Genomic DNA, 89,456 nt, shown 5'->3' on the forward strand with positions numbered 1-89,456 from the left:
TTAAACGTTTTATTTGAAATAGCACAACAGGTTAATTTAGATAAAGGAGGTGTATGGCTGTGCTCTTCTTTGCCAGTTTTGATGAAATGAATAAGCAATGCCATTCTTATAGGAAAAATATGTCTCTCCAAGTACATGATCCCCTGCTGGCAAGGAGAGCGCATCCATGCACCTCCTCACTCCCGGCCTCCATGGCAGTGGAAGCTGCGCTTGTCCTTCCACTCGCCCTGTTTTTCTTTCTGGCACTTCTCCAACCAGTTATCTGGCTTGACAGGCAGAGAAAGGTTCAGACTGCCATGGAGCGGATTGGCGAGGAGATCAGTCAATATGGGATTTTGGCGGAGTCGGTGGAAACCGGAGACAGTGAGTTGCCGGCATTCTGTACGGACGCTGCGGCAGCTCTTTGGATCCGGGGAAAAGTCGGGCAGTACGCGGATCATGTGACGGTGAAAAAGGCAGATGTATACGGAGAGAACGGTGAGATCGAGTTTGCGGCGGAGTATCAGGAGGAGATTCCATTTTTTGAGACAGTTCTGGGAAAACAGACGGAGACTGTGGCTGTGAAACGGAGGTCCTGGATCGGAATTCCCGGGAAATTAAAGGGAGACGGGACTTCTCAAGATGGTGATGGGGATGAGCAGACGGAGATGGTCTATGTAGGGGCCGGAATAGGGAGATATCACCTGTTCCGGGACTGCCATTATATTTCGAATGAGTACATGACTGTCACAAGATCTGAGGCAGAAAACGGCAAGGTTCCCGGAGAAAAGCGAACGCCCTGTGCCGTCTGCGGGAAAAAGGGAGATGGATCGGAGACCGTCTATATCACGACGGCAGGCGAGCACTATCACTGCAATAAAAATTGCAGGTCTATGATATCCTATGTGCGGGAAGTACCGAAGGATGAGGCGGAACATCTTGGATTGTGCTCATACTGTGTGAGGAAAAAGGGGGAGACAGAATGAATCTGTTTTTTGTTTTTTTAGGAACCGCAGCCTGGCAGGATCTCAGAACGAGAAGCATCAGCCTGGAGGTACTGGCGGGCGGAGCGGCAGTAGGGATCATAACCTGCATATGGAAGGAACGGCTTCCGGGGGAGATCGTTCTGGCGATGATTCCTGGAATTATGCTTTTGCTGATTGGAATGTTGACAAGGGGGCTCCTGGGTGAGGGCGACGGGTGGTTTTTTATTGTATCCGGATTTTTCCTTGGGTGGCAGGAGTGTGTGATGTTATTGATCTCCGGGCAGATTTTCTGCGGAATATTTGGGCTTGCGATAATGGTCGGCGCACAGATCGGAACTGGAAGGGAAAATATCCGAAAACTGCGGCTGCCGTTTTTGCCGTTTCTTTTACCTGCGTCACTGTGGATGGTGCTTATGAGGATGATATGAGAGAGACGACTTGCATAAAGAAATATTACAGCGCCAGCATAACGGTAGAGGCATCCATAATTCTTTCGGTGGTCTTACTATCCCTGGCGGCATTTATCCGATATGCCTATACGGTCCATGATACGGTGACTGGCAGTATGATCCTGGAGGAAACACTGGAGCGGGCCAGAAATAACGTCAATGAGAAAAAAACGATAGATTCTTTTGAGCAGGAGGGAAGCCAGATGGGGAACCCAAGGCTTTATCTGGGAGCATATGAGCTCCATCTGAATCTGGGAGCGCTGACGGCAGAAGGTGACGCGGCGGCGGGGGACTGGAGTCTTCATATAGAGCGGGCGGATATCCACCCGGAGACTTTTCTGCGGCAGCAGGACGCCTTGAAGAAAATAAAAGACAGGATCGATGACTGATGAAAACAGAATTTAAACGAGAAATGAACCGAAATTACATGGTACTGCACCCGGAAAAAGAGATCGGGGGATCCTATGCGCTGCGGATGCTGTCGGAAAACAGGATCAACGGACTTCTGCCGTTTCAGGAAAAAAGGATCGATGGGGAGACATTCCTGTATTTTAATATCACGTCGAGACAGTCGCTAGCCAGAATGATGGAATACCGGTCATTTAAGGCAAAGGAGATCCGGCAGATCACCAGTGATCTGGTCGTCACCATGACGGCATTGGAAAGGTTCCTGATGGACGGAGACCAGCTTTGTCTGGAACCGGATATGATCTATGTGGATCCGGATGACCTGAAAGCGAATTTCTGCCTTCTTCCAGGGAGTGGCAGTCAGTTTGAGGAGAGTTTCCGGAAACTGGCACGGTATATTCTGGACCATGTGGATCACACAGACGGAGACGCGGTAGTTCTGGCATTCGCTCTGTTTCGGGCAGGAGAAAAGGAAAATCTGGGGATCCGGGATCTGGAAAAATGTCTGCGGGCGGGAGAAAGAGACGGGAAAGAAGATATTTTCGGGGAAAACACTGGAAAGGAAAAGTTATATGAAGCAGAGAGAAAAATGGTCAGGGAATATGGGACAGGGGCAGCAGGAGAGCTGCCGCGACATCAGGGAGAAAAGCAAAATGGATCAGAAGGAAAGTACAGATATTCTGAGATCAAGAAAACGGATCTTTCAGGCGAGACAGAAGAACTAGCAGAGGAAAAAGGGCTGAAGCACGGGAAAAACTTGTTTTCAGTGCTGTTTGCGGTTTTGATGGCAGCTGTTCCGGTGGCAGTTTACTTTATCGTCGGAATCGATCGGATTCTGGAATGGAAATGGGGAATCCTTGCGGCGGAAGGTGTGCTGATGGCCGGCGTGATATTCTTTCGTGTGAAAAAAGATGAAGAAGAGACCGGGGAAACAGAAGAGGACTGGGAAGTTGAGTTCCGGGAAGAAGAGGACAGGGAGCGCGGAGGAATGCCGGACAAAATTGAATACCGGAGAGATATGGCGGAAGTGTGGGGAGATGCAGAAAATAATGAGAATGGCATTTATACTGATCCTAATGACTTAAGAACTGATGTAAGACAAAGAGAATCTGATGAAATGCAGACAGTGCTTCTTACGGGAAGACAGATATACCCGGCGACAAGACGTCTCGTCCCGGAAAATGGGGGCGAGGACGTCCTGGTCCGATATTTCCCGTTTATTATTGGAAAGAACCGGGAAATATCGGATTTCTGCCTGAATCTGCCTCAGATCAGCCGGATCCACGCGAAAATTGAAGAAGATAAGGACGGATATATGATCACGGATCTCAATTCAACGAATGGAACCAGTGTAAATGGGCGGTTCCTGGAGACAAATGAGAGTATTCATATAGAACCAGGGGAAATGCTCTCTTTTGCGGATCAGAGATACCGTTTTTTGTAGGATCTCCTGGGTAAAAGTTCCGTTAAAGAGAAAGTAAAAATACAAAACAGGGGTGGTGTTTTTCGGACATTTGGTCTATGATATATCCATCAATGATGAAAGGAGGGGTATTATGGCTTTTCAGATGCCAGAATATCATCAGCCCGATTTTTCAAAGGAACAGTTTATCAAGGCCCCTGACGCGAAATGGGAAATCGTGGAGATCGATGGGGTTGCCCCAGAATACTTTCACAGTACATCTATGTTCCCGGAATATTTTAAGATCCAGGGCAAGTGGGTGTTAGCGGAAGAGAGCCGCATGGATTCCAGCGTTGTGATCTGCCCGGATGGACATTTGGAGGTAGTCGAAAACAGGAATCTCAAAAAAGGTGACAAGGTTATTCTTGGACGGAGCGAAGCCTGCGAGGAGGGAATTTATGTCCACAGTACAGGATTCCAGACAGAAGCGGACGCGCTTGCGGATAAATTTGTGTTCCGCCAGGGACGAAGCAGGGAGACCTCCTATGCGAGAGACTATGACCGCCTGATGGACCTTCTTCGCTATGAAAAAGAACATGGGAAGATTGTCTGGGTCATGGGACCGGCGTTTTCCTTCGACTATGACGCGAGAAACGCAATGCAGTCCCTGATCGATAACGGATATGCCCACGGTCTGATGGCAGGAAACGCGCTCGCGACCCACGACCTGGAGGGCGCGCTGTTGCATACGGCACTAGGACAGGATATCTACACGCAGGTATCCCAGCCGAATGGCCATTACAACCACCTGGATGTGTTAAATAAGGTCCGCAGAAGCGGTTCCATTCCGAAATTTATCGAGGATAATCACATTGACAATGGTATTATCTATGGATGCGTGAAGAATCATGTTCCGTTTGTTCTGACCGGTTCGATCCGCGATGACGGTCCAATGCCGGAAGTCATCGGAGACGCGTATAAAGGACAGAGCGCCATGCGCGATATGGTGCGGGATGCCACCTGTGTGATCTGCTTAGCTACAATGCTTCACACGATTGCCACGGGCAATATGACTCCGTCATTCCGCGTTATGAAGGACGGAACGATCCGCCCGGTATATCTCTATACTGTTGATGCGGACGAGTTTGTGGTAAACAAGCTGATGGACCGCGGAAGCCTCTCTGCAACGACTATCGTGACGAATGTCCAGGACTTTATCACGATCATCGCAAAAGGACTTGGGGTCATGAAATAACAGAGTAGAAAGGATGAGACCCATGGGAAGCCGATATGGAAAGAAGGCTTATGTAAATGGACTTCTGATTGCTCTGAATGTGCTGTTTTTCCTGTATCTGGAGATCACCGATTCCTCGGAGGACGCGTATTTCATGTATACAAAGGGCGCGATGTTTGCACCTGCAGTCCTGGAGGACGGTGAGTATTACCGGCTTTTGACAGCGATGTTTATGCATTTTGGAATCCGGCATATTATGAACAATATGCTGGTCCTGTTTGTGATTGGGGACAACCTGGAACGGGCACTGGGACATGTGAAGTACCTGATATTTTACCTGCTCTGCGGAATTGGCTCGAACTGGGTGTCTATGATGGCGCATACAGCTGATACAATGACAGTATCAGCCGGGGCATCCGGCGCAATTTTTGGAGTGGTCGGCGGCCTGCTTTATGTGGTCACGGCCAACAGAGGGCAGTTGGAAGATCTGAATACAAGACAACTTGTGATCATGATCTTTTTCTCCCTGTATTTAGGATATACAAGCACCGGTGTGGACAATATCGCACACCTGTCTGGCCTTGTAATAGGCTTTGTGCTTGCTATAATTTTATATCATAGGCCTGCCAGAGACCGGTGGGCGGACGGAGGTATCAAAAGATGAAAGACTGTAACTGTATTTTCTGTAAGATCGCGAATGGTGAGATTCCTTCCTCAACTGTATATGAGGATGAAGATTTCCGTGTAATTCTGGACCTTGGTCCGGCTGCGAAAGGTCACGCCCTGATCCTTCCGAAAGAACACTTTAAGGACGTTACCGAGCTGGATCCGAAGATTGCTGCAAAAGTACTTCCGTTAGGAGCGAAACTCGGAACCGCAATGAAGAAATCCCTGGGCTGCGCAGGCTTCAACCTGGTACAGAATAACGGTGAAGCAGCAGGACAGACGGTATTCCATTTCCATGTACATGTGATCCCGCGCTATGAGGGCGGTCCGGTGATCGCTGGATGGGAACCGGGAGTTTCCCATAGTTAAAGATACCACACCCAATATCACAAACTCACGCTTAAACAATATTCCTTAGTCAACCACATACAATAGCAAATACAAAAAAGCTGGAAGCAGACTTGATTTTGCTTCCAGCTTTTCTATATTATTTAGTTTTGATGCAGTCGTTCTATTATACTTGTTTTTGCGATCTTTCGATATATGATTGCCGGAATAATAACCGTTAGCGCAATCAAAAATGGATAGATAACAAACATAGGGAAAATAACAAATTTATAAGTGAAAAACCAAATGCTATTTGAAATTGCTCTTACAATGATAACCGATACCAGAGAACCAAATACGATTGACGCAACAACTGTTCCCGCAGCATAGTATAAGCCCTCAAATGATAGCATTTTCTTTAGCTGCTTTCCTGTCATACCAATACTTTGAAGCATAGCAAGTTCTTTTCTGCGTGTAATAATACTGGTAAGAACAGAGTTTACAAAATTTGTAACCCCTATTAAGCCAATGATAATGCTTAACGCTCCCCCTATGGTAATAATCAGAGAAGTTAAATCATTAAAGGAATTGATATATGTTTGTTTAGAGTCGTAATTCATACTCGGCTCAATATCCTCAACATAGCTGCTTAAAAATTCCTCCATATCAGCTTCCATACCGTCAACTGCATTGAATGGGAAACTCACCAAATGAGGTTGATCGCAAAGAGGTAAGAAAACCTCTGTCGGCATATAAAATTTTGCAAATCCGGTACTTCTTATCGTATCGGTGTTTTCATTGATTAGCACCTTTGCCATAACCTTGCAGTCAAAACTATTATCTATACTACTGGAAAGTCCGTCCATTTGCACATGATTAAAGTGAAGTGTATCTCCAACATGAATATTAGGGTCATCAATAATGTTTCCATTGTCATCTGCGGTCAGAGCATACAGTACATAATTCCCGGATTTTAATGCTTCCCAATCAATCGTTCCCTCTATAACATCCATTGAGTTCAGTAAAAAATCATCTGCTCCATATAATTGAACCAAAGGATTTCCCTCAGCGTCTTTGTTATAATTTGAGGTAACTCCATTCTCGACAGAAAATGCTTCTTCCAAAATCTTTGTAGTATATAACTCGCCACCCTCATCAAATGCCGGATTTTGCTTAACTGCTTCAATAAAAGAAGTGGAAAGGTCATTTTTGCTGTCGCTATTTCCAAACTTAAAATTGAAGTAATCCGCAGTAGAGATGATGAAATCCTTGTTTACAAATTTCTCTACATATTTTTCCACATCAAAGCCGCTTGCAAGTGTGAATACAGTGTTGAATAATACCAAACTCAAAGTCATAGAAATAATAACCAAAATTGTACGTTTCTTGTTCCGACCAAGATTTGATAATGCCATGCGATGAATTTTGGCTCCATGTATAGACTTTTTATTAGACGTCTTTTTGCCTTGAAATGCTGTTGCGTCATTTTCGGTATAGCGGATTGCTTCAATAGGCGATACTGAACCTGCTATTTTGGCAGGCTTATTTACGCTAATAATCACTGTAACAAGTGCAAATAAAGCAGCTCCGATAAAAATAATTGGATTAGCAGTTACTTTTACTCCTGCGTCCGAAGCATAAACTGTGCCGTTCATTAAAAATGGTACTAATGCTCGTCCAACAAAGAAACCAATTAGTAAGCCGAATGGAATACCGATAAAGGAAAGTAACATAGCCTGTTTGCTGATAAGTTTCTTTATTTGTCGTTTTGTTGTGCCTAAAGTTTTAAGCTGTCCGTAGGATTGAATATCTTGAATGACAGAGATTTGGAAAATATTATATATAATCAAATACCCTGTTATCATAATTAAAAGTATGCCAACAATCCCCGAAATCAATAAAGCTGGATTTTCTAAAAAGTTACTGCCTTGATATGCAGGACTAACACGAGCGATCACATAATTGTCATCCGATGGACTTCCGCCCATAGTATCACAAGTATAGCCCGTTTCAGCAAGAAGCTGATGTAATTTTGATTCGATAGCTCCGTTTCCATGAAACATAACATAAGCGGCGACTACGCCGGAATAGTCATTATCTTCGGGGTAGGTGTATGTTAAAAGTTCAGAATTATTGTCAACAAAGGCTTTAGAAACAATAAGTCGTCCAATATTACTTAGGCTGTCTGTTTCCCAAAATCCGCATAGTACAAAATTCTTTGAATATGAAATTCCTTTAATTTGATAGTCCAAAGTTACGGTTGCTCCGATTTCAGCAGGAATACCAAGTGCGTCCAGCGTTTTGGTATCAGCCATAATTTCATTCTCTGCTTCAGGACGGTGTCCCGTTGTTGGCTCATACCGTGCAAACTTCAAAGCAGTATCGTCCATAAACCACATATCAGCACGCCATTTTTCCAGTCCGGGATTATTGATATGATAAGACACTGCCTTTGTATAGGCAATCTGTTCAATCATCTCATTGCCTTTTATATTATCAAAAACCTCATCGCTTATATAATTCAAAACCGCTTGACCGTCGCCACCTTGTTTTCTGATATTTTGGTCGTGAACGGTATCTATCAAACCAGAGCCTAATGTAAAAATGGTTGTAAAGAGTATAGTAGTTAGAGCGATTGCAATAATTGCAATGATATTTCTACTCTTTCCTGCTTTGAAATAACGGTTGGATAATTTTTTGATAACAGGGCGATTGCTATTTCCAAATAAAATATCATTCATAGTTTTGCCCCCTTATTCTACAATTTTCCCGTCCTCAATGCGGACAATACGGTCTGCAAGCTGGGCGATCTCGCTATTGTGGGTAATCATCACAATCGTTTGATGAAATTTCTGGCTTGTTACTTTCAACAGTCCCAATACATCGTTGCTTGTTTTACTGTCAAGATTGCCCGTTGGTTCATCGGCTAATATAATGGCAGGCTTTGAGACAAGGGCGCGAGCAATCGCTACACGCTGTTGCTGACCGCCGGATAAGTTGTTCGGCATATTTTGCAGCTTATCGCCGAGTGCCAGCATTTGCACAACTTCGTCCATGAAATTTTTATCTACTGTATCGCCATCCAATTCTACGGGCAAAACAATGTTTTCATATACATTGAGAACGGGAACAAGGTTATAGTTCTGGAAAATAAAACCGATATTGCGTCTGCGGAAAATCGTAAGCTGTTCATCGTTCAGCCCTGACAAATCTTTTCCTTTGACCTTTACATTACCGGAAGTGGGAACATCCAAGCCCCCCATCATATTGAGCAATGTGGATTTTCCGCTGCCGGAAGTTCCCACAATGGCAACAAATTCTCCCTGTTCGACAGTGAGAGTTACACCATCCAGAGCTTTTGTGATATTCGGCTCGGTGCCATAGTATTTTTTCAAGTTTTTTGTTTCTAAAATGCTCATAGAGAACACCATCCTTTCTTGTGATGGCTTCATTATAAAGGGCAATCCTCACAGAAATGTCACAGCCGACATAATAAATTGCCCTGAAATGTCACAATCCTGTGACATTTCAAAAAAAACAGGTTATTCATGGGGAAGAAAAACGGAGAATGTTGAGCCTGTTCCTACTTGAGAAGTTACTTGTATATAACCGTTCTGCAAGCTAATAATTTCCCTTGCGAGATACAGCCCAATGCCGATTCCCTCTATATCGTGGACATTTTCTTCCCGATAAAAGCGCCTAAAAATTGCTCCCTGTTGGTTTTCGGGAATACCTTTGCCGGTATCAGTGATGCTGACTTTCAGGTGCATTTCCCAGCTTTCAACGCAAACACGGATAGAACCGTACTCCGGCGTGTACTTAACTGCATTATCCAATATGTTAAATAGGGCTTCTGCCGTCCATTTGCGGTCATGGGAAACAACCAATGTTTCCGGGCAGTTTACTTCAACTTGTATGTGCTTCCTTTCAGCGTTCAGAAAGATACCACCCAGAGCCATAGCAAGAGTATCATAAATGGGCTGCTGTTTCTTTTCAAGTGAGATAACACCCGTTTCAAGCCGGGATGTTTTTATCATAGCCTGCATTAAGAAATCCAGTTTATCAAGCTGTGTGCCACTGGCACGCAGAAATTCCCGCTGTTTATCCGATGGCACTTCTTGTTCTAATAAGGTGGCATTTACCATTTTTAAGTTTGCTATCGGTGTCTTTACCTGATGAGAAATATCGGAAATCAATTCCTGTAAGTCAGCTCGTTCACTGGCAACGCTGTTTTTGCTTTCCTGCATAACCTCATAAAGACGCACCAGCCGATGATTGATTTTATAAAATAGGTTTTCTTCTTCGGCAACCTGTGATATATCTATTTTTCCATTCATCATTTCGTCTAAGGTGCAGCAAAGTATTTCAGAAAACAAAGTCAGCTTTCGCCGTATCAGTATCACAAAAACAGTAACACAAAGCAGAAAAAGCAGACAGAACGCCATGCTACAAAATACCACAGACAGTTCTTTTGTCAGGATATATAGAACCGAAAACATGACCACGGATAAAAGTAAAATGGTAGTTGCCAGTATTATGCAGACTTTATTTAAGGAGAGTTTTTTTGAAATCATTTTTGCGCTCCTCCAATCCACATATAGCCCATACCGTAAACGGTTTTGATGTAGGAATGCTGGTTCGTTTCAATTTTACTGCGGATGCGGCTGATCGTTGTGGTAAGTGCGTGTTCATCCACATAATTTTCATCTGCATCCCACAGCTTTTCAAGCAATACCTGCCGGGTCAGGACAGTTTGAGAATTTCTTGTCAGCACTTTTAGTAAACGATATTCCAATGATGTAAGGGTAATCGGCTGTCCTGCAAGACACGCTGATAATTCGGAAAAATTGATATACAAATTCCCATCATCGTAGAAATCTCCGCCGGATTGTGCTGAAATGCGGTTCAGTAAAGCAGATACTTTCTTTTGGAACACGCTGATAGGAAAGGGCTTTGTTACATAATCATCTGCGCCCAATTCAAATCCTTTCAGCATATCGCTTTCCATATCATTTGCGGTTAGAAAAATCACGGCGGTATCGGGACGGCGTTCTTTTACCTCGCGGCATATATCAAACCCGTTCCCATCCGGCAGATTGACATCCAAAACGATTAAATCATAGTCCTGTTTTTCAAGAAATCTTATGGCAACAGCCTTTGACATAGCCCCATCCACGGAATATCCGACAGCCGACAGATTATAGCTTAATGTCTTATTCAAAAGCTGGTCATCTTCAACAACCAGTATTCGCATAGTATCACATCCTTTTTCTTTTTATAGTATCAACAAAATGTCACAGAAACCTCACAACGAGAAAAAAATTTAGTATTCAGTCAGTTCCACAATTACATTACTCTGCTGATACAGCCAGTCCGTAAATTCTTTCGGGCTGGCTGTTCCTGTTTTTACAGCCTTTTTTCTCTGCAATGCTTCTTTCTTAAAGTCGGAAAAGGCAGCCTGTATTTTTTCCAGACGGTCATCCGGAAAGCCTGCGGTATTTTTTACCCGGTTTATTTTGTTGCGCCAGTTCTGGCATTCATTTTTATAAAGCAGGTCATAGTTATTTTCTCTTGCCCTCTCGTCAAATTCCCGCTTGTTTTGAAGCGCCTGTGTTTTTCGGCACTTATCGCTGCACAACTCATACCGCTGGCTCTTTGCCAGAAAATATTTCCCACAGACCTTGCACTGCCGGAAGCAAAGCCCCCAGTCATTCAGCCTGTTCAGATAATAGGTAATCAACGGGTAGAGGGACGCATAGGCAGACACACATTCTTCTGTGCGCCGGTTGTCCGGGAACCAGAGGTCAAGCCGGGTATCTTCTGACGGTGCGCCTTTGAAATAAAGGCTGCCAGCTTGAAAATATTTCGGTTTTCCTGTCTCCCTGTCAAAGCTCATGGCTTCGTTTTGGAATACCCCGGTCAGTCTGCTCATTTTATCCATGAAGCGGTCACAGGCAGCGTTACGGTCACGGGGTTCTCTGGCAAGCAGATAGCTGTTCCAAATACGGAACGCCACATACATTTTCAGAGGGTCATTGCTAAGATATTTTCCCCAGAGAAATTCGCTTGCCGCCTGCTCCAGCTCCGGCTGTTTCCATCTGTTGGAGTGTAGGGCTTGCCGCAGCGGAGAAAGCCCGTATAAGTTCCAATCTCTGTCCGTGTCGCACTCAAAGTTTATCAAAAAAGTCCCCAGCGGGCGTGTCATATCACAAAGCACCTCTGCGTTTTGGCTCCCGTTCAGACGGAAGCGGATCTGCTGTTCTTCCCCAATCAAAATCCGTTCTTTCATTTTCTTCCTGTCCAGCGTCAGGACAAACAAAATCCTCTCAAAACATGGCTCATGCCGTATAAACTGATTCTCCATCCCTATCCCCTGCCTTTGATTATGGTAATTATATAATTTAGTTATATCCGTTACACTCATGGTATCGCAGAAGCATTGTTTTGTCAAGAATAGTCCGCTATGATGATTGCAGTTGGTAATTTCGTGCCACAAAGTACCTTGACAAGTGAATGACCGTCCAAAAGGGATATGACCAGCAGGAGAAGTGACGCATCCGGCGCACCAATGCAGGGAAACACCGCAGGAATGGGGCAGGAAAACGGCTTTTGGGGAGAACGGCAACAGGAAGCATTTTAACCTATTTGATTTATGGGAGGAACAGAATGAACGATAAAAAGAGATTGAACAGCTACGAGGATTTACCGCTGGTTCTGGATGTGGCGGACATCCAGCGGATTATGGGAATTTCAAGAGCGAGCGCCTATGAGCTGGTACACACCCCCGGCTTTCCAGCGTTCCGCAGGGGCAGGCTTATCAAGGTCAGCAAGATTGCTTTCTTTGAATGGATGGCAAAAGGCTCCGAAACCGTACCGGGAAGTGACAAATAAGCGTGAGGTATCATTCCCTGACTGCAATACTGCTGCACTTTCCAAAGGGGCATACAGAGGGAAAAAACCTTAAAAATGATACCGAGACGCTACACCAAAACAGCCTATCTGCGTACATCAGATAGAAACGGAGAAAGGAGCCGGTTATGGCAAGAATGAGTAACAAGCGGCGGTTGGAATGGTCTTTCTTCTTAAATGACCGCAGCCGTATCACTTACAATGAACTGTGCCGGAAATGCCAGCACGAATGTAAACAGAGCTTCCGGGCGGTTGTGGTTGACTGCCCGAAGTATCTTTCCAAGCGTTCCAAGAAAAAGGACAAGACTGCCGGAAACGGCAAAATCCCTTAGGAACTAAGGGCGCACTTCTATACATAGTCTAAAGACCATGTATCGTGCGTCCTGCGGAGCTTACCTCTGCCGCTGATAAAATCAGCAATCCGAGGTCTGCGTTCGCTTCGCTCCGACAAGGTGGCTACACCCCCTTGCGCCGCTAAAGCGGCTATCCCCTGTGTACTCGCCGCAAAGAGAAATCCGCTCTGCGGTTTTCCCTTTTCATCGGGTTTTATAGAAGCACTGACACACGGACTGTCTGCGGATGGTCTTTCTTTATCTTATCAGCAAAGGATGTGAGAACATGGAAAAATCTTTGGAACAGTTGAAGCAGGAATATGAAAAAACCACTGTCCTGCTGGAACAGGAAAAACGGAAAATGCAGCGTTTGAAAAACCGGCAGGCGTATCTGGAAAGCGGTTCCCGGAAACAGAGGACGCACCGGCTGATTACCCGTGGGGCAGCTATTGAGAGCATTGCACCACAGACAAAGGAGCTATCCGAAGCGGAATTTTATTCCCTCATGGAAAGCATTTTGAATCTGCCGCAGGCGGAGCATTTCATCCGGTCTGCCACAGAGAACCACGCCCGTATTTCCGGGCAGGAGAAAGGCGGTGACTAAGGATAGCACTTTATCATTTTTCAATCGCACAGATCAAGCGCAGCGCCGGTCAGAGCGCCATTGCCAGCGCAGCCTATCGAGCCGGGGAGCGTCTTTACAGCAGCTACTATGGAGAAGTCAGCGACTACACCAAAAAGGGCGGCGTGATCGCTTCGGAAATCATGCTGCCGCCCCATGCGCCGGAAATATATCTTGACCGGGCGACCCTCTGGAATGCTGTGGAGAACTGCGAGAAACATCCAAAAGCACAGCTTGCCTATTCCTTTGATATTGCCATGCAGAATGAATTGACGCTGGAAGAAAACATGGAGCTGGCGAGGAAGTTCGTACAGGAGCAGTTTGTGACAAAAGGCATGATTGCCGACCTTGCTTTTCACAGCCCGGAGAAAGAGGACGGCGGCATCCCTAACCCGCATTTTCATGTGATGACAACCATGCGCCCTTTGAACCCGGATGGCACATGGGGACAAAAACAGCGTCGGGAATATCTTCTTGATGAAGATGGAAACCGAATCCGGGATAAAAACGGCGATTATATGTTTAACGCTGTCCATACAACAGACTGGCATGAGCCGGAAACGCTGGAACACTGGCGGGAGCAGTGGGCGGCTGCCGTTAATACAAAATTTGAGGAAAAAGGGCTGGATGTGCGTATCGACCACCGTTCCTATGTGCGGCAGGGGCTTGACCTGATACCTACTGTCCACGAGGGAGCTAATGTCCGGCAGATGGAAGCAAAGGGCATCCGCACCGAGAAAGGGGAACTGAACCGCTGGATTAAAGCCACCAACCGGCTCATGCAGGATGTGAGGAAGAAGATCAAAGCCCTGTTTGTCTGGATGGCAGAGGTAAAAGAAGAACTTTCCAAACCGCAGACACCGAGCCTTGCCGACCTGTTGATCGCTTATTACAACCAGCGCAACGCAGGGGCATGGAGCAATAAAGCCAGAACCGGAAACTTAAAGCAGTTTGCCGAAGCCGTCAATTATCTGACGGAAAACAAGCTGCTCACATTAGAGGATTTGCAGGAGCGTCTTTCCTCTGTCAACGAAGAATTTGAAGCGTTAAGCGACTCCATGAAAAAGAAATCTGCCCGGATAAAGGAATTGCAGGAATTGATACGGGAGGGCGAGAATTACCAGCGGCTAAAACCTGTTCATACGGAATTGAACAATATCAAGTTTAAGAAACAGAGGGAGAAATTTGAAACATCCCACGATGCGGAGTTACGGCTGTTTTATGCCGCCCGCCGTATTTTGAAAGAAAAACTGGACGGAAAACCCATTGCCCTGAAAGCATGGAAACAGGAATACGCACAGTTAAAAACAGAGTATGCCGAACTGTCTCCGCAGCACAAGCCACTCCGGGAGGAAGTCATACGGCTACGGCAGGTGCAGAACGCCGTAGATACCGCACTGCGCCGGAGGGAGCAGCCACAGGCAGTACAGAGAAAGAAACATGAGATGGAGCTATGATATAATCGGCAGCTTTACCGCTACCAGTATTTTTATGGAGGGAGCATTTGAATGTATTTGAAGCGGTGAAACAGTCTGTTACCACTCGGCAGGCTGCTTCATTCTATGGAATCCGGGTGGGGAGAAACGGCATGGTCTGCTGTCCATTCCACAATGACCGCACGCCCAGCATGAAAGTGGACAGCCGCTTTTACTGCTTCGGCTGCGGGGCTTCCGGGGATGTGATCGACTTTGCCGCTTTGCTGCATGGATTGGGGAAACGGGAAGCTGCGGTCAGGCTTGCGGAGGACTTCGGCGTTTCCTATGAGAAATCCGGCAATGCGCCGCCAGATAGGAAGCGTCACAACAGGTCACAGCCCCGACAAAAATCAGCGGAGCAGAGATTTCAGGAAACGGAACGGTATTGTTTCCGGGTGCTATGCGATTATCTGCGCCTGCTGGAGCATTGGAAAACAGCACACGCCCCACAGCCGCAGGATGCCATCTGGCATCCTCTTTTTGTGGAAGCGTTGCAGAGGATAAGCTACACAGAATACCTTTTGGATATTTTGTTATACGGAGAAATAGAAGAAAAAGCGGCATTGATCGCCGCACAGGGAAAGGAGGTGTTGCGGCTTGAACAGCGAATTTCAGAGCTTGCCGCCGGAAACGCAGGAAGCGGTCAAAAGGACGATGGACACAATGGAACCGGCGCAGACACCGGCAGAAATCCGGGAAACATTAGAGGGGACGCAGAAAGGCGGCGTGAAGAACAGCATCCGAAACTGCCTGACGGTGTTCCAGCGTGACCCTCTGTTTCGCGGGGCGCTGCGCCTGAACCTTTTGACGGAGCAGATTGACATTGTGAAGCCGCTGGGCTGGGAGCGCACCAGTACCACGCTGACCGACATGGACATGAACTACCTGCTTTTGTATCTGGAAGAAAATTACGGGCTTACCAGCGAGAAAAAGGTGCAGAGCGCCATCAAGATTGTTGCCAATGAAAACCGCTACCATCCAGTCAGGGATTACCTGAACAGCCTGCAATGGGACGGCACAGAGCGCATCCGTTACGCCCTGCATCACTTTCTGGGAGCCGATACGGACGAATACACCTATGAAGCCTTGAAACTGTTCCTGATGGGAGCCATCCGGCGGGTATTCAGACCGGGGAGCAAGTTTGAGGTCATGCTCTGTCTGGTTGGTGGTCAGGGAGCCGGGAAATCTACCTTTTTCCGGCTGCTGGCAGGCAGGGACGAATGGTTTTCAGACGATTTGAAAAAGCTGGACGATGAAAATGTGTACCGCAAGCTGCAAGGGCATTGGATTATCGAGATGTCGGAGATGATTGCCACAGCCAACGCCAAGAGTATTGAGGAAATCAAGTCATTCTTAAGCCGCCAGAAAGAAACCTACAAAGTGCCGTATGAGACACATCCGGCAGACCGGCTGCGGCAATGTGTATTTGGAGGGACGACCAACCGGCAGGACTTTTTGCCCCGTGACCGCACCGGCAACCGGCGCTTTCTCCCCGTGACGGTGTACCCGGAACGGGCGGAGGTTCACATACTGGACGATGAAGCGGCGGCGAGGGCGTATATCGAACAGATGTGGGCGGAAGCCATGACGGTTTATCGCAGTGGGAAGTATAAGCTGTCATTCAGCATGGAAATGAACCGATACCTGAACGCCCACCAGCAGGACTTTATGCAGGAAGACACACAGGCCGGCATGATCTACGCCTATTTGGAGGACTACACCGGCGACAGGGTATGTTCCAAGCAGCTTTATGAGGAAGCGCTGGGGAACTTAAATTCCCCGGCAGACTGGGAGACACGGGCAATCTGCGAGATTATGAATACCGGCATTGCGGGCGGCATCATACAGGGCTGGGTAGCCTACAAAAGCCCGAAGCGGTATAAGAAATACGGTTCTCAAAAAGGCTGGGAGCGTGTCAACCAAGCTCCGCCGGAGGGGGACGGTTTTCAGGAAATCACGGAAGAAGAAGCCCGGCAAATGGAACTTCCATTCTGAAAAGCCACCGGTTGACAGTTTGGTTGACGCTTTGGTTGACAGCCGGTTGACGGGGAAAAGCCTGATATTTGGGGCATTTCTCTCCTTTGTCAACCATGTCAACCAAGAAATCAAAGAAAAAGTAAAAAGTAATAATAGAGCGCCTATGGATTGTTTTCAAAGTCTTTTCTGCCGGTTGACACGGTTTGGTTGACACGGAGACAGTCTGCGGCTGTACACCTGTCTGACATTCCCTTGTCGGGCATATTTCATTTATGGAGGTAACTGCCTATGGCAAAAAGCAAAAACGAGAGCAATAACAAAAACAGCGGCACCCTGCTTACCGAAAAAGACGGCACCCAGTATTTTGTCATGGGGAAAGTCCGTATCAAGGTATCGGAGCATTTCGCACAGGATGGGAAGCCGCTTGACAGCCTGCTGGAAGATGTGATCCAGCACGCTGCCGCCGCTTCCTGAAAAAATACGGAATAACGACTGTCAATCAGCCCACGCTTATGATATACTTGTACCAGCGAGTATTGTATAAGCGTGGGTTGTTTCTTTTAGAAGGAGGATTTTTAACCGTGAAACAACCATACAATACAACGATTTATAACACTGCACTATATTTGAGATTGAGCCGTGACGATGAATTACAGGGGGAAAGCGGCAGTATCCAGACCCAGCGCATGATGCTTAGACAGTATGCCGCAGAGCATGGGCTGACCGTTGTAGACGAGTACATTGACGACGGATGGAGTGGGACAAATTTCGAGCGTCCAAGTTTCCAAAGGATGATTGATGACATCGAAGACGGGAAAATCAACTGCGTTGTCACAAAGGACTTATCCCGTCTGGGAAGAAACTATATCCTGACCGGTCAGTACACGGAAATCTATTTCCCCAGCAAGGGAGTACGCTACATTGCCATCAATGACAATGTGGACACCATCAACGGAGAAAGCGAGCTTGCACCGTTCTTAAACATCCTGAATGAAATGCACGCCCGACAGACCAGCAAAAAGGTCAAGGCTGCCATGCACACAAGATTTGCCAATGGCGCACACTATGGAGCCTATGCACCGCTGGGCTATGTAAAAGACCCGGACAAAAAAGGTCATCTTCTGATCGACCCGGAAACACGCTGGATTGTAGAGAAGATTTTTGACCTTGCTGTACACGGGCGTGGAGCCGCCAGCATTACACGGATTCTGGTGGAGGAAAAAGTACCTACCCCCGGCTGGCTGAACTATGAAAGATACGGGACTTTCGCCAATATCTACGCCGGTGCGCCCGCAGAAAAAGCCTATGCGTGGACGATTGCACAGGTCAAGAGCATTTTGAAAGAGGAAACCTACATCGGTCACAGCGTTCACAACAAGCAGAGCAACATTTCATTCAAGAACAAGAAAAAGGTGCGGAAGCCGCAGGAAGAATGGTATCGTGTGGAAAATACCCACGAAGCCATCATTTCCGAAGAAGTGTTCCAAAAAGTTCAAGAGCTGATTGCAAGCAGACGCAGGAAACGCAGAAACGGTACGACACAGATTTTCGCAGGATTGATAAAATGTGCAGACTGCGGATGGTCTTTAGCCTATGGGGAAAACAAGCAGAACAAAAACCCATACGGGTACTACCATTGCAGCAAGAACGGACAGGGATTACGCCAGTGTTCCATGCACTATATCCGCTATGATGTACTGTATGCCTATGTGCTTGCAAGACTGCAATACTGGTCTATGCTGGCACAGAAAGATGAGGACAAGCTGCTGAAACGGCTGCTCAATGTCAGCGACAGGGAAAGGAACTCTGCGAAGAAAAAGCAGGCTGCGGAGCTGAAAAAGGCAGAGAAGCGTAAAGCCGAGGTTGACGGGCTGTTTGCTAAAATGTATGAGGACTGGTCTGCCGGACGCATAACCGAGTATAACTTCAATATGCTGTCCGAGAAGTACCAGAACGAGCAAAAGGAGCTTGAAACAAAAATAAGACAGCTTCACGAAATGATGGAAGCCGCCGTACAGACCGCAGCGGATGCTGAAAAGTGGATTGCCCTAATGAAACAGTATGTCAACCCTGTGGAGCTGACCGCCGAACTTCTGAACACTCTAATTGAAAAAATAACCGTCCACGAAGCTGTCAAGGGCGAGGATGGAAGCCGTGAGCAGGAAGTAGAAATCTACTACCGCTTCATCGGCAAAATCGACTGACCTTTCTTTTTTTACCCAACAATATCTTTAATTAAGGGAAACGGGAAAAGAAGATCCGGAGGTTCTTGCTGAGACAGCAGAAAAGATTAAAGATGCACTGTAATCAGAGAGATTTTTAAAGGAGAATTTATGCCGCAGGACAAAGATGAACTGCTGCAAGTACTGATTACGAAATATGCTCAAATGTATATGAAGCTGGCTTATGCGATCGGAGTGCCATATGATGATGTGGAAGACATTGTCATGGAAGCATTCTGGTCGTTCTACCGGGCGGATTATGGCGGGAAGCTAGAGAGTGAAAAAGCTATAAAAGTGATGCTGGCGCGTATTGTCGAGAATAAATGTATCGACTATTTTAGAAAAGAGAAGCGAAGCATCAAGCCGAATGAGGACGAAGATGTGAGTGAACTGGAGTATGTCGCAGATCTTTCCACATACGATCCGCTGCAATCCGTAATTAGCAGAGAAAGCTGCGGTCAGATCTTCGAGGTCCTGGATGGTTTAAGGGAATCGTGGAAGGATGTCACGGTGATGTATTTCATCCAGGGATTTACGACTGAAGAAATTTGTGAGCGTCTTGAAATCACGAACGACATGTGTCGTTCGCGAATTTCAAGAGCAAGAAAATACTTAAGAGAAAACCTGAAAAGTCGTATGGACCGCGGTCATTTGTGATCAGCACAATCGTTGATCAATTTCATGATCGTATCAATTGCATTATTTAAATGGCTCTTTTCCATACTATCAATGAATGTCCGGCGGTTCTCGTAGGTATCGTGAATCGCGTCAAAAAGAGTGGCGTCAGTCACTTTCTCCTCTTCCAGAACCGTGGAATACCCCTGTTTTGCAAAAGAATTGGCATTCAGGATCTGATCTCCACGGCTGGCCGCTGCGGAGAGCGGAATCAGGACATTCGGCTTCCTGAGTGCAAGAATTTCACAGATGGAATTTGCACCTGCCCTGGAGACAATCAGATCAGCTGCCGCAAATAAGTGCTTCAGCGGACTGTCAACATATTCATACTGAACGTAACCGGGAGTTCCAATCAGGGACTCATCCAGGTTCCCTTTTCCACAGATATGGATCACCTGGAATTGTTCTAAGAGCTTTGGAAGAATACTGCGGACCGCGCCGTTTACTTTTACGGAGCCCAGACTTCCACCGATTACAAGAATAATCGGTTTTGCCGCAGAGAGGTTTGTGTACTGCAGACCGGCAAGACGGTCACCTTGAAGGAGTTCTGCACGGATCGGGGATCCTGTGAGGACTGCCTTTCCTTCCGGAAGATACTTTAAGGTCTCCGGGAAGTTGCAGCATACCCATTTTGCAGACGGAATGCAGAGTTTATTTGCCAGACCTGGAGTCATATCGGACTCGTGGATGATCGTCGGAATGTGGTAATGCTTTGCAGCGAGGACAACAGGAACCGCAACAAAGCCGCCCTTAGAGAAGAGAACATCCGGTTTGTATTTTTTCATCAACTTTAAGGCCTCTGCGTAACCTTTTAATACGCGGAATGGGTCGGTAAAGTTCTTTAAATCGAAATATCGGCGCAGTTTTCCGGAAGAGATTCCGTCGTAAGGAATACCTGCGTTTTCAATCAGTTTGCGTTCCATACCATTGTAGGAACCAATGTATCGAATATCATATCCGGCTGCCTTGAGAGACGGAATCAGGGCAAGGTTCGGAGTAACGTGACCGGCTGTACCACCGCCGGTGAGAAGAATGGTTTTCATAAAAATTGCCTCCATGGAGCAAGAATTTCACAGCTGCTGACTATTTAATAGTAACGGCTGAAAGAGAAATGTCAACCCCTAATAGATACAAAGGAAGAAGCGAGGTGCTGAATCATGGCAGACACGGAGAATCGTGAGGATCAGAAAATAAGCGAATGTCTTCGGGAAGCGTTTGGCTATTCGGATGATCAGCTGTTAAAACAGTTGGATCAGGCAAACGAGACTTTCAAAGATGTAAACTTCACTGGCGCCGAAGATCGACTCATGAAACGTTTCCTGGCACGAAAAGCCGAACTTGAAAAGGAAACCGTCTCCCAGACACCGACTCTGGTTCCACAGAACGAATCAGCCAACATTCAAATTGCAGAAGAGCTTCCAAAGAAGACGGTAACAGTAATCTCTGAAGCGGAAGAGAAAAAGAAGAATGAGAAGAAAGTGATACGATTCGGAAAGAAGAAGGTCCTTGCTACTGCGGCGTTGGTGGCAGTGATTGCAGGGATGCTTGGGGGGACGGCGATTGGGAAGAAGAGTTATTTCTTTAGACAAACGGGTAAGCCTACAAAAATTTTCTTGGATAATGACAAGAATAATTTCAATGAATCGCAATTAGAAAAAGTATATGATGCGGTAAAAAAACAATTGGATATCCCTTTTTTGAAATTTGGTTATTGTCCAGAGGAAATGATGTATGATTCATTTGAAACATACAAGGATGGAATTGATATTCAGTTTTTATATCGAGATAATGTAATTTACCTTGTTCAACGAAAAAAGGAAACAAATTCATCGACGGGGGCAGGATCTGACAGGTTAGTGTCTCAAGAGGTTACAAATAAATGGATGAATAGGAAAATAGAATATTCGGTAAATAATTTAGAAAATGGGGAACAGGAATGTGAGGCGATGATTACTTTTAATAATAATTACTATTATATTCATGGCTGCATATCTGAAACTGAATTTAAAGAAATTCTAGAATATTTATATTTTTATTAAAAAGTGGTCACATTTCTCTTTAATTTACGTTTATATATATAAAACAAATAAAGGAGAGATGGATTTATGAAAGCTTTAAAAAGAACACTTTGCAGTATTTTAATTTGTATGCTTATGATGACAAATATGGCATACGCAATGCCTGCAATATCAGAAAACAGCGTAGATGATGATTTGAGAGAAAGTGTATTGTTAACGGATAACGAAAAAACGTCGAGTGATAGTACCAATAATAGTATGCGTGGCATTATGTTGTCAGCTGGTTTAATTGAAATAACTAATCAAGAAGACGGAACATTGCATATTTCAGTAGATACATATGCGCATAAAATTGTAGATAGCATATATCAGACTGTTTTTTTAGAAGTTTGGGATGAAAAAAAGGAAAATTGGGTGCAAGTTGACCACTGGGATTTTGAAAAAAGTAAAGATGAAGATCCTGAGTTAACCTCTTATCATGTGGGATTTACAGTGACAGGATGTGAACTTAATCGTTATTATCGTGCTCGTGCAATGCATCTTGTTGAGTGGGGCGACGAGGCGGAAGCTAAAGTTACCCAGACAAACGGTGTCCTTCTCACCGACCATGCAGTTTAACCTTTAATACTTTAGTATATTATTCCGGCCGGATAATATAGACACAAACTGATAAAGGGAGATGGTTGATGGGAAGACACCGTAGATAAAACCGGTCGAGGCCGGTGAGAATAATGATTCGACAATTTATGAACTGAATAAAAGAAATAGCCCCGCGCACAACAAACCTCTTGCGGGGCTATTTTTACGTCTGGAAATGACTCACTTTTGATGTTTAAGCCTGCTGCTCCTTATACTGCTTTAAAGCTCTTGCAAGCTGGTCTGGACATGAGGTTGGGCGGCCGTTGCAGCTTACGCCTTCGACTCTCTTGATGACATCGTCGATATCCATGCCTTCAACGAGAAGGCCGATACCTTTTAAGTTTCCATTGCAGCCGCCAACGAAGCTTACATTTTTGAGTTTGTTGTTCTCTACATCAAAATGGATTTCTCTGGAGCAGGTGCCCTGTGTCTTGTATACCATATAAAAACCTCCGTTTGTAAAAAATATGACCTTGCGGCCAGTTTGAAAGTATCCTTATTATACTCACAGCAGAGAATCATTGTCAAGAGAAGCGCGGAAAGAGCTGAGGATAGGCGATAAAGCAAGATTTCCAGACGGAAAAAATAAGTTTACAGGTTACAGACGAAGCAAATATCGGAATTATTAAAAACGGGCCAGCTTAGTTCGAGGTGAGTAGAAGAGCGAGCGAACTTAGTGACTTGGTCATTCTGGAGATCGACGGATGAGTTGAGGATTTTATCGGCGGATGAGCTAAGGATTTTATTTGACCTTCCGCTCTGTATCCCGTATAATGAGAACGATAAAGACGGTAAGAACGCGTCTAAAACTCAGACAGAATCTATGTTTAAGAGCAGCAGATGAACTGCTGCTTTCGGGATCAGACTAAAATCATATGATACAACACGGAGGAATTCAAATGCTTGGTATTATCGGAGCAATGGAAGTGGAAGTCGAGAAGCTTCGCGCGAAAATGACAGAGACAGAGATGAAGACAGTGGCAGGAATGAATTTCTGCAGGGGAAAACTGGAGGGAAAGGACGTTGTCATCGTTCGTTCCGGTATCGGTAAGGTAAACGCCGGTATCTGCAGCCAGATCCTTGTGGATCTTTATCAGGTGGATGGAATCGTAAATACAGGAATCGCAGGTTCCTTAAGAAATGAGATCAATATCGGTGACCTCGTTCTCTCTACTGTTGCAGTACAGCACGATGTGGACGCAGGCGGATTCGGATATCCGGCAGGTGAGATTCCCCAGCTTGGCGTGAAGGAATTCCCGGCGGATGAGCGACTTTTAGCTCTCGCGGAAGAGGCATGCAGAGAGGCAAACCCGGATATCAGCACTTTCAAGGGACGCGTTGCCAGCGGTGACCAGTTTATCGACAGCAAGGAGAAAAAGAACTGGATCCATGACACCTTCGACGCGTACTGCACAGAGATGGAAGGCGCAGCAGTCGCTCAGGCCGCATACTTAAACAAGGTTCCGTACCTGATCGTCCGTGCGATCTCCGACAAGGCAGATGACAGCGCCCATATGGATTACGGCGAGTTTGAGGCAAAGGCTGTTGAGCATTCCGTGAACCTGATGCTTGCACTTGTAAAGAGAATCTAAAAAGAGAAGACTCAAAAAGTTTTCTGGAGCAAGAAAGCTGCGAGAACTACTTTCTACGAGAATATTTTACCTCCACTATCACCTTAAAACGCGATTCCTGTCCCCATTTGACGAACGATTCTTCCGTTCTCAACCTTCTCAAAAACATTCTAGGCCGGTATAATTAGTGGCATCATCTGGAATTGATCTGGACGAAGAAAGGGGAACTGATTATGCTGGAATTTTTACAGACAGGGAGAATGCTCTATGTCCTGGCAGCGATCTGTGCGCTCGGGACACTCAGCACACTCGTAACAGGCAGCCTCTACAAAAGATTGATCAAAGAAACCGGAAACATGGCTCTCACGAAGGATAAAAATTTAAAGGCGCTGAAACAGCGCATGGAAAATGTGTTCCTTATTAACCACGGGATCCGAAATGTGAACGCGTACATAGAAAAACAGCTCTACGGATTCCGTTTCATGCACATGAGCCTTGACGGGTGGGACAATTTGTCGGTGCAGGCGATGATCCTCTGCTTTATGGCAGGCGGAGCGGCGGCGTTCGGTGCTTACTGGTATCGGTGTGACAACTATTATATTGTGCTCTACGGGGCAGCGGGCGTTTTTGGCGGATTGTTCCTCGCATTTGTGGACAACGGGATCGGTGCCGGGACAAAACGGAAACAGCTTGCGGATCATTTAGTTGATTATGTGGAAAACTCTCCGCATTTTTATAAAAGTGTGGATAACAGCGCCTACGCCGGGCAGGAGCGGAAAAAGGCGGTGGGCTCTTCCGATATCGTAGATTTTTCAGGCACCAGCGGCATTGGATATGGAAGAAACCAGGAGAATGCGAGAAAAGAAAAGCTCAACAGCCGCTTTTCTGTCCTTGGAAAAAAGAAGGACGCACAGGCTGCTAACGGGAACGGGGAAACGGACCAGGTGGAAAAAGGGAGTCTCGCCAGGACCAGGGACACCGGGAGAACGTCACGTCTGGACGGAAAAGGACCCGCGTTCCAGGAAAATGAGGACGACCAGGCCGTAAATGGGAACAGCGCAGGCAGTTCATCAAAAAAAACGGCGGGAAAGGCCGATTATAATAGAGGCACAGTTCAAAATGTCCGGGATATTGGACAGGAAAATTCAGGAACAGGCGGAAAAGTACCGACAAGTGAGACGGAGCTTGCCCAGAGTATCAATCATCTGAGCGAGAGCCTGAAGCAGATCGCCGCGAGCAGGGAGCAACCGGAGGAGATGCTGAAAGATTCGGACAGGCTGGATCTGATACGGAATTCAATCCCGCCGGCGGAGCTGGACATGCTGAAGACGCTGTTTAATACATTGCAGAGTGGCGGGGTATAAAATCAGCAAGGCAGTCCATATTTTAACAATACAAGGCAGACGGTGAAACAGAACGGCAAACAAATCGAAAAATCAGGAGCACGGCGCAGTGCTTAAAACCTGGGGGAGGAAAGCGGATGATGAGTGAAGATGTAGTGCCGATAAAATTGCTTCCGTCCATTGTCAAGGGTTTCACGAAGTGGTATAATAACGAACGGAGATTGTGAATCTCACACAAGAAAAGGAGACAGGGTTATGGGTAAAGAAATCGTATTTGATTATTCCAAGACAGCCGGATTTATCAGCGAAGAGGAAATGAAAAACATGAAGAGCACCGTTATGGGCGCGAAAGATGTCCTGACAGCAAAATCCGGTGCAGGCAATGACTATCTTGGATGGATCGACCTCCCGGTTGATTATGATAAAGAAGAGTTTGCAAGGATCAAGAAAGCGGCAGAAAAGATTCAGGGAGATTCCGATGTGCTTCTCGTGATCGGTATCGGCGGATCTTACCTCGGAGCCCGCGCTGCGATCGAGTTTTTATCCCACAGCTTCTATAATGTGCTGCCGAAGGGAAAGAGAAAAACTCCTGAGATCTATTTCGTAGGAAACAGCATCAGCAGCAAATATATCCATGATCTTCAGGATGTACTGGAAGGAAAAGATTTCTCCATTAATATTATATCTAAGTCCGGCACAACCACAGAGCCGGCGATCGCTTTCCGCGTATTCAAGGAAATGCTGATCGGCAAGTATGGCAAGGAAGAGGCCAACAAGAGAATTTATGCGACCACAGACAAGGCAAAGGGAGCTTTAAAGAATCTGGCAAACGAAGAGGGATACGAGAGCTTCGTTGTTCCGGATGACGTTGGAGGACGTTTTTCCGTGCTCACAGCCGTAGGTCTTTTACCGATCGCAGTCAGCGGAGCAGATATCGACGCCCTGATGACAGGTGCAGCGGACGCAAGAAAGGTCGCTCTTGAGACAGAGTATGAGAAGAACCCGGCACTTTTATATGCCGCGGTCCGCAACATCCTGTTAAGAAAAGGAAAACAGGTGGAGATCGTAGCAAACTACGAGCCGAGCCTTCATTATGTATCTGAGTGGTGGAAACAGCTCTTCGGTGAGAGCGAAGGAAAAGACCAGAGAGGTATTTTCCCGGCAGCCGTTGATCTCACAACAGACCTTCACTCCATGGGCCAGTTTATTCAGGACGGCGCACGTATCATGTTCGAGACCGTTCTGAACGTGGAAGAATCTCCGGCGGAGATCGTCCTTCAGAAAGAGGATGTCGACACAGATGGTATGAACTATCTGGCAGGAAAGACGGTTGATTTTGTAAACAAGAGCGCCATGAACGGAACGATCCTCGCGCACACAGACGGCAGCGTGCCGAATCTTATGGTGAAGATCCCGGCGCAGGATGCTTACAGCCTTGGCCAGCTGTTCTACTTCTTCGAGTTTGCCTGCGGCGTCAGCGGCTACATCCTTGGTGTCAACCCGTTTAACCAGCCGGGTGTTGAGAGCTACAAGAAGAACATGTTCGCCCTGCTTGGAAAACCGGGCTATGAGGAGGCAAGAGAGGCGCTTCTCAAGAGATTATAAGTTATAAGGACGAATATTTTATGCGGCTTGTGAGGCGAAGTATGCAGATGGCAGAAAGAGAAAAAACATTCGCAAAAAGTCAGCCGTAGATAGAGATGAAAATAAAAATCAGCCCGATATCCAGGTGTTCTCCAGACAGGAAATACACGATAGGATGTTGGGCTGATTTTTATCTCAGTCGAGAAGACTCCCACCATTTCAGGTGGTGAGTCATAACAAATTAGTCTCAGTGGGAGTCCAATCTCCAACTGAGATAAACGCTCCGCGAGGATGCGCAGTGATTCTGTAAAGAATATGTCAGCTTGCGCTGACCAGAATCACGCGCCAAGTCTCACGGACGTTCGACTTGAATTTGATTGTTCTCCGTCGGCAAGACACTGCCTGCGGAGATCCATCAGGTGATTACCATATTTCCCGGAAGGTTATCCTGCTTTCGTTCCGGTTTTTGCCTGCACGGTGCATGAACCGGAGCTTACTCCTCGATCACCTGAAATTCCAGATAATCAAAATCGATCGATTCAATAAAACTGTCCTTCGTAAACCGCGTCTTATCATGCAGCTGAAAGTCGCGGATATTCGAGTCGAGCCAGATTGGCTGGCTTAAGTCAAATTCATGGCAGATCTCATCCAGTGCCTGAAATACCATGGCGGTTCTTGACATGGAATAGTCGTTATTGCAGGAAACCATATCTCGCACAAGATGGTTATCTTTCCATATTTTTCCCCAGATCTGGAACATAAAAACGTCCTCCATTCGATTGCTTTCACGATCATGATTTGAAAAACAGTATAACGGATTTTTTCCAGAAAGTAAAGGCACAACATTTTGCCCAAAATGCCTTGTATCGTCAGAAAAATTGTAGTAATCTATATCTATATGGACATTTTGATGACATACTTGAACCAGAGCCAGGAGGACAAAAGATGGGACAGCCAATTACAGATTATGCTGCTTTTTTTGCCAGCGCAGGACAGGCAGTACAGGAACTGGAAGCTCTGAATACAGAAGTGGAGCAGCTCGAAGCGGACGAGAAAAAGTTAGAGAGTTCCCTTAAGGGAAAACAGCGTTCTGTTACAGAAACCATCAGTCAGACGGTGAAGCAGCGGAAAGAAGAGATCACAAAAAGCTATGACGCGGAACTCGGAAAGGCCCAGGAGCGGCTTAAAAAAGTAAAAGCGAAGCGTGAAAAAGCAAAAAACCAGGGCGTCAAGGAACGGATCGAGGAGGACACCCGGGGACTTGTGCGGGAAAATAAAGAACTGGCGGATCAGATGAAGACCTTATTTAAGGCCAATCATGTTCCGGGCTTCTGCCGGGGAAATTATTACTACGCACTTTACTTTACGAGGACATTTAAGGATTTTCTGGCACTTCTTGTGACGATCCTGATCTGTTTTCTTGCGATTCCCTGCGGCACGTATTTTCTGATCCCGGAGAGACGGACCATGTATCTCGTTGGAATTTATGTGGCGGCGATCCTTATTTTCGGCGGAATCTATGTGACGGTGGGAAATATGACCAAGGTGCGCTACATGGACGTGTTGAAAGAGGGACTTGGCATCCGTGCGAAGATCCGTGCAAATAAAAAAGAGATGAAAGTGATCGCGAAGACGATCCGCCGGGACAAGAACGAGACGATCTACAATCTCCAGAAATTCGATGACGAGATTGCCCAGCTCGATCAGGATGTGGCTGAGATCAACCGGAAAAAGAAAGAAGCGCTGACGACCTTCGATACCGTGACGCGGACGATCATCTCCGACGAGATCACGGCAAACAATAAAGAAGAGATCGGCCGGATGGAGGATGATCTTGCTTCTTTGTCGGAAAAACTCCGCAGTACGCGTACAGCGGCGAAGGAGAAATCGCTGTTTATTACGGATAACTACGAGGTATATATAGGAAAAGGCTATATGACTTCTGAGAAGCTGCAGGCGCTGGCGGATATCGTGAGAAGCGGAGCAGCGTCCAATATAAGTGACGCGATTGCTGTTTATAAGAGCCAGGAAGAGACGGCAAAGTAAAAAACGCTCAGCAAGTCCGACGAAAATACCGATTCGTATAAAAAACGAATGGAAAAGAAAAAGATAACTGTTCAGTAGGTCTGCGCACTTGCTGTGCTGACCGCAAGAGAACATAAGCTGGAAGGCAAAAATCCCATCGGCGCAGCTGATCCGGAATGGATTTTTGCTTGTAACTATAAAGGTACTGGATAGTTGGAGAAAAAGTATATTTTAAAGTGGTGCGAAAAAGACAGGAAGAACGGCATCACAGGGGAGGAAAACAAAAGATGAGAAAGCTTGGAATGAAGATTGCTGTTGCTGCCGCGGTATTCTGCATGGCAATGCCATTTGCCGCATTTGCGGGAACATGGAAATCCGACGCGAACGGAATGTGGTACCAGTTTGATGACGGTTCCTATCCGAAAGGAAGATGGACCTGGATCGATACGGACAATGATGGAATGGCAGAGAGCTTCTATTTTGATGAAAACGGCTATGCCCTGAGAAATACGACAACACCGGATGGCTATCAGGTAAACAGGATCGGTGCCTGGGTCGTTGGCGGCGAGGTAAAGCAGAAAGCCGGTGGGGAGACGAAGAACAGCAGCTCTGGAACCTCTGGAAACAGTAGCGGTGGTTCTAACAGTAACAGCAATTCGAATCATTCCAGTTATTGGAATTATGGCTATAATTATGATCCGGACTGGTATCTGAAAGCTGATTACTTGAGCGAAATAGATAAGGCAGCTTATCACTATTCTTCAAAATATTATAATTGGGATGCTTACAATCCGGATGAAATCGCAAAAGTGAGAGAACAGGTCGACCGAATCGCAGCCAACCCGTGTGATGCGACCGCATCCGCTGAGATGGTCAGTGTGGAGATTCCGGTATGGAGACTGAGAAATGGCCAGAAGGTTGCTGGAACAGCGCATGTGCAGGTGTTAAGTTCCATCGCGAATGATGTAAAGGAGATCTTTACAGAGATCTATAATGGACCGGAGAAGTTCCCGATCGAGAGCGTCGCCGGATACAACTGGAGAAGCAACGGACTTGGAAGCAACCATAGTTCAGGAACTGCCATTGATATCAATCCTGACGCAAACCCGCAGATCGATGTAGACGGTACAACAGTTCTCGTCGGAAATAAATGGGAGCCGGGCGTGAATCCGTATTCCATTGGACGTGACAGTGATGTTGTGAAGGCATTTGGAAAACATGGATGGAACTGGGGAGCCGGATTCAGCAGAGCGGATATGATGCACTTTGATTACTAAGCAAAATAGAGATTTGATGAGAGACTGGGTATTTGAGGGTACCTGGTCTCTTTTTTATGTAACAGGAAATTCCGAGGAATTCCCTGTTACATAAAAAGGCACTAACGTGCCAAAGATGCGCACTCGCGCGAAGATGCAGATTGTCGCAAGCGACCGCGCGAGGCGCGAGAATGTGCCAAGGCACATTCTTTTTTATAATGGGAGATTTTTGAGAAATTCCATATTACATAAAAATATCGTGAAAAGTAACGAGCAGAATGGAGCGGGAATAACATGTATAATCTCTGCGTATTCTGCCTATAATGTCTCATAGAAACCAGCCAGGAAACGGAGTGTTTACCATGAGATTCGGGAGGCGGAAGATCACTTATTACGATACGGAAGCGGGATTTGAGGCAGAGAAATTTGCGGCGAGACTTCTGCTTCTTTTGATGAACGAGATGCGGGCATCTGGCCGCCGCCAGGTGGTGTTTTTGTGTATCGGGACGGACCGGTCCACGGGGGACAGCCTGGGGCCGTTGATCGGTTCGCGTCTGGAGGCAGAGGAGATCGGTGGAGCGGTGGTGATCGGGACGCTGGAACATCCGGTCCATGCAGTGAACCTGGACCGGACGCTGGAACATATCGAGGAACATTATCCGGACGCGATCATCATCGCCGTGGATGCCGCCGTTGGCCGTTGGGATCATGTGGGGCTTGTGACACTGGAAAAAGGACCGCTCCGCCCGGGACTGGGCGTTCGGAAGGAGCTTGCCGCCGTGGGTGACATCTCCATTACCGGGATCGTCGGCGGGGCGGAGAGCGGGGATCCCCTGTTTTTGCAGAGCATCCGCCTGTCCATGGTCATGCGCCTGGCGGACTGCATCAGCCGCAGCATCTGTCTCGGGATGCGGATCATTGGGAGACGTGTCGAAAACTTTTCCAGTCAGGCTGCACCGTTTTGACATGTTTTGCGGGTGTATCATGCTATACTTCGGAAAGAATCCGACGAAGCACGGTTTCGTGGTTCGCGTAAATATAGAGGCGGCCGGTATCTGGACATGCCGGCCGCCTGAAGATAGAACGAGGTGACAGCATGGGAGAATTATACAATCCGTTTCCGAAACTTCCGAAAAATATCCGCCAGATCGGTGACACGGACCAGGTGGTCCGGCTGTATGTGGAGGATTATGTAAATACATATTTAAAGCGCCTGTATCCGGCGGGAAACCAGACGCTGCGGGTGGGACTTCTGCTGGGCAGCACGGAAAATTATGACGGCATGCCGTATATCTTTATCGATGGGGCCATCGAGATGGAGGACGTGGAGGTGTCCGGGGAGAAGATAGAATTCTCGGAGAATGCCTGGAAGAAGGCATACCGGGGAATTGAGGAGTCATTTCCGAAGCGGACGGTCCAGGGATGGTTTATCTGCGGGGCACCGTCGAGCCAGTTGAGTCCGCTGAATTACTGGAAGCAGCACAACCAGTATTTCAATGGGAAGAACAAGCTTATGTACCTGAATCATGGACTGGAAGGCGAGGAGGCGGTCTATGTCACGTCGGAGGACGGATTTTACCGGTTAAAGGGCCACTGTATCTACTATGAGCGGAATCAGATGATGCAGGATTACATGGTGACGCGGAAAGATGTTCGCCGGGTGGAGTCCGGGTCCCACGAGAAGGTCATTAAGGATTTCCGCCAGCGGATGACGGTTCGGAAAGAACAGGCGGATGCCGGACGGCATATGTCCGGAATCCTGGGGACGGCCTGCGGGGTCCTCACGGTGGCGGTGCTGGCAGGAGGTGTGGTCCTCGTCAACAATTATCACAAGATGCGGCAGATGGAGTCTGTGCTGACTTCTGTGGTGCCTGCGGGGACGGCGAACTGGAGTGATTACCTGGACAAGCTGAATCAGGAGCCGGATTTTGTCATCGAGGAGCGCCCGGGAAATGTGTTCCCGACAGAGGCTAGCGGTGAGACCGGGGAAAGTTATGCGGCGGAGACTATGGAGACGACGGAAGCCGCGACGGATACGGAGGCCGCCAGCGTGGACAATCAGACGCAGAATCATAGTACAGGCAGTACAGATGGGCAGCAGGCGCAGTCCACGCCAGGCAGTTCCGGTGGGCAGACGGGCACAGTGAGCCAGCCGTCAGACACCGCGGCGGCAGCCAGCAATGAGACCGCCGCCGCATCCGGTGCTGTAGAGGAGGCAGTTCCGTCCACCAGCGCCGAGTCTCCGACCCAGCCCCGCGTCGGAATGGGAAAAGAGAGTGAACAGAGCAGCACGGAAAGTTCCAAGAAGGAACCCGTCGATTACGCTGCCGCGTCCGCAAACGGCTACCGGATCTATGAGATCGGTGACGGGGAGACGTTATACGGAATCTGCTGGAAAGAGTATGGAAATTTGAAGCGGCTGTCCGAAATCTGCGAACTGAACCACCTGGACAATGTGGACCATATTGTGGCAGGGCAGAAGCTGGTTCTGCCGTAAATTTCAGACTTTTCTCCTGTTAAAAATGTATCAGAACCTGTAAAAATTTTGAAAAATTATCTTGCAGGTCAAGATTGGTTCCGCCCCGCAAAATGAACTGCAATAAAAACAAAGAATTTAATGCGCATCTCCTGAAAATGGTGTATACTAGCCTATATATGTCCATTTTCAGGAGATTTTTATGAGTGATATGCAATCTATGGACAGAGAGAACAAAAAAAGGCAGCTCAGACAGAATATCGTACAGATGCCGGACAACGGATCGGAAGAACCGATGGATGGTGGCCGGCTTGCCAAATATAGAAGAAAAAAGCGGATCATCGCGGTTGCAGCCGTCTGCTTTATCGCGGCGTTAGGTTTTACCGGCTACCGGTACATGAATGAATATGAGTATACCGGCTACAGCGTCCAGTGGGAGCGGTCCATGCGCTACACAGAAAACTCTGGCGCGGATAAGAAAACACAGGTAGCAGAGACAAGTGCTGCGGCTGACAGCGCAGGGACAGACGGAGCCGGTGAGACTGCTTCGGCAGAAAGCTCTGGCGCTTCCGGGGCGGGAAGCAGAACCCCAGATGAGACGGCGTCCGCGGAAACTTCTGCACCGGCAGAAGCGTCAAAAACGGTCGGCGATAGCAGCTTTGTGAAGTTCGCCATGTTCGGCGACAACGTGATCAAGTATACAAAGGACGGCGCTTCCTATATCGATGCCTCCGGCAAAACGATCTGGACCCAGAGCTATGAGATGAAAACACCGATCATCAACATCAACGGGGACTACGCTGTGATCGCGGACCAGCAGGGAAACGAGATGTACATCTGCAGCAAAGAGGGATGTACCGGAACGGCGAAGACACAGCTTCCGATCACGAAAGCAGCGGTATCTGCCCGCGGTGTCACGGCGGCAGTCGTTGAGGACAGCACGGCGAGCTACATATTCTACTTCAAGAAGGACGGCGAGTCGCTGGGGATCAACATCAAGATGCTCTTATCCGGAGATGGATATCCGGTGGACATCGCGCTTTCTCCAGACGGAAAACAGATCGTCATGTCCGTTATGTATATGAAAAATGGCGCTCTGAAGAACAAGGTGGCGTTCTACGATTTCTCTGAGATCGGAAAAAATGTCAACAACCGTTTTATCGCCGCTTTTGAAGAAGAATTTGATGACAAGATGGTGGGACGCATCCGCTACTTAAATGATCAGACGGTCTGCGCCTTTTCCGATAAAGGGCTGACCTTTATCTCTGTAAAAAATGTGATCCCGGACACAAATGTCACGTTTGTTCCGGTGGATGAAGAGATCCAGAGTATCTGCTACTCAGATAAATATGCGGCTGTCGTTGTCGACAGTACCTCCGGAAGTCCGTACCGGCTTGATGTATACAACACGGATGGAAAGAAGGTTACAAGCATTGATTTTGACTACGCCTACACAGGCGTCCTCATTGACGGGGACAGGCTTATCCTGTATAATGAGGAATCGTGCAGGGAATACAACCTGGACGGACACGAGAGGTTTAACGGACAGTTTGACTTTTCTGTATCGCTCGTAAGAGCAGGCAAAAATCGTACCAATTCTCTGATTACCGCAGGCAGCGAGGTAATGAAAGAGATTAAATTAAGGTAAATAAATGTAATAGTGAAAACATGTTACAACACTGATAACTGTGAAGAAAATGAACAGTTACCACACCTATGGATTATCAGGAGGAATGAAACAATGAACACAATCGACAATCTGGCGATCAATTCCATCAGAATTTTATCCGCAGATGCGATCCAGAAGGCAAATTCCGGCCATCCGGGACTTCCCCTCGGCAGTGCGCCGATGGCTTATGAGCTCTGGGCACACCACATGAACCACAATCCGGCAAACCCGGAGTGGGCAAACCGTGACCGCTTTATCTTATCCGGCGGACATGGCTCCATGCTGTTGTATTCCCTGCTTCACCTGTTCGGATACGGCCTTACAAAGGAAGACCTTATGAACTTCCGTCAGGTCGGCTCCCTGACTCCGGGACATCCGGAATACGGCCACACCGTAGGCGTTGAGGCTACAACAGGACCGTTAGGCGCAGGTATGGGCATGGCTGTTGGTATGGCAATGGCTGAGAAGCATCTGGCATCCGTATTCAACAAGGAAAGCTACCCGGTTGTCGATCACTTCACATATGTACTCGGCGGCGACGGCTGCATGATGGAGGGAATTTCCTCTGAGGCATTCTCCCTTGCAGGAACACTTGGACTTGGTAAACTTATCGTTCTCTACGATTCCAACCGCATCTCCATCGAGGGAAGCACAGACATCGCATTCCGCGAGAACGTGGAAGAGCGCATGAAAGCATTCGGCTTCCAGACAATTACCGTTGAAGACGGAACAGATATCGATGCCATCGGCGCAGCAATTGAGGTTGCAAAGGCTGATACTGAGCATCCGTCCTTCATCACCATCAAGACTGAGATCGGCTTCGGCTGCCCGGCTAAACAGGGCAAGGCAAGCGCCCACGGCGAGCCGTTAGGTGTTGACAACATCAAAGCAATGAGAGAGACTCTCGGCTGGCAGTATGAGGAGCCGTTCTTTGTACCGGAAGAGGTCTATGAGCATTATTCCCGTCTCGCGGAGGAGAAGGCAGACGTTGAGGCAGCATGGAACGCTATGTTTGCCGCATACTGCGACGAGTACCCGGAGATGGAGAAGCTCTGGGAGCAGTACCACACAGCTCCGGACGCAAAGTCACTGATCGAGAACGAGGCACTCTGGCTCACAAAAGACAAGGCAGAGGCAACACGTTCCCTTTCCGGCAAGATGATCAACATCTTAAAGGACATCATGCCGAACATGATCGGCGGTTCTGCTGACCTTGCTCCGTCCAACAAGACAGCCATGAAGGATGCGGGCGACTTCTCCGCAGAGAACCCGGCAGGCAGAAACCTCCACTTCGGCGTAAGAGAGCTTGCAATGACAGCGATCGGCAACGGTATCATGCTTCACGGCGGTCTCCGCGCTTATGTTGCGACATTCTTCGTGTTCAGTGATTATGTAAAACCGATGGCAAGACTTTCCGCACTGATGGGAGTTCCGCTGACATTTGTTCTGACTCACGACAGCATCGGCGTTGGCGAAGACGGACCGACCCACGAGCCGATCGAGCAGCTCGCTATGTTCCGCGCAATGCCGAACTTCCATGTATTCCGTCCGTGTGACGCGACAGAGACATCCGCAGCATGGCTGTCTGCAGTAACATCTGAGAAGACACCGACAGCGCTTGTCCTTTCCAGACAGAACCTCAATCCGATCCCGGGAAGCAGCAAGGACGCGTTAAAGGGCGGCTATGTGATCGATGACTGCGAGGGAACACCGGACGCAATCCTGATCGCAAGCGGTTCGGAGGTTGATCTTGCGGTTAAGGCGAAAGCAGAGCTTACAGCTGAAGGCAAGAAGATCCGCGTCGTATCCATGCCGTGTATGGATATCTTCGAGGAGCAGAGCGCAGAGTACAAGGAGTCCGTACTTCCGAAGGAAGTCAGAAGAAGAGTTGTCGTTGAGGCACTTTCCGACTTCGGCTGGGGCAAGTATGTCGGCCTCGACGGAGCTTATGTGACCATGAAGAGCTTCGGAGCAAGCGGTCCGGCAGCAAAATTGTTCGAGAAGTTCGGATTTACGGTCGAGAACGTTGTAAATACTGTAAAGACCCTGTTCTAATCAGATAGATGGAAAATGCGGCAGCCCGATGTGAAATGGGCGGCTGTGAAAAATAGGGGCTGGCGCCTGGACTATGGGGCGGCAGCTCCGCAAGGTCGTGTGCTGTCCGGACAGATGGCTGAAAGCCGTTGTTGGACGGATAGCGGAAAATCAGGGAAAAGGGGAGCACACATGAGTTTAAAGTGTATTGGAATCGATATCGGCGGAACAAGCGTGAAGCTCGGTATCTTTGAGGAAGACGGAACTCTCGTAAAGAAGTGGGAGATTCCGACAAGAAAAGAGGAGAACGGAAAGTATATCCTGGGCGATATTGCGGCTTCGATCCGCAGAATGGCAAAGGAAAGCGGTCTGGAGCTCTCTGATTTTTCCGGAGCGGGAATGGGATTCCCTGGACCGGTTCTTCCGAACGGACACTGCGAAGTGTGTGTAAACCTCGGCTGGAAGGCCGGAAATCCACAGCAGGAGCTCAGCAGACTGCTGGATGGTATGGTCGTAAAAAGCGGAAATGACGCGAACGTCGCGGCTCTCGGTGAGATGTGGCAGGGAGGCGGAAAAGGCTACAAAAACCTTGTCATGGTAACTCTGGGAACCGGCGTCGGCGGCGGCATTATCCTGAATGAAAAGATCTGGACCGGCGAACAGGGGGTCGGCGGTGAGATCGGCCATATCCATGTGATGGAAGGTGAGAAAGAGGCGTGCAATTGTGGCGGACACGGCTGCTTAGAGCAGGTGGCTTCCGCGACAGGAATCGCCAGAACCGCAAGAAGAATGCTGGCGGCAGATAACCGCCCGTCCACTCTCAGAAGCTTAAAGAACATCAGCGCGAAGAACGTGCTGGATGCAGCGAAGGCGGGAGATGCGCTTGCACTGGAATCCCTCAATAAGTCCTGCTATTACCTTGGCTGGGCTCTTGCGACGATCTCCATGGTTCTGGATCCACAGGCATTCCTGATCGGCGGCGGTGTATCCAAGGCCGGAACATTCCTGACTGATATTATTAAGAGGTACCACGATGAATTATCTCCGATGGCAACAAAGAAGGCGGACATCGTCCTTGCGAAGCTTGGAAATGATGCCGGAATCTACGGTGCCGCGAAGCTGATCATCGGATAAAAAAAGAGAGAGTCCGGTGACGGACTCCCTTTTTGCTGTGAACGCACATAGCGCATGTATGGGTGAAAAAGAAAAGCGTCCGCCATAAGCGGACACACATTACCTCTAAAAAAGAGGAGACCCCGGTCGCGACAACCGGGGCAATTATGAAAAATCTATGTGCAATTTGTCTAGTTGGTTAAGCCAAACGACTTTTTGTTTATGCAATAAGTATAAAAAACAAATGTGAATAAATTATGAACACACTATGAAGTTATTGTAACACATTCTTATTTGTACGTCTGAGAGAAACGCAATAGAAGGAGAAGATCAATGGCAGTTGAAGAACTGAAAAAAACACTTGTCCTGGGACACAGAAATCCTGACACGGATTCCATCTGCTCAGCCATCTGCTATGCTGGTTTCAAGCATCAGCTTACCGGCGAGAATTATGAGCCGTGCCGTGCCGGAAATGTAAACCCGGAGACACAGTATGTGTTGGATTATTTTAAATTAAAGGCCCCGCGCCTCGTGGAGAACGTCAAGACGCAGGTCAAGGACATCGAGATCCGCAAGACAAAAGGCGTGTCCCGTGGAATTTCCTTAAAGAATGCATGGGGACTCATGCAGGAGAACAACGTCGTCACACTTCCGTGTGTGACGGAGGAAGGTCTCCTGGAGGGCGTTATCACGATCGGCGATATCACCAAGTCCTACATGAACTTATATGACAGCAGTATTATCTCAAAAGCGTGCACGAAGTACGCGAACATCCTTGATACTCTGGAAGGAAGTATGGTAGTCGGCGATTCTGAGGCATATTTTGACCGCGGAAAAGTCCTGATCGCGGCCGCAAACCCGGACCTGATGGAGAACTACATCGAGAAACATGACCTGGTCATTCTCGGAAACCGCTATGAGTCCCAGCTTTGCGCCATCGAGATGGAAGCAGGCTGCATTATCGTCTGTGAGGGCGCAGGCGTATCCCTTACGATCCGCAAACTGGCACAGGAGCGCGGCTGTGCAGTCATTACGACACCGTATGACACCTACACAACAGCCCGTCTGATCAACCAGTCCATGCCGATCAGCTACTTTATGACGAAGGAAAACATCATCGAATTCTCCGAGGAAGATTACCTCGACGATATCCGCGAGATCATGGCGAGCAAGAGACACCGCGATTTCCCGATTCTTGATTCTGACGGAAAGTACATCGGCATGATCTCCAGACGTAACCTCTTAGGCGCAAAGGGAAAGAGTATCATCCTTGTGGACCACAACGAGAAGAGCCAGGCCGTAGAGGGCATGGAGAGCGCCGATATCCGCGAGATCATCGACCACCATCGTCTCGGAACTGTTGAGACCATGTCCCCGGTATTCTTCAGAAACCAGCCCCTAGGCTGCACCGCGACCATCATCTACCAGATGTACCAGGAGAACCACATAGAGATCGACAAGACAACGGCAGGACTCTTATGCAGTGCGATCATCTCCGATACCCTGTTATTCCGTTCCCCGACCTGCACGCCGATCGATAAGGCAGCCGGACTCGCCCTTGCGCAGATCGCTGGTCTCGATATCGAGAAGTACGCCATCGACATGTTCTCCGCAGGAAGCAACCTGAAGGGAAAATCCGACGGCGATATTTTCTACCAGGATTTTAAGAGATTCACAGTAGGAAATTCCGTATTCGGAATCGGCCAGATCACCTCCTTAAATGCAGTGGAGCTCAAGGATCTGAGAACAAGAATGTCCGCATACACGGAGAAAGAGAGAGAGCAGCATGAGATCGACATGATGTTCTTCATGCTCACAAACATTCTGACAGAGTCCACAGATCTGATCTGCACCGGACAGGGAGCGGAGCAGCTTATCGCCAATGCGTTCCATGTAAAGGATGAGGATATGGAGAACGTCAGCGGACAGACCGGAATCGTGAAGCTTCCGGGCGTTGTTTCCAGAAAGAAACAGCTTGCGCCGCAGATCATGATGGCATTACAGTAGTAATTTTTGACGGCAGTTCGGCTGTGGGACCGGCTGGATCAGGAAAAGTCATGACCGGGCTGCCGTATTTATAAGTTGGAAGCAGCGGTTGTTACACATTTGAACGCAGATAAGCATTCCTCCGCTTCAAGTGCGCGGAGCACTAAGCGGTGGGTGAGTGGGATGCTTATGTCAGTGGGAGTTGAAAGCTCCCACTGACAGATCGCGAAGCGACTGCGTTCATGAGCAAGTAGCGAAGCGGATTGCGAATGTCCGCTTTACAGAAAGTACGGATGGCAGACACTGCAGGTGTAAGATGCCGGAAAGGTTGCGATTGAAGAAAGGCAGGATCTGTAAAGATGGGAAAAAGACAGTTTAAACCAGGAAATATGCTGTACCCGGTTCCGGCTGTCCTTGTGACGGTGGCTGACCGGGAAGGAAATTCGAATATTTTTACGGTGGCATGGGCGGGAACCATCTGTACGAATCCGCCGATGCTGTCCATCAGTGTCCGGCCGGAACGACACTCCTACCATATGATGAAGGAAACTGGGGAGTTCGTCGTAAACCTGACGACGGAGTCCATGGCCTGGGCGACAGACTACTGCGGCGTGCGCTCCGGGCGCGACGTGGATAAGTGGAAAGAGACCGGGCTGACCCCGGAGAAGGCGAACGTGGTGGATGTACCGATGATCAAAGAGAGCCCGGTGAACATCGAGTGCCGCGTTGTGAAGGTGGAAGAGCTGGGAAGCCATCACATGTTTATCGCCGATGTCGTGGCGGTGGATGTGGACGAGGCGTACATGGATGAAAAGGACACCTTCCATCTTTCCATGGCGAAGCCGTTAGCCTATTCCCATGGAAGATATTATGGGATGGGCGAGGAGCTGGGAAGCTTCGGGTACAGCGTGAGAAAGCAGGAAAAGGGTGCGAAGGCTGGCAGGAAAACTTCAAAATCAGCGGAAAAAGCCGGAGGTGCCGGGAAAGTTCGAAAGTCTGCAGACGTGAACGGCGGAAAGAAAGCAACTACCCGGCCGGAACAAACCAGAAAGGCGAATAGTCAGAAATCCGACGGTCCGCGGAATGATAAGAAGAGACAGAAGTAGTCTGCAGAGTGACTGCAGTCATACGGAACAGTTAACCAGAGATAATTACAGCGACAGACAAAAGAGCGAGGCATAAGTTATGAAGAAAAAAAATATTCTGATGATCGGAATGCCGGCGTCCGGAAAGAGCACCATCGGCGTGCTTCTTGCGAAGCGTCTTGGATATTCCTTCGTGGATGTGGATCTTGTGATCCAGGAGATGACCGGAAAGCTTTTGAAGGAGATCATCGCAGAAGAGGGCGATGACGGTTTCCTGCGTGTCGAGGAGCAGGCGAATCTGGATCTCGATGTAGAGAAGTCCGTGATTGCGCCGGGCGGAAGCGTGATCTATGAGGCGAAGGCCATGGAACACTACAAAGAGACCGCGACGATCGTTTATCTGAAACTTTGCTATGAGGATCTGGAATCACGTCTCGGAAACCTTGTGGACCGCGGTGTTGTCTTAAAGGACGGCATGACACTCAGGGATCTCTACAATGAGAGACTTCCGTACTACGAGAAATATGCGGACATCACACTGGATGAGACCGGAAAAGAGTTCGGTGAGCTGGTGGATGAGCTGAGAGCGTATTTTGAGAATTTAGAGAAATAAAATATCCCCGCCGCATGAGAGAGAGGGGAACGCGGCGGGGAACCCGGGCACGGGGACAGGATTGGAAAAACCCCGGTGCCGGTATTACAAAATTAAGTGAAATAGCATATCAAATATCTTTTCCGATACTCTTCATATATTCTTTGAAATCATCCCCAAATTTCAACTTCATACACTCGAGAACAAGCTTTACGCAGCGATCGTCACCGAGTCTGGCATTGTTGAAGGTCAGATCGTAGTTTACCGGATTTGTCCAGTAGTTGCCGCCGGTGTAATACTTATAGTAGTCCGCGCGGTACTTGTCCGTTTTCGTGATCAGATGGTGCGCTTCCTCGACAGTAATGTCATCCATGCGTTCCATGACACGGCGCAGGGTATAGCTTCTCGGTGCCTCCACATAAATGCTGACCACGTTGTCATAGTCCTTTAAGATATAATCGGCGCACTTTCCGACGATCACGCAGGATTCCGAAGCGGCAAGCTTCTCGATGATGATCTTCTGGTACTCGAAGAGCCGGTCATCTGAAGTAAATCTCGATAACTCACCGGTCGGTGAATGGCGTTTCGGCAGTGCCTGAAGCTGTTTCGTGATCAGACTGCCGTTTAAGGTCTCGTCGGCCTCTTTAAAGTAATGTTCCGGATAACCGCTGTACTGGGAAGCGAGCGTCAGGATACGGTTGTCGTAGCTGTGGATATTCAGCTCATCTGCCAGCTTGGCGGCGATTGCACGTCCGCCGGAACCGAATCCTCTGGCAACTGTGATAACAAAGTTTTTCATACAAGATCTCCCGTCCTTTCCGTAAATTTAACGCAGATAAAAGCAGAATAAATGTTTGATAAGACCGGTTGAAATATTGCACTCAGTCGAAGTTACAAAATGTGCGGAATTACTGTCAGATGTATACATTTGCAATGATGACAGCAAGAAAAGTCAAGTGGCAGGTTGGGCACAAATCTATTTTGTAAAGTTAAGGGTGATCGTACCGTCCTCGTTGTATACAACAGCATCCTTATCCATAGTGATTGCATCGATGGCGGCAAGATACTCATCTTTTGACTTGAAATATGGTTTTGCTTCCGCGATGACTTTCTTTCCGAGAGCGGCATCGTCCGCAAGAAGTTTTGCGGCGGTGAGCACAAGGCATTCTGCCGGATAGAGACAGCCGAGCTTCTTATCCTGAACATAGTAATCTTTGCCATGACCTGTTCCGATGGAACCGTTTGCGTGCGGGTGAAGGACCGGCATGATGGCGGACACATCGCCCATATCGGTGCTGCCGGTTCCCCAGCCGCCCTCAACGACGCTGTCAGGGCCTGCAACAGTCTCCATAGCCTCTTTCATGACAGCGGCCATATTTTTATCGTTATTTAACGGGAAGTAGCCCGGATGGTCATCAAGCTCCACATTGCAGCCGATGGCGGCGGCGGAAGCGGCGAGAGCCTGATTTACTTTTGTATTGTATTTGCGGATCGCGTCGAAGGAAGCGCTGCGCACATAGGATTCCACCTTCGCTGTCTCCGGGATCGCATTGACGGCGAGACCGGCCTCTGTGATGATCGGGTGGAAGCGGATATGGTCATTGTCTGTGAATGTCTCACGAAGGGCATTGACGGAGTTTAAAGCGCAGGTTGCGGCGTAGAGGGCATTTCTGCCGTTCTCCGGCGAGCCGCCTGCGTGGGCGGAAATTCCTTTGAATGTGATATTTTTTGTGACACAGCCGTTGCATCCGTCGCTGATGGAGAGCGCTTTTCCTTCCGGGAGCTTGCCGGAATGGATCATCATCGCCATATCGACACCGTCAAAGTATCCACGATGGATGAATTCAACTTTTCCGCCGAAATATTTGATGATGCCCTGTTTTCTTAAGCTTTCGCGGTATCCAAGCTCAATAAGCTCCTCAGCCGGAACGGAGATGAAACGGATGGATCCGCAGAGACCGTCGAGAGCGCCTGGCTCCTTTAAGGCAGCGGCAGTTCCGAGAAGAACGGCACACTGGGCATGATGGCCGCAGGCGTGGACGTAATGGGTCTCCGGATCACAGCACGGGTGGTTTGCAACGATCAGGGAGTCCAGCTCGCCGAGGATCGCGATCTTCGGACCCGGCTTTCCGGTGTCGAGATCTGTGTAGAATCCAGGGATGTTGCCGGCTTTTGTAAGTGTGTAGCCAAGCTCCTCAAAATGCTGTTCCATGTAGGCGGAAGTCTTCCACTCGCGGAATCCTGTCTCCGGATGTGCCCAGATATGGTCAGCGGTGTCATAGATCAGTTTTTCGTATTTTTCGACGAGAGAAATTAATTTTTTAGAATCTACCATTGTGTATTACTCCTCCTAAATATAAAAATTGTAAGGATCAAGATATTTGTGAGATTTTATTCGTATAAGAAACATGCTACCATATGTCCGTCGCCGGTGTCCACAAGCTTCGGAATCTCTTTCTTACAGCGCTCCGTGCAGTGCGGGCAGCGTCCTGCGAGCGGGCAGCCAACCTGATCCCCGATGGGGCTCGGGATATCGCCGGTGAGGGGCAGACGCTCTTTTTTATCAAAGGGGCTTTCCGGCGGGATCGCGGAGAGCAGCGCCTGGGTGTACGGATGCTTCGGATCCGCGTAGATTCCCTCCGAAGTGTAGAACTCCATGACACGTCCCAGATACATGATCATGATCCGGTCGCTGATGTATTTGATGATGCCGAGGTCATGAGAGATGAACACATATGTCAGGTTAAACTGCTTCTGCAGGCGGCGGAAGAGGTTGATGACCTGTGCCTGGATCGAAACGTCCAGAGCGGATACCGGCTCGTCGCAGACGATGATCTTCGGCTCCATGGAGAGGGCGCGGGCAATGTTCACACGCTGTCTCTGACCGCCAGAGAACTCGTGGGGATAGCGCTCCATGTGCTGGATGTCGAGACCGACCTCCTGAAGAGACTCTAATGCTTTCTGGCGGCGCTCTCTTGCGGTGTCACCGATGTGGTGGACCTTCATCGCTTCTTCAATAGAGTAGGAAGCTGTTTTTCTCGGGTCCAGAGAGGAATACGGATCCTGAAAGATCATCTGGATGTCCCTGCGGGCTGCCTCACGCTCATAGACCGGCAGATTCCAGAGATCCTTGCCATTGTAGGTGATCGTTCCGGCGGACGGCTTGTGGAGCTTTACAAGACAGCGTCCAAGTGTGGATTTGCCGCATCCGGACTCACCGATGATGCCAAGGGTTTCACCCTCATAAATATCAAAAGAAACATCGCTCAATGCGTGGAGAAGCTTACTCTTTTCCCCTATTTTTTTTCCGCGGATCACGAAATCCTTACTGAGATGATCGACGCTCATGATTACATTTTTTTGCATGTCACATTCACTTCCCCTCGTGTTAATCTGTGCTCGCCGTCCTGTCTGTGGCATGCCACGAAATGTCCGGGAGCAACTTCCTTAAGCGGTGGTACCTGCTGTTTACAGATCTCCGTCGCGTAAGGACAGCGGTTATAAAAGTTGCAGCAGTGGCCGGTAAGGCGGAGATCCGGCGGTGCGCCCGGGATCGTCTTTAAGTCCTCCTTCGTGGAGCTGCTGAGTTTCGGCATGGAGTCTAAAAGACCCCAGGTGTACGGGTGAAGCGGCTCTTTGTAGAGCGTCTTTGTATCCGCGTATTCTACGGTATTTCCTGCATACATGACCATGACGGTGTCGCACATCTCCCAGACAACGCCAAGGTTGTGGGTGATGAGTAAGATCGCTGTGTTGAGCTTCTTCTGGAGATCCTTTAAAAGCTCAAGAACCTGTGCCTGTACGGTCACATCGAGGGCGGTCGTCGGCTCGTCAGCGATGATGAGCTTCGGATGTCCGCAGACAGCCATGGCGATGATGACACGCTGGCACATACCTCCGGAAAGCTCGTGAGGATAGGCATCCATCCGTTTCTCGGCTTCCGGGATGCCGACAAGCTTCAAGGCTTCAACGGCTTTGTTCCAGGCCTCCTTTTTGCTGACCTTTTCATGCTCTCTGATCATTTCCACCATCTGGTGGCCGATCTTGAATACCGGATCGAGGGAAGTCATCGGGTTCTGGAAGATCATGCAGCACTCATCGCCGCGGAACTTTTCCATCTGTGCCTCGGAGAGATTCCGGATGTCCACACCGTCGAAGATGATGGAGCCATCTACGATCTTTCCGGTCTTTGACGGCATGAGCCGCATCACGGAGGCACTTGTGACGCTCTTTCCGGAACCGGACTCACCGACGATCCCCATGGTCGTGCCCTGACGCAGGCTGAAGCTTACGCCATCGACAGCCTTGGAAACGCCGCTTGCCTGATAGAAATATGTTTTTAATCCATTTACTTTTAAGATTGCATCGTTTTCACTCATAGCCTGCACCTCCTACTGTTTCATTTTCGGATCCATGACATCACGGATACCATCGCCCAACAGGTTGAAACCGATAACAGTCACGAGGATAAACGCGCCTGCGGTTCCCGCAACGTGCGGGGCGGTTGTCAGGCAGTCACGGCCGACACGGAGAATGCTGCCCCAGGAGGCGGTCGGAAGCGCGATGCCGAGTCCTAAGAAGCTTAAGGATGCCTCGGAGATGATAGCGCTTGCGATACGGAGTGTCGCGTAAACGATGATCTGGGATACACAGTTCGGCAAAATATGTAAGAACAGAAGTCTTACCGGGGAAACACCGACAACGCGGCAGGCGTTGCAGTATTCTTCTTCCTTTACGATCAGTACCTGGCCTCTTGTGACACGGGCAAATCCCGGTACGCTTGCGATACCGATGGCCAGAATGACGTTCATGACGCCGTTTCCGAGAACGGTGATCAGGATCATGGCTAACAGGATGAACGGAAAGGAGAACATGCCGTCCATGATCCTCATGAGCACCGCGTCGATCCATCCACCGAAATATCCGGCGGTAAGTCCGATGAGAACGCCGATGATCGCGCCGACGATGGTGGCGCCTACGGCGACGATCATGGAAATACGGGAGCCGTAGATGATACGGGACAGGATATCACGGCCAAGGTCATCCGTGCCGAAGAGATGTCCGGGAGTGCCGATTCCCTTAAAGGGCAGGACCGGGTTGATCGCGTTCGGGTCATATGGCGCGATGAGCGGGGCAAATACGGCGATGACTACCATAAAAGCCACGATGAAGAAGCCAACGAGGGCTGTTTTGTTTCTCGCTAATTTATGCCAGGCATTGTTCGCGTTCCGCTCTTTTACGAGCATTGCGATATTGGCATCCATTCCAAGCGCCTCACCGGAAACAACGGAGGACGCAGCAGCAGGTTTTTTCTTTTTTGATAATGTCATAACTCATCACCCCTTTTCCAGTTTAACTTTCGGATTCAGAATCGCGTAGGCGATATCGACCAGCATGTTGCAGAAGACGAACATGATCGCGGAGAACAGGACCGCACCCTGGATCAGGGAATAATCGCGGTTGTTGATCGCGGTGTTGATCATGGTTCCCATGCCCGGCCAGGAGAAGATTCCCTCGGTGATGATGGCACCGGTGAAGGTTCCGGCGATCTGCAGACCTAAAACTGTGATGAGCGGCGGGAGAGCATTCTTTAATCCGTGGATCAGGATGACTTTGAGTTTTTTGATTCCACGGGCTCTGAGACATCGGATGTAGTCGCTGCTCATGATATCGATCATGCTGGAACGCATGGTTCTCGCAAAGGTTGCCATCGGGATCGTCGCGAGACAGAAGCCGGGAAGGATCATGTGGCTCACAACATCGCCGAAGCCTTTGGAGAGATCGCCCATACCCATAACAGGCAGAAGATTCATTTTAACGGAAAACTGAAGAACCAGCATGAGCGCCAGCCAGAAGATCGGCATGGACACACCTATGAGCGTGATGACCATGACAATGTAATCGAAGATCGTATTCTGCTTTAATGCAGCAATGATACCAACGCTGGTTCCGATGATGAAAGCGAAGAGAAGTGCTGTCAGCGTCAGGGTTAATGTGTTCGGAATTCTGGAAGTGATGAGTGGAAGAACGTCCTGACGGTAGCTGTAGGAGTAACCAAAGTCACCGTGGACAAGTCCGCCAAGATAGAGGGCGTACTGCTCAGGGAGTGATTTGTCGAGGTTCATCTCGGCTCTCATAGCTTCGATGTCCTCCGCATTTGCCTCGATACCTAAGATCGCCACTGCCGGATCGCCCGGAAGCATTCGTGTGAGGCAGAAGGTAAGTGTGACGACGACCAGAAGTGTGGGAATCGTCTGCAATAATCGTTTTATGATGATCTTTCCCATATAAATCCAATCCTTTCATAGCTGTCCTGTTCTCTTCACCGGGAAGAATGTGAAGAGAATGGAACAGTTAAATCTCTGTGAGTGTACAGAAAAAGGGAAACAAACTTAGGATTTGCCTCCCCCTTTCTATGTGTGGAATCCAGCTGCTTTGTGTCTTTAGCACTCACGCAGCGACCGCCGGTTTTCGTAATCCGGGCTATCACCCTGCTTACTCAAACCGGTTTGGTCGTCAAATTCTATTTTTCAACCCAGATATTGTTGAATGGTGTTGCGACTAACATCTGATTATCGGCACGGAGAACTGCGTTATGTACCTTCGGGGATACGGCCCAGTTCCGGCACTCGTATGCGTAGTAGATACCGGTGTATTCGTTCATAACCTTCTCAATGACTTTCTTATAGGACTCCGCGCGCTTTGCGTTGTCTGTGGAGCCAAAGCCTTCATTTAAGAGCTCATCCAGTTCCGCATCGTTGTAGCCGCCTGCGTTGGAGGAGGCGTGAAGTGTCTGGGAGCTGAAGAACTTTCCAAGGAAACCGTAAGGATCCGGATCGCTGTTCCAGCTTACTCCGTAGCTGTTTACAACATCGGACTGCCAGGAATCAACGACCGCTGCGGACCAGTCGGCCATGGTGGAAGACTTGATATCAAGTGTTACACCGATCTGGCTCCAGTAGTACTGTAACATCTGTGCCATCTTCTCGCGATAGGTAGTGGAACCAATGTAAAGGCTCATGGTAAAGCCATCCGGGTAGCCTGCTTCCGCGAGGAGCTTCTTTGCACCTTCCGGATCGTAGGACGGTACAAGATCATTGTATGCCGTGTCATAAGCGAAGGAGTATACCGGAAGCGGCTGATAAGCTCTTGTGCCTTCGCCGTACTGATAGATACCGGCTACCATGGAGTCGATATCGACAGCCATTGTGAGTGCTTTTCTGACATCAGCGTTTGCGGTCGGTCCGTTCTGCATATTGAAGCGGACAAAGGTGACAGCGGAACTCGGTGCCTGAAGTAAGAGGTCCGCATCCTGCGCACGCTTGATGGCTTCGCCCTGAAGATACATCGCGATGTCGACCTCACCGGTCTGGACTGCGTTGATCGCCTGATTGGAATCGGAGATGATTCGGAACTCGATGCCGTCTACGTTCGGCTCTGTGCCCCAGTAATTCTCATTTTTCTTTAATGTGACTTTTTCATCGGTTACGATCTCTTCCAGTGTGAAAGCACCTGTGCCGACGATGTGGGAACCGAAGTCTTCTCCCCAGCCTTCAACTTCCTCTTTCGGGAGGATTGCGTTTCCGATACCGGCTAACTGAGAGATAAACGGTCCTGCAACAGATTTCATATGGATAACGACCTGTGTCGGGCTTGCAGCTTCGCAGTAATCGAAGAAATCACGGCAGATACGATCTGTGGTACTCTCTTCCTTGCTTCGTTCAAGAGAGTATACAACATCATCCGCGGTCATCTTTCTTCCGTCCTGGAATTTACCTTTCTGGAAGTATACATCATCACGGAGGTTGATGGTGTAGGTCAGGCCGTCATCACTGACAGTGTAATCAGTTGCCAGACTCGGAATCACCTCTTTGTAATCCTTATCCCAGACAAACAGGGTATCGAGAACATTGTACATAATGTGGTTCTCGTACATGGTTGAGTAGGCTTTCGGATCAAGAGTGCGTGGGGATGAAGGCATTGACACAACAAGTGTTCCGCCTTTTACTGCCTCGCCGTCACTTGAGCCGACCGCGATACCGCCGCCGAGTGTCTGATCCGTGGACTTTGCGTCCGGGGATACCGCATTGGAGGAAGCCGCTGCTGTTTCAGCGGTGGAACCGGCTGCTGTTGTGGAGGATGTCTGGGAACCGCCGCATCCTGCCAGGGAAGATGCTGCCATAACGGCTGCAGCTGCGAGTGCAATAAGTCGTCTCTTCTTCATAAATGAATCTCTCCTCTCTCTTTTCTTTTACGAACGATCCGGGTGGGGAATCTCCGGTGCCGGTGGGTATCCGGCAGTCGCTTCCGGAGAACCGGAGGAACTGCTCAATAATCTTACAGTGAAGTCCGGGTAAAAAAGAAAGGCGCACTTTTGTCAGAAGTTATCGCCTTTGATAGTTGGAATGGATCGTTAATAAAATTATGTGCTTAAGAATAAAACCATAACTTAAAAAAGTCAAGTATTTTTTAAATTCACTTTACTTAATTCGGCGCAATAATCAAAAAATAAGAATTATGTAACTTTTGTTTCTACAAAATGGAAAAAACTGTCAACAAAGAGATGATAGATCTGATCTTGGAAAGTCTTTCAGGAGCCGATTTTTGTTCGAACCGGATATGATTGGAAAAAATAGTGACTGGATATAGGAATTTTTAATAGCAAATATTCTGAAAATAAAATTGACATATGGAAAGAAGTGTGCTAATCTTTAATCCATAAAAATTAAAAACAAAAAGTCGATGAGCAAAGAGAGTACATTAGGAATGAAATCACAGAGAGCTGTCGGTGGTGGAAGACAGTATGGAATTCCCTATGGAATGGGTTTGTGAGACGCCAGGTGAAAGAGATTCGAGTAGCTGCGGCCGTGATTCCTGCGTTAAAGGATAAGAGTATCGAAAGAGATTTCCGTACTCTGAAATGAGACAGATTGGTGGCAGATATTCCGATGTGGGATAGCTGCTATTTTTGTTTGAAAGTGTTGTCAAGCGGATAGCCAGAATGACGTGCTTGCACGTCAGGCTGGATAGACATTTGACAACCAAGCCTGCATGAGTAAGTAGGGCGATAGCCCGGATTACGAATGGAGGCGGCAACTGTGGGAGTGCCGTAGGCACGGAGCAGTTGGCTTTCGAGGAAGCCTGATCTGTGAAATCGGGTGGCACCACGAAAAATTTCGTCCCGGCATAGTGAAAACTATGTCCGGGACTTTTTTTATGTAACAGGAAATTCCGAGGAATTCCCTGTTACGTAAAAAGGCATTAACGTGCCAAAGATGCGCACTCGCGCGAAGATGTAGATTGTCGCAAGCGACCGCGCGAGGCGCGAGAATGTGCCAAGGCACATTCGTTTTTACTTATTTTCAACGTGCTGCTTTACCCCTTACTGATTCCCGGCAAGAGGCAGTCGACAAAAACGAGGAGGAAATGATGCTTTCCTCCATCGACCGCTACACGAAAAGCGGCTGGTTTCAAAAGCGGGCGGCCGACAAAAAGGCGATGGACATGATCGAGGCATTAAAGATCAAATGCGTTGGTGTGAGCCAGCCGGCAAAGGAGCTGTCTGGCGGAAATCAGCAGAAAGTCATTTTCGCGAAGGCACTCCTTACGGAGCCGTCGATCTGGTTTTGTGATGAGCCGACTCAGGCGGTGGATGTGGCAACACGACAGGAGATCCACAGGCTTCTGAAGGAAGAGGCAAAAAAGGGCAAAGCCGTCCTTTATGTGTCATCCGATCTCACGGAACTTTTAGAGGTCGCCGATGAGGTTGCCGTCATGGCATGCGGAAGAGTACGAAAGACATTTGAGAATAAAGACCTGAAACCGACGGACGTGCTGGCGTGCTGTTATGAGGCGGAGAGGGAGGAAAACGACAGATGAGAGGAAAAGCATTAAAGAATTACGGAACGGTGGCGGCGTTAGTCATCATCATCGGAATTTTCGGACTCCTTAGACCTGCGTCGTTTTTTACACTGAAAAACTTCCTTAATATAACACGCCAGGCGGCGCCTCTCGCAATGGTGGCGCTGGGAGCGACCTTCGTTATGACCGTCAACGAGTTCGATCTTTCCATCGGAAATATCGTGAGCCTTGGCGGCGTGGTCGCGGCGCTTTTATCGATTCAGGGCGTTCCGATCCCGGTCTGCTTTCTGGCAGCGGTAGTGGCCGGTCTGATCGTCGGCTGCGTGAACGGAGTGATTGTAGCAAAGTTCGGGATCCTTTCCTTTATTACAACACTTGGCATGGGAACCGTACTGGACGGCGTGATTTACGGACTTACCGGAGGCACGACTGTATTTAACGGGATTCCGAAGGCGTTTACGATTCCAGGGATCTTAAAAATCGCGGGCATCCCGTTTATCACCATCGTGGCGGCAATGCTTTACATCGTATTCCACATGTTTATGAATCATATGTCAGCCGGAAGAAAGCTTTATGCCATCGGTGGAAGTAAAGAGGCGGCAGAGACGGCAGGCATCCGGATCTTCCGTTACCGAATTCTCGCCTTTGCGCTCAGCGCGGCAATGGCAGGTCTTGCAGGCGCTCTCGTGGCATCTCGTGTAGGTTCCGCGAATACCACAGCGGGGCAGGGATATTTCTTACAGTCCTACGCAGCGGTATTTATCGGATGCACCGTTTCAAAGAGCGGTGTTCCCTGTGTGATCGGAACCTTAGTCGGAACCATCATTCTGGCGGTTCTGGCGAACGGACTTACGATCCTTCAGATGCCGAGCTTCATGCAGAACATTATCACCGGCGGAATCATCATTCTCGCGGTTGTGCTCCAAAAACTCGGCGCGGGTCATGGTTCACGGTAAGGATTTTTGGTACCGAGAATACCGTAAAATAACATTGAGAGAGCGGATTTTACCAATTTAGGATGCGAAGGATTGGCAAAATCCTCAGTACTGTGTAACGGTACAGAACGGGGAGGGAATAGATGTTAGCAGCAACCTTTGATATCGGAACGACAGCCGTCAAGGCAGTGGTCGTGAACGAAAATGGAGAGCCCGTCTTTACCGGAAGCTCCGTGATCCACACCATCGAAACGGGAAACTTCTGAAAGCTTTTGTCAAGGGGGTGCGTGGATATTTTTCGTATTACTTACGCAGATTCTCTCTCTGCTTCTGCCTGAATAATGCGTTTCAACCTGTCCTCAGCAGTCAAACCGCTACTATGGTCAAAAAACACTTTGACTTTATAATTTGTTTTGCCTTGCTTAATCACAAAAACTCCATCCGGTTTGTTTTTCTCCGAATGGTTATTTTGGGTGGGTAGTGTACTGTTCACAATATTTGTCATACGATATTCCTCCTAATTAAATGAAAAAAGCCCGACAAGGAAAGGTCTGACAACGAAGTTCCGACAACGGACATCAAAAAACCTTTTTTCTTTATCGGGCGATACTATTTTTTTACTATTTCCTTTTTCTTTATAATATTGGTTGTCATGGTTGTCAGAGAGGGAAAAGTGCCGCAATATCAAGGCTTTCGGGATTTTTGCCCGACAACCAGACCGACAACCGGCTCGACAACCGAAGCGACAACTGGCTTTTATTTTTGCTTCAACCATTCTTCCGGAAGCCCTAACTGTTCCATTTCCTCTGTCGGGATTTCCTGAAAACCATCCATGCTGTTGTCAGGCTCGTTGTCGTTCCTGATACGCTCCCAGCCCTTTTGTCGGCGGTAAGGCTCTGGAAAGTACCTCGGATTGCTGAACGCCCTCCAGCCTGTGACAGCGTTATACATAATGTCATTGATCTCTCGCAGTTCCCATTGTTTCGGTTCGTCATAATCATGCCCCAATGCTTCTTTGTAAAGCTGTTTGGAACAGACTATGCTGCCGGAATAGCGTTCCAGATAGTCTAAAATCTGTCCTGCCTTTGTGTCCTCCGGCATAAAGTCCTTTTGGTGGGCTTTCAGATAGTCATTCATAGCCGGACTGAATCTCAGACGGAAATTGCCGCTTCTGTAAATCTCCATAGCTTCTGCCCACATCTGATTGATATACTCTCTGGAAGCCTGTTCATCTGCCAAAATATGAACCTCAGCCCTTTCAGGATAGACCATAACCGGAACGAAGCGGCGGTTGCCTGTTCGGTCAAGGGGAAGAAAGTCAAGGGTATTGGAAGAACCCCCAAATACACATTGTCGCTTTCTGTCTGCCGGATGTGTTTCATACGGTATCTTATAGGTTTCCTTTTGTCGGCTCAGAAAGGACTTGATTTCTTCAATGCTCTTAGCGTTGGCAGTTGCAATCATTTCCGACATTTCAATAATCCAATGCCCCTGCATTTTGCGGTACACATTTTCATCATCCAGCTTTTTCAAGTCATCAGAGAACCAGTCATCATTGACCGCAAGCAAACGGAAGAAAGAAGACTTTCCGGCTCCCTGACCGCCTACAAGACAGAGCATTACCTCAAATTTACACCCCGGCTTAAAGGCTCGTGAGATAGCACCCAACAGAAACAACTTCAATGCTTCATAGGTGTAATCATCTGTATCAGAACCAAGAAAGCGGTGCAGACAGAAGCGTATGCGTTCCGTTCCGTCCCATTGCAGGGCATTGAGAAAATCACAGACAGGGTGGTAACGGTTTTCATTGGCAATAACCGCAACTGCGTCTATGATTTTCTTCTCTACGGTCAATCCATAGTTTTCTTCAAAATATAGGAGCAGATATTTCACATCCACATCCGTCAATGTCGGGCTGTCACGATACCAACCGAGGGGCTTCACAATGTCGATTCTTTCGGTCAGAAGATTTTTTCGGATAGCTCCTTTCAAAAGTGGGTCATATTGCAGAACACGCTTATAATTTGCGGCAGTATTATAAACCTTACCTTTCTCGCTCTGCTCTAAGCTGTTTCGGATTTCTTCTACTGTGCATGGTTCTGTCTGCTGACAGTTCTGCAATTCGCTGTTCAAGTTTCAACACCTCCTTTCTCTGTTCTGCCACAAGTGCTTTTCGTTCCTCCAATGAACCATACAGAAGAATATCAAGCAGATATTCGATATAGTTCTTCTTATACAGTGCTTCTGCAAACAGGGGATTCCATTCTTCATCCGGCTGTTTAGGAGCGTATTTCTTTTCCCATTCTCTAAGAAGATGAAAATAATCCGTCAGCACCTTGTAGCAATGATTTTCTTCTTTTTGATACTTATGTTCCGGTGTCGGCTCACGAATATGAGGGCGAATACTCGGCTTTTGTCGGCTGTCATAGTTAAGACCAAAATCTTCAGCAAGTTTGACAGCAGTTTCCCTCAGCCCGATGCCGAATAGCTTCGCCGTGAGATCAACAGCGTCTCCGGTTGCTCCGCAGCCAAAACAGTAATAGCGTTCGTCCAGCTTCATACTGGGGGACTTATCCGAGTGAAACGGACAGCACGCCATACCTGTGCGACCCACTTTCAAGCCATAGGCTTCTGCGGCTTGTCGGGCAGTAACATTTTCTTTTACAACTTCAAATACATTCATGTGACTCCTTTCCTGAAACGAAAAAAGCACCTGTCATTTTCAAAACGAAAATAGCAAGTGCCTTAAAGTTCCATATTTAATTTTAGGTGCAAAAAAGCAGGAGACCTTTTCAGATTTCCTGCTTAGCAAAGCTGTGAAGATTTAATTGTGATTGGGTTGCCAGTTATACAAACTGAGATTTACTATTCCATCCAACTCAATTCGTATCTTTTGGCTCTCGAATAATAATCTCTTTTCCTTCTTTTTCTATCCGTTTTATAAAGTTATCAAAATGGTCTGTCATACCATCAACAAAAAATGCTTTTTTCTTTCTTCCATTGACATACACATTCATACCACCGCGTTTCATTTTACAATAAGATATGTCTGATATTTTCCAATATCTTCTAAAGATAAACATTTTAATAACCGTGATATTATCTCCTTCAACTTTTATCTCCCACACTCCTTTTAACGGAGCAATCATACCAAAAAGAGTAACTCCAAACCAAATAATAGATAATGGGATAATAATCATCAAATATCTTTTAGAATAAAATTTTTCAGGTTCACTCCAAAATCCCCAGATAAGAACACCAAGCAGAAACAAAGCACCTATTGCACATATAAATGATACATCTGATATTGTTCGAATAGAAAATTTATTTAAAGATTTTGTTGTTTTATGATTTCTTTTTTGCATTATATCTAAAATAAATAAAACGATATATGCACCTAAAATTGCACCTAAATATTTCATGTTTTACCTCCAAACTTCAAGTTTGTTGCTTACATTATACTTCATCAACCTAAAGAATGGAAGATTTTTTCTTGTTTCCCAAAGCAAAAGCACCTGTCATTTTAAGCTGTGAAGATTTAATTGTGGTTGGGTTGCCAGTTATACAAACACAAATCTGAATTTGTCTTTGCGTGTAGCTCCTCCTCAAACTGAAACCTGCTTGACTTTATCGTAAGCCTGAGTAAATTATAAAAACGCCAAATAAAAATACTAATAAAGCAACAACCTCTATACGAAAATCAAAGCATTTGAAAACCTCATTTCCATATTTTTCATTCTTAAATACAGAAATTTCTTTTCCAACCTTCCCCTTTCCCAATGATAAAAAGAAACAACCATGTGCAGTATAATACTTTTTGTTTTTAATCTTCACTATATAAGCATGCTTTTTAACATTAACACCACCTACTGAATAACCAGCATTTTGTTCTACAATGTCGATTATTTTCCCTTTGCATTTTTCGCCAGTAAAAACAACCCTATATTTTAGATATAGAACTAATAGCGATGTGATTATAAAAATACTCCCTAAAAGCCACATTTAATACACTCCTATAATTAAATCTTATTCTTATTAAATTCCAATTTTCCTGTTACACAAACTGGGATTTATCTATCTCTTTTTACTGTTTTTATTCTTCTATTTTCTAACAACATAATTGCAACACCTGCAACAATGAAACTGGAAATGCAAATTATTGTACCACTTGTTGAAATAGAACTATTGATAAAACCTGTAAAACTGTTGATAATTGTTAAAATAATTCCGAATAAACAAATAGCCAAAATTGCTTTAGATAATATTTTGTAATTTTTCATATTCATTCCCTCCATAAATTCAGCTTTGTTGCTTACATTATACTCTATCAACCTAAAGAATGGAAGATTTTTTCTTGCCTCCCAAAGCAAAAGCACCTGTCATTTTCAAAGCGAAAATAGCAAGTGTTTTAGAGTTCCATATTCAATTTTGGGTGCAAAAAAGCAGGAGACCTTTCTCAGATTTCCTGCTTTTCTCAATGATAATTATTTCTTTTAATTACTGAAAATCGGGAATTTCCTCACAAAATTCCTCGTTACAATAAGGCACGCCATCTTTGATACCCATAGTGATTTTTGAATCTAAATCCAAATAGTATCCCTCATACTGATAATCTGCCACTTCTTCTGATTCCTCTATCAATTTCTTCAGAGTTTCAGCAGCTTGCAAACTCTCAGCATTGTTCAGACCACCAATCGCCGGTCCGCTGCTTCCCTCATACACTTCCAAGTAAATTTTTTCAGAAGATTCCGGCTCAACAAATAGAATATAAGAGTAAGCGTCTTCAAAATTCTGTGTTTCATAATTGGGTTCTCCAAATAATGCACGCAGTCTGCCATAGGCGATGACAGGTTCTAAATCTAAGTTTGTAAGATTGCTGCTGTTTCCCGGTATACTTGTCAGGCTTGTGTCTTTCTTGAAATCAGATATTGTCATAGCATTTTCTCCTTCCGATACATTGTTCCCTAATGCACAACCGCTTAAGCACAGTGAAACAAGTAACATCAATGTTAATGGTTTTTTCATGATAGCTGTTACCTCTTTAAGATTCTCAAATAGTGTATCTCCATTATACTTCATCAACCTAAAGAATGGAAGATATTTTCTTGCTTTCTAAAACAAAAGCACCTGTCATTTTCAAAGTGAAAACAGCAAATGCCTTAGAGTTCCATATCCTGTTTTATGCTTTTCGCTTGATCTATCCGGCTGACTTCACACTCTGCAATTTCTTTCTTTTTGCGGCTCAACTGCTCTATAATAGAACTTTTGGCTTTCTTCTTAATTTGCTCCGTTCCGGCTTTTTTGACCTCCGGTTTCATCAGCGTGGTTTGGATTTTCTGAATGGTTGATTTCATAGCATTTGTGATTCTGGCAATCACTCCATCCAATCGTTTCACTGCATACTCAACTTCTTTCTTTGAAGCTTTACGCTCAGGGGAGAGAACCCATGCCTTAGACTGCTCCACCAGCTTAATATCCTCCTTGTGCGTTTCCAGTTTCACAGTATCAGTAACGACCTCAACCGCCTTGTCATAGGCAATATCGGCAACCTCGTCCACCAGAGCTTCCACATCCTCAATCTTCATCGTGAGTTCTTCCAGCTTTTGCTCCTGTGCTGACAGTTGCTCCTTTTGCTTGAAAAGGATATAATCCTGTTTTTCCAGATAAGCACGACCACCATATTCCGGTTCTTCTTCCAGTTGTAAGCCATGCTTTTTCGCCACATCAAACAGCAGCACTCGGCAAGCTGAATCGAAAGTCATCTTGCGGTTATTTTTTCTTCCGACAGGCTTCTCCGGTTCCGGCAGTTCAAACCCCAGTGCTTCCAAAGCCTTTTCCTGCTGTGGGGCAATCTCCCCATATTGATTTTCACAGTCGAACACATGACGCTCGTGAATATGAGGGGTGCTTTCATCCAAGTGCAGCGCCCAATTCAGGATATGGACATGAGAGCCGAAACGCTCATTTACGATTTCCATAAATTCTGTGACGATCTCAATGAGCAATTCCGGCGGAACATGATTATCAAGCGTTCCAATCTGATAGACCGTTTCCTCTGGACAGGTCTTTTTGCTTTTGAGCAAATCTCCGGTTTCCTTATTCCTTTCAGGGTGTCTGTTCTTCACATTTCTTTCGTTCTGTCCTGTCACAAAATCACGATACCGCTGATGATAAAAAAGCTGTTCCACATCTTCAAAAGTGGCAGACAGCTCATTTTCCTTTTCGGGATTTTTGAAATTGCGGAGGCCATTGTAACAGTCCCAATAGAGATTTTGTTTGGCTCGTTCTTCATCAATGTGTTCGCTGTTGGCAATGTCAAAACTGCGGTCATTGTGCTTCGGATTATAAACGCCATTCTTTCCGGCTCGTCCATTGTGTCTTGTTAATTTCACATGAGTTCCTCCTTTTCTTTTTGATTTCCCCGACAGGGGAGAAGGGCAGCGAAGCTGATTCCTTGCGGCTTTCTGCGTCAAGTAATACCCAGTACTAAGTGGCGAAACGCCACTTAACTGGGCAAGGCTGCCGCCCTTGACCTGCACAGGGATATTGCATTCCCTGTACCCATGCACAAAGGGTTGCACCCTCTGTACTCCCGCTCGAACAAACTGACTTCGCCCCGTCTCAAGCTCTGTCAGTCCCTTCGGTTTTACAAAACAGTCCACCGGACTATTTTGCAAAAAAGAAAAACCGACGCATGATCGCTTTACGCTCAATACATCGGTTTCTTTATCTGACCTTGACGGTCATATTCAGTTGTGGCAGATTAGCCAATTTGAAAAATTACTCTGGCACATCTACTGAATAACTTAGATTGTTTCCTCTCTTGTCGCTCTTTAAATCATCATAATACCATAGATACATCGTTCTGTCATATACATTGATTTCAATAACACCATCTGGCTTTTGACCTTCTACTTCTAATGAGTAAATTTCCTTATCATGTGCATAGCCAAAAACAAATCTGGTATCTGGATAATTTGGATTCAAGTCCTGTTGAAAATCACTTAATTTTAAAGATGAACGAATTAGTTCTGTAATATCAGATATAAGAATGCTATCCGCTTTAGTTGTAACCGGTGTAGCATTCATAAATGCATATTGTACACTTGCTTCCTCCACCTGTTTTTTGCAGCGTGCCATCACAAAACCTTGAACGGGATCGTTATCGCTTCCTGCCCGATAGAAAATAGTATCATACTGTTTGCCATTCCATATATGCAATATTTCATCAACATGATTAAGAAAATCTTCTGGAACAGAAAATTCTTCATTTTCAGCATTCAAAGGAGAATTCAAAATAGCTTCTTCGACAGAACTATAATATATGAGTTCAGAATCCTTTTTATCGTAATCACTCAAATTGAATTCGACATATGCATTGTCTTTATTGTCATCTTCCGGAACATAAGTATAACGACCATTTTCAATATGGTCATCATAATCAACAAACAGTCCAATACATATCAGCGCTGCAAAAATCAAAAAAACTATTCCTACAATGATTAGCAATATTTTCAAAAATTTTTTCATACAAAAGTCCACCTTCTTGCTTCATTTCAGTAAATTATATCATACCGATATGAACAATTCAATTCACGCTCTATCAAGTAGTTTTTTACTTACCTATAACGCACATTTCCGCAAAATCCATAGTCTCCGATACTTTCCTCACAGGCGATATACAGTCGGAATTCTGTCAGCTCATGAAATAAGAAAAACCGACGCATGATCGCTTTACGCTCAATACATCGGTTTCTTTATCTGACCTTGACGGTCATATTCAGTTGTGGCAGATTACAGGTAATCTACAAATTTCCCAAAACAAAATAGGATATTTATTTTTATTCTATTCAACTACATACCCATATTCTGTGTGTGGTAAATACCTTACAGTTATCTTATCTCCTAAATCGCTACCTGTTCCCCAATATTTTAATGAATGTTCTTCTCCAGTTTTCTCATCTCTAATATGTATTCTTCTTTCACTATTAGAGTTTTCTCCTGACATTGCACCTTGTGTAACTTCTCCGGTAACTTCAACTAAATTGTTAGATAGTAAATAAGGTATATCCAAGCAACAAGGAACAGTTATAAATATACCGAGAATCAATAACCCAACAACTGCCATCACATTGATTATTTTTTCCCATTTTTGATATTTTATTTTTTCTTCTTCATTGACAGCCTTTCGTTTTATAAACTTCCCATTTTTCTTTCTATGCAATACATACATAATTAAGACTATAAATGATACTATAATCACTCCAAAAGTTCTAAACATCAATAATGCCATAAATTTGTACTCCTTTCAAAGCGACACGCTATTTATTAACAGCTTTATCAGCTAATCTTTTATCTCCCCATGGCGTTTTCAGCATAGGCTCATTATCAATAATTCCTGCTCTTAAAATTTCAAGGGGTTTTTCTAATTGTAAGATGTTTTTATTATCTATAATAATAGCAGTTTGAAATTCCTCAAAACTTTCAAAAACTCTGTCTTGAAATATAAAAGATATATTTTCTTTACATTCCTCTGCGTTAGCAGGTAAAACACAGGAACCCATCACATATTTTTTCTCATTATAGGAAAACTCAATAAGAGTAAAAGCCATATCATTATCATAATCAGACTTGATAATTTCCATTAGATCTTTTGCTTCAATAATGAGCGTTGGCTTTTCATTTTTCTTAAAACCAAACATGAATAACACCTCCAAGAATTAACTTTATCTTATTTTTCATTATACTTCATCAACTTAACGAATGGAAGAAAAATTTGTGTGCAGAGTTCCTGTTCAAGCCTTGTAACGCGCATTTATGCAAAATCCATAGTCACCGATACTTTCCTCACGGGTGATATACAGTCGGAATTCTGTCAGCTCATGAAATAAGAAAAACCGACGCATGATCGCTTTACGCTCAATACATCGGTTTCTTCATCTGACCTTGACGGTCATATTCAGTTGTCTAACATCGTACTGTTATAAAATCTATGTCATTTACGATTTTTCTTATGCTGATTTGCCCAGTAAGATTTTACAGGGATTCTTCTTCTTTTTATGTCCTCCATAAATTCTTCTTTGTCAATATTACTATCAATGGTAAATAATTTTTCTCCATTTACATATACACGCATAGAACCTTTCTTTCTCTCGCAATAGGTAATATCTTCAAAGTGAAAAGTTCTCTTTCTTCCAGAAGTTGAACGCCATGTGATTTCATCTCCGTTCACTTCCAGTTTCCACATAATCATGTTCAATGAGCCGATTAAAGAAACAATAAAGAAAATACTAAAACCAATTGGTGGCAATAAATCATCTTGTTGAATAGCACTGGCTACCGTAGCTCCCCCAAAAAGAAACACCGCCAATACAAAAAACATAGTAAGTACTTTTTCGGTTTTTATTATATAATGCGTCCTAATTATTCCCTTTTTCTGTTCTTCCTCTCGTTCTTTAGCTCTCTTTTGTTGAAGATTTACAAGATATTTCCAAAGAAGAAGTACAACTAAATAGGGGCCTATTTGTGTAATTATATTCAAACACATTCGTAAAAAATCATTCATTTTTTGCCCTCCATAGTTCCAGCTATATAAAAATGATTGTTTGAAATCGAGTATTAAAAACCTCAATTTTTCATATCTCATTATACTTCATCAACTTAAAGAATGGAAGAAAAAATTTTGTGTACAGAGTTCCTGTTCAAGCCTTGTAACGCACATTTCCGCAAAATCTATAGTCCCCGATACTTTCCTCATAGGCGATAGGCAACGGTCAAAACATCAGGTCTGTACCTGACATTTTAACCGCATATCAGTCCTGATTATCACATTATCCCTGCTGACTGTTCAGCCCATGCTTTTTCGCATATTCGCTGGCTTTCTGTCTGCGTTCCTCACTGTAAGGCGGCAGGAAGCGGATAGACAGACGGGACTTTGCCAGCTCATAAGAAACACCGCCTTGAACATTGGATTTTTCCAGTCTGCAAAGGTCAGGGTACTTCTTAGCAAAAGCAGCCAACCTCTTTTTCAATCCGGCGTTGTGGGTGTAGATATTTGCCTTGTCCTCGCCCTCATTAAAGAGAACGATTGTTTCTTTCTCAATCTTCGTAAGTCTCGCCATAACAGCCCTCCCTATGGTTTTTCAACACACGCAGCTTGCAGTAAAAGCAGCGATACCACCTTTCAACACCCTCAGCACTCAGCTTGACGGAAAGCATATAAAACAGCTTCTTCGCCACTGGATCGGGTGCAAGGGCAGCTACCATACGCAAACGCTCGACGGTTACTTTCAGGTTCGGACAGCCAAAGGCATAAAGGGCTTCCATTTCATTCCGGTTCATCTTCATTGTGTTTTCCTCCTTAAAGTTTGATAAATGAAAAGCGACAGACACTTCATAAGGAAATACCTGTCGCTTCGTTGACGATATAAAATTGTTGGTTTTAGACTTGATAAAATCAGCAGTAAATCATTTCCTGTCTGATGATTTCTTCGGCTCGGTTACGGATAGAGTTCATGGACTGTACCCACAACATCTGATTGTCTGCTTTCATGGTTTCGGTCACGCCCTCGGCTTTTTTCATCTGCTCAATGATAAGGCTGCACCTTTCCGCTGCCTGTTCGTTCAGGTCAGCAAGGTAAGTATGCAGTTCGCCGGATAAACAGAGGGCAGAGAACCTTGCAGGGCGGTACTGCTCCAAATATGTCCTGTGCAGTCTGCCCCACATACCGATAGGGCGGTGTTCCTCCGGCAGCTTCAAGTCCGGCACATAGTAATCGCCCACAAGAACATAGTCCAGACCGTTACATTCATCATGGATTCGTGGTTTCAATTCTGTCATGCTATTTTTTCTCCTTTCACTTTTTGCCGATTTGATTTGCTTGTGGCGTTCTGTTCAACACACACATTGCTATCAGAACTTTTTTCTTCTGCTATACGCTCATGCTCCGCAAATTCTTTTGATTTCTCACGAATCTTTTTCATATACTTACGATTGGATTCTCGTTTTCTGCGAAGTCGTTCCGCCTCTTTTTCAGCAGCAATCCTTTCTTCCTCGGTTGGTTCATGCTGCTCCACAGGTACTTGAAATTGCCCGACATAGTTAAGATATATCTCCACCTCTGTGGTGCGGTCTGCACCTTTGCCTTGTGGCTCGTGAACCAGTATTTTGTCGATAAATTCATTTATCATGGCAGGAGTAAGTTCTGTAATGTTCTCATACTTTTTAACCAGCTTTAGAAAACGCTCCACATTATTTTGACCGCCTATAATCCGTTGCATATCAGCGGTGTCAGTCTCAATAATCTTGTTTAGCTCGTTCTGCTCATTTTCATAATCAGTAAGCATACTCTGAAAAAGTCTGTCCGGCAATCTTCCAATCACATTATCTTCATAGATTTTCCTGATAAGCATATCCAGTTCGTGAACTCGCTTCTGATTTCTTTCAATGCGGTTTTTTACAGTTTCAGAAACAGCAATATCTTTCATCGCCGATTCTTCTTGCAGAGAATAGACAAACTCCTGCTCATTCAAAGAAACATAATGGCAAGTCTCTTGTATGGTTTTCAGAATGATGCTTTTAAGTGCTTTTGTTGAAATATGGTGGCAAGTACAGTGCCGATCATACTTCTGATAAGCAAGATTATAAGTGGAACATTCATAACAATCTGCCGGATTTGAATGGCTTATCCGCTTTTCGCCTTTGGTAGTATAGTATATTCTTTCACGCCCTTTTCGTTGCCTGTGATTATACATCGGCGCACCACAGTCAGCACAGTAAATCTTTCCGGTTAGAACATTAGGCTCGCCCATAGGATCTGCTTTTCTTACATTCTGTCTTAACTTTTGAGCAAGCAGCCATGTTTCTTCATCAACAATAGGCTCTTGTGTATCATCAAAAACCACCCAATCTTCCTTATTTGCCCTTTTCACTTTTTTGTCCTTATAGGAATTTTTGAATGTCCTGAAGTTGACAGTCTTTCCGATATACTCTGGTCGGGCAATCAGAGTAGTAACCTGATTTCCTCGCCACATATATGGATTTTCTTTGTCATAGTTGCTTGCATGATTTCCAAGTCCCTTTTTGCCAAGATAATAAGATGGTCTTTCAATTTTTTCTTCTGAAAGTTCTCTTGCTATCTGATAAGGTCCTTTTCCCTCAATAGTCATACGATAAATTCTGCGGACTACTTCAGCAGCTTCTTCATCAATAATCCAATGGTCGGGGTTTTCTGGGTCTTTCAAATAGACGTATGGTGGGATATTACTTGTATGAGCGTTGCCGGAAGAACCTCTGGATTTCAGTACAGCTTTAATTTTCTTACTTGTGTCCCTAACAAACCACTCATTCATGATATTCAGAAAAGGGGCAAACTCACTGGTTTCTTGACGGTCACTGTCAATACCATTATTGATTGCTATAAATCGAACTTCCTTTTCTCTAAACAGAATGTCAGTGAAAAAACCTACTTGCAGATGATCTCTGCCAATTCTGGACATATCTTTGCAGATACAGGTAGTGATTTCTCCGTTTTTAACACCTTCAACAAGTCTGTTCCATGAAGGTCTGTCAAAGGTCGCTCCACTCCAACCATCATCGGTAAAATGAACAAGATTCGTAAAGCCATGTTTTATAGCATAATCTTCAAGCATTTGCTTTTGATGAACGATACTGTTACTCTCTCCAGCATTATCATCATCACGAGACAGTCTTTCATACAAAGCAGTAATGCCATTGCTTTTATCTTTTTTTCTTCTCATGCTGAACTCCTTTCTTCAATTCCTATCCACTCCTTACGCTCACAAAATATCACATCAAGGAACAGGATCCGGATGAGTGGTACGGGGCATTCTGCAGCCTGTCGAAAGAAATGCTTGAGATCATACCGGCAGCAGAGATTGGGGCCATCATCTTCTCCGGACAGATGCAGGATGTGATCTCGGTTGGGACAGAAGGAAAAGCACTCCGGAATGCGATCCTTTATTCCGACGGTCGGGCGGACGAGCAGGCACGGGTGATCATAAGAGAGGCGGCAAGGCGGAATGTAGTACCTCTTGGGGACGCGTATATCGCGGAGATCACGGGAAACCATTTTGACGGATCGATGCCGTTGGCGAAGATCTTGTGGCTGAAGGAAAATGAGCCGGATATCTATGCAAGAACCGCCTGTTTCCTGATCAGCTCAAAGGACTATATAATAGGTAGACTTACCAGTGTGTTCGCCGGAGACATGACCGCCTGCTCCACGGCGGGGGCCATGGATCTGGACAAGAAGATCTGGTCGGAGGAGCTGATTGGAGCGGCAGGAGTCGATATTAAGAAGTTCCCAAAACTTTTTTACGGCCATGAGTGTGTCGGCACGGTCACGGAGACCGGGGCGACGGAGAGTGGTTATCCGGTAGGAACAAAGGTCTATGCCGGAACCGGGGATGCGGGAGCGACGACACTTGCCAGCGGCATCTTGGCACCGGGGGAGTACAACATCAACCTCGGAACCTCCGGCTGGGTGGCAGCCGTATCCAACCAAAGGATGGAGAGTGAAGGCGGCGGATTCAATCTGGCGGCGATGCAGAAGGACCTGCTCATCAATGTAGTCCCGTTCCTAAACGGCGGAAACGTCCACCGGCTGATCGCGAAGATCCTGTCCAGGGATCCCGACGGGGCACCGGATTTCGGGTATATCTCAGAGATTCTTGAGAAAGCGGAACCCGGAAGTCACGGACTGTTCTTCCTGCCCTATGTGACAGGTGAGAGATTCCCGATCATGGACAGCAGCGTCCGGGGAAGCTTTCTGGGGTTATCTCAAGAGACCACGGCGGCAGATATGGCACAGAGTGTCCTCGAGGGAGTGGCATTTTCCATCCGTCAGGGACTGGAACTGTTCGACCATCCGGCGTCAAAGATCACGCTGATCGGAGGCGGAGCGAGGGAACGGCGATGGTGCCGGATCTTATGCAATGTCATGGGACAGAAAATCTTTGTATACAAGGATCCGGACCTTTTACCGGCACTGGCCATCGCCTCGGCGGTGTTCGTGGCGGAGGGCGTGATCCCGGATTACAAGTCCTTTATCGAGACACTGGAGAACCAGGGACACTGTGATACGGTGGAGCCGGATCTGGAAGTTTCGGAGAAGTATCACGGGATCTATCAGAAATATAAGAACATTTATCCGCTGGTAAGAGAGTTTTACAGCAGATAAAGGTCAGTCGGCAGCCATGATTTTTTTAAACCTGTGGTCTGCAAAAATAGAAAATATGGTAACGGTTAAGTAACATTTCCGCTGCTACAAAATCACGATTTCGATAACTGTCTGGCGGAGATTTGAAAAATCACTCCGGAAATATGGGTATGGACAGTTACAGACAATAAACCAGTTTACACGAGGAGGAAAAATATATGTCAAAAGGCAGATTTGGCGCGCATGGCGGTCAGTACATTCCTGAGACGCTTATGAACGCAGTACTGGAACTCGAAGAGGCATACAACCACTACAAGAATGACCCGGAATTCCAGAAAGAACTCACAATGCTTTTAAATGAATACGCGGGCAGACCGTCAAGGCTCTACTACGCGGAGCACATGACAAAGGATCTCGGCGGAGCGAAGATCTACTTAAAGAGAGAAGATTTGAATCACACCGGTGCCCACAAGATCAACAACGTGCTCGGTCAGGTGCTTCTCGCGAAGAAGATGGGAAAGACCCGTGTCATCGCTGAGACAGGCGCAGGCCAGCACGGTGTAGCGACAGTGACGGCGGCAGCGCTCTTCGGCATGGAATGCGAGATCTACATGGGCGAGGAGGACACAAAACGTCAGGCATTAAATGTTTACAAAATGCGCCTTCTCGGAGCAAAGGTGCATGCGGTGACAACCGGAACAGGAACCCTCAAAGATGCTGTTTCGGAGGCAATGAGAGAGTGGACGAACCGGATCGAGGACACCCACTATGTTCTCGGCTCCTGTATGGGACCACATCCGTTCCCGACTATCGTCCGTGACTTCCAGGCGGTTATCTCCAAGGAGATCAAGGAGCAGATGTTAGAGAAAGAGGGACGTCTTCCGGATGCAGTTCTTGCCTGTGTTGGCGGCGGATCCAATGCCATCGGCGCATTCTACAACTTTATTGAAGATAAAGACGTTCAGCTCATCGGCTGTGAGGCAGCAGGACGCGGTGTGAACACGGCAGAGACAGCGGCGACCATCGCCACAGGACGTCTCGGAATCTTCCACGGCATGAAATCTTACTTCTGCCAGGATGAGTACGGCCAAATTGCCCCGGTATATTCCATCTCTGCAGGCCTTGATTACCCGGGAATCGGACCGGAACATGCGAACCTTTACGATACCGGACGGGCCCAGTATGTGGCGATCACTGACGACGAGGCAGTCGATGCGTTCGAGTATCTCTCCAGAATCGAGGGAATCATCCCGGCGATCGAGAGCGCCCATGCCATCGCATACGCAATGAAGCTCGCACCGACGATGGGAAAGGATAAGATCATTGTTGTCAATGTTTCCGGAAGAGGAGACAAGGACTGTGCAGCAATCGCAAGATACAGAGGGGAGGATATTTATGAGTAAGATCGCAAACGCCTTCAAAGGCGGAAATGGAAAGGCATTTATCCCGTTTATCACCTGCGGTGACCCGTCCTTAGAGGTCACGGAGCAGCTTGTATACGCAATGGAGGAGGCAGGCGCAAACCTCATCGAGCTTGGTATCCCGTTCTCCGATCCGACGGCAGAGGGACCGGTGATCCAGGCGGCAAATATCCGCGCCCTGTCCGGCGGCGTGACCACCGACAAAATTTTTGCAATGGTTGAAAAAATCCGGAAAAACACACAAATTCCGATGGTTTTCATGACCTATGCGAATGTTGTCTTCTCCTACGGAACTGAGCGCTTCATCAAGAAGGCGTCTGAGCTTGGCATGGACGGACTGATCCTGCCGGATGTGCCGTATGAGGAGAAAGAAGAGTTTGATTCGGTATGCAAAAAGTATGATATGGATCTGATCTCCCTCATTGCCCCGACCTCCCATGAGAGAATCAGCATGATCGCGAAAGAGGCGTCCGGCTTTGTATACTGCGTATCCTCTCTTGGCGTTACCGGAACGAGAAGCGAGATCACAACGGATATCGGCGCGATGGCGAAGCTTGTGAAAAAGGCGAAAGATATCCCGTGCGCGGTTGGCTTCGGAATCTCCACCCCGGAGCAGGCAAAGAAGATGGCAGGTCTCTCCGACGGCGCTATCGTTGGTTCCGCGATCGTGAAGCTCTGCGGAACGTATGGAAAAGATGCGGTTCCGTATGTGAAAGAGTATGTGAAGTCCATGTGTGACGCGGTGCATGGGATCTAAGAAGCGGCTGGGAAACGCTCCGCGAGGATGCGCAGTGATTTTGATAGGAATAAGTCAGCTTCGCTGACCAGAATCACGCGCCAAGTTTCACGGTCGTTCGACTTAAATGAGAAGAATGTTGTCAAAATGGTAATTGGGAACATGCACTTCACATGCACTTTTGCGAGGTAAAGTGTTTGCGTTGTACCGTACTTTGTGCTAAAATTAAATAACGAACTGTCAATTCTGCGGTGCAGGGACTCCTTTGCACCGCAGTTGTTTGTGTTACTTGCGCAAAGATGTAGGTTGTCGCAAGCAACCGCGCGAGACGCACGAATGTGCCAAGGCACGTTCCTTTTTGAAAAGGAGAAGGATGTATGCCAGTAGGAATTATCATCAATGCCCTGTCCGTCGCCATCGGTGGTGTGGTCGGGGCTTTATTTGGGCATAAGCTGCCCACAAGGATCAATTCAGAGCTCACGAAGATCTTCGGCGTCTGCTCCATGGGAATGGGCGTGAGCTCCATCGGTCTTATGAAAAATATGCCCGCCGTTATCTTTGCGGTGATCATTGGGACCGCGTTTGGGCTGGCGGTGAATCTCGGCGGGATCATCAACAGCGGCGCGGCGTGCATGGAGAAGCCGGTCGGAAAGATCTTCCCGAATAAGAATGCGTCCATGTCCAGAGAAGAGTATATGACGATGCTCGTGACGATCATCGTGCTGTTCTGTGCCAGCGGAACAGGAATCTATGGATCTCTGGATTCCGGAATGAGCGGTGATCACACGATTCTGATCTCCAAGTCCATTCTGGACTTCTTTACTGCGATGATTTTTGGAGGAACCCTGGGAATGGTGGTCGCGGCTGTTGCAATCCCGCAGTGCGTGATCTTTCTCGCAATCTTCGCTGCGGCGAAGTTCATCTTTCCGCTTACCACACCGGATATGATCGCGGACTTCAAGGCCTGCGGTGGTTTTCTTCTTCTGGCCACAGGTTTCCGCATCGCAAAGATCCACAACTTCCCGGTCGCCGATATGATCCCCGCGATGGTGCTCGTCATGCCGGTGAGCTGGTTCTGGGGGAATGTGGTGGTGCCGATGCTGTAAGAAAAGTGGATGCGAAAAGTACACTATAGTAAATTCAAGGTTTCCAAGGCTATCCTTGGGAGCCTTTTTATGTCACGGTAAAAAATATAAGTGATTGCGAAATAGCTCACAATATTTTAATGTATAAAAATAATAAGAAAACAAATAAAATAGCAATAAATGCGCACAAAATAACAAGAAATGATTTATGAGCGATAAAACTTGACAATATTGCAAACAAGATATATCATACATGTAAAGGGGATGATAAAAATGACAAAAAGTTATATGATAAAAGAAATGATAATGCAATTATTATCGGATGGGGCAGGGCACTCTGTCTCAGAGATGAAAGATTATTTATTTGAAAAAGGGTTAGAAGACTATTCAGAAGGACAGTTTGCTGGTTCTGTTAATAATTTGCTAAGAAATAAAAAAATAGAGAAGGTTAATCGAGGCACATATAAAATTGCCGGTGAAAATTTGACAGGAGAAGGGCGGGGGAGCGTTATGAAAAAATGTTTTGTTGTTTCACCCATAGGTGATGCAGGTACAGATATCAGGAAAAATGCTGATCAGTTGTATCAGCATATAATTAAACCAGTATGCGAAAAATGCGGATTTGCTGCACAGAGAGTAGATGAATTTAATACGTCTAATTCAATAACACAAGAGATATTGGATGCGTTAAATGATTATGATTTGGTTATTGCAGATTTAACAGGACACAACCCAAATGTGTTTTTTGAAATTGGATATCGAACAAAAAGTCAGAAACCAATAATTCATTTAAAACGCAAAGATGAAACAATACCGTTTGATGTATCATCCATTCGTACGTTTGAATATGATTTAACTGATTTGGATATGGTAACTGCAACAAAAGATAGATTAGAGCAGGTAATAAGAAATTTTAAGTATGATGAATATAAGGAGTCTAAACGAGGCAATAACTTTGAAAATAATATGATTGTTGCTTCTTTAAATGATATCCAATATAAAATTGATGTTTTAACTGAGGAAATCAAAAAGAAAGAGAATGAAACCATAAAAACGGTAATTGAAACTTTTAATGCTCAAAAGCCAGAGCCAGAGTCTCTTGAAACAGAAATGATGAAGATACTAATGCCAGAGCTGATAAAAAATCCTAATGCTGCCGATGTCTTGTTGAGATTGAGCGAGAAATTTAAGTAAGGAGAACATCAGTGACAAAGAGATATACGTTGTTTTTAGATGAAAGTGAAACACATAAGCATGATCCGATGACCCATAGTGACAGTGACTATCATTTCTGTATGGCTGGAGTTATTGTTGCAGAGGATGATTACGCTCAATAAAAAAATAGTGTTAACCAGTTAAAACGTAATGTGTGGTCAGAATTGGATAATCCAGAGTGTGTAGTTTTGCATCAAATGCGATTAATAGAAGCAGAAAAGGGACGTTTGGATGTCAGAAAATACCCAGAGTATTCGAAATTCAATCGCCGATCAGAACGAAAAAAATTTTACGATGAACTTAAAAAAGTTTTCGTTAATAATAAGTTGATGATAGTTGGAAGTAGTATTAATGAAGACGATTTGAAACGGTATTATTGGGTTGAGAAGAAAAATACGCAAGATCAATATCTAGTGGCAATGCAATTATTGTTAGAAAATTATTGCCATTTTTTGTGCATGAATAATGCAATGGGAAATATTGTATATGAGCATAGAGAACTAATAGGGAATGAAAAGCTTAGAGACAAGTATTATCATATGAAACTTATGGGGTCGATGTATATGACTAAAGAAGCTGCAGAAAAACGACTCTTGGGAATAGATTTCATTGATAAAGCAAAGAATGAAGCTGGACTTCAAATAGCTGATTTTATTCCCAACGCATTTGCTAGAGATCATGCAGGAATTAATCAGCCTAATCCGAATATTTTCACAACACTTCGTTATAACTTATATGATGGAAATGCAGGAAATAGAGAACGTTTTGGAATAAAATATATGCCGTAAAAAGAAAAATAGTATATTGACAAGAAGCGTTACATATAATAAAATACATGTAGGGATTGGGAGATGCCAACTACGTTTTGTGCTTGCACAAGAGACAATCGTTGGATTAGCCAAAAGCTAAGTATGGAGAAAAATACAATCGGCAACGAACCCTATATCGAAAAAGCTACCGTGTTAGGTAGCTTTTTTGTGTTGATAGAAGATATAAAGATAGTTCCAGTGAACAAAAATATTAACTGGAGCTATTTTTATTATCTAACTGATAAAAATGTAAGCAGATCAGAGTTACGACTGCGCACCCAAAGCAGTCGATCAGCACGTCCGTAAACCGTCCTGCGCGGCCCGGGACGAAGAGCTGGTGGAATTCGTCGGTGCAGGCGTAGAGGAAGACGATGGCGAGAGCGATGAGAAGACGGAGTTTCATGTTGGAGGTCCGATACGTAAAGTGCAGTCCGAAACGGACGGTGCAGTAAAATACCAGATATTCAGTCATGTGGGCGGCTTTCCGGACTGGGAAGCTCATGAGTTCGATGAGGTCAGCGTACTGCGCCGGATCCCCGTGGAAAAAACCGAGCTTTGTGCCGAGTATGAGGATCAGTCGGCTCACGGTATCGCTCATTTCCGCGGACTCCGCCGCGGGCTGGGCGGAGAACCAGAAAATGGTGATGGCGACACAAAGTGCCGGAAGCCAGGAAAGCAGCTTTACGGCCGTGGGATAATCCTTTTTATGATTCATATTTCCTTTTTCAGATATCACATGCATTACAGAGAAAGCTCTCCTTTCGCCCGTGCTTTCCGATCCCGTATGGAATGAATCACCGGAACCATGAAAATTGCCACAATTCCACCTGCAAATCCATTATTATATAAATTCATGCCACCATACACAATTCCGACATTTAAGGCGACAGAGGAGTGAAGAAAACCTGCGAGAAGCCCCATGAAGACTCCGAATTCCCCGGCAATCGGCGCCAGTGTCGTCGAAAATAAAAGTGCAAGGATCGGTGACGGAGAATTGATGGTCCAATGCTTTGTAAAGCTTGCGAAAAGCACGCCGAACATGATCGGGGCGATGTTGCGGATATGTTTTCCTGTGGCAGAAAAGCCAACGATCGTAAAGATTCCGCCGATTGTCGGTCCGTTCAGTTCACCTCCGACTCCGAGAACAAAGATTGTGGCAAAGAGACCGTTGATGGCCATATTGAGGATTGTTGCCGCGCCCCCGTTATCCCGGAGATAATCGGTTCCACCGATTCCGGAGCAGGATAAGATTTTCCTGTAGGATTCACCAACTTCCTTTCCGCCGAAGAGGAATGCCGCGATGATCATGGCGGCAAACAGCCCGCAGAGGATCGCAAACAGCAGCTGGTTGTTGCCCTCGGACCAGATCAGGCGGGACTCAGTGGTGATGCCGAAGGATTTTAACACGGATACAACGACGGTGGCGATGATCCCGGCGGAAAAACCTACGTTATAGAGGGAGTAACCTTTGTGGGAATAATGAACATGGGTGGATAACGGCGGCAGCACGAAACCGATCATGAGCCCCACGGCGAGGCTGATGAGAAGCCGCAGGAGGTAGGGCAGATTCGAGATGTACATGATCTGCGTGATGATCGGGGACAGGCTGGTGCCGTAAAAACCGATATAAACATAGCGTGACAGGTGCATTTTGTGATAGTGGGCATAGATATACACGCCGAGCAGGATCGCCCAGATGTTTAAGAGGTTCTTTCCGAACAGGGAAAAGCCAAACATCAGGCAGCTGGATGTGATCGTATGTCCGTCCATCTCCATATCGAGGAAATAGATGGTCCAGATACATAAAAGTGTCAGCAGTCCGGCATTGATAAAGGAAGTTCCGATGCCGCCGATCAGAAAATAGTCTGTGATCAGAAAGTCCGGCTCCCTGATCAGTGTCCAGAGTCCCGGAAGAATTTCCTTGATAGGCTGTAAAAACAGTCCGACGATCATGAAATAGAGGGGGATCAGGGACAGAAGACGGAACTTCTGGAGTCTTGTGAGGGGGGAATGTGTCATGTACGTGTCCTTTCTATCTTTTCTGGTAAATTGAGGTTCAGACTGGCGCAGGAAAATGCGCGCATGGTTTAGTATACCGTAAAATCGTAGGAATAGAAAGAGGTTTTGCTGATTGCAGAATAGAAACAAAAAGAGACCCAGACAAAATATGCTAGATCTCTTTTCCCGTACTGCTTAAAATACTCCGGCGGAAGATTCCCGAATGTCGAAATTACTGAATGAACAGTGTATTTACATCAAGCTCATTCTCAATCATGCCGGACTCATACATGAAATCGGCTGTCTTCTGGAAACCTTCTTTGTCAGCATCAGTGATCTCCGTGGAGAAGTCATAGAAACCGTACATTTCCTTAACTGCGTCAACATCAAGATCAAGTGCTGCGGCAACAGTCTCTATGGCTGCATCCTGATTATCAGCCATGTAGGATGCAATCTCGTCCTGTGCAGCATTTAACTTTTCAATGACATCCGGATGCTCATCGTAGAACTTCAGGGTCGTTGCAACTGCGATCAGTGCGCTGATCAGGCCCTCGCCGTCTGCAAGAAGGTGGTAGCCCTGCTGTTCTGCGTTGTAAGCAGTTGCGCCTGCGAGCAGGGCAACGTCAACGCTGCCGCCATCAAGACCTGCCTTTGCGTCCGGGATGGTCATGTTTACATAGTTTACATCGTCAAGAGTCATGCCTGCCTGAGCAAGGTAGGAGACAAGGAGTTCATGAAGGTTGGTACCGGTTGGTCCTGCAATCGTCTTGCCTTTTAAACTCTCCGGAGTTGTCAGAGTCTCATCCTTGGAGTACATGCAGAATGCCTTCGGGGAACGGCTGTACATGTTTAATACCTTGATGTCAGCACCGTTTGCAGCGGACAGGATCACGGATGTTGCACCTACTGCGTAGAGAACCTGAACGTCGCCGGAAGCCAGAGCCTGTGTCTGGTCAGCGCCGGAAGTAAGCTCTGCGTACTCAACCGGAACGCCGAGCTCTTTTTCGAAGATTCCCTGGTCCTTTTCGATGATGGTCGGTACATTTAACGGAGATGTTACATAGGTAACTGTGAGTTTATCGATGGATGTCTCAGCGTCAGCTGTAGCCTCGGCAGAAGTTTCAGCCTCAGCGGAAGTCTCAGCGGTTGTCTCGGCAGCAGAAGCAGCCGCAGTCTCTTTGCCTGCAGATCCGGAGCAGCCTGCAAGGGAAAATGTCATGCATGCCGCGAGTCCTAATGCGATCAGTTTTTTCATTTTGTTTTGTCCTCCTCATGTAAGTTGAAAAAATAAGTGTATGATACGCCTAAGTTAATAGGCAGATATCCGAACTTAATAAAATGATGGGAATCCCTTAAATAAGGAAACCAGCTAATAAAATTTTTTTTGGGACAGCTCATAACATTATGTTTATGCTTTGAATGTAATATCTGCTGGAAATAGCGTAAGAATAATATCATAAAAATCAGAATATCTTGAATTACACATAAAATATATTTAATTTATAAAATTCAGATTCTCAATGATATCCCTCTTGAGTGCAATAAACTCCTCATTCAGCAGATTTCTTTCCCCGGATGGCGTCTTCACCGGATAAACATGCTTCACAAGCCCCTTTTCAATCATCACGATCTGGTCACCGAGGATCAGTGCTTCATCGATGCTGTGGGTCACGAACATGATGCTGGAACGTTCCTTCTGCTGAACGCGGAGAAGTTCCCTCTGCATCTGTTCCCTCGTGAAATAGTCGAGAGCCGCGAATGGCTCATCCATCAGGATAAAGGTTGGCTCGTAGGCCAGTGCCCTGGCGATGGCCGCGCGCTGTTGCATGCCGCCGGAAAGCTGTGATGGGTATGCCTTTTCAAAGCCGGACAGGTTCACCGTGGAGACGATGTCCTGAATCTTCTCCTGATCGACCTGATTTTTCTTCAAACCGAAAATAATATTGTTCCAGACATTGAGCCATGGCATGAGCCGCGGTTCCTGGAACACAAAGGCGGTCTTGTGGGCGCCGCCCCAGAGAACCTCACCGCTGTCGGCGGATTCCAGACCGCCGGTGAGCCGCAGCAGAGTCGTTTTTCCGCAGCCGCTCTGACCTAAGATCACGGTGATCTTTCCTTCCGGGATCTCGAGATCGACGCCGTTTAAGACAGGAAACATCCGGCCGTCAACCTGATATGTTTTATGAATGTCTTTTAATCTAATTCCAGCCATTTTCACCGGCTCCTTTCAGAAAGATGCTGATGAGAAGACCGAAGATCCGGTCTGTCAGATAACCTGCGATGCCGATGGCGAAGATGCCGACGATGACCTTGTCGGTCCGGGACATCTGCTGGGCAAACAGGATCATGTGCCCCAGACCGGTGGACGCTGCGACCATCTCCGCACCGATGATAGCGCGCCAGCTGTAGCCCAGACCGATGCGCATTCCTACGAGAATGTCCGCCATGGCGTAGGGCAGCATGATGCGGAAAAATTTTTGGCGTTCTGTGTAGCCAAACATGGTTCCAACCTCCAGAAGCTTCTGGTCACAGCCCGTAAATCCCTTGACGATGTTTAAATACATCGGGAAAAAGGAGGCCAGAACGATGATGACCGTCTTTGTAGTTTCGCCGATTCCGCACCATAAAATAAGTAGCGGGATCATGCTGAGCGGCGGTACGTTCTTGAAGAACTGCACCAGGTATTCATAGTAACCTGCGGAGGCCGGAATCATCGCCCGCAGCATGCCGAAGGCAAATGCCAGGATAAAGGCGATTACAAAGCCTTTTCCGACGCGCAGGAAGCTGATCCTTAAGTCACGGAAGAGTTCGCCGCTTTGCAGCATTTTGCAGAAGCTCTGGAAGACCCGCCCCGGGGATGGGAGCACATAGGAACTTAAGATGCCCGCGCGGCAGACGATATACCAGACGGCGAAGACCGCCAGGATACCGATGAGCGGTGGGAAATATTTTTTAAATTTCTGATTCATTGCACTCCATCTCCTCTGTGGCAGCCCTGAACACAGTACAAAAGCTCAATCAGTTTTGCGTTTTTCCAGTCATTGCCGGTCACATAGGATTCGATCGCCGGACGGCCGGATTTACTGACCACTGGAAACGGCAGGTCCTTAAAGAATCCAGGCGGGATCGGGCTTGCGTCCGGCGCAGGTTCCATTGGCTCGCCAAGTGTAGCGAGAAAGCGGTTCCATGGTACGAAATGTGTGTCTTTTAATTCCAACTTATTTCCCATGTCGGCTAAGATCCGGCATGGCGTTGTGATGATCTTTTCACCGTCCGCAAGATCCGGACGTTCTGCCAGTTCTCTTGCGCAGTGGATCAGGATCGGCTCAATATCCGCGATCCTGATCCCCGGCTGCAGGGAATGTACCAGAGATACCGCTGCCGGACATCTCGCGTCCGCAAAAGTTCCATCTGCATGTTCCAAAAGCTCCCGATACTTCCGAAGCACGATCTCGCCCCAGCTTTCCCGACAGACCACTCGCGTCAGGTCATGCTTCTTAAGCAGCTTTTCAAGTGCCGCCGCCGAGATCATCCTCTCTGATACCGGATTGATCCATAGATATGTCAAAGTAAAACCCCCTTCAATTAGGCATAACTAACCAACGCTGTTTAGCATAGCAGATTAGTAGGGAAATGTCAATTGGGAATATATGAAGATAGTAAAACAAAATTATTGAAAGATAATAGAATGAATCAGATTTAAGATAGCCTGCTTTTGCTCAGCAGTTAATAACTCCCACTGTTTGATTAAGGACAGCTGATCATCAGTAAGCTCGGTGCAGTTCTCTACAGCAAAAAATTGCGCAAGAGACAAGTCAAAAGCATCACAAATTCTTTGTAAAGATGGAATAGTAGGCAGCATTTTTTTACGGTACCAGGAAGAAATAGTAGATTGCGGAAGACCTGAACGGACTGATAACTGATATTCAGACCAGTTTCTGGCTAAACGCAAATCGGTGATTCTCTGAAGAACGTCAAACATGATGAAATACTCCCTTGTTGCTTGTGATTGTCATAATTATAGTGGGATTTATCGTTGTAAAATAGTTATGATTATAGTATAATAATTACGATAAAAATAACTATAAATCGTTAAAATTAGACGATTAGGGAGGATATTATGACGGAAAAGCAAAAAAAAGACTGCAAGAAAATTATAAATGTGGCAAGTGCATCAGCAGCTGTTGGAGGGGGATTAGCCCAAATTCCAGGAAGTGATTCAGTTCCTTTAGCAACAATTCAATTAACGATGACTATTTCACTTGGTAAAGTATTTGGAAAATCGTTAACGGAAAGTTCAGCAAAAGCAGCGATGGGATCGGCACTTGCCTCGCAAGTGGGACGAACAATTTCTCAAATAGCAATTGGTTGGTGGCCAGGAATTGGTAATGTAATTAATGGTGCGACAGCGGCAGCAGTGACTGAAGCACTTGGATGGGCATTGGCTAAAGAGTTTGATGAGGGACTTTTATAAAGATAAATCTATCGTCAAAAACGGAAAGGGAGAGTAAATTGGGTTTATTTGATGGTCTAAAGAAAAATAAAGAAGATGCTTCATTGACAAATTATCGGAAGACAGGTTTAAACACAAATTTATCTAATTATGGCTGGTATGAATGTGTCCATTGCCATAAAAAGTTTCGAAAAGGTGATATCGATATTGATCATATTCTTCCGCAAAGCAGAGGTGGAGGAAATCAACCGCAAAATTTACAGTGCTTATGTAAACATTGTAATCGCTCAAAGGGAAATGACATGAGTCAGACTAAAGTGGATCTTCGCCAGCGAAAACAATCTTATGGACAGTATAAAAGAGAAGAAATATTAAAGCCGAAACTTGAGGAAAAGAAGAAAGAGATAAGAGAAAATTACCTAAGTAAGTTGAGCAATGAAGAAATATTAAAGTGTTTGAAATCGTTAGATTTTAGAGATGGTTGGACAGAACTTAAGCGAGAAGCCAGAAAAAGAGGAATTATGTAATATGCTAAAAATAAAATCTTTCGCTTGTTAGAGAGACTAAGTGGAGGATTTTATTGTATTGATAAGAAGATAAGAAGTACTTAGAGAGTGGGATATATGCCCTACAAAAAAGAACATACGTTCGAAAAAAATATTTACAATTGGTACTCGATAGGGTATAATAATTTTAACAGGAGGAACGATATAGAGTACAAAAGAAATCGAGGGGATATGGTTCAAAGGGATTGTTAGATGTTAAAAATTATGATACTCTGATATTAAGAAATGAAAAGAAGTGATTGTATGGCAATGGCGAATGCGCAGAAAGCGGTTGAACTGTCTAATAAAGATTGGAATTTTATCGTCTGATTGGCGAAGGATTTAAAGATATACAGGATGGCAGAACAAGTACAATCAGCGAAGTGAGGGAAAAATTAGAAAAAGCAAGGGAAAAACGTGGCTAAAGTAATATTCGCGGGATCAGCAGAGCATGATCTGTTGGACATCGAGTATTATATTTTTACAAATCTTAAAAATCCCCAAGCGGTCCGTAGAATCTCCGATGGTATTTTAGATACAACAGGAAAATTTTTAAACTTAGAAGAGAAAACCGGAATGTGAAGCTATTATGAAATGGTGCTATGTTCCGGTTTTAATGTTAGGTGGTTTGGCTATGGGAGGAAGAAGAAAAATGGTATCTAAATATGAAAGAAGAAGGAAAAAACCAATAAAATCAAAATAGGAAGTGAACGTATGGATATAAAAAGGCATGTTTACCAGACATTACTCAAATGGAAAAATGACAATTGTCATACGACACTAGAGGTTAATGGTGCGAGGCAGGTAGGAAAGACGTATATCATTAACAAATTTGCAGATGAAAATTTTAGTCATAAAGTGTATATAAACTTATTTGAACTGAGCGGAGAACAGTTCATTTCCTGCTACCAAAAAGCATGCAATTGGCGGCCGGGAGAAGGACCGCGCCCTCAAGCTCCGCTACATGATGCATTTCGTCTGTTTGATGAAAATTTTTCAGACACAGAGGACACCGTTATTATCATAGATGAAATTCAAGAGTCAGCAGAAATTTATAACCGAATTCGTGAATTCACACGACAGTTTCGGTGCCGCTTTATTGTTACAGGCAGCTATCTTGGAAGAATCTATGAACCGGAATTTCGGTATTCAAGTGGGGATGTTACAAGTATTCAAATCTATACCTTATCATATGAAGAATTTCTGGAAGCAGCAGATACGGATCTATTTGAAAAATATAAGCTGCTTGGAAAAAAACTGGATTCAGTGACAGGGGCAGAATTAAAATCATGGTATGATATATATTGTCAAATTGGTGGTTATCCATCTGTTGTTCGTGAATACTTAAATTCAAAAAGTATAGAGCGAGCACGGAGTGAATTGATTAGAATCATTGATACCTTTATGAATGAATCAATTCGTTATTTTACAGATGTTCTTGACACTCAGGTATTTACGGATATTTTTCTTTCAATTTGCAGGATACTTGGCAGAGAAAAAAAGGGACTTGAAGAAGATAGTATCAGTGAAGAACTTCAAAAATTGGTAACAAGAGACTATTCCAGCAATATTAGCAAGGCAGTCTGCAACCGGGCAATTAGTTGGTTACGTTTTTGCGGCGTAATTGGATTTTGTGGGAAAATTATAGAAATGGACATTCTAAATTTTAAACCAGGATGCAGATGTTATTTTATGGATCTGGGATTAGCAAGTTATTATATGGCGCGAGTTGGGGCTGCACAAACAGAAATTGCAGGCATGCTGAGTGAAAACTTTGTATATATTAATTTGAAGAAGCGGCAGGATTTTCCAGAAGAAATTGCCTTTGAAATGCCAGCATTTGCGACTTTTAAGGGTGGAGAAGTAGATTTTGTGGTACAAGGTCTGAAGTCCTCCCGGAGATATGCAATAGAAGTGAAAACTGGAAAACACATTGGAAATACGGCAAAAAAAGTATTGGAATCGGGAAAAGCTGATTGTTTATTGTATTTGAAAGGTGATACGTTAGGGGGGCAGGAAGGAAAAATAGAGACCGTACCCATTTATCTTCTGGAAAAATTGAATTTTTAACTTGAAATCTTAGAAAGGCAGTGATATACTTTCAAACGTTGCTAAGCCCGCAAAAACCAAGGTCTTAAAGGGCTTTCGCCGATTCCCGGCGTAAGGTCATATACTTGCAGTATATGCCTTCCGCAGCATTCGTCAGATGTACATGCGAGCATGTCCGGCTGACTCATTGCTGTGCGAAAATGAATCGAGTGTTCGTGACCTTCCACTCGTAAAACAAAACTTACATCGGATTAAAAATGTAACAGTTTAAGGGCGTTTATATAGGTTTGTGCTTGAAGAATTTTGAGAAATGTGGACTGAAAAAAGTTTAGTGGTGTTCATAGGTATTCACGTGTAACTGTGTAAAAAATGTGTAGTAAATTATATACGGTATAATATGAAAAGAGATCGGACATTAGGTTGTCTGATCTCTTTTTTGGTATCCGATAGAGCATTTAGCATGAAAAGCTGGGCATTATAAGTGATCAGCGACAAGAGCCAGAGCCTGAATCGTACGTAAGTACTTTTCATATTGGATGGTTCCGGATTTTTTTGCTTCTTGGAGAGTGTTTAAAATAACTTCGTCGATAGTGGGGAGTTCTTCGCTGAGTAAATAATCGGCACTAATAGAGAAGGCTTTGCAAATTGATACGAAGGTCTCAAGGGACATGATTTTGATCCCACGCTCAATGTTACTGTAAAAAGAGGGCGATATGCCACATTTTTCGGCTGCGGCTTCTTGAGACAGACCTAACTCCTTGCGACGGAGTTGTATACGCTTTCCGAGTTCGTAATAATCAATGTCTTTCAAGTGACGTCCTCCTTTGATGTGTATAGATAATATTCTACCGAGAGTCGAGAGAAATAATAATATTCCATAAGAATAATAATTGCCCATTAGAATATATAGTGATATACTAATAAAAGGGATTATTCTCAAGGAATGCACGAGGGAGGAAGTATTATGGAAGAAAAATGCATGACCTGTGGCGGAAAATTGGGAATGCTTGGTGGAAAAGCTGTTCCGGGAGGAAGAATCTGCCCTAAGTGTGTATCACGTCTAGGGACGGAGATTATGAGGGAGATACAAACGTTCACCGCTGAGGATATTAAAGATTTTATAGCGGTAGATACTTCAGGAAGCCCATTATTATTGAAATATAGGGCAAATGTACGACTAATAGAAACCGAGGATAAACGTATTAAATCCTGGGATACGGAAATTGCAAGTGTAGAAAGGCAATATCAAAAAGAGATTAAAGAGGCCACGCAATATCGGAATCAATCAATAAAATCTTTGAAAAAAGACTTGGAGGAAATAAAAGCGAAACAAGGCGGATATTTAGAAGCTATTCAGATAGAAAATCATAATAGCCTTGTTGAAGATATAGAAGGCGGCTATCAGGAAGATGTTGAAACTTCAGAAAAGAATAGACGGGAGCTAATTGAGAGCGCGAGAGTAAATCAGAAAATAGACGAAAAAAATAAAGAAAAAGCACAAAATTCTTTGCAGGAATGTTTTGATGAGATTAAAAGAACAGCCATTACAGAAAGAATAAAGATGGATGAGAAAATAAAATCCGAGCGGGAAAAGGAAGAAAGAATCCAACAGGAAAGGGAAGAAAAAGCGCGTTTAAAAAGGGAGAAACAAAAAGAAAAGCAGAGAAAAAAGGAAGCAAACAAGAAAGAAATAAGGTTACAGGAAAAAACACAAACAGTAGTTCAAAAAACAGAGATGAAAAATTATTATGGTATCTTGGAAGTCTCGGAAAATGCGTCCTCAGAGGTCATTGAAATTTCATATCAAACATTGATAAAGAAATATCAAGATGGTACAGAGACTTCAAATAAAAAAGTTTTAGAGCTTAATGAAGCATATTATGTATTGTCAAATATAGAACGACGCAAGCAGTATGATAAATTACGAAAAGGACAGATTGCAAAAAGTCCACAAACGAATAGTGAAAAAATGGAAGGCGAGAAGTGGTATTATTCAGGTCTAGTTCTATTAGCAACGTACTGCTTGTGTATGCCGGTATCGTGGGTTTTAACATTTTTAAGATATAAGAATATTGAAAGGCAATCAGAAAGTTATAAAAAACGGACAAAAATTGCTGTTGGAATACAGGTTGGTTTATTAGCAGTATCAATAATTATATCAATAATAATCTCTATTATGTTTGGAGTTGTTGCATTTAAAGAAATCAAAAATGAAGACAATAAAAGTATAGAAGGCTCACTTGAAGCGTCGTATGAACAGGAGAGTCAAGAACATGTAAATGAAAATAATAGTGACTCTGTAGAACGTCCATATCGTACAAGTCTTGAAGAAAGCGAAACAACAAGCGGAGTTGTAAAACGCCCATATCGTTCAGGACCTGAAGGAAACGAAAGTGAGACACAACCGAGTGAATCAACAGTAGCAACAAGTGATGGACCAATAATTGATGATGATGTGGATTTATCCTTTTTATGGAGTTCAGACCATAGAACATCATGGTATTCCCAAACAACAGGATTGTATCTAATTACAGATTTTTATTTTCCAGATAGTCCTTATGGCGATACACCAAACGTTGTTTTTACATCAGCAGATGAGACCATAACAGCGGTAACAGCATATTATACGGAGTGCATCAGAATATCCAGAACTCCTAATGGTGGAATTGAATATTTGGCAAAATTGGAATCTGCGGATAGAGAAAACCCAGAAGATCTTGGAACAATTAAGATTATATGGAACTCATGGGAACAACTAGATTATCCGATAGTTGAAGTTGCTGATCCAAGCGTGGGATTAAAGGATATGTCCGTTATATCAGATGATTATGTATTTGAAAAAATGACGAGCTATGAAGAAGAATTTAGCGTTAGTTTTTAACAAATAAATTTCAAACCTTAAGGAGGAAAAACAATGTCAACAGGTTTAATGATTATTTTGCTTATTCTTTCAATTTTTATCACAGCTAAGGTATGTGGCATCTTGTTTAGGAATACAATAGGTACAGGAATGGCGTATATTACGCGTACATTTGTTGTATGGCTGATAGTTCTAGTGGTGCTTACTGGAATTTGTAGTGCTATAGGTCTGGTATAAATCTTACCTAGAAAATGAGGGATGAAATAATCCGGGGACTTTAATATATCTCGAATATAACAGCCATATGGACTTTCATATGGCTGTTATATTTTTTAATACCTATGTTCAATATACTCAAGCAACGCATCTCTAGGAATCTTCCAGCGGTTTCCAATTCGAAATCCTTCAATGTAATTATTGTGAAGCAAATCTAATAATGAGTTCTTTCCAATTTTTAAAACTTCACGACACTCATTAAAGGTCAAAATGTCTGGTGTATTATCTAACATGATATCATTTCTCCTTTGAAAAATTGGTTTATACCTGTTTGATACAGTTTATAAAAGTGTTTTGAAGTTTGACATCTATGGTACACGATGAAATTTCGATTATACATTATTTTTTTGAAATAAATTATGAAAAGGAGACGATGCACATGAAAACAGGAATGGAGATTTTGAGACTGGCAGGGAGACTTTCTGCAAAATTTATCATTTGGCTTGCAGGAAAATTAGAAAAGTAGGAAATACGAAAGGAGAATGTGACATGTCAGCAAATATAGAATCTATGTTTTATGTCAGAAAAACCCCGTGGCACGGTCTTGGAACCAGAGTTGAGTTTGCTTTAGACTCAAAGGAAGCTCTTGTGGCTGCTGGACTTGATTGGAAAGTCATTCAGAAATCCATCATGACCGATGACGGAAATTTAATTCCAGGCTTTAAAGCTAATATCCGAAATACAGATCATCAACTTCTGGGAGTGGTGACAGATCGTTACAAGGTCGTGCAGAACACGGACGCCTTCGCTTTTACAGATCAACTGTTAGGCGAGGGCGTTTCTTATGAAACTGCCGGATCGTTGCAGAACGGTCGCCGGACCTGGATACTTGCAAAGTTGCCGCAGAGATACATCATCAGCGGAGATGAGATAGAACCTTATCTCGTATTTATGAACTCCCACGATGGAACAGGAGCAATTAAAGCAGCGATGACACCGATCCGTGTTGTATGCCAGAACACGCTGAATCTTGCATTGAACACAGCCAAACGTGTATGGTCCACTAACCATACCGGAGACATGAAAGGAAAGATCATGGATGCCAGGGATTCTCTGCTCTATGCTGAAAAGTATATGGCGGAACTTGGAAAGACGATTGAGCGGATGAATCAGATCCGGTTATCTGATCGCCAGGTGCGGGAATATATCGACGCGCTGTTCCCTCTCTATGAGAAGCCAACACCACAGCAGACAAAAAATATTCTTCGCATGAAAGCGGATGTGATGGCACGGTATTATGATGCACCAGATCTGCAGGACGTCGGAAAGAACGGATATCGATTTATCAATGCGGTATCTGATTTTGCGACACATGCAAAACCTCTTCGAACGACAGCAAATTATAAGGAAAATTTATTTGCCCGAACGGTAGAGGGCAATGCCATGCTCGACCGGGCGTGTGAACTTTTAAAGAGAGCTTAATGGCAGCCTAGGGTTCTAAAATAAATGAAAATTTCTTATTGATATAGGGCAGGACGTAATTTATGCGATCCTTCCTTATATTTATTTAGCCAAAACGGAGGAAATCAAATGAGCGAGAAATACCAGAAAAGAGTCCTTGAGGACATGATGAAACGACCAATTCCCCGGAAATGGATCGGAATTGTAAAGCTGCAGATGGTAAGGGAAGGAAAAGTACTCTATGGAACAAGACGCTTCACATCCGCAGTGGATGCAGTCTCAATGGTGCGTCCGATATTTGCGCAGTCTGACCGGGAAATGATGGTGGTCATGAGCGTTAATACAAGACTAGAACCTCTGGCACTGGAAATTGTAGCGGTGGGAGGTGTAGATTCCTGTAATGTCGATATCAAAAATATTTTCAAACATGCATTGCTGAATAATGCATCATACATCATCTGTTTTCACAATCATCCGACAGGAGATCCTACGCCAAGCAAGGAAGATCGGCTGTTCACAAAGCGGCTGACATCTGCAGGACAAATTTTAAATCTTCCTGTCATAGACCATATCATTATGGGTGAAGAAACTTTTTACAGTTTTAAAGAGTATGGAGATCTGGAAGTATTTCCAGAAAATAATCCAGTTGCATAACACCAAAGATCACAAAAATTGAGGAGTAATACATATGGTAGAAACAAAATTGTCATTACAGAACGTAACAAGGGACGATTGGCTGCGTTTAAGAAAAAGCGGACTTGGCGGATCAGATGCCGGAGCTGTATGCGGGTTAAATCCTTATTCCAGTCCCCTGCAGGTCTTTTGTGATAAGACCACAGAAGAAGTACAGGACCATGATAATGAATCCATGCGGCAGGGCAGGGATCTGGAAGAATATGTCGCCAAGCGTTTCATGGAAGAAACAGGAAAGAAGGTACGGCGCTCAAATTTTATGTACCGTTCCGAGGAACATCCCTTCATGATTGCAGATGTGGATCGGTTAATTGTTGGCGAAGATGCCGGATTGGAATGCAAAACTGCCAATGCCTACAATGCAGACAAATGGAAAGATGGCAAAATCCCCGCTCACTACATTATCCAGTGCTGCCACTATATGGCTGTAACCGGAAAAAAGAGTTGGTACATTGCTGTCGTTATTTTAGGGCAGGAATTTAAGTATGCCAAAATCAGCTGGGATGATGAGATAATCCGGGATTTGATTACGGTGGAGGAGAACTTCTGGAAGAATCATATTCTTACGGGGATTGCTCCAAAACCGAATGGATCAGACGGAGATACTGCGCTTATTTCAAAACGATTTCCAACCTCCGCTACGGAAGAAGCTCTTCCGCTTGATTCTTTCGAATCCAGATTATACCGCAGAGCAGAGATCTTGGAACAGATGAAAACTCTCACGTTGGAACAGGAAAGGATTGATCAGGAGATCAAACTCTATATGGGCGATCACGCGGCTGCAAAAAGTGAGAATTTCCGGGTACGCTGGCAATCTGTAAACAGTGAACGTCTGGACAGCAAAGCTCTTAAAAATGCCGAACCAGAAATTTACCGGAAATATACAAAAAGCATATCGTCCCGGCGTTTTGTCGTGAGTCCAGCTACATAAGGGAAGGAGAATCTATATGGGATGTAAAGAAATCCGTCTGCTCCATGCAGATGAAATTGAATGCAGAATCGCAAGTGCATCAGAATACGGGGTGTCCCTCGTATTATACAAAGATGCAAGGGTCGATCAGAAAATCCTTGATGAAACATTTACTCCGTTTGGCTGGAAACGCAGCCATCAGATGATCGAAGGAAATCTTTACTGCACCGTTGAGATATGGGATCAGGAAAAAGACCAATGGATCGGAAAGCAGGATGTCGGGACGGAAAGCTATACAGAAAAAGAAAAGGGGCAGGCTTCTGACAGCTTCAAGAGAGCATGTGTGAATTGGGGAATTGGAAGGGAGCTTTACTCTGCTCCGTTTATCTGGATACCGAGAGAACTGGTCGCACTTCAGAAGATTAAAGAGAAATGGATAACGAAAGATCGGTTTCAGGTTCTTTCCATCGGTTATAACGAAAAGCGAGAAATCACAGACCTTCAGATTCAAAATCAGCAGGGAAAACTTGTCTACTCCTACTGTACCGGAAAGAAAGCAGAAGTGAAACCTGCCAGATCCAGAAATTCAAACGATGCTTCAACCGATGTGAAGCATCAACTAGCAGCAAAAGCCTTGCAGGAGCGCATGGATGAATTACAAAGAGAGCTGGACCGTACCGGAGTATCCTGGCAAACGGTATTAAAGCGTTACGGTTTGTACACCATCGATCAGATGACAGAAGAACAGTACCGGGATGCCATGGCAGGACTTAGAAAATCAAGATCGGTGGCTTAGAAAGGAGATTTATATGATACCAAGCGATGGAGTTTCTACATTATTTAAAGAAGCTGCGTTAAAACGAATCGAGCAGATTCTTCTTGCAGAATGGCGGGAGAAAAAGGATTTTTATCAAAGGGAAGGTCAAAAAAGAGAAAAACTGATCGAAAAAATGGATGATGCGGAGAAACAGATATTCGAAGAATATGTAAGAGTGGTTCTGGAAAACAACGCAGAAAAAGAAATGGCAATTTACGCAACTGGATTTATGGATGGAATATACACAGCCAGAAAAGTCATGGATCAGGAATATAAGTAAAACAGGAGGAAAAAATCGTGGAGATTAGAATTTCAAAAGAAGATTTCATGAAGATCATCAAACGTGTCGCAAAATCAATGCTTGGGAGTGTTTCTGCACTCAATGCTTCAACAATTATCTCAAATAATGAACTGATCTATCAAGGGACAAAAGCTTTAATTCGTGGAAATAGAGTCCATCGGGGTGTATATCTGGATGAGTTTTATAGTCTTCTCGACCATGAAACAGATCTTCGTGATAGCATCGGTAAAATGATTCTGGTGGATGTCAATTCAGCGGAGATCTCACATTTTGATTCAGTTTTTGGAGATCTTACAAACTGGGAACAGGTACGTTCGAAGGTCTTCTGTAAACTCATCAACCGGACAGGGAACTTAAAGCACCTGCAGATGATACCGAATACCCGATATCTTGATCTGGCAGTTGTATACAGCCTGGAATTTCACATCAGAAATTACATATACCGAATTGAAATCACAAATCAGATGATGAACCAGATGAAAATTTCCTTGGAAACACTTCACAAACAGGCACTTACCAATATGAAAGCAAAATTTCCTTACAAGGTTGAGACATTGGAAAATCTTATGCTGAATTTGACAGGCTTTGACCAGGAACATATTCCAGGCGGCAATTATATAAACCTGCCTGTATATGCCATGCAGAACCGTTTGGAAACAGACGGGGCATCCGTCCTTCTTGATTCAGAACCGTTTAAGAACCTGTCAGACCAGCTGGGTACCAATCTGATTGTGTTTCCATCATCAATTTACGAAGTGATGGCTCTGCCAGAGACACCGGATATGTCCTATGAAGACTTAAAATTACTTTTGATGAGAATCAATCTTGGTTATTTAACAGCATCGGAGCAGTTATCTCCTCACATTTATCGCTATGATCGGACTGAAAACGCATTAGAAATCGTAGATTAAAAGAATTGCCAGGGTGGAACTACTTACCGCCCTGGCAGTCTTCTTTTATAAAAAACCACTAAATCAATCATAAAATACACGGAGGAATAAGCATGAAAACATTAAGAGAATTTGCAGAAATGATTTTAAATCAGGTTTCCGAAAACATGGGATACCGGGGAGAAATCGTAGAAATTCCTAACAATAACGTAGAAAATCGTGTCGGACTTGCACTTTCAGAGCCAGGAAATAAGTTGTCGCCCATCGTTATGATAAGTGATCTTTATGAAGAATATAAAACAGAGGGCAATGAAAATATGCTTGGACCCTGGTGCCTCAAAGTGAAAACGAGATTCTTGCAGCAATTAGAAATGCAGGAGGATTTTCCTGATATCACAAAAATGCTGCAGCAAGGATATCCAGAATTAAAAAACCATATTCAAATGAAATTGATCAATGCTGCCGCCAATGAGCAGCATTTAAAAGATATTCCCTGGGTTCCATTTCTGGATCTGGCAATCACCTTCCGTCTGGCACTCGAATCCAATCAGGATATCTGCGTATTCACAGAAATAACCAACTCATTGCTGAAAATCTGGAATGCAACGTCGGATGAACTGTATCAAGCTGCTCTTACCAATCTGCAGGCGAATAATGATTACGTGTTCTGTGATCTTTTCGACTATTTATTTAAAGATATGCCTGAATTTTCAGGGATTTCCGACTCTGTTCCCACTGTAAAGTTATATATTTTGACAAATAATCAAGCTCAGTTTGGGGCTTATGAACTTCTGCGACCGAATATTCTCAAAGAAATTGCTGATAAATCAAACAGCGATCTGATCATTTTTCCCTGTTCTGTACACGAACTTCTGGTGCATCCATATGATGGAACAATTTCTATTGATTATATGCGCGAAACAGTTCATTGTTGTGGTCAAGCTTTTTTGTAACACTTGTGGCTAAA

At 45.6% G+C, this 89,456-nt stretch carries 93 protein-coding genes and 1 other annotated feature; of the genes, 53 read left to right on the forward strand and 40 right to left on the reverse strand.

The genetic code is table 11. From position 1 onward, the window contains the following. The first annotated feature begins 119 nt into the window (after positions 1 to 119). The 7 genes from DW677_RS11035 (at position 120) to DW677_RS11065 (ending at position 5,493) form a co-directional block, all read left to right on the forward strand. The gene (locus tag DW677_RS11035; RefSeq protein WP_181967967.1) at positions 120 to 965 is read left to right on the forward strand and encodes a pilus assembly protein; all 846 of its coding nucleotides are present in this window, start codon (positions 120 to 122) and stop codon (positions 963 to 965) included. Continuing rightward, the gene (locus DW677_RS11040; protein WP_117471047.1) at positions 962 to 1,393 is read left to right on the forward strand and encodes an A24 family peptidase; all 432 of its coding nucleotides are present in this window, start codon (positions 962 to 964) and stop codon (positions 1,391 to 1,393) included. The genes DW677_RS11035 and DW677_RS11040 overlap by 4 nt, the downstream gene beginning before the upstream one ends. Further along, positions 1,390 to 1,803, forward strand: a complete 414-nt coding sequence (locus DW677_RS11045; RefSeq protein ID WP_117471046.1) for a hypothetical protein — start codon at positions 1,390 to 1,392, stop codon at positions 1,801 to 1,803. Before DW677_RS11040 ends, DW677_RS11045 begins: the two co-directional genes overlap by 4 nt. Continuing rightward, positions 1,803 to 3,266, forward strand: a complete 1,464-nt coding sequence (locus DW677_RS11050) for a DUF6382 domain-containing protein (RefSeq protein ID WP_117471045.1) — start codon at positions 1,803 to 1,805, stop codon at positions 3,264 to 3,266. Before DW677_RS11045 ends, DW677_RS11050 begins: the two co-directional genes overlap by 1 nt. Positions 3,267 to 3,378: 112 nt before the next feature. Next, positions 3,379 to 4,479, forward strand: coding sequence for a hypothetical protein (locus DW677_RS11055; RefSeq protein WP_117471044.1), 1,101 nt, complete (start codon positions 3,379 to 3,381; stop codon positions 4,477 to 4,479). Between the two features lie 22 nt (positions 4,480 to 4,501). Continuing rightward, positions 4,502 to 5,122 (forward strand): rhomboid family intramembrane serine protease, encoded by a 621-nt coding sequence (locus DW677_RS11060; RefSeq protein ID WP_015552895.1) that lies wholly within the window; start codon positions 4,502 to 4,504, stop codon positions 5,120 to 5,122. Further along, positions 5,119 to 5,493 (forward strand): HIT family protein, encoded by a 375-nt coding sequence (locus tag DW677_RS11065; RefSeq protein WP_117567242.1) that lies wholly within the window; start codon positions 5,119 to 5,121, stop codon positions 5,491 to 5,493. Before DW677_RS11060 ends, DW677_RS11065 begins: the two co-directional genes overlap by 4 nt. A gap of 122 nt (positions 5,494 to 5,615) precedes the next feature. On the opposite strand, the gene DW677_RS11070 is transcribed toward DW677_RS11065, so the two are convergent. The 5 genes from DW677_RS11070 to DW677_RS11090 all read right to left on the reverse strand — a co-directional run bounded on the left by DW677_RS11070 (position 5,616) and on the right by DW677_RS11090 (position 11,815). Then, positions 5,616 to 8,192, reverse strand: a complete 2,577-nt coding sequence (locus DW677_RS11070) for an ABC transporter permease (protein ID WP_117468713.1) — start codon at positions 8,190 to 8,192, stop codon at positions 5,616 to 5,618. 12 nt (positions 8,193 to 8,204) lie between these two features. Next, positions 8,205 to 8,870: an ABC transporter ATP-binding protein gene (locus DW677_RS11075; protein ID WP_054356775.1), complete on the reverse strand. Its 666-nt coding sequence runs from the start codon at positions 8,868 to 8,870 to the stop codon at positions 8,205 to 8,207. A 123-nt stretch (positions 8,871 to 8,993) separates the two neighbouring features. Beyond that, on the reverse strand, positions 8,994 to 10,025 hold the full coding sequence (locus DW677_RS11080; RefSeq protein ID WP_117468712.1) for a HAMP domain-containing sensor histidine kinase: 1,032 nt from the start codon (positions 10,023 to 10,025) through the stop codon (positions 8,994 to 8,996). After that, positions 10,022 to 10,705, reverse strand: coding sequence for a response regulator transcription factor (locus tag DW677_RS11085; protein ID WP_054356773.1), 684 nt, complete (start codon positions 10,703 to 10,705; stop codon positions 10,022 to 10,024). The genes DW677_RS11080 and DW677_RS11085 overlap by 4 nt, the downstream gene beginning before the upstream one ends. Before the next feature lie 69 nt (positions 10,706 to 10,774). Then, positions 10,775 to 11,815, reverse strand: a complete 1,041-nt coding sequence (locus DW677_RS11090) for a DUF6076 domain-containing protein (protein WP_117468711.1) — start codon at positions 11,813 to 11,815, stop codon at positions 10,775 to 10,777. Between the two features lie 302 nt (positions 11,816 to 12,117). Here DW677_RS11090 and DW677_RS11095 point away from each other — a divergent pair, with 302 nt between their 5' ends. The 9 genes from DW677_RS11095 to DW677_RS11140 all read left to right on the forward strand — a co-directional run bounded on the left by DW677_RS11095 (position 12,118) and on the right by DW677_RS11140 (position 19,645). After that, entirely contained in the window at positions 12,118 to 12,342 is a 225-nt protein-coding gene (locus DW677_RS11095; protein WP_005362423.1) for a helix-turn-helix domain-containing protein, read from the forward strand. Positions 12,343 to 12,488: 146 nt separating this feature from the next. Then, complete coding sequence (locus DW677_RS11100; RefSeq protein WP_004614949.1) at positions 12,489 to 12,692, forward strand: hypothetical protein; 204 nt, start codon at positions 12,489 to 12,491, stop codon at positions 12,690 to 12,692. A 286-nt stretch (positions 12,693 to 12,978) separates the two neighbouring features. Then, positions 12,979 to 13,296 carry a DUF3847 domain-containing protein gene (locus DW677_RS11105; protein ID WP_008816380.1) on the forward strand — a complete coding sequence of 106 codons (318 nt, stop codon included), beginning with the start codon at positions 12,979 to 12,981 and terminating at the stop codon, positions 13,294 to 13,296. Positions 13,297 to 13,355: 59 nt separating this feature from the next. Beyond that, entirely contained in the window at positions 13,356 to 14,771 is a 1,416-nt protein-coding gene (gene mobQ, locus DW677_RS11110) for a MobQ family relaxase (protein WP_085953783.1), read from the forward strand. A 47-nt stretch (positions 14,772 to 14,818) separates the two neighbouring features. Next, positions 14,819 to 15,559, forward strand: coding sequence for a CHC2 zinc finger domain-containing protein (locus DW677_RS11115; RefSeq protein ID WP_014079457.1), 741 nt, complete (start codon positions 14,819 to 14,821; stop codon positions 15,557 to 15,559). Beyond that, entirely contained in the window at positions 15,444 to 16,784 is a 1,341-nt protein-coding gene (locus DW677_RS11120; RefSeq protein ID WP_009321442.1) for a virulence-associated E family protein, read from the forward strand. The genes DW677_RS11115 and DW677_RS11120 overlap by 116 nt, the downstream gene beginning before the upstream one ends. A 270-nt stretch (positions 16,785 to 17,054) precedes the next feature. Next, positions 17,055 to 17,240: a hypothetical protein gene (locus DW677_RS11125; RefSeq protein ID WP_004849804.1), complete on the forward strand. Its 186-nt coding sequence runs from the start codon at positions 17,055 to 17,057 to the stop codon at positions 17,238 to 17,240. Between the two features lie 107 nt (positions 17,241 to 17,347). Beyond that, positions 17,348 to 18,970, forward strand: coding sequence for a recombinase family protein (locus DW677_RS11130; RefSeq protein ID WP_071431012.1), 1,623 nt, complete (start codon positions 17,348 to 17,350; stop codon positions 18,968 to 18,970). A gap of 129 nt (positions 18,971 to 19,099) precedes the next feature. Next, complete coding sequence (locus DW677_RS11140) at positions 19,100 to 19,645, forward strand: RNA polymerase sigma factor (protein ID WP_117472544.1); 546 nt, start codon at positions 19,100 to 19,102, stop codon at positions 19,643 to 19,645. Here the strand turns inward: DW677_RS11140 and DW677_RS11145 are convergent. After that, on the reverse strand, positions 19,636 to 20,706 hold the full coding sequence (locus DW677_RS11145) for an undecaprenyldiphospho-muramoylpentapeptide beta-N-acetylglucosaminyltransferase (protein ID WP_021904060.1): 1,071 nt from the start codon (positions 20,704 to 20,706) through the stop codon (positions 19,636 to 19,638). The genes DW677_RS11140 and DW677_RS11145 overlap by 10 nt on opposite strands. Before the next feature lie 114 nt (positions 20,707 to 20,820). On the opposite strand from DW677_RS11145, the gene DW677_RS11150 reads away from it, so the two are divergent. Both DW677_RS11150 and DW677_RS11155 read left to right on the forward strand, forming a co-directional pair. After that, a complete protein-coding gene (locus DW677_RS11150) occupies positions 20,821 to 21,702 on the forward strand; it encodes a hypothetical protein (protein WP_117567244.1) in 882 nt (293 codons plus the stop codon). A gap of 66 nt (positions 21,703 to 21,768) precedes the next feature. Next, the gene (locus DW677_RS11155; RefSeq protein WP_117567246.1) at positions 21,769 to 22,299 is read left to right on the forward strand and encodes a DUF6147 family protein; all 531 of its coding nucleotides are present in this window, start codon (positions 21,769 to 21,771) and stop codon (positions 22,297 to 22,299) included. Positions 22,300 to 22,513: 214 nt separating this feature from the next. Here the strand turns inward: DW677_RS11155 and DW677_RS11160 are convergent, their stop codons facing one another. Further along, positions 22,514 to 22,762, reverse strand: coding sequence for a TIGR03905 family TSCPD domain-containing protein (locus tag DW677_RS11160; protein ID WP_015552901.1), 249 nt, complete (start codon positions 22,760 to 22,762; stop codon positions 22,514 to 22,516). Positions 22,763 to 23,219: 457 nt separating this feature from the next. On the opposite strand from DW677_RS11160, the gene DW677_RS11165 reads away from it, so the two are divergent. The 3 genes from DW677_RS11165 (at position 23,220) to DW677_RS11175 (ending at position 26,839) form a co-directional block, all read left to right on the forward strand. Next, positions 23,220 to 23,912, forward strand: a complete 693-nt coding sequence (locus tag DW677_RS11165) for a 5'-methylthioadenosine/adenosylhomocysteine nucleosidase (RefSeq protein ID WP_117483589.1) — start codon at positions 23,220 to 23,222, stop codon at positions 23,910 to 23,912. 212 nt (positions 23,913 to 24,124) lie between these two features. After that, entirely contained in the window at positions 24,125 to 25,255 is a 1,131-nt protein-coding gene (locus DW677_RS11170; protein ID WP_015552903.1) for a hypothetical protein, read from the forward strand. 234 nt (positions 25,256 to 25,489) lie between these two features. Next, positions 25,490 to 26,839: a glucose-6-phosphate isomerase gene (locus DW677_RS11175; RefSeq protein WP_117503583.1), complete on the forward strand. Its 1,350-nt coding sequence runs from the start codon at positions 25,490 to 25,492 to the stop codon at positions 26,837 to 26,839. Between the two features lie 472 nt (positions 26,840 to 27,311). On the opposite strand, the gene DW677_RS11180 is transcribed toward DW677_RS11175, so the two are convergent. Continuing rightward, positions 27,312 to 27,578 carry a hypothetical protein gene (locus tag DW677_RS11180; protein WP_117567248.1) on the reverse strand — a complete coding sequence of 89 codons (267 nt, stop codon included), beginning with the start codon at positions 27,576 to 27,578 and terminating at the stop codon, positions 27,312 to 27,314. A gap of 185 nt (positions 27,579 to 27,763) precedes the next feature. Here DW677_RS11180 and DW677_RS11185 point away from each other — a divergent pair, with 185 nt between their 5' ends. From DW677_RS11185 to DW677_RS11230, 10 genes are all read left to right on the forward strand, one after another. Continuing rightward, entirely contained in the window at positions 27,764 to 28,864 is a 1,101-nt protein-coding gene (locus DW677_RS11185) for a hypothetical protein (RefSeq protein WP_117471039.1), read from the forward strand. Positions 28,865 to 29,130: 266 nt separating this feature from the next. Next, positions 29,131 to 30,120, forward strand: coding sequence for a M15 family metallopeptidase (locus DW677_RS18530; protein ID WP_207658984.1), 990 nt, complete (start codon positions 29,131 to 29,133; stop codon positions 30,118 to 30,120). A gap of 341 nt (positions 30,121 to 30,461) precedes the next feature. Next, positions 30,462 to 31,064, forward strand: coding sequence for a spore protease YyaC (gene yyaC / locus DW677_RS11195; protein ID WP_117567250.1), 603 nt, complete (start codon positions 30,462 to 30,464; stop codon positions 31,062 to 31,064). A 131-nt stretch (positions 31,065 to 31,195) separates the two neighbouring features. Then, complete coding sequence (locus DW677_RS11200; RefSeq protein WP_117567252.1) at positions 31,196 to 32,596, forward strand: LysM peptidoglycan-binding domain-containing protein; 1,401 nt, start codon at positions 31,196 to 31,198, stop codon at positions 32,594 to 32,596. Positions 32,597 to 32,777: 181 nt separating this feature from the next. Further along, positions 32,778 to 34,223: a DUF5711 family protein gene (locus DW677_RS11205; RefSeq protein ID WP_117567254.1), complete on the forward strand. Its 1,446-nt coding sequence runs from the start codon at positions 32,778 to 32,780 to the stop codon at positions 34,221 to 34,223. Between the two features lie 93 nt (positions 34,224 to 34,316). Next, positions 34,317 to 36,299: a transketolase gene (gene tkt / locus DW677_RS11210; RefSeq protein WP_117567256.1), complete on the forward strand. Its 1,983-nt coding sequence runs from the start codon at positions 34,317 to 34,319 to the stop codon at positions 36,297 to 36,299. A 171-nt stretch (positions 36,300 to 36,470) separates the two neighbouring features. After that, positions 36,471 to 37,412: an ROK family glucokinase gene (locus DW677_RS11215; protein WP_015552913.1), complete on the forward strand. Its 942-nt coding sequence runs from the start codon at positions 36,471 to 36,473 to the stop codon at positions 37,410 to 37,412. A 312-nt stretch (positions 37,413 to 37,724) separates the two neighbouring features. Continuing rightward, on the forward strand, positions 37,725 to 39,398 hold the full coding sequence (locus tag DW677_RS11220; RefSeq protein WP_015552914.1) for a putative manganese-dependent inorganic diphosphatase: 1,674 nt from the start codon (positions 37,725 to 37,727) through the stop codon (positions 39,396 to 39,398). 338 nt (positions 39,399 to 39,736) lie between these two features. Continuing rightward, positions 39,737 to 40,483: a flavin reductase family protein gene (locus tag DW677_RS11225; protein WP_117567258.1), complete on the forward strand. Its 747-nt coding sequence runs from the start codon at positions 39,737 to 39,739 to the stop codon at positions 40,481 to 40,483. Between the two features lie 79 nt (positions 40,484 to 40,562). Next, a complete protein-coding gene (locus tag DW677_RS11230; RefSeq protein WP_117567260.1) occupies positions 40,563 to 41,075 on the forward strand; it encodes a shikimate kinase in 513 nt (170 codons plus the stop codon). A gap of 109 nt (positions 41,076 to 41,184) precedes the next feature. Here DW677_RS11230 and DW677_RS11235 read toward each other — a convergent pair whose 3' ends face one another. The 7 genes from DW677_RS11235 to DW677_RS11265 all read right to left on the reverse strand — a co-directional run bounded on the left by DW677_RS11235 (position 41,185) and on the right by DW677_RS11265 (position 49,278). Continuing rightward, positions 41,185 to 41,853, reverse strand: a complete 669-nt coding sequence (locus tag DW677_RS11235) for a cytidylate kinase-like family protein (RefSeq protein ID WP_021905085.1) — start codon at positions 41,851 to 41,853, stop codon at positions 41,185 to 41,187. Between the two features lie 177 nt (positions 41,854 to 42,030). Beyond that, complete coding sequence (locus DW677_RS11240) at positions 42,031 to 43,389, reverse strand: amidohydrolase (protein ID WP_117567262.1); 1,359 nt, start codon at positions 43,387 to 43,389, stop codon at positions 42,031 to 42,033. A gap of 56 nt (positions 43,390 to 43,445) precedes the next feature. Beyond that, positions 43,446 to 44,420 (reverse strand): oligopeptide/dipeptide ABC transporter ATP-binding protein, encoded by a 975-nt coding sequence (locus DW677_RS11245; protein WP_117551940.1) that lies wholly within the window; start codon positions 44,418 to 44,420, stop codon positions 43,446 to 43,448. Further along, positions 44,405 to 45,433, reverse strand: coding sequence for an ABC transporter ATP-binding protein (locus DW677_RS11250; protein WP_117551939.1), 1,029 nt, complete (start codon positions 45,431 to 45,433; stop codon positions 44,405 to 44,407). The genes DW677_RS11245 and DW677_RS11250 overlap by 16 nt, the downstream gene beginning before the upstream one ends. A 12-nt stretch (positions 45,434 to 45,445) precedes the next feature. Further along, positions 45,446 to 46,384: an ABC transporter permease gene (locus DW677_RS11255; RefSeq protein WP_242990670.1), complete on the reverse strand. Its 939-nt coding sequence runs from the start codon at positions 46,382 to 46,384 to the stop codon at positions 45,446 to 45,448. A 6-nt stretch (positions 46,385 to 46,390) separates the two neighbouring features. Next, positions 46,391 to 47,341 carry an ABC transporter permease gene (locus tag DW677_RS11260; RefSeq protein WP_117483576.1) on the reverse strand — a complete coding sequence of 317 codons (951 nt, stop codon included), beginning with the start codon at positions 47,339 to 47,341 and terminating at the stop codon, positions 46,391 to 46,393. A 236-nt stretch (positions 47,342 to 47,577) separates the two neighbouring features. Beyond that, positions 47,578 to 49,278: an ABC transporter substrate-binding protein gene (locus tag DW677_RS11265; RefSeq protein ID WP_117471029.1), complete on the reverse strand. Its 1,701-nt coding sequence runs from the start codon at positions 49,276 to 49,278 to the stop codon at positions 47,578 to 47,580. Between the two features lie 509 nt (positions 49,279 to 49,787). Next, positions 49,788 to 50,241, forward strand: a binding site (T-box leader). A gap of 239 nt (positions 50,242 to 50,480) precedes the next feature. On the opposite strand from DW677_RS11265, the gene DW677_RS11270 reads away from it, so the two are divergent. From DW677_RS11270 to DW677_RS19090, 3 genes are all read left to right on the forward strand, one after another. Then, complete coding sequence (locus tag DW677_RS11270) at positions 50,481 to 50,933, forward strand: ATP-binding cassette domain-containing protein (RefSeq protein WP_242992155.1); 453 nt, start codon at positions 50,481 to 50,483, stop codon at positions 50,931 to 50,933. Then, positions 50,930 to 51,871, forward strand: coding sequence for an ABC transporter permease (locus DW677_RS11275; RefSeq protein ID WP_117483574.1), 942 nt, complete (start codon positions 50,930 to 50,932; stop codon positions 51,869 to 51,871). Before DW677_RS11270 ends, DW677_RS11275 begins: the two co-directional genes overlap by 4 nt. A 122-nt stretch (positions 51,872 to 51,993) precedes the next feature. Beyond that, a complete protein-coding gene (locus DW677_RS19090) occupies positions 51,994 to 52,116 on the forward strand; it encodes a hypothetical protein (RefSeq protein ID WP_278286995.1) in 123 nt (40 codons plus the stop codon). 41 nt (positions 52,117 to 52,157) lie between these two features. Here the strand turns inward: DW677_RS19090 and DW677_RS11280 are convergent, their stop codons facing one another. From DW677_RS11280 to DW677_RS11355, 16 genes are all read right to left on the reverse strand, one after another. Beyond that, positions 52,158 to 52,355 (reverse strand): hypothetical protein, encoded by a 198-nt coding sequence (locus tag DW677_RS11280; protein ID WP_003864557.1) that lies wholly within the window; start codon positions 52,353 to 52,355, stop codon positions 52,158 to 52,160. A 251-nt stretch (positions 52,356 to 52,606) separates the two neighbouring features. After that, positions 52,607 to 53,983 carry a virulence-associated E family protein gene (locus tag DW677_RS11290; protein ID WP_117567266.1) on the reverse strand — a complete coding sequence of 459 codons (1,377 nt, stop codon included), beginning with the start codon at positions 53,981 to 53,983 and terminating at the stop codon, positions 52,607 to 52,609. Next, a complete protein-coding gene (locus DW677_RS11295) occupies positions 53,895 to 54,533 on the reverse strand; it encodes a CHC2 zinc finger domain-containing protein (protein WP_117567268.1) in 639 nt (212 codons plus the stop codon). The genes DW677_RS11290 and DW677_RS11295 overlap by 89 nt, the downstream gene beginning before the upstream one ends. Positions 54,534 to 54,729: 196 nt before the next feature. Next, on the reverse strand, positions 54,730 to 55,272 hold the full coding sequence (locus DW677_RS11300) for a DUF6560 family protein (protein WP_117567270.1): 543 nt from the start codon (positions 55,270 to 55,272) through the stop codon (positions 54,730 to 54,732). Between the two features lie 205 nt (positions 55,273 to 55,477). Beyond that, positions 55,478 to 55,852, reverse strand: coding sequence for a hypothetical protein (locus tag DW677_RS11305; RefSeq protein ID WP_117567272.1), 375 nt, complete (start codon positions 55,850 to 55,852; stop codon positions 55,478 to 55,480). A gap of 68 nt (positions 55,853 to 55,920) precedes the next feature. Then, entirely contained in the window at positions 55,921 to 56,130 is a 210-nt protein-coding gene (locus DW677_RS18175) for a hypothetical protein (protein ID WP_147324957.1), read from the reverse strand. 217 nt (positions 56,131 to 56,347) lie between these two features. Further along, positions 56,348 to 56,875 carry a hypothetical protein gene (locus DW677_RS11310; protein ID WP_242992156.1) on the reverse strand — a complete coding sequence of 176 codons (528 nt, stop codon included), beginning with the start codon at positions 56,873 to 56,875 and terminating at the stop codon, positions 56,348 to 56,350. 134 nt (positions 56,876 to 57,009) lie between these two features. After that, positions 57,010 to 58,242, reverse strand: a complete 1,233-nt coding sequence (locus DW677_RS11315; protein WP_242992157.1) for a plasmid recombination protein — start codon at positions 58,240 to 58,242, stop codon at positions 57,010 to 57,012. A gap of 388 nt (positions 58,243 to 58,630) precedes the next feature. Then, positions 58,631 to 59,380: a hypothetical protein gene (locus DW677_RS11320; RefSeq protein ID WP_003023129.1), complete on the reverse strand. Its 750-nt coding sequence runs from the start codon at positions 59,378 to 59,380 to the stop codon at positions 58,631 to 58,633. Between the two features lie 316 nt (positions 59,381 to 59,696). Beyond that, positions 59,697 to 60,143, reverse strand: a complete 447-nt coding sequence (locus DW677_RS11325) for a hypothetical protein (RefSeq protein WP_003023134.1) — start codon at positions 60,141 to 60,143, stop codon at positions 59,697 to 59,699. 28 nt (positions 60,144 to 60,171) lie between these two features. Beyond that, positions 60,172 to 60,552 (reverse strand): hypothetical protein, encoded by a 381-nt coding sequence (locus tag DW677_RS11330; RefSeq protein ID WP_003023131.1) that lies wholly within the window; start codon positions 60,550 to 60,552, stop codon positions 60,172 to 60,174. Positions 60,553 to 60,845: 293 nt separating this feature from the next. After that, complete coding sequence (locus DW677_RS11335) at positions 60,846 to 61,415, reverse strand: DUF6560 family protein (protein ID WP_117567276.1); 570 nt, start codon at positions 61,413 to 61,415, stop codon at positions 60,846 to 60,848. 265 nt (positions 61,416 to 61,680) lie between these two features. Further along, positions 61,681 to 61,971, reverse strand: coding sequence for a hypothetical protein (locus DW677_RS11340; protein ID WP_007488503.1), 291 nt, complete (start codon positions 61,969 to 61,971; stop codon positions 61,681 to 61,683). Further along, entirely contained in the window at positions 61,949 to 62,197 is a 249-nt protein-coding gene (locus tag DW677_RS11345; RefSeq protein WP_117567278.1) for a ferredoxin, read from the reverse strand. The genes DW677_RS11340 and DW677_RS11345 overlap by 23 nt, the downstream gene beginning before the upstream one ends. A gap of 109 nt (positions 62,198 to 62,306) precedes the next feature. Continuing rightward, positions 62,307 to 62,690 (reverse strand): TnpV protein, encoded by a 384-nt coding sequence (locus DW677_RS11350; RefSeq protein ID WP_117567280.1) that lies wholly within the window; start codon positions 62,688 to 62,690, stop codon positions 62,307 to 62,309. After that, complete coding sequence (locus tag DW677_RS11355; RefSeq protein WP_117567282.1) at positions 62,687 to 64,609, reverse strand: recombinase family protein; 1,923 nt, start codon at positions 64,607 to 64,609, stop codon at positions 62,687 to 62,689. Before DW677_RS11355 ends, DW677_RS11350 begins: the two co-directional genes overlap by 4 nt. 53 nt (positions 64,610 to 64,662) lie before the next feature. Between DW677_RS11355 and DW677_RS11360 the strand changes: the two genes are divergently transcribed. The 7 genes from DW677_RS11360 to DW677_RS11385 all read left to right on the forward strand — a co-directional run bounded on the left by DW677_RS11360 (position 64,663) and on the right by DW677_RS11385 (position 71,275). Beyond that, positions 64,663 to 66,051 (forward strand): FGGY family carbohydrate kinase, encoded by a 1,389-nt coding sequence (locus DW677_RS11360; protein WP_278286996.1) that lies wholly within the window; start codon positions 64,663 to 64,665, stop codon positions 66,049 to 66,051. 197 nt (positions 66,052 to 66,248) lie between these two features. Beyond that, positions 66,249 to 67,433 carry a tryptophan synthase subunit beta gene (gene trpB, locus DW677_RS11365; RefSeq protein ID WP_117567284.1) on the forward strand — a complete coding sequence of 395 codons (1,185 nt, stop codon included), beginning with the start codon at positions 66,249 to 66,251 and terminating at the stop codon, positions 67,431 to 67,433. Then, positions 67,426 to 68,208 (forward strand): tryptophan synthase subunit alpha, encoded by a 783-nt coding sequence (gene trpA, locus DW677_RS11370; protein WP_117567286.1) that lies wholly within the window; start codon positions 67,426 to 67,428, stop codon positions 68,206 to 68,208. The genes trpB and trpA overlap by 8 nt, the downstream gene beginning before the upstream one ends. A gap of 356 nt (positions 68,209 to 68,564) precedes the next feature. Further along, positions 68,565 to 69,293: a DUF554 domain-containing protein gene (locus tag DW677_RS11375; protein WP_021905098.1), complete on the forward strand. Its 729-nt coding sequence runs from the start codon at positions 68,565 to 68,567 to the stop codon at positions 69,291 to 69,293. Positions 69,294 to 69,545: 252 nt separating this feature from the next. After that, positions 69,546 to 70,466 (forward strand): hypothetical protein, encoded by a 921-nt coding sequence (locus tag DW677_RS11380; protein ID WP_015552931.1) that lies wholly within the window; start codon positions 69,546 to 69,548, stop codon positions 70,464 to 70,466. 11 nt (positions 70,467 to 70,477) lie between these two features. After that, positions 70,478 to 70,609, forward strand: coding sequence for a DUF3800 domain-containing protein (locus DW677_RS19095; RefSeq protein WP_147324959.1), 132 nt, complete (start codon positions 70,478 to 70,480; stop codon positions 70,607 to 70,609). A 42-nt stretch (positions 70,610 to 70,651) separates the two neighbouring features. After that, positions 70,652 to 71,275, forward strand: coding sequence for a DUF3800 domain-containing protein (locus DW677_RS11385; protein WP_147324961.1), 624 nt, complete (start codon positions 70,652 to 70,654; stop codon positions 71,273 to 71,275). Positions 71,276 to 71,507: 232 nt separating this feature from the next. On the opposite strand, the gene DW677_RS11390 is transcribed toward DW677_RS11385, so the two are convergent. The 7 genes from DW677_RS11390 to DW677_RS11420 form a co-directional block, all read right to left on the reverse strand. Then, positions 71,508 to 72,011 (reverse strand): VanZ family protein, encoded by a 504-nt coding sequence (locus DW677_RS11390; RefSeq protein ID WP_117567309.1) that lies wholly within the window; start codon positions 72,009 to 72,011, stop codon positions 71,508 to 71,510. 26 nt (positions 72,012 to 72,037) lie between these two features. Next, complete coding sequence (locus DW677_RS11395) at positions 72,038 to 73,315, reverse strand: DUF1576 domain-containing protein (protein ID WP_117567290.1); 1,278 nt, start codon at positions 73,313 to 73,315, stop codon at positions 72,038 to 72,040. A 211-nt stretch (positions 73,316 to 73,526) separates the two neighbouring features. Further along, entirely contained in the window at positions 73,527 to 74,549 is a 1,023-nt protein-coding gene (locus tag DW677_RS11400; RefSeq protein WP_117567292.1) for an NrtA/SsuA/CpmA family ABC transporter substrate-binding protein, read from the reverse strand. 240 nt (positions 74,550 to 74,789) lie between these two features. Next, entirely contained in the window at positions 74,790 to 75,506 is a 717-nt protein-coding gene (locus tag DW677_RS11405; protein WP_015552934.1) for an ABC transporter ATP-binding protein, read from the reverse strand. Continuing rightward, on the reverse strand, positions 75,493 to 76,263 hold the full coding sequence (locus DW677_RS11410) for an ABC transporter permease (RefSeq protein ID WP_117483566.1): 771 nt from the start codon (positions 76,261 to 76,263) through the stop codon (positions 75,493 to 75,495). Before DW677_RS11410 ends, DW677_RS11405 begins: the two co-directional genes overlap by 14 nt. Continuing rightward, the gene (locus DW677_RS11415; RefSeq protein WP_117483565.1) at positions 76,260 to 76,862 is read right to left on the reverse strand and encodes a hypothetical protein; all 603 of its coding nucleotides are present in this window, start codon (positions 76,860 to 76,862) and stop codon (positions 76,260 to 76,262) included. Before DW677_RS11415 ends, DW677_RS11410 begins: the two co-directional genes overlap by 4 nt. Positions 76,863 to 76,964: 102 nt before the next feature. Then, positions 76,965 to 77,276, reverse strand: a complete 312-nt coding sequence (locus tag DW677_RS11420; RefSeq protein ID WP_015552936.1) for a helix-turn-helix domain-containing protein — start codon at positions 77,274 to 77,276, stop codon at positions 76,965 to 76,967. 138 nt (positions 77,277 to 77,414) lie between these two features. Here DW677_RS11420 and DW677_RS11425 point away from each other — a divergent pair, with 138 nt between their 5' ends. The 3 genes from DW677_RS11425 to DW677_RS11440 all read left to right on the forward strand — a co-directional run bounded on the left by DW677_RS11425 (position 77,415) and on the right by DW677_RS11440 (position 80,362). Beyond that, positions 77,415 to 77,768 carry a hypothetical protein gene (locus DW677_RS11425; protein WP_117567294.1) on the forward strand — a complete coding sequence of 118 codons (354 nt, stop codon included), beginning with the start codon at positions 77,415 to 77,417 and terminating at the stop codon, positions 77,766 to 77,768. A gap of 38 nt (positions 77,769 to 77,806) precedes the next feature. Then, positions 77,807 to 78,274 carry an HNH endonuclease gene (locus DW677_RS11430; protein WP_242992159.1) on the forward strand — a complete coding sequence of 156 codons (468 nt, stop codon included), beginning with the start codon at positions 77,807 to 77,809 and terminating at the stop codon, positions 78,272 to 78,274. 732 nt (positions 78,275 to 79,006) lie between these two features. Next, entirely contained in the window at positions 79,007 to 80,362 is a 1,356-nt protein-coding gene (locus DW677_RS11440; protein WP_015552938.1) for an AAA family ATPase, read from the forward strand. Between the two features lie 454 nt (positions 80,363 to 80,816). Here the strand turns inward: DW677_RS11440 and DW677_RS11445 are convergent, their stop codons facing one another. Beyond that, positions 80,817 to 81,152: a helix-turn-helix transcriptional regulator gene (locus DW677_RS11445; RefSeq protein WP_117567296.1), complete on the reverse strand. Its 336-nt coding sequence runs from the start codon at positions 81,150 to 81,152 to the stop codon at positions 80,817 to 80,819. Positions 81,153 to 81,305: 153 nt separating this feature from the next. Here DW677_RS11445 and DW677_RS11450 point away from each other — a divergent pair, with 153 nt between their 5' ends. Together DW677_RS11450 and DW677_RS11455 are read left to right on the forward strand one after the other, a co-directional pair. Continuing rightward, the gene (locus DW677_RS11450) at positions 81,306 to 83,222 is read left to right on the forward strand and encodes a J domain-containing protein (protein WP_181968344.1); all 1,917 of its coding nucleotides are present in this window, start codon (positions 81,306 to 81,308) and stop codon (positions 83,220 to 83,222) included. A 33-nt stretch (positions 83,223 to 83,255) separates the two neighbouring features. Next, positions 83,256 to 83,438, forward strand: coding sequence for a hypothetical protein (locus DW677_RS11455; RefSeq protein WP_117567300.1), 183 nt, complete (start codon positions 83,256 to 83,258; stop codon positions 83,436 to 83,438). Between the two features lie 95 nt (positions 83,439 to 83,533). On the opposite strand, the gene DW677_RS11460 is transcribed toward DW677_RS11455, so the two are convergent. Further along, positions 83,534 to 83,710 (reverse strand): helix-turn-helix domain-containing protein, encoded by a 177-nt coding sequence (locus DW677_RS11460; RefSeq protein ID WP_117468948.1) that lies wholly within the window; start codon positions 83,708 to 83,710, stop codon positions 83,534 to 83,536. Positions 83,711 to 83,966: 256 nt separating this feature from the next. Between DW677_RS11460 and DW677_RS11465 the strand changes: the two genes are divergently transcribed. From DW677_RS11465 to DW677_RS11495, 7 genes are all read left to right on the forward strand, one after another. Continuing rightward, a complete protein-coding gene (locus tag DW677_RS11465; RefSeq protein ID WP_117567301.1) occupies positions 83,967 to 84,899 on the forward strand; it encodes a DUF932 domain-containing protein in 933 nt (310 codons plus the stop codon). A 108-nt stretch (positions 84,900 to 85,007) separates the two neighbouring features. Beyond that, a complete protein-coding gene (locus DW677_RS11470; RefSeq protein ID WP_242992160.1) occupies positions 85,008 to 85,532 on the forward strand; it encodes a JAB domain-containing protein in 525 nt (174 codons plus the stop codon). 34 nt (positions 85,533 to 85,566) lie between these two features. Then, positions 85,567 to 86,502, forward strand: coding sequence for a lambda-exonuclease family protein (locus DW677_RS11475; protein ID WP_117468950.1), 936 nt, complete (start codon positions 85,567 to 85,569; stop codon positions 86,500 to 86,502). Positions 86,503 to 86,518: 16 nt separating this feature from the next. Further along, entirely contained in the window at positions 86,519 to 87,277 is a 759-nt protein-coding gene (locus DW677_RS11480; RefSeq protein ID WP_181968345.1) for a hypothetical protein, read from the forward strand. Then, complete coding sequence (locus DW677_RS11485; RefSeq protein ID WP_133304033.1) at positions 87,237 to 87,578, forward strand: hypothetical protein; 342 nt, start codon at positions 87,237 to 87,239, stop codon at positions 87,576 to 87,578. The genes DW677_RS11480 and DW677_RS11485 overlap by 41 nt, the downstream gene beginning before the upstream one ends. A 17-nt stretch (positions 87,579 to 87,595) precedes the next feature. Beyond that, positions 87,596 to 88,510, forward strand: coding sequence for a DUF5688 family protein (locus DW677_RS11490; protein ID WP_117468952.1), 915 nt, complete (start codon positions 87,596 to 87,598; stop codon positions 88,508 to 88,510). 92 nt (positions 88,511 to 88,602) lie between these two features. Beyond that, positions 88,603 to 89,442 (forward strand): DUF5688 family protein, encoded by an 840-nt coding sequence (locus DW677_RS11495; protein ID WP_117567303.1) that lies wholly within the window; start codon positions 88,603 to 88,605, stop codon positions 89,440 to 89,442. Positions 89,443 to 89,456: the final 14 nt, after the last annotated feature.

The sequence above is a fragment of the Clostridium sp. AM25-23AC genome (assembly GCF_003435125.1).
Taxonomy (GTDB): Bacteria; Bacillota; Clostridia; order Lachnospirales; family Lachnospiraceae; genus Pilosibacter; species Pilosibacter fragilis.

What these genes read in the sequence shown, in the direction of transcription:
- DW677_RS11075 (WP_054356775.1), bottom strand. Translation starts at nt 8,870, where the DNA reads ATGAGCATTTTAGAAACAAAAAACTTGAAAAAATACTATGGCACCGAG.
- DW677_RS11275 (WP_117483574.1), top strand. Translation starts at nt 50,930, where the DNA reads ATGAGAGGAAAAGCATTAAAGAATTACGGAACGGTGGCGGCGTTAGTC.
- DW677_RS11420 (WP_015552936.1), bottom strand. Translation starts at nt 77,276, where the DNA reads ATGTTTGACGTTCTTCAGAGAATCACCGATTTGCGTTTAGCCAGAAAC.
- DW677_RS11250 (WP_117551939.1), bottom strand. Translation starts at nt 45,433, where the DNA reads ATGAGTGAAAACGATGCAATCTTAAAAGTAAATGGATTAAAAACATAT.
- DW677_RS11380 (WP_015552931.1), top strand. Translation starts at nt 69,546, where the DNA reads ATGACAAAAAGTTATATGATAAAAGAAATGATAATGCAATTATTATCG.
- DW677_RS11225 (WP_117567258.1), top strand. Translation starts at nt 39,737, where the DNA reads ATGGGAAAAAGACAGTTTAAACCAGGAAATATGCTGTACCCGGTTCCG.
- DW677_RS11305 (WP_117567272.1), bottom strand. Translation starts at nt 55,852, where the DNA reads ATGTGGCTTTTAGGGAGTATTTTTATAATCACATCGCTATTAGTTCTA.
- DW677_RS11480 (WP_181968345.1), top strand. Translation starts at nt 86,519, where the DNA reads ATGGGATGTAAAGAAATCCGTCTGCTCCATGCAGATGAAATTGAATGC.
- DW677_RS11145 (WP_021904060.1), bottom strand. Translation starts at nt 20,706, where the DNA reads ATGAAAACCATTCTTCTCACCGGCGGTGGTACAGCCGGTCACGTTACT.
- DW677_RS11065 (WP_117567242.1), top strand. Translation starts at nt 5,119, where the DNA reads ATGAAAGACTGTAACTGTATTTTCTGTAAGATCGCGAATGGTGAGATT.
- DW677_RS11280 (WP_003864557.1), bottom strand. Translation starts at nt 52,355, where the DNA reads ATGACAAATATTGTGAACAGTACACTACCCACCCAAAATAACCATTCG.
- DW677_RS11070 (WP_117468713.1), bottom strand. Translation starts at nt 8,192, where the DNA reads ATGAATGATATTTTATTTGGAAATAGCAATCGCCCTGTTATCAAAAAA.
- DW677_RS11150 (WP_117567244.1), top strand. Translation starts at nt 20,821, where the DNA reads ATGGCAGACACGGAGAATCGTGAGGATCAGAAAATAAGCGAATGTCTT.
- DW677_RS11270 (WP_242992155.1), top strand. Translation starts at nt 50,481, where the DNA reads ATGATGCTTTCCTCCATCGACCGCTACACGAAAAGCGGCTGGTTTCAA.
- DW677_RS11220 (WP_015552914.1), top strand. Translation starts at nt 37,725, where the DNA reads ATGGCAGTTGAAGAACTGAAAAAAACACTTGTCCTGGGACACAGAAAT.
- tkt (WP_117567256.1), top strand. Translation starts at nt 34,317, where the DNA reads ATGAACACAATCGACAATCTGGCGATCAATTCCATCAGAATTTTATCC.
- DW677_RS11120 (WP_009321442.1), top strand. Translation starts at nt 15,444, where the DNA reads ATGGACACAATGGAACCGGCGCAGACACCGGCAGAAATCCGGGAAACA.
- DW677_RS11375 (WP_021905098.1), top strand. Translation starts at nt 68,565, where the DNA reads ATGCCAGTAGGAATTATCATCAATGCCCTGTCCGTCGCCATCGGTGGT.
- DW677_RS11235 (WP_021905085.1), bottom strand. Translation starts at nt 41,853, where the DNA reads ATGAAAAACTTTGTTATCACAGTTGCCAGAGGATTCGGTTCCGGCGGA.
- DW677_RS11405 (WP_015552934.1), bottom strand. Translation starts at nt 75,506, where the DNA reads ATGGCTGGAATTAGATTAAAAGACATTCATAAAACATATCAGGTTGAC.
- DW677_RS11390 (WP_117567309.1), bottom strand. Translation starts at nt 72,011, where the DNA reads ATGAATCATAAAAAGGATTATCCCACGGCCGTAAAGCTGCTTTCCTGG.
- DW677_RS11080 (WP_117468712.1), bottom strand. Translation starts at nt 10,025, where the DNA reads ATGATTTCAAAAAAACTCTCCTTAAATAAAGTCTGCATAATACTGGCA.
- DW677_RS11170 (WP_015552903.1), top strand. Translation starts at nt 24,125, where the DNA reads ATGCTGGAATTTTTACAGACAGGGAGAATGCTCTATGTCCTGGCAGCG.
- DW677_RS11295 (WP_117567268.1), bottom strand. Translation starts at nt 54,533, where the DNA reads ATGAATGTATTTGAAGTTGTAAAAGAAAATGTTACTGCCCGACAAGCC.
- DW677_RS11335 (WP_117567276.1), bottom strand. Translation starts at nt 61,415, where the DNA reads ATGAATGATTTTTTACGAATGTGTTTGAATATAATTACACAAATAGGC.
- DW677_RS11320 (WP_003023129.1), bottom strand. Translation starts at nt 59,380, where the DNA reads ATGAAAAAATTTTTGAAAATATTGCTAATCATTGTAGGAATAGTTTTT.
- DW677_RS11470 (WP_242992160.1), top strand. Translation starts at nt 85,008, where the DNA reads ATGAGCGAGAAATACCAGAAAAGAGTCCTTGAGGACATGATGAAACGA.
- yyaC (WP_117567250.1), top strand. Translation starts at nt 30,462, where the DNA reads ATGAGATTCGGGAGGCGGAAGATCACTTATTACGATACGGAAGCGGGA.
- DW677_RS11230 (WP_117567260.1), top strand. Translation starts at nt 40,563, where the DNA reads ATGAAGAAAAAAAATATTCTGATGATCGGAATGCCGGCGTCCGGAAAG.
- DW677_RS11050 (WP_117471045.1), top strand. Translation starts at nt 1,803, where the DNA reads ATGAAAACAGAATTTAAACGAGAAATGAACCGAAATTACATGGTACTG.
- DW677_RS11125 (WP_004849804.1), top strand. Translation starts at nt 17,055, where the DNA reads ATGGCAAAAAGCAAAAACGAGAGCAATAACAAAAACAGCGGCACCCTG.
- DW677_RS11140 (WP_117472544.1), top strand. Translation starts at nt 19,100, where the DNA reads ATGCCGCAGGACAAAGATGAACTGCTGCAAGTACTGATTACGAAATAT.
- DW677_RS11035 (WP_181967967.1), top strand. Translation starts at nt 120, where the DNA reads ATGTCTCTCCAAGTACATGATCCCCTGCTGGCAAGGAGAGCGCATCCA.
- DW677_RS11465 (WP_117567301.1), top strand. Translation starts at nt 83,967, where the DNA reads ATGTCAGCAAATATAGAATCTATGTTTTATGTCAGAAAAACCCCGTGG.
- DW677_RS11310 (WP_242992156.1), bottom strand. Translation starts at nt 56,875, where the DNA reads ATGAAAAAACCATTAACATTGATGTTACTTGTTTCACTGTGCTTAAGC.
- DW677_RS11045 (WP_117471046.1), top strand. Translation starts at nt 1,390, where the DNA reads ATGAGAGAGACGACTTGCATAAAGAAATATTACAGCGCCAGCATAACG.
- DW677_RS11245 (WP_117551940.1), bottom strand. Translation starts at nt 44,420, where the DNA reads ATGCAAAAAAATGTAATCATGAGCGTCGATCATCTCAGTAAGGATTTC.
- DW677_RS11330 (WP_003023131.1), bottom strand. Translation starts at nt 60,552, where the DNA reads ATGTTTGGTTTTAAGAAAAATGAAAAGCCAACGCTCATTATTGAAGCA.
- DW677_RS11155 (WP_117567246.1), top strand. Translation starts at nt 21,769, where the DNA reads ATGAAAGCTTTAAAAAGAACACTTTGCAGTATTTTAATTTGTATGCTT.
- DW677_RS11325 (WP_003023134.1), bottom strand. Translation starts at nt 60,143, where the DNA reads ATGGCATTATTGATGTTTAGAACTTTTGGAGTGATTATAGTATCATTT.
- DW677_RS11340 (WP_007488503.1), bottom strand. Translation starts at nt 61,971, where the DNA reads ATGGCGAGACTTACGAAGATTGAGAAAGAAACAATCGTTCTCTTTAAT.
- DW677_RS11085 (WP_054356773.1), bottom strand. Translation starts at nt 10,705, where the DNA reads ATGCGAATACTGGTTGTTGAAGATGACCAGCTTTTGAATAAGACATTA.
- trpA (WP_117567286.1), top strand. Translation starts at nt 67,426, where the DNA reads ATGAGTAAGATCGCAAACGCCTTCAAAGGCGGAAATGGAAAGGCATTT.
- DW677_RS11180 (WP_117567248.1), bottom strand. Translation starts at nt 27,578, where the DNA reads ATGTTCCAGATCTGGGGAAAAATATGGAAAGATAACCATCTTGTGCGA.
- DW677_RS11345 (WP_117567278.1), bottom strand. Translation starts at nt 62,197, where the DNA reads ATGAAGATGAACCGGAATGAAATGGAAGCCCTTTATGCCTTTGGCTGT.
- DW677_RS11100 (WP_004614949.1), top strand. Translation starts at nt 12,489, where the DNA reads ATGGCAAGAATGAGTAACAAGCGGCGGTTGGAATGGTCTTTCTTCTTA.
- DW677_RS11260 (WP_117483576.1), bottom strand. Translation starts at nt 47,341, where the DNA reads ATGGGAAAGATCATCATAAAACGATTATTGCAGACGATTCCCACACTT.
- DW677_RS11425 (WP_117567294.1), top strand. Translation starts at nt 77,415, where the DNA reads ATGACGGAAAAGCAAAAAAAAGACTGCAAGAAAATTATAAATGTGGCA.
- DW677_RS11090 (WP_117468711.1), bottom strand. Translation starts at nt 11,815, where the DNA reads ATGGAGAATCAGTTTATACGGCATGAGCCATGTTTTGAGAGGATTTTG.
- DW677_RS11395 (WP_117567290.1), bottom strand. Translation starts at nt 73,315, where the DNA reads ATGACACATTCCCCCCTCACAAGACTCCAGAAGTTCCGTCTTCTGTCC.
- DW677_RS11300 (WP_117567270.1), bottom strand. Translation starts at nt 55,272, where the DNA reads ATGAAATATTTAGGTGCAATTTTAGGTGCATATATCGTTTTATTTATT.
- DW677_RS11055 (WP_117471044.1), top strand. Translation starts at nt 3,379, where the DNA reads ATGGCTTTTCAGATGCCAGAATATCATCAGCCCGATTTTTCAAAGGAA.
- DW677_RS19090 (WP_278286995.1), top strand. Translation starts at nt 51,994, where the DNA reads ATGTTAGCAGCAACCTTTGATATCGGAACGACAGCCGTCAAGGCAGTG.
- DW677_RS11400 (WP_117567292.1), bottom strand. Translation starts at nt 74,549, where the DNA reads ATGAAAAAACTGATCGCATTAGGACTCGCGGCATGCATGACATTTTCC.
- DW677_RS11265 (WP_117471029.1), bottom strand. Translation starts at nt 49,278, where the DNA reads ATGAAGAAGAGACGACTTATTGCACTCGCAGCTGCAGCCGTTATGGCA.
- DW677_RS11160 (WP_015552901.1), bottom strand. Translation starts at nt 22,762, where the DNA reads ATGGTATACAAGACACAGGGCACCTGCTCCAGAGAAATCCATTTTGAT.
- DW677_RS11095 (WP_005362423.1), top strand. Translation starts at nt 12,118, where the DNA reads ATGAACGATAAAAAGAGATTGAACAGCTACGAGGATTTACCGCTGGTT.
- DW677_RS11040 (WP_117471047.1), top strand. Translation starts at nt 962, where the DNA reads ATGAATCTGTTTTTTGTTTTTTTAGGAACCGCAGCCTGGCAGGATCTC.
- DW677_RS11485 (WP_133304033.1), top strand. Translation starts at nt 87,237, where the DNA reads ATGCCATGGCAGGACTTAGAAAATCAAGATCGGTGGCTTAGAAAGGAG.
- DW677_RS11350 (WP_117567280.1), bottom strand. Translation starts at nt 62,690, where the DNA reads ATGACAGAATTGAAACCACGAATCCATGATGAATGTAACGGTCTGGAC.
- DW677_RS11215 (WP_015552913.1), top strand. Translation starts at nt 36,471, where the DNA reads ATGAGTTTAAAGTGTATTGGAATCGATATCGGCGGAACAAGCGTGAAG.
- DW677_RS11455 (WP_117567300.1), top strand. Translation starts at nt 83,256, where the DNA reads ATGTCAACAGGTTTAATGATTATTTTGCTTATTCTTTCAATTTTTATC.
- DW677_RS11175 (WP_117503583.1), top strand. Translation starts at nt 25,490, where the DNA reads ATGGGTAAAGAAATCGTATTTGATTATTCCAAGACAGCCGGATTTATC.
- DW677_RS11410 (WP_117483566.1), bottom strand. Translation starts at nt 76,263, where the DNA reads ATGAATCAGAAATTTAAAAAATATTTCCCACCGCTCATCGGTATCCTG.
- DW677_RS11450 (WP_181968344.1), top strand. Translation starts at nt 81,306, where the DNA reads ATGGAAGAAAAATGCATGACCTGTGGCGGAAAATTGGGAATGCTTGGT.
- DW677_RS11060 (WP_015552895.1), top strand. Translation starts at nt 4,502, where the DNA reads ATGGGAAGCCGATATGGAAAGAAGGCTTATGTAAATGGACTTCTGATT.
- trpB (WP_117567284.1), top strand. Translation starts at nt 66,249, where the DNA reads ATGTCAAAAGGCAGATTTGGCGCGCATGGCGGTCAGTACATTCCTGAG.
- DW677_RS11255 (WP_242990670.1), bottom strand. Translation starts at nt 46,384, where the DNA reads ATGACATTATCAAAAAAGAAAAAACCTGCTGCTGCGTCCTCCGTTGTT.
- DW677_RS11355 (WP_117567282.1), bottom strand. Translation starts at nt 64,609, where the DNA reads ATGAGAAGAAAAAAAGATAAAAGCAATGGCATTACTGCTTTGTATGAA.
- DW677_RS11495 (WP_117567303.1), top strand. Translation starts at nt 88,603, where the DNA reads ATGAAAACATTAAGAGAATTTGCAGAAATGATTTTAAATCAGGTTTCC.
- DW677_RS11240 (WP_117567262.1), bottom strand. Translation starts at nt 43,389, where the DNA reads ATGGTAGATTCTAAAAAATTAATTTCTCTCGTCGAAAAATACGAAAAA.
- DW677_RS11205 (WP_117567254.1), top strand. Translation starts at nt 32,778, where the DNA reads ATGAGTGATATGCAATCTATGGACAGAGAGAACAAAAAAAGGCAGCTC.
- DW677_RS18530 (WP_207658984.1), top strand. Translation starts at nt 29,131, where the DNA reads ATGAGAAAGCTTGGAATGAAGATTGCTGTTGCTGCCGCGGTATTCTGC.
- DW677_RS11440 (WP_015552938.1), top strand. Translation starts at nt 79,007, where the DNA reads ATGGATATAAAAAGGCATGTTTACCAGACATTACTCAAATGGAAAAAT.
- DW677_RS11460 (WP_117468948.1), bottom strand. Translation starts at nt 83,710, where the DNA reads ATGTTAGATAATACACCAGACATTTTGACCTTTAATGAGTGTCGTGAA.
- DW677_RS11185 (WP_117471039.1), top strand. Translation starts at nt 27,764, where the DNA reads ATGGGACAGCCAATTACAGATTATGCTGCTTTTTTTGCCAGCGCAGGA.
- DW677_RS18175 (WP_147324957.1), bottom strand. Translation starts at nt 56,130, where the DNA reads ATGAAAAATTACAAAATATTATCTAAAGCAATTTTGGCTATTTGTTTA.
- DW677_RS11105 (WP_008816380.1), top strand. Translation starts at nt 12,979, where the DNA reads ATGGAAAAATCTTTGGAACAGTTGAAGCAGGAATATGAAAAAACCACT.
- DW677_RS11165 (WP_117483589.1), top strand. Translation starts at nt 23,220, where the DNA reads ATGCTTGGTATTATCGGAGCAATGGAAGTGGAAGTCGAGAAGCTTCGC.
- DW677_RS11475 (WP_117468950.1), top strand. Translation starts at nt 85,567, where the DNA reads ATGGTAGAAACAAAATTGTCATTACAGAACGTAACAAGGGACGATTGG.
- DW677_RS11200 (WP_117567252.1), top strand. Translation starts at nt 31,196, where the DNA reads ATGGGAGAATTATACAATCCGTTTCCGAAACTTCCGAAAAATATCCGC.